Annotated in this window: 108 protein-coding genes and 1 pseudogene (1 of these 109 running past the window's edge); 58 read left to right on the top strand and 51 right to left on the bottom strand. The window is 63.9% G+C overall.

All coding sequences use genetic code 11. From position 1 onward, the window contains the following. The 3 genes in view from QWL29_RS01460 to QWL29_RS01450 are tightly spaced (each overlapping or abutting the next) and all read right to left on the bottom strand, a layout consistent with a single transcriptional unit that may run on beyond the window. On the bottom strand, positions 1 to 602 hold the 5' portion of the coding sequence (locus tag QWL29_RS01460; protein WP_305821115.1) for a hypothetical protein. It extends 256 nt beyond the left edge of the window; only the first 602 of its 858 coding nucleotides appear in the window; it begins with the start codon at positions 600 to 602; the stop codon falls past the left edge of the window. Next, positions 599 to 1978: a hypothetical protein gene (locus QWL29_RS01455; RefSeq protein ID WP_305821114.1), complete on the bottom strand. Its 1380-nt coding sequence runs from the start codon at positions 1976 to 1978 to the stop codon at positions 599 to 601. Before QWL29_RS01455 ends, QWL29_RS01460 begins: the two co-directional genes overlap by 4 nt. Continuing rightward, positions 1968 to 2504: a PAAR domain-containing protein gene (locus tag QWL29_RS01450; RefSeq protein ID WP_305821113.1), complete on the bottom strand. Its 537-nt coding sequence runs from the start codon at positions 2502 to 2504 to the stop codon at positions 1968 to 1970. Before QWL29_RS01450 ends, QWL29_RS01455 begins: the two co-directional genes overlap by 11 nt. A 289-nt stretch (positions 2505 to 2793) precedes the next feature. On the opposite strand from QWL29_RS01450, the gene QWL29_RS01445 reads away from it, so the two are divergent. The 4 genes from QWL29_RS01445 (at position 2794) to QWL29_RS26910 (ending at position 6637) form a co-directional block, all read left to right on the top strand. After that, positions 2794 to 3462, top strand: a complete 669-nt coding sequence (locus QWL29_RS01445) for an ion channel (protein WP_305821112.1) — start codon at positions 2794 to 2796, stop codon at positions 3460 to 3462. A gap of 73 nt (positions 3463 to 3535) precedes the next feature. Further along, positions 3536 to 4642 (top strand): S-(hydroxymethyl)glutathione dehydrogenase/class III alcohol dehydrogenase, encoded by a 1107-nt coding sequence (locus QWL29_RS01440; RefSeq protein WP_305821111.1) that lies wholly within the window; start codon positions 3536 to 3538, stop codon positions 4640 to 4642. 117 nt (positions 4643 to 4759) lie between these two features. Then, a complete protein-coding gene (locus QWL29_RS01435; RefSeq protein WP_305821110.1) occupies positions 4760 to 5398 on the top strand; it encodes a hypothetical protein in 639 nt (212 codons plus the stop codon). A 6-nt stretch (positions 5399 to 5404) separates the two neighbouring features. After that, positions 5405 to 6637: a hypothetical protein gene (locus QWL29_RS26910; protein WP_305821109.1), complete on the top strand. Its 1233-nt coding sequence runs from the start codon at positions 5405 to 5407 to the stop codon at positions 6635 to 6637. Positions 6638 to 6706: 69 nt separating this feature from the next. Here QWL29_RS26910 and QWL29_RS01425 read toward each other — a convergent pair whose 3' ends face one another. Beyond that, a complete protein-coding gene (locus QWL29_RS01425) occupies positions 6707 to 8485 on the bottom strand; it encodes a DUF885 domain-containing protein (protein WP_305821108.1) in 1779 nt (592 codons plus the stop codon). 349 nt (positions 8486 to 8834) lie between these two features. Between QWL29_RS01425 and glf the strand changes: the two genes are divergently transcribed. Both glf and QWL29_RS01415 read left to right on the top strand, forming a co-directional pair. After that, a complete protein-coding gene (gene glf / locus QWL29_RS01420; RefSeq protein WP_305821107.1) occupies positions 8835 to 9989 on the top strand; it encodes a UDP-galactopyranose mutase in 1155 nt (384 codons plus the stop codon). Positions 9990 to 10168: 179 nt separating this feature from the next. After that, positions 10169 to 12256 carry a M13 family metallopeptidase gene (locus QWL29_RS01415; protein ID WP_305821106.1) on the top strand — a complete coding sequence of 696 codons (2088 nt, stop codon included), beginning with the start codon at positions 10169 to 10171 and terminating at the stop codon, positions 12254 to 12256. A 385-nt stretch (positions 12257 to 12641) separates the two neighbouring features. On the opposite strand, the gene QWL29_RS01410 is transcribed toward QWL29_RS01415, so the two are convergent. Continuing rightward, positions 12642 to 13187, bottom strand: coding sequence for an SRPBCC family protein (locus tag QWL29_RS01410; protein WP_305821105.1), 546 nt, complete (start codon positions 13185 to 13187; stop codon positions 12642 to 12644). Positions 13188 to 13393: 206 nt separating this feature from the next. Beyond that, positions 13394 to 14002, bottom strand: a complete 609-nt coding sequence (locus QWL29_RS01405; protein WP_305821104.1) for a PEP-CTERM sorting domain-containing protein — start codon at positions 14000 to 14002, stop codon at positions 13394 to 13396. A gap of 214 nt (positions 14003 to 14216) precedes the next feature. Between QWL29_RS01405 and QWL29_RS01400 the strand changes: the two genes are divergently transcribed. Continuing rightward, a complete protein-coding gene (locus QWL29_RS01400) occupies positions 14217 to 16529 on the top strand; it encodes a UvrD-helicase domain-containing protein (protein WP_305821103.1) in 2313 nt (770 codons plus the stop codon). A 105-nt stretch (positions 16530 to 16634) separates the two neighbouring features. Here QWL29_RS01400 and QWL29_RS01395 read toward each other — a convergent pair whose 3' ends face one another. From QWL29_RS01395 to QWL29_RS01385, 3 genes are all read right to left on the bottom strand, one after another. Then, positions 16635 to 17408 carry a BPSS1780 family membrane protein gene (locus QWL29_RS01395; RefSeq protein ID WP_305821102.1) on the bottom strand — a complete coding sequence of 258 codons (774 nt, stop codon included), beginning with the start codon at positions 17406 to 17408 and terminating at the stop codon, positions 16635 to 16637. Positions 17409 to 17420: 12 nt separating this feature from the next. Continuing rightward, positions 17421 to 18380, bottom strand: a complete 960-nt coding sequence (locus tag QWL29_RS01390; RefSeq protein WP_305821101.1) for a homoserine kinase — start codon at positions 18378 to 18380, stop codon at positions 17421 to 17423. Positions 18381 to 18450: 70 nt separating this feature from the next. Next, positions 18451 to 18990: a hypothetical protein gene (locus QWL29_RS01385; RefSeq protein ID WP_305821100.1), complete on the bottom strand. Its 540-nt coding sequence runs from the start codon at positions 18988 to 18990 to the stop codon at positions 18451 to 18453. A gap of 189 nt (positions 18991 to 19179) precedes the next feature. Here QWL29_RS01385 and polA point away from each other — a divergent pair, with 189 nt between their 5' ends. Further along, a complete protein-coding gene (gene polA / locus QWL29_RS01380; protein WP_305821099.1) occupies positions 19180 to 21927 on the top strand; it encodes a DNA polymerase I in 2748 nt (915 codons plus the stop codon). 157 nt (positions 21928 to 22084) lie between these two features. Here polA and QWL29_RS01375 read toward each other — a convergent pair whose 3' ends face one another. Together QWL29_RS01375 and QWL29_RS01370 are read right to left on the bottom strand one after the other, a co-directional pair. Continuing rightward, complete coding sequence (locus tag QWL29_RS01375) at positions 22085 to 22477, bottom strand: hypothetical protein (protein ID WP_305821098.1); 393 nt, start codon at positions 22475 to 22477, stop codon at positions 22085 to 22087. A 153-nt stretch (positions 22478 to 22630) separates the two neighbouring features. Further along, the gene (locus QWL29_RS01370) at positions 22631 to 22843 is read right to left on the bottom strand and encodes a PEP-CTERM sorting domain-containing protein (RefSeq protein ID WP_305821097.1); all 213 of its coding nucleotides are present in this window, start codon (positions 22841 to 22843) and stop codon (positions 22631 to 22633) included. Between the two features lie 213 nt (positions 22844 to 23056). Here QWL29_RS01370 and QWL29_RS01365 point away from each other — a divergent pair, with 213 nt between their 5' ends. The 3 genes from QWL29_RS01365 to QWL29_RS01355 all read left to right on the top strand — a co-directional run bounded on the left by QWL29_RS01365 (position 23057) and on the right by QWL29_RS01355 (position 25525). Further along, entirely contained in the window at positions 23057 to 23941 is an 885-nt protein-coding gene (locus QWL29_RS01365; protein ID WP_305821096.1) for a dienelactone hydrolase family protein, read from the top strand. A 145-nt stretch (positions 23942 to 24086) separates the two neighbouring features. Beyond that, positions 24087 to 24821 (top strand): ZIP family metal transporter, encoded by a 735-nt coding sequence (locus QWL29_RS01360; RefSeq protein WP_305821210.1) that lies wholly within the window; start codon positions 24087 to 24089, stop codon positions 24819 to 24821. A 140-nt stretch (positions 24822 to 24961) separates the two neighbouring features. Then, positions 24962 to 25525, top strand: a complete 564-nt coding sequence (locus QWL29_RS01355) for a putative glycolipid-binding domain-containing protein (RefSeq protein WP_305821095.1) — start codon at positions 24962 to 24964, stop codon at positions 25523 to 25525. A 610-nt stretch (positions 25526 to 26135) separates the two neighbouring features. Here the strand turns inward: QWL29_RS01355 and QWL29_RS01350 are convergent. Genes QWL29_RS01350 through QWL29_RS01340 form a run of 3 tightly spaced genes read right to left on the bottom strand, consistent with a single transcriptional unit; the run spans position 26136 to position 29055 of the window. Further along, positions 26136 to 26993, bottom strand: a complete 858-nt coding sequence (locus QWL29_RS01350; RefSeq protein ID WP_305821094.1) for a sulfurtransferase — start codon at positions 26991 to 26993, stop codon at positions 26136 to 26138. An 8-nt stretch (positions 26994 to 27001) separates the two neighbouring features. Beyond that, complete coding sequence (locus QWL29_RS01345) at positions 27002 to 27925, bottom strand: DMT family transporter (RefSeq protein ID WP_305821093.1); 924 nt, start codon at positions 27923 to 27925, stop codon at positions 27002 to 27004. A gap of 29 nt (positions 27926 to 27954) precedes the next feature. Next, positions 27955 to 29055, bottom strand: a complete 1101-nt coding sequence (locus tag QWL29_RS01340; protein WP_305821092.1) for an aromatic ring-hydroxylating oxygenase subunit alpha — start codon at positions 29053 to 29055, stop codon at positions 27955 to 27957. Between the two features lie 350 nt (positions 29056 to 29405). Between QWL29_RS01340 and QWL29_RS01335 the strand changes: the two genes are divergently transcribed. The 5 genes from QWL29_RS01335 to QWL29_RS01315 all read left to right on the top strand — a co-directional run bounded on the left by QWL29_RS01335 (position 29406) and on the right by QWL29_RS01315 (position 33392). Then, on the top strand, positions 29406 to 29648 hold the full coding sequence (locus QWL29_RS01335) for an exodeoxyribonuclease VII small subunit (protein ID WP_305821091.1): 243 nt from the start codon (positions 29406 to 29408) through the stop codon (positions 29646 to 29648). Then, positions 29645 to 30538, top strand: a complete 894-nt coding sequence (locus tag QWL29_RS01330; protein WP_305821090.1) for a polyprenyl synthetase family protein — start codon at positions 29645 to 29647, stop codon at positions 30536 to 30538. The genes QWL29_RS01335 and QWL29_RS01330 overlap by 4 nt, the downstream gene beginning before the upstream one ends. Further along, complete coding sequence (dxs, locus tag QWL29_RS01325; protein ID WP_305821089.1) at positions 30539 to 32413, top strand: 1-deoxy-D-xylulose-5-phosphate synthase; 1875 nt, start codon at positions 30539 to 30541, stop codon at positions 32411 to 32413. It begins immediately after the preceding gene. Positions 32414 to 32873: 460 nt separating this feature from the next. Next, complete coding sequence (locus tag QWL29_RS01320) at positions 32874 to 33086, top strand: hypothetical protein (RefSeq protein WP_305821088.1); 213 nt, start codon at positions 32874 to 32876, stop codon at positions 33084 to 33086. A 90-nt stretch (positions 33087 to 33176) separates the two neighbouring features. After that, positions 33177 to 33392 (top strand): hypothetical protein, encoded by a 216-nt coding sequence (locus QWL29_RS01315; RefSeq protein ID WP_305821087.1) that lies wholly within the window; start codon positions 33177 to 33179, stop codon positions 33390 to 33392. Positions 33393 to 33396: 4 nt separating this feature from the next. Here QWL29_RS01315 and QWL29_RS01310 read toward each other — a convergent pair whose 3' ends face one another. Further along, complete coding sequence (locus QWL29_RS01310; RefSeq protein ID WP_305821086.1) at positions 33397 to 34302, bottom strand: DMT family transporter; 906 nt, start codon at positions 34300 to 34302, stop codon at positions 33397 to 33399. Between the two features lie 96 nt (positions 34303 to 34398). Here QWL29_RS01310 and QWL29_RS01305 point away from each other — a divergent pair, with 96 nt between their 5' ends. Beyond that, positions 34399 to 35325 carry a LysR family transcriptional regulator gene (locus QWL29_RS01305; protein WP_305821085.1) on the top strand — a complete coding sequence of 309 codons (927 nt, stop codon included), beginning with the start codon at positions 34399 to 34401 and terminating at the stop codon, positions 35323 to 35325. 56 nt (positions 35326 to 35381) lie between these two features. Here the strand turns inward: QWL29_RS01305 and QWL29_RS01300 are convergent, their stop codons facing one another. From QWL29_RS01300 to QWL29_RS01290, 3 genes are all read right to left on the bottom strand, one after another. Continuing rightward, the gene (locus QWL29_RS01300; RefSeq protein WP_305821084.1) at positions 35382 to 36068 is read right to left on the bottom strand and encodes a glutathione S-transferase; all 687 of its coding nucleotides are present in this window, start codon (positions 36066 to 36068) and stop codon (positions 35382 to 35384) included. 43 nt (positions 36069 to 36111) lie between these two features. After that, positions 36112 to 36801, bottom strand: coding sequence for a type 1 glutamine amidotransferase domain-containing protein (locus QWL29_RS01295; RefSeq protein ID WP_305821083.1), 690 nt, complete (start codon positions 36799 to 36801; stop codon positions 36112 to 36114). A gap of 88 nt (positions 36802 to 36889) precedes the next feature. Next, positions 36890 to 37492: a TetR/AcrR family transcriptional regulator gene (locus tag QWL29_RS01290; protein WP_305821082.1), complete on the bottom strand. Its 603-nt coding sequence runs from the start codon at positions 37490 to 37492 to the stop codon at positions 36890 to 36892. 238 nt (positions 37493 to 37730) lie between these two features. On the opposite strand from QWL29_RS01290, the gene QWL29_RS01285 reads away from it, so the two are divergent. From QWL29_RS01285 to QWL29_RS01270, 4 genes are all read left to right on the top strand, one after another. Then, entirely contained in the window at positions 37731 to 39107 is a 1377-nt protein-coding gene (locus QWL29_RS01285; RefSeq protein WP_305821081.1) for an alpha-amylase family glycosyl hydrolase, read from the top strand. A gap of 199 nt (positions 39108 to 39306) precedes the next feature. Next, complete coding sequence (locus QWL29_RS01280; RefSeq protein ID WP_305821080.1) at positions 39307 to 40443, top strand: FAD-dependent oxidoreductase; 1137 nt, start codon at positions 39307 to 39309, stop codon at positions 40441 to 40443. 73 nt (positions 40444 to 40516) lie between these two features. Further along, on the top strand, positions 40517 to 40666 hold the full coding sequence (locus QWL29_RS01275) for a hypothetical protein (RefSeq protein WP_305821079.1): 150 nt from the start codon (positions 40517 to 40519) through the stop codon (positions 40664 to 40666). Between the two features lie 182 nt (positions 40667 to 40848). Then, complete coding sequence (locus QWL29_RS01270) at positions 40849 to 43104, top strand: ATP-binding protein (protein ID WP_305821078.1); 2256 nt, start codon at positions 40849 to 40851, stop codon at positions 43102 to 43104. A gap of 11 nt (positions 43105 to 43115) precedes the next feature. Here QWL29_RS01270 and QWL29_RS01265 read toward each other — a convergent pair whose 3' ends face one another. The 4 genes from QWL29_RS01265 to QWL29_RS01250 form a co-directional block, all read right to left on the bottom strand. Further along, positions 43116 to 44540 (bottom strand): MATE family efflux transporter, encoded by a 1425-nt coding sequence (locus QWL29_RS01265; protein ID WP_305821077.1) that lies wholly within the window; start codon positions 44538 to 44540, stop codon positions 43116 to 43118. A gap of 84 nt (positions 44541 to 44624) precedes the next feature. Next, on the bottom strand, positions 44625 to 45296 hold the full coding sequence (locus QWL29_RS01260; protein ID WP_305821076.1) for a hypothetical protein: 672 nt from the start codon (positions 45294 to 45296) through the stop codon (positions 44625 to 44627). A gap of 28 nt (positions 45297 to 45324) precedes the next feature. Next, positions 45325 to 46362 carry a rhomboid family intramembrane serine protease gene (locus QWL29_RS01255; RefSeq protein WP_305821075.1) on the bottom strand — a complete coding sequence of 346 codons (1038 nt, stop codon included), beginning with the start codon at positions 46360 to 46362 and terminating at the stop codon, positions 45325 to 45327. A gap of 12 nt (positions 46363 to 46374) precedes the next feature. Further along, complete coding sequence (locus QWL29_RS01250; RefSeq protein WP_305821074.1) at positions 46375 to 46929, bottom strand: cob(I)yrinic acid a,c-diamide adenosyltransferase; 555 nt, start codon at positions 46927 to 46929, stop codon at positions 46375 to 46377. Positions 46930 to 47004: 75 nt separating this feature from the next. On the opposite strand from QWL29_RS01250, the gene QWL29_RS01245 reads away from it, so the two are divergent. From QWL29_RS01245 to QWL29_RS01205, 9 genes are all read left to right on the top strand, one after another. Further along, positions 47005 to 48486 carry an FAD-linked oxidase C-terminal domain-containing protein gene (locus QWL29_RS01245; protein WP_305821073.1) on the top strand — a complete coding sequence of 494 codons (1482 nt, stop codon included), beginning with the start codon at positions 47005 to 47007 and terminating at the stop codon, positions 48484 to 48486. Between the two features lie 10 nt (positions 48487 to 48496). Next, complete coding sequence (glcE, locus tag QWL29_RS01240; protein ID WP_305821072.1) at positions 48497 to 49552, top strand: glycolate oxidase subunit GlcE; 1056 nt, start codon at positions 48497 to 48499, stop codon at positions 49550 to 49552. 3 nt (positions 49553 to 49555) lie between these two features. After that, a complete protein-coding gene (glcF, locus tag QWL29_RS01235; protein ID WP_305821071.1) occupies positions 49556 to 50806 on the top strand; it encodes a glycolate oxidase subunit GlcF in 1251 nt (416 codons plus the stop codon). Between the two features lie 441 nt (positions 50807 to 51247). Beyond that, the gene (locus tag QWL29_RS01230; RefSeq protein WP_305821070.1) at positions 51248 to 54040 is read left to right on the top strand and encodes a TonB-dependent receptor plug domain-containing protein; all 2793 of its coding nucleotides are present in this window, start codon (positions 51248 to 51250) and stop codon (positions 54038 to 54040) included. 98 nt (positions 54041 to 54138) lie between these two features. Then, positions 54139 to 54453, top strand: coding sequence for a hypothetical protein (locus tag QWL29_RS01225; RefSeq protein ID WP_305821069.1), 315 nt, complete (start codon positions 54139 to 54141; stop codon positions 54451 to 54453). 90 nt (positions 54454 to 54543) lie between these two features. Next, positions 54544 to 55230: a pentapeptide repeat-containing protein gene (locus QWL29_RS01220; protein ID WP_305821068.1), complete on the top strand. Its 687-nt coding sequence runs from the start codon at positions 54544 to 54546 to the stop codon at positions 55228 to 55230. A 159-nt stretch (positions 55231 to 55389) separates the two neighbouring features. After that, the gene (locus QWL29_RS01215) at positions 55390 to 55995 is read left to right on the top strand and encodes a hypothetical protein (protein ID WP_305821067.1); all 606 of its coding nucleotides are present in this window, start codon (positions 55390 to 55392) and stop codon (positions 55993 to 55995) included. A gap of 219 nt (positions 55996 to 56214) precedes the next feature. Beyond that, entirely contained in the window at positions 56215 to 57075 is an 861-nt protein-coding gene (locus tag QWL29_RS01210; RefSeq protein WP_305821066.1) for an alpha/beta hydrolase, read from the top strand. A 133-nt stretch (positions 57076 to 57208) separates the two neighbouring features. Continuing rightward, entirely contained in the window at positions 57209 to 59248 is a 2040-nt protein-coding gene (locus QWL29_RS01205; protein WP_305821065.1) for a glycoside hydrolase family 97 protein, read from the top strand. 327 nt (positions 59249 to 59575) lie between these two features. Here QWL29_RS01205 and QWL29_RS01200 read toward each other — a convergent pair whose 3' ends face one another. From QWL29_RS01200 to QWL29_RS01190, 3 genes are all read right to left on the bottom strand, one after another. Further along, positions 59576 to 60058: a glutathione peroxidase gene (locus QWL29_RS01200; protein WP_305821064.1), complete on the bottom strand. Its 483-nt coding sequence runs from the start codon at positions 60056 to 60058 to the stop codon at positions 59576 to 59578. Positions 60059 to 60214: 156 nt separating this feature from the next. After that, entirely contained in the window at positions 60215 to 61351 is a 1137-nt protein-coding gene (locus tag QWL29_RS01195; protein ID WP_305821063.1) for a PilT/PilU family type 4a pilus ATPase, read from the bottom strand. Between the two features lie 3 nt (positions 61352 to 61354). Then, positions 61355 to 62398 carry a type IV pilus twitching motility protein PilT gene (locus QWL29_RS01190; RefSeq protein WP_305821062.1) on the bottom strand — a complete coding sequence of 348 codons (1044 nt, stop codon included), beginning with the start codon at positions 62396 to 62398 and terminating at the stop codon, positions 61355 to 61357. A gap of 79 nt (positions 62399 to 62477) precedes the next feature. Here QWL29_RS01190 and QWL29_RS01185 point away from each other — a divergent pair, with 79 nt between their 5' ends. Continuing rightward, the gene (locus QWL29_RS01185; protein ID WP_305821209.1) at positions 62478 to 63191 is read left to right on the top strand and encodes a YggS family pyridoxal phosphate-dependent enzyme; all 714 of its coding nucleotides are present in this window, start codon (positions 62478 to 62480) and stop codon (positions 63189 to 63191) included. Further along, positions 63188 to 64012, top strand: a complete 825-nt coding sequence (gene proC, locus QWL29_RS01180; protein ID WP_305821061.1) for a pyrroline-5-carboxylate reductase — start codon at positions 63188 to 63190, stop codon at positions 64010 to 64012. Before QWL29_RS01185 ends, proC begins: the two co-directional genes overlap by 4 nt. Before the next feature lie 138 nt (positions 64013 to 64150). Here proC and QWL29_RS01175 read toward each other — a convergent pair whose 3' ends face one another. The 5 genes from QWL29_RS01175 to QWL29_RS01155 all read right to left on the bottom strand — a co-directional run bounded on the left by QWL29_RS01175 (position 64151) and on the right by QWL29_RS01155 (position 67333). After that, the gene (locus QWL29_RS01175; protein WP_305821060.1) at positions 64151 to 64501 is read right to left on the bottom strand and encodes a YqjK family protein; all 351 of its coding nucleotides are present in this window, start codon (positions 64499 to 64501) and stop codon (positions 64151 to 64153) included. Beyond that, positions 64491 to 64871: a phage holin family protein gene (locus QWL29_RS01170; protein WP_305821059.1), complete on the bottom strand. Its 381-nt coding sequence runs from the start codon at positions 64869 to 64871 to the stop codon at positions 64491 to 64493. The genes QWL29_RS01175 and QWL29_RS01170 overlap by 11 nt, the downstream gene beginning before the upstream one ends. Further along, positions 64871 to 65185, bottom strand: coding sequence for an ElaB/YgaM/YqjD family protein (locus tag QWL29_RS01165; RefSeq protein ID WP_305821058.1), 315 nt, complete (start codon positions 65183 to 65185; stop codon positions 64871 to 64873). Before QWL29_RS01165 ends, QWL29_RS01170 begins: the two co-directional genes overlap by 1 nt. 73 nt (positions 65186 to 65258) lie before the next feature. Beyond that, complete coding sequence (ubiA, locus tag QWL29_RS01160; RefSeq protein WP_305821057.1) at positions 65259 to 66113, bottom strand: 4-hydroxybenzoate octaprenyltransferase; 855 nt, start codon at positions 66111 to 66113, stop codon at positions 65259 to 65261. 278 nt (positions 66114 to 66391) lie between these two features. Beyond that, complete coding sequence (locus QWL29_RS01155) at positions 66392 to 67333, bottom strand: hydrogen peroxide-inducible genes activator (RefSeq protein WP_305821056.1); 942 nt, start codon at positions 67331 to 67333, stop codon at positions 66392 to 66394. A gap of 159 nt (positions 67334 to 67492) precedes the next feature. Between QWL29_RS01155 and QWL29_RS01150 the strand changes: the two genes are divergently transcribed. Genes QWL29_RS01150 through QWL29_RS01140 form a run of 3 tightly spaced genes read left to right on the top strand, consistent with a single transcriptional unit; the run spans position 67493 to position 69944 of the window. After that, positions 67493 to 68680, top strand: a complete 1188-nt coding sequence (locus QWL29_RS01150; protein WP_305821055.1) for a PilT/PilU family type 4a pilus ATPase — start codon at positions 67493 to 67495, stop codon at positions 68678 to 68680. Positions 68681 to 68692: 12 nt separating this feature from the next. Further along, positions 68693 to 69169 carry an adenylyltransferase/cytidyltransferase family protein gene (locus QWL29_RS01145; protein WP_305821054.1) on the top strand — a complete coding sequence of 159 codons (477 nt, stop codon included), beginning with the start codon at positions 68693 to 68695 and terminating at the stop codon, positions 69167 to 69169. 16 nt (positions 69170 to 69185) lie between these two features. Further along, positions 69186 to 69944 (top strand): alpha/beta hydrolase, encoded by a 759-nt coding sequence (locus QWL29_RS01140; RefSeq protein WP_305821053.1) that lies wholly within the window; start codon positions 69186 to 69188, stop codon positions 69942 to 69944. 107 nt (positions 69945 to 70051) lie between these two features. On the opposite strand, the gene QWL29_RS01135 is transcribed toward QWL29_RS01140, so the two are convergent. From QWL29_RS01135 to QWL29_RS01125, 3 genes and pseudogenes are all read right to left on the bottom strand, one after another. Then, the gene (locus QWL29_RS01135; protein WP_305821052.1) at positions 70052 to 72139 is read right to left on the bottom strand and encodes a hybrid sensor histidine kinase/response regulator; all 2088 of its coding nucleotides are present in this window, start codon (positions 72137 to 72139) and stop codon (positions 70052 to 70054) included. Between the two features lie 2 nt (positions 72140 to 72141). Next, positions 72142 to 73191, bottom strand: a pseudogene (locus QWL29_RS01130) (ABC transporter substrate-binding protein); the annotation flags it as partial. 27 nt (positions 73192 to 73218) lie between these two features. Then, positions 73219 to 73356, bottom strand: coding sequence for a hypothetical protein (locus QWL29_RS01125; RefSeq protein WP_305821051.1), 138 nt, complete (start codon positions 73354 to 73356; stop codon positions 73219 to 73221). Between the two features lie 276 nt (positions 73357 to 73632). Here QWL29_RS01125 and QWL29_RS01120 point away from each other — a divergent pair, with 276 nt between their 5' ends. Next, on the top strand, positions 73633 to 74205 hold the full coding sequence (locus QWL29_RS01120) for a PEP-CTERM sorting domain-containing protein (protein ID WP_305821050.1): 573 nt from the start codon (positions 73633 to 73635) through the stop codon (positions 74203 to 74205). A gap of 65 nt (positions 74206 to 74270) precedes the next feature. Here QWL29_RS01120 and trmL read toward each other — a convergent pair whose 3' ends face one another. Further along, complete coding sequence (gene trmL / locus QWL29_RS01115; RefSeq protein ID WP_305821049.1) at positions 74271 to 74741, bottom strand: tRNA (uridine(34)/cytosine(34)/5-carboxymethylaminomethyluridine(34)-2'-O)-methyltransferase TrmL; 471 nt, start codon at positions 74739 to 74741, stop codon at positions 74271 to 74273. Positions 74742 to 74755: 14 nt separating this feature from the next. Then, positions 74756 to 75514 carry a ComF family protein gene (locus tag QWL29_RS01110; protein ID WP_305821048.1) on the bottom strand — a complete coding sequence of 253 codons (759 nt, stop codon included), beginning with the start codon at positions 75512 to 75514 and terminating at the stop codon, positions 74756 to 74758. Between the two features lie 63 nt (positions 75515 to 75577). Here QWL29_RS01110 and QWL29_RS01105 point away from each other — a divergent pair, with 63 nt between their 5' ends. The 7 genes from QWL29_RS01105 to QWL29_RS01075 all read left to right on the top strand — a co-directional run bounded on the left by QWL29_RS01105 (position 75578) and on the right by QWL29_RS01075 (position 81490). Then, positions 75578 to 76495, top strand: coding sequence for a methyltransferase domain-containing protein (locus tag QWL29_RS01105; RefSeq protein ID WP_305821047.1), 918 nt, complete (start codon positions 75578 to 75580; stop codon positions 76493 to 76495). 362 nt (positions 76496 to 76857) lie between these two features. Further along, on the top strand, positions 76858 to 78048 hold the full coding sequence (coxB, locus tag QWL29_RS01100) for a cytochrome c oxidase subunit II (protein WP_305821046.1): 1191 nt from the start codon (positions 76858 to 76860) through the stop codon (positions 78046 to 78048). 18 nt (positions 78049 to 78066) lie between these two features. Further along, positions 78067 to 79668 carry a cytochrome c oxidase subunit I gene (gene ctaD, locus QWL29_RS01095; protein WP_305821045.1) on the top strand — a complete coding sequence of 534 codons (1602 nt, stop codon included), beginning with the start codon at positions 78067 to 78069 and terminating at the stop codon, positions 79666 to 79668. Further along, positions 79668 to 79781 carry a cytochrome oxidase small assembly protein gene (locus tag QWL29_RS01090; RefSeq protein WP_305821044.1) on the top strand — a complete coding sequence of 38 codons (114 nt, stop codon included), beginning with the start codon at positions 79668 to 79670 and terminating at the stop codon, positions 79779 to 79781. The genes ctaD and QWL29_RS01090 overlap by 1 nt, the downstream gene beginning before the upstream one ends. 4 nt (positions 79782 to 79785) lie before the next feature. Next, positions 79786 to 80340: a cytochrome c oxidase assembly protein gene (locus QWL29_RS01085; RefSeq protein ID WP_305821043.1), complete on the top strand. Its 555-nt coding sequence runs from the start codon at positions 79786 to 79788 to the stop codon at positions 80338 to 80340. Then, positions 80337 to 80540 (top strand): DUF2970 domain-containing protein, encoded by a 204-nt coding sequence (locus tag QWL29_RS01080; RefSeq protein ID WP_305821042.1) that lies wholly within the window; start codon positions 80337 to 80339, stop codon positions 80538 to 80540. The genes QWL29_RS01085 and QWL29_RS01080 overlap by 4 nt, the downstream gene beginning before the upstream one ends. A gap of 92 nt (positions 80541 to 80632) precedes the next feature. Then, on the top strand, positions 80633 to 81490 hold the full coding sequence (locus tag QWL29_RS01075; protein WP_305821041.1) for a cytochrome c oxidase subunit 3: 858 nt from the start codon (positions 80633 to 80635) through the stop codon (positions 81488 to 81490). A 59-nt stretch (positions 81491 to 81549) separates the two neighbouring features. Here QWL29_RS01075 and QWL29_RS01070 read toward each other — a convergent pair whose 3' ends face one another. Next, positions 81550 to 81750, bottom strand: coding sequence for a twin transmembrane helix small protein (locus QWL29_RS01070; RefSeq protein WP_305821040.1), 201 nt, complete (start codon positions 81748 to 81750; stop codon positions 81550 to 81552). 36 nt (positions 81751 to 81786) lie between these two features. Here QWL29_RS01070 and QWL29_RS01065 point away from each other — a divergent pair, with 36 nt between their 5' ends. From QWL29_RS01065 to QWL29_RS01040, 6 genes are read left to right on the top strand one after another with little or no spacing between them, the layout of a single operon-like run. Continuing rightward, positions 81787 to 82539, top strand: coding sequence for an SURF1 family protein (locus tag QWL29_RS01065; protein WP_305821039.1), 753 nt, complete (start codon positions 81787 to 81789; stop codon positions 82537 to 82539). Then, entirely contained in the window at positions 82517 to 83137 is a 621-nt protein-coding gene (locus tag QWL29_RS01060; protein ID WP_305821038.1) for an SCO family protein, read from the top strand. Before QWL29_RS01065 ends, QWL29_RS01060 begins: the two co-directional genes overlap by 23 nt. A gap of 8 nt (positions 83138 to 83145) precedes the next feature. After that, positions 83146 to 84294, top strand: a complete 1149-nt coding sequence (locus QWL29_RS01055) for a COX15/CtaA family protein (protein WP_305821037.1) — start codon at positions 83146 to 83148, stop codon at positions 84292 to 84294. Continuing rightward, a complete protein-coding gene (cyoE, locus tag QWL29_RS01050) occupies positions 84291 to 85181 on the top strand; it encodes a heme o synthase (protein WP_305821036.1) in 891 nt (296 codons plus the stop codon). Before QWL29_RS01055 ends, cyoE begins: the two co-directional genes overlap by 4 nt. Before the next feature lie 2 nt (positions 85182 to 85183). Continuing rightward, entirely contained in the window at positions 85184 to 85768 is a 585-nt protein-coding gene (locus tag QWL29_RS01045) for an SCO family protein (RefSeq protein WP_305821035.1), read from the top strand. Between the two features lie 32 nt (positions 85769 to 85800). Continuing rightward, positions 85801 to 86877: an AI-2E family transporter gene (locus QWL29_RS01040; RefSeq protein WP_305821034.1), complete on the top strand. Its 1077-nt coding sequence runs from the start codon at positions 85801 to 85803 to the stop codon at positions 86875 to 86877. A gap of 13 nt (positions 86878 to 86890) precedes the next feature. On the opposite strand, the gene QWL29_RS01035 is transcribed toward QWL29_RS01040, so the two are convergent. From QWL29_RS01035 to nhaR, 4 genes are all read right to left on the bottom strand, one after another. Then, positions 86891 to 88462: a hybrid sensor histidine kinase/response regulator gene (locus QWL29_RS01035; protein ID WP_305821033.1), complete on the bottom strand. Its 1572-nt coding sequence runs from the start codon at positions 88460 to 88462 to the stop codon at positions 86891 to 86893. Next, on the bottom strand, positions 88459 to 89277 hold the full coding sequence (locus QWL29_RS01030; RefSeq protein WP_305821032.1) for an alpha/beta fold hydrolase: 819 nt from the start codon (positions 89275 to 89277) through the stop codon (positions 88459 to 88461). Before QWL29_RS01030 ends, QWL29_RS01035 begins: the two co-directional genes overlap by 4 nt. Before the next feature lie 63 nt (positions 89278 to 89340). Next, the gene (locus QWL29_RS01025; RefSeq protein ID WP_305821031.1) at positions 89341 to 90687 is read right to left on the bottom strand and encodes a hemolysin family protein; all 1347 of its coding nucleotides are present in this window, start codon (positions 90685 to 90687) and stop codon (positions 89341 to 89343) included. A 71-nt stretch (positions 90688 to 90758) separates the two neighbouring features. Beyond that, a complete protein-coding gene (nhaR, locus tag QWL29_RS01020; RefSeq protein ID WP_305821030.1) occupies positions 90759 to 91667 on the bottom strand; it encodes a transcriptional activator NhaR in 909 nt (302 codons plus the stop codon). Positions 91668 to 91773: 106 nt separating this feature from the next. Between nhaR and QWL29_RS01015 the strand changes: the two genes are divergently transcribed. The 7 genes from QWL29_RS01015 to QWL29_RS00985 all read left to right on the top strand — a co-directional run bounded on the left by QWL29_RS01015 (position 91774) and on the right by QWL29_RS00985 (position 98102). After that, the gene (locus QWL29_RS01015; RefSeq protein ID WP_305821029.1) at positions 91774 to 92841 is read left to right on the top strand and encodes a DUF475 domain-containing protein; all 1068 of its coding nucleotides are present in this window, start codon (positions 91774 to 91776) and stop codon (positions 92839 to 92841) included. 279 nt (positions 92842 to 93120) lie between these two features. Further along, entirely contained in the window at positions 93121 to 93696 is a 576-nt protein-coding gene (locus QWL29_RS01010) for a TerD family protein (RefSeq protein ID WP_305821028.1), read from the top strand. Positions 93697 to 93753: 57 nt separating this feature from the next. Continuing rightward, a complete protein-coding gene (locus QWL29_RS01005) occupies positions 93754 to 94449 on the top strand; it encodes a TIGR00266 family protein (RefSeq protein ID WP_305821027.1) in 696 nt (231 codons plus the stop codon). A 15-nt stretch (positions 94450 to 94464) separates the two neighbouring features. Further along, the gene (locus QWL29_RS01000) at positions 94465 to 95046 is read left to right on the top strand and encodes a TerD family protein (protein ID WP_305821026.1); all 582 of its coding nucleotides are present in this window, start codon (positions 94465 to 94467) and stop codon (positions 95044 to 95046) included. Positions 95047 to 95398: 352 nt separating this feature from the next. Continuing rightward, positions 95399 to 95797, top strand: coding sequence for a GntR family transcriptional regulator (locus QWL29_RS00995; RefSeq protein WP_305821025.1), 399 nt, complete (start codon positions 95399 to 95401; stop codon positions 95795 to 95797). Beyond that, a complete protein-coding gene (locus tag QWL29_RS00990; protein ID WP_305821024.1) occupies positions 95794 to 96666 on the top strand; it encodes an ABC transporter ATP-binding protein in 873 nt (290 codons plus the stop codon). Before QWL29_RS00995 ends, QWL29_RS00990 begins: the two co-directional genes overlap by 4 nt. Beyond that, positions 96663 to 98102: a hypothetical protein gene (locus QWL29_RS00985; protein ID WP_305821023.1), complete on the top strand. Its 1440-nt coding sequence runs from the start codon at positions 96663 to 96665 to the stop codon at positions 98100 to 98102. The genes QWL29_RS00990 and QWL29_RS00985 overlap by 4 nt, the downstream gene beginning before the upstream one ends. 167 nt (positions 98103 to 98269) lie before the next feature. On the opposite strand, the gene ggt is transcribed toward QWL29_RS00985, so the two are convergent. Then, entirely contained in the window at positions 98270 to 100021 is a 1752-nt protein-coding gene (ggt, locus tag QWL29_RS00980; RefSeq protein WP_305821022.1) for a gamma-glutamyltransferase, read from the bottom strand. Between the two features lie 165 nt (positions 100022 to 100186). Between ggt and pstS the strand changes: the two genes are divergently transcribed. Continuing rightward, entirely contained in the window at positions 100187 to 101215 is a 1029-nt protein-coding gene (gene pstS, locus QWL29_RS00975) for a phosphate ABC transporter substrate-binding protein PstS (RefSeq protein ID WP_370663652.1), read from the top strand. 276 nt (positions 101216 to 101491) lie between these two features. On the opposite strand, the gene rpoH is transcribed toward pstS, so the two are convergent. From rpoH to QWL29_RS00940, 7 genes are all read right to left on the bottom strand, one after another. Continuing rightward, the gene (rpoH, locus tag QWL29_RS00970; RefSeq protein WP_305821020.1) at positions 101492 to 102385 is read right to left on the bottom strand and encodes an RNA polymerase sigma factor RpoH; all 894 of its coding nucleotides are present in this window, start codon (positions 102383 to 102385) and stop codon (positions 101492 to 101494) included. Positions 102386 to 102863: 478 nt separating this feature from the next. Then, positions 102864 to 103784: a permease-like cell division protein FtsX gene (gene ftsX, locus QWL29_RS00965; protein ID WP_305821019.1), complete on the bottom strand. Its 921-nt coding sequence runs from the start codon at positions 103782 to 103784 to the stop codon at positions 102864 to 102866. Then, positions 103781 to 104491 carry a cell division ATP-binding protein FtsE gene (locus tag QWL29_RS00960; protein ID WP_305821018.1) on the bottom strand — a complete coding sequence of 237 codons (711 nt, stop codon included), beginning with the start codon at positions 104489 to 104491 and terminating at the stop codon, positions 103781 to 103783. Before QWL29_RS00960 ends, ftsX begins: the two co-directional genes overlap by 4 nt. Positions 104492 to 104500: 9 nt before the next feature. Further along, positions 104501 to 105619 (bottom strand): signal recognition particle-docking protein FtsY, encoded by a 1119-nt coding sequence (gene ftsY, locus QWL29_RS00955; protein WP_305821017.1) that lies wholly within the window; start codon positions 105617 to 105619, stop codon positions 104501 to 104503. Between the two features lie 367 nt (positions 105620 to 105986). Continuing rightward, complete coding sequence (locus QWL29_RS00950) at positions 105987 to 106754, bottom strand: NYN domain-containing protein (protein WP_305821016.1); 768 nt, start codon at positions 106752 to 106754, stop codon at positions 105987 to 105989. Positions 106755 to 106844: 90 nt separating this feature from the next. After that, entirely contained in the window at positions 106845 to 107621 is a 777-nt protein-coding gene (locus tag QWL29_RS00945) for a DUF4261 domain-containing protein (protein ID WP_305821015.1), read from the bottom strand. Between the two features lie 31 nt (positions 107622 to 107652). Next, on the bottom strand, positions 107653 to 109350 hold the full coding sequence (locus QWL29_RS00940; RefSeq protein ID WP_305821014.1) for a thiamine pyrophosphate-binding protein: 1698 nt from the start codon (positions 109348 to 109350) through the stop codon (positions 107653 to 107655). 211 nt (positions 109351 to 109561) lie between these two features. Here QWL29_RS00940 and QWL29_RS00935 point away from each other — a divergent pair, with 211 nt between their 5' ends. Then, the gene (locus tag QWL29_RS00935) at positions 109562 to 110239 is read left to right on the top strand and encodes a zinc metalloprotease (RefSeq protein ID WP_305821013.1); all 678 of its coding nucleotides are present in this window, start codon (positions 109562 to 109564) and stop codon (positions 110237 to 110239) included. Between the two features lie 65 nt (positions 110240 to 110304). On the opposite strand, the gene QWL29_RS00930 is transcribed toward QWL29_RS00935, so the two are convergent. From QWL29_RS00930 to QWL29_RS00920, 3 genes are read right to left on the bottom strand one after another with little or no spacing between them, the layout of a single operon-like run. After that, entirely contained in the window at positions 110305 to 110679 is a 375-nt protein-coding gene (locus QWL29_RS00930) for a hypothetical protein (RefSeq protein WP_305821012.1), read from the bottom strand. Beyond that, positions 110676 to 111158 carry a M74 family metallopeptidase gene (locus tag QWL29_RS00925; protein ID WP_305821011.1) on the bottom strand — a complete coding sequence of 161 codons (483 nt, stop codon included), beginning with the start codon at positions 111156 to 111158 and terminating at the stop codon, positions 110676 to 110678. The genes QWL29_RS00930 and QWL29_RS00925 overlap by 4 nt, the downstream gene beginning before the upstream one ends. 12 nt (positions 111159 to 111170) lie before the next feature. Beyond that, positions 111171 to 111662: an Hcp family type VI secretion system effector gene (locus QWL29_RS00920; protein WP_305821010.1), complete on the bottom strand. Its 492-nt coding sequence runs from the start codon at positions 111660 to 111662 to the stop codon at positions 111171 to 111173. Positions 111663 to 111770 lie beyond the last annotated feature (108 nt).

Below are 111770 nucleotides of genomic sequence, written 5' to 3'. Positions count from 1 at the left end.
ACGTCGATGTAGGGCTGGTCGCGCGCGTAGAGCTGGGAGGTCCATTCGCGGCAGCCGAAATTGCCGATGTAATTTTCGATATCCCAACCTGCTTCGTAGCGGCTCCTGTCGGTCGAGCTGCACACCGCCGGCGAAAAGGTAACGTCACCCGGAATGCCTTGCGACCATTTGGCGAAATAATACGGCTTCGCGCCGGGAGCAGCGTCGCTGATCAGAACAAGGGTATCGAGCATATTCCTTTTGCCTGACATCTTACCAAGGGTGCCCTGTTGATTGACGATATGGCCGGAGCGGTCGAACGTGAGCAGGACGACGGCAATCGGCTTCTCTCCCGGAACCGCGGGCGTGGAGGTGGGTTTGAATAATGCCGCGGCGCTCAGGTAGATTCTCTCTTTTCCGGGCGTCTTCTGTTCGGCGTTAAGTCGCCGTGACACACTGATTTCGGATTGCATGCGCCATGCTTCTTCGGCGAACAGGACGTAACGGATTTCCCATGGCCGGTCGAGCCAGGTCCGCGATGCGTCCGCAGTGTCTGCGGCCAATGTGGACGGGGCTGGCAGGGCCAGCATGATGAGGATCGCAACGACGATATAGCGTTTCATAATATTTTCGGCTCCAGGACGGTGATGTGCAGATGGTTGTTATGGGTCCGTTCGTTCGCGTTCGCTTCGCGCTGTTCATTGGGGGCCGGTGGGATGTTGTCCGCCGTGTTGACGTCCATGTACCACGGATCGAACAGCTGCTTCACGGACTTGTTCCGGCCCAGCCGGTCGCGCAGCTTGCGGATGAGCTCGGGCTCGTTGCGGTTGCGTTCTTTGTCCCACTCATCCTGCGCTTTAGTATCGCGATCGCGTAAAGATTTCAGGTGTTTGTCGGCATCAGTCAGTTCTCGCGTGAGTTGGGAGGCTTTCTCGGGATCGCGGTTTTTATTCAGCCGATTTTGCGCCGCTTTAAATTCCTTTTCCGCAGTCGCCACCACCTTCTTCACCTCCTGATAATCCTTCCACAACGTCTTCTCGCGCTCGCTGACATTGCCGTTGCGCGGCGCCCCGGCCTTGATCAGGAACGCGCGGTTCAGGAAAGCCCGCTTCTCACCGCCTTCGAGATAAGTGATGTCGAGCCCCAGGCCGGCCCGGTGGGCGATCGAGCCGAAGCTGGGTCGCCATCCCGATGTCACGGCGACCGACGTGACGCCGGCGGCATGCGCCTCGGTCAGCAGTGCGGCAAAGGCGCACGGATGGGTGCGCGGCAGGATACCGGTCAGCCAGGGGCAGTGCGTGGTGTTGGCCCGCACGTTGTCCTGCATCTCCGCGCGAAATTCCACCCTGAGCGTCAGTTTCGGAGCCGCATCGCTGGCCGGGAAATTCACGATCAGTTCCGGGCGCGCCAGGCCGGCATAGATGCTGCGCACGGCGGCCCGGACCGTCGGGGTGGTGTCGGGCGGCAGCAGCGCATCGGCTTCGGCGGCCGTGTACAGGTGGGAGATCTGCATCCAGATGTCGCCGGTAAGGGCCGCACCGTACACTTCCAGCCGCTTGCCTGGCGTAGACGTTGCGCGGCAGGCAGGCTGCCCCAGCGTGGCGTGTTCGTGGCTGATGCGCCCCGTTCGTTCGGTGATCTTCACGTGCACGTCGTTGTTGCCGACCTGGACGGCGTACACCGGATTCCTGCGGTGAGCCGGATGCACGTCGCTGTTCAGGAACAGCGCAACCTTGCTGCCGAGGTTCACGATGAGGGTGATCGTGCGCTTGTCGCGCAGCGCGCCCGGCTTGTCCGCATGCTCGGGCACCACCTGGCCATCGAGCGCCACCACGTAGGGCAGGGCCAGCCCCGCGTTGGTCGCCTCCGTGTCGAACTCGTAGGTGACCTTGCATTTCGGCCCGACCAGCACCGTCGTGACGGTGCCTTCCGGGGACAGCGTGCAGCTTGCGTCGGGCGTCTGGCCGGCCATCCGTGCACCGCCGCCGTTAGTTGCCATCGGTTGCCGTGCCGGATTCCCAGTGCAGCCTGACGGTGGCCGGGTCATGGCCGGTCACGCGCTCGGTATGGCCGTCCGCGTTCGTCACCCGGCGCAGGACCGATCCATCCGGCAGTTCGATACGGTAGGACATACCCGGCACCGGTTTGCCGGTGCGCTCGTCCACGGCGCGGAAGGAACCGGCATTCGGCGGGGTGGCCTGCGCCGCCGATGCCGCTGCGGCCGCCGCCGCGGATGCCGCGGCCTCGGAGCGGTCGTCGATCATCATGAAGCCCTTGGTCGTGGTGGCGATCAGCGTGGCGCCGCACGCAGTCTTCATTTCCTCGACCGCCGTGCCGACTCCGCTGAAACTGTGGAAACCCAGCCCCTCCACGATCGGAAAATCGCCCTTGCACTGAGGACAGTGAGTCATGTGTCTTTTCAGGGCAATCGGACGCCCATTGGCGGTCGCATGGACATTCTCCACGAGGACGACGCCTCGGTGCGAGGTCGGGTCGTTCTTGCAAATCACGGCACGCAGCACCATTGCTCGACTCCGCTGATGTTGACGAAAGCGTCCACTCTAGATTCTCTAGGATTGCAATAAATTGATCTCGCGCATGGGACTACAAGCTGTTGTATCTGCTGCTCACGAAGCGCACAGCGGCGCCTGGAGAATATCCCGACCTGGAACCAGATGGATGGCCGCATCCAGCCACGCCTCAACGTCGAGATCGCGATCGAGGCCGGGTGCCGCTTGCCAGGTACGATCCGTACCCGGCATATGCTTCCTTTTACATACAATAGGCGCTCCCGATCCCGACCGAAGATTAACGATGCGTATCGTCCGCCTGCTCGTCCACACCCGGCGCCACCCGTCCGCTATCCTGCTGATGGCCCAGCTGCTGGGCATGGCGCTCTATCCCTTCCTCGAGCGCACCCAGTTCGGCCACGTCGCCTTCAATGCCTTCGGCATCGTCATCCTCACCTTCGCCACCAACATGGTGCGCCGCACGCCGGGCCATACCTGGATCAGCGCGACACTGGCGGTACCGATCATCGCGCTGCTGTCGGCGCAGATGCTGTTCGGCCTGGAATACCTGCAGCCCTGGTCCTCGGGCCTGGAAGCGTTTTTCTATTTCTATGCGGCCGGCAGCCTGATTTCCTACATGCTGGAAGACCGCAAGGTCACGCGCGACGAGCTGTTCGCCGCCGGCGCCACCTTCACCCTGATTGCATGGGGCTTCACCCACCTGTACATCGTGGTCCAGGCGATCGTGCCCGGTTCCTTTGCCTCGGCCGTGAACGCGGACCTGCCGCGCACCTGGACCGAGCTGAATTACCTGAGCTTCGCGCTGCTGTCGAGCACCGGCATCGGCGACGTGATCCCGGTGACCGTGCATGCGCGCGCCTTTACCAGCATCGAGATGTTCGTCGGCGTGATGTACCTGGCCTCGGTGGTGGCGCGCCTGATCGGCCTGACGATGCAGCCCTCGTCCAAATAGGGGAGGGCGCGGCACGCTTCGCCTCCGCTTGGTATGATGGCAAAATTCTGTTCATTGACATAGGAAGCAGCACATGAAAACCAAGGCAGCGATTGCATGGAAAGCGGGTCAGCCGCTGACGATCGAGGAAGTCGAACTCGACGGCCCGCGCGCGGGCGAGGTACTGGTCGAAGTCAAGGCCACCGGCATCTGCCACACCGACTACTACACCCTGTCGGGCGCCGATCCGGAAGGCCTGTTCCCGGCCATCCTCGGCCATGAAGGCGCGGGCGTAGTCGTCGATGTCGGCCCGGGCGTTACCAGCGTCAGGAAGGATGACCACGTCATTCCGCTGTACACCCCGGAATGCCGCCAGTGCAAATTCTGCCTCTCGCAAAAGACCAACCTGTGCCAGGCGATCCGCTCGACCCAGGGCCGCGGCCTGATGCCCGACGCCACCTCGCGCTTCTCGCTCGACGGCCAGCCGATCTACCACTACATGGGCACCTCGACGTTCTCGAACTACATTGTCGTCCCAGAGATCGCGCTGGCCAAGGTACGTTCGGATGCCCCGTTCGACAAGATCTGCTACATCGGTTGCGGCGTGACCACCGGCATCGGCGCCGTGATCTTCACGGCCAAGGTGGAAGCCGGCGCGAATGTGGTCGTGTTCGGCCTGGGCGGCATTGGCCTGAACGTGATCCAGGCAGCGAAGATGGTTGGCGCCGACAAGATCATCGGTGTCGACCTGAGCCCGGCGCGCGAAGCCATGGCGCGCAAGTTCGGCATGACCCACTTCATCAACCCGAGCCAGGTCGAGAACGTGGTCGACGCCATCGTGCAGCTGACCGACGGCGGCGCCGACTACAGTTTTGAATGCATCGGCAACGTGCATACCATGCGCCAGGCGCTGGAGTGCTGCCACAAGGGCTGGGGCCAGTCGATCATCATCGGTGTGGCCGAAGCCGGCGCCGAGATCTCGACCCGTCCGTTCCAGCTGGTGACCGGCCGCGAATGGAAAGGCTCGGCCTTTGGCGGCGCGCGTGGCCGTACCGACGTGCCGAAGATCGTCGACTGGTACATGGAAAACAAGATCAACATCGACGATCTGATCACCCACCACCTGCCGCTGGACCGCATCAACGAAGGTTTCGACTTGATGAAGTCGGGCGAGTCGATCCGCTCGGTGGTGGTGTACTGATTCCGCTGTAAATCTGTCGCCTGTTCCGCGATTCGTGCCGTTCGTCGCACGGCGCGGGCAGGCGCCAGCCGCCTGTTCTACTCTTTCTCCATCGACAATCCGTTCATGGAGAAAGACATGCCCACCTTCCGCCTCCCATCCTCGTCCCTGAAACAGCCGCTGCTGCTGGCAGTGCTGGCCTGCGCCTGCGCGCTGCCGCTCCTGCCGGCCCAGGCCGGCGACAGCAACAGCTGGACCGTCAACCGCAGCATGAACGCCCGCGACGGCGGCGAACCGTTTGCGCTGGTGCGCGATGGCGGCAACGTGATCACGGGCAATGACGCCGACCAGAAGCGCGTCAAGGAGCTCAAGCGCAGCATGCAGGGCGATTTCTTCTGGTTCCGTGACGGCGGCAAGGAATACATCGTCACGGACCCGGCCACCATCAAGCGCATGGGCGACGCCTGGGCGCCGATGCAGGCGCTGGGCGCCCAGATGGGCCAGCATGGCGCCGAGATGGGCCGCCAGGGCGGTTCCATGGGGTCGCTCGGCACGAAGATGGCGCTGGCGGCGGTGACTTTCAATGCCGAGAAAATGGAAGCGATCGGCAAGCAGATGGAAGATGCAGGCAAGCCGATGGAAGCGACCGGCAAGAAGATGGAAGAGGTCGGCAAAAAGATGGAACAGGCGCAGAAGGATGCCGAACGCGCGGCGCGCGGGGTGATTGCCGAGTCGCTGCGCAATGGCATGGCGAAGCCGGTAACGACGCGCGGGTGATTTGATTTGTTGGGTTGGAAAAAGGCCGGCAATGCTCGCGCATCGCCGGCCTTTTTTTGGCCTGCGGCCTCGTCGGGCCTGCGGCTTTATTTTGGCCTGCGGCCTTATCGGGCCTGCGGCTTTTTTGGCCTGCGGCCTTATCGGGCCTGCGGCTTTTTTGGCCTGCGGCCTTATCGGGCCTGCGGCTTTTTTGGCCTGCGGCCTTATCGGGCCTGCGGCTTTTTTGGCCTGCGGCCTTATCGGGCCTGCGGCTTTTTTGGCCTGCGGCCTTATCGGGCCTGCGGCTTTTTTGGCCTGCGGCCTTATCGGGCCTGCGGCTTTTTTGGCCTGCGGCCTTATCGGGCCTGCGGCTTTTTTGGCCTGCGGCCTTATCGGGCCTGCGGCTTTTTTGGCCTGCGGCCTTATCGGGCCTGCGGCTTTTTTGGCCTGCGGCCTTATCGGGCCTGCGGCTTTTTTGGCCTGCGGCCTTATCGGGCCTGCGGCTTTTTTGGCCTGCGGCCTTATCGGGCCTGCGGCTTTTTTGGCCTGCGGCCTTATCGGGCCTGCGGCTTTTTTGGCCTGCGGCCTTATCGGGCCTGCGGCTTTTTTGGCCTGCGGCCTTATCGGGCCTGCGGCTTTTTTGGCCTGCGGCCTTATCGGGCCTGCGGCTTTTTTGGCCTGCGGCCTTATCGGGCCTGCGGCTTTTTTGGCCTGCGGCCTTATCGGGCCTGCGGCTTTTTTGGCCTGCGGCCTTATCGGGCCTGCGGCTTTTTTGGCCTGCGGCCTTATCGGGCCTGCGGCTTTTTTGGCCTGCGGCCTTATCGGGCCTGCGGCTTTTTTGGCCTGCGGCCTTATCGGGCCTGCGGCTTTTTTGGCCTGCGGCCTTATCGGGCCTGCGGCTTTTTTGGCCTGCGGCCTTATCGGGCCTGCGGCTTTTTTGGCCTGCGGCCTTATCGGGCCTGCGGCTTTTTTGGCCTGCGGCCTTATCGGGCCTGCGGCTTTTTTGGGCTGCGGCCTTATCGGGCCTGCGGCTTTGTTTGGGCCCGCAGCGCTGCCCGTACGGTGGGCACCCCGTGCCCACGCGGTTACGTACGTTTCCTTGCACCGCTGGCGGTTCCGACTCGCTCGCGAAATATGAATCGAACGAAACCCATGCATGCCGTTTCGGTCATGGTTGCGTTCGCGAGCGACAAATTACGTCTACGGGTGCAATCACAAGCACGTAACCGCGTGGGCACGGGGTGCCCACCGTACGGTTGACGTCGCCGCAAATAACAATGACCGGGGTGCGCGAGCAGCCCGGCCATTTTCCTTACAGCGATGCGTAGCTTACTTGCGCATGGCCGGCACAAACTCTTCCATCACCGCCTTGCGCAGCAGCGCCGGCGGCACCAGGCCCTGGGCCAGTACGAAGTCGTTGAATTTCTGGCGGTCGAACTTGTCGCCCAGCGTCACTTCGGCGGCCTGGCGGGTTTCCATCAAACGCTGGTAGCCGTAGAAGTAGGACGTCGCTTGCCCCGGCGCGCGGAAGGTGTAGCGCTGCATCTCTTGCGTGGCCATGCCTTCCGACAAACCGACATCCGACATCAGGAAAGCCTTTACGCCTTCAGGGGTAATTTCGCCCAGGTTGACCATCGGATCGAGGAAGGCGCGAGCGGCGCGCATGGCGCGGGCCTGGAGGGCGAACAGCTGGCCGTCGAGCGGTTCGTAGGGCTGCATTTCCGCTTCCGCATACAGGGCCCAGCCCTCCACGTTGACGCTGTTGAAGGCGAACACCGCGCGCGCGGTCGAGACGCCGGTCTCGATCATCTTGGCAAATTGCAGCTCGTGGCCCGGACGCGCTTCGTGCGCCGTGATCGACCAGGTGCCGGCCTCGTGGGTGAAGTCGTCGAACACCATGGTTTTACCCGAGGCATCAGGAGGCATGCCGGTGGTCAGCACGAATTCGCCATACTCGCCGGTGTTGCCGATCAGGCGCGGCGGGCTCATGTGCGGCGCCGGCTGCTGGGCGTTCTCGGCGGCGGTGGCCAGGCGGATCACGGCCTTGCGCTGGGGCAGGGTGACGATGTGTTGCTCGCGCGCGGCGGCTTCGAGCGACGCCAGGCGCTGGGCATAGATCGGCATCACTTTATCCAGCGGAATCTGGTCTTTCTTCAACTGCAGCATCACGGCGCGGTAGTCGGCATTCTTGAAGCCGCGTTCCTTGGCGATCAGGTTGGCCGTGATCTGCATCTGGTTGCGGATCTCGGCAAACGAGGTCAGCGACTTGGCGATCAGCTCCTGCGGGCTGATGTCGACGCCGAATTCGCGCAGGTTGTTGGCGTACACCTCGGCCGGCAGGCGATGGTCGGTACGCGCGCGCGGCAGCAGCTCGCTCTTCAGGCGCGCGTTGTAGGCGGTGAGCTGTTGTTCCAGCGTACCGAAACTTTTTTCCCAGCCTTGCAGGCCACTCTTGGCCAGCAGGTCGCGCATGCCCTTGAGCAGGGTCGGGGCGTCGCTCAGCGACTGCTCGATCTCGCCTTTGTATGGGCCGAGCAGGTTCTTGTTGGCCTTCAGGCGTTCCTGCAGGCGCTCGTGCGCCAGTTCGGTGACCGGGCGGTAGCCCTTGGCCAGGCCGGCGTACTTGTCCAGGCGCACCAGCAGGGTCTGCTGGCGTTCCTTCGGGATGCGCGGGTCGAGCGTGGCGCGCATCACGCCGAACATCATGCCGGTCAGGTCGATGAAGGGCATGAAGTACTTGCGGTCGAGGGCGGCGGTGCGGATCTGGTCGTTGGCCTTGTTGATCAGGATTTCCAGGTCCTGTTTCACCTTGGGATCGGACTCGGCCTTCATGCGTTTCTGGTACTCGGCAATCGCCGCGCGCAGGTCCTTGTTGGTGGCCTCGAACTGGTCGCGCGACATGTCGGTAATCTGTTCATCGTAGCCTTCCACGCCCAGGTTGCTGGCGCCTTCCGGCGAATACTTGGCCAGCACATTCAACAGGACCTTGGCGTTGTCGTTGCTCTTGGTAACCCATGCCGGTTCGGCAGCGAAGGCGGCGGCAGGAAGGGCGAGGGCGGCAGCGAGCAGGCTGCTCAGGACGGTACGGACCAGCGGACGGGTAGACAACGTTCACTCCTTTTGATGGTTTGACTCGAAAAGCATGGCGAGGCGCCAGGCGGCGGCATGCGCATGCCATGCTCGCCAGTATGCCTGCATACACCATTCCATTGCTCGTATGCATGTGCAAAAAAACAAAATGTTGTCTGTTGCACAAATACGTCGTGTGCTCAATCGAAAATAGCAAAAATGCACAACTCCGTATAATCGATTTGATCACGGCCTGCCCCTGGCAGCCGCGTCCTACTGCTGTGGCTGCTATTTTCCTCTCACGAAAAGTGGCCCGCACCAATAACAACATGCGGACGCCGGGTCAATACCGCCGTAAGAGATGGCACATAAACATTCAGGAAATCAAATGACAAAGAATATCGCCATTGTCGGCGCCGGGTTCTCCGGAGCTGTCATCGCCAACCAGCTCGCTGCAGCCGGTCACAAGGTCACCATCTTCGAATCGCGTCCCCACATCGCGGGCAACTGCTATTCGGAACGCGATGCCGAAACCGGCGTCATGGTGCACGTGTACGGCCCCCACATCTTCCACACCGATAACGAACGCGCCTGGGAATTCGTGAACCGCTACGCCGAGTTCAAGCCTTATGTGAACCGCGTCAAGGCCATCACCAACAAGCAGGTGTTCACGCTGCCGATCAACCTGCTGACCATCAACCAGTTCTTCGGCAAGACCATGCGTCCGAAGGAAGCCCAGGAATTCCTGGCCGAGCAGGGCGACAAGACCATCGTCGATCCGCAAACCTTCGAAGACCAGGCCCTGCGCTTCGTCGGCCGCGAGCTGTACGAAGCCTTCTTCAAGACCTATACCGTCAAGCAATGGGGCCTGCAGCCGTCGGAACTCCCGGCCAGCATCCTGAAGCGCCTGCCGGTGCGCTTCAACTACGACGACAACTACTTCAACCACAAGTACCAGGGCATGCCGGCCGAAGGCTACACCGCGCTGGTGGAAAACATCCTGAAGGTCGATAACGTCACCGTGCACCTGAACACCCGCTTCGACCCGGCGCAAAAATCGCAGTACGACCACGTGTTCTACAGCGGCCCGATCGACGCCTGGTTCGGCCACGTGGAAGGCCGCCTGCCTTACCGCACCCTGGACTTCGAGATGTTCCGCGACACCGGCGACTACCAGGGCAATGCCGTCGTCAACTACTGCGACGACGAACAGCCTTACACCCGCATCACCGAGCACAAGCACTTCTCGCCGTGGGAACAGCACGAAGGCACGGTCCTGTACAAGGAATTCAGCCGCCAGTGCGGCGAAGACGACATTCCCTACTACCCGATCCGCATGGCGCGCGACAAGGAACAGCTCGAACGTTACATCAAGCTGGCGCAGGACGAGCCGAACGTCACCTTCGTCGGCCGCCTGGGCACCTACCGCTACCTCGACATGGACGTCACCATCAACGAGGCCCTGATCACCTCGGACAAGTTCCTGGAAACGGCGAACGGCAACGGCAAGATGCCGGCCTTCGTGATCGATCCGCTGGCCTGATGAGCGGAGCAGCCGGCCTGGATGGCCGGCTGGGAAAAGCACCGATGAAGCCGCTGCCTGCGTGGGCAGCGGCTTTTTTCATGGGCGCGGACCAAACGCGACAGCGGCTCCGTGTTCGATATTGCTTAGGCAATATTTATGTGTCAGCATGCACGGTCAACTTTTTGGAAAACCTTCCCATGCGTCACCTCACCCGTATCGCCCTGGGCATCTCGCTCGCCGGCGCCGCCGCGTTCGCCTCCGCCCAAACGTCCCCATCCGCCCAGGCTGAGCAGCCGGCCAAGACCTTCCCCTACACGCCCGGCCTGGACGTGAGTTCGATGGACAAGAGCGCCGACCCCTGCGTCGACTTCTACCAGTACGCCTGCGGCGGCTGGATGAAGAACAACCCGGTCCCAAGCGACCAGGCGCGCTGGTCGGTGTACAGCAAGCTGGCGCAGGACAACCAGCGCTACCTGTGGGGCATCCTCGACGGCCTGGCGAAACAGAAGGAAGGCCGCAGCGCCACCCAGCAAAAGATCGGCGACTACTTCGGCGCCTGCATGGATGAAGCGGCGATCGCCAAGCGCGGCGCCGCACCGCTGGCGCCATGGATGGAACGCATCGGCGCCATGCAATCGGTGCGCGAGCTGCCGCAGGTGCTGGCCGCGCTGCAACTCGGTTTGTCGAGCGACGACTTCTTCTTCGGCTTCAGCTCGAACCAGGACTTCGGCGACTCGACCCGCGTGATCGCTTTTGCCAGCGCCGGCGGCCTGGGCCTGCCGGACCGCGACTACTACGTCAAGACCGACGCGCATTCCAAGACGCTGCGCACGCAATACGAAGCCCACGTGGCCACCATGTTCGGCCTGGCCGGCGAGAGCGAAGCCGTTGCCAAACGTTCGGCGGCCACCGTGATGCGCATCGAGACCGCACTGGCGAAGGCATCGCTGACCCGCGTCGAACAGCGCGACCCCTACAATTTGTTCCACAAGACCAGCCTGAAGCAATTGCAGGCGCTGACGCCCGGCTTCGACTGGAGCGCCTATCTGGCCGCCGTCGGCCAGCCTGGCGTCAAGGAGTTCAATGTCACCGAACCGAAATTCTTCAAGGAATTCGCCAGGCAGCTGAAAGGCCAGGACCTGGCCGCCATCAAGACCTACCTGCGCTGGCACGTGCTGGAAGACATGGCGCCGGCCCTGTCGCCGCAGTTCGATCAGCCGCACTTCGCTTTCTTCATGCAGACCCTGCGCGGCGTCGAGAAGCAGGCGCCGCGCTGGAAGCGCTGCGTGCAGCTGGTCGACCACCAGCTGGGCGAAGCGCTCGGCCAGGAATTCGTCGGCCGCGCCTTTTCGCCCGAGCTGAAGGCGAAGTCGCTGCACATGACGCGCCAGGTGGAAGAGGCGATGGCAAAAGACATCGACTCGCTGGAGTGGATGAGCGCCGAGACGAAACAGCGGGCGCGTGAAAAGCTGGACGCCATCGTCAACAAGATCGGCTACCCGGACACCTGGCGCGATTATTCGGCCTTCGACGTCAAGGCGGACGACTTCGCCGGCAACGTAGTGCGCGGCACGACGTTCGAGAACCGGCGCCAGCTGGACAAGATCGGCAAGCCGCTCGACCGCACCGAATGGCTGATGACGCCGCCGACGGTGAACGCCTATTTCAACCCGCAGATGAACGACATCAACTTCCCGGCCGGCGTACTGCAACCGCCGCTGTTCGACCCGAAGATGGATGACGCGCCGAACTACGGCAACACCGGCGGCACCATCGGCCATGAACTGACCCACGCCTTTGACGACGAGGGCCGCCAGTTCGATGCCAAGGGAAACCTGAAGGACTGGTGGACGAAAAAGGATGGCAAGGCCTTCGAGGAACGCGCCCAGTGCATCGTCGACCAGTACGCCCAGTACACGGTGGTGGACGACATCAAGATCAACAGCAAGCTGACCCTGGGCGAAGACGTGGCCGACCTCGGCGGCGTGATCCTGGGCTGGATGGCGTGGAAGACACAGATGGCGAGCATGCCGCAACAGGCCCAGCCTACGCAGTTTGCACATGAGGGCTTGTCGCCGGAGCAGCGCTTCTTCGTCGGCTTTGCACAATGGGCTTGTGAAAACGACCGGCCGGAAAACTTGCGCGTGTCGGCCGCGACCGATCCTCACTCGCCGGGCAAGTACCGCGTGAACGGCGTCGTGATCAACATGCCGGAGTTCGAAAAGGCGTTCAACTGCAAGCCGGGCCAGCCGATGGCGGCGCTGAAGCGTTGCCGGGTGTGGTGATTCACAGCGGCGCTTGATTCGTGGCCTGCGGCCATGATCGATTCGCGGCCTGCGGCCATGACCAATTCTTGGCCTGCAGCCATGACCGATTTGTGGCCTGAGGCCATGATCGTACGGTGGGCACCCCGTGCCCACGCGGTTACGTGCTCATGCTTGCTGTGTTGGCCGTGACTTGCCGCTCGTAACATCAAACAGAACCCGAGCGTGTCGCCTTTGACGTTCAATGCATACTTTGCGAGCGACACATCGCAGCCAACACAGCAAGGATCGGCACGTAACCGCGTGGGCACGGGGTGCCCACCGTACGGGCACATGGTTGAATGACCGCAGGTTCGCAGGATAAAAAAACGCCACCGCGAAGGTGGCGTTTCTCATTCATCAGCAATCAATGCTGGTTGATCTTCCCACGCCACGCGCCCGTTTCCGAGCCGCGCTTCTCCAGCAATTCCTTGAAATTCGACAAATTGCTGCGCGCTTCCATGCGCACGGCGCCCAGGGCGTCGCCGATCTGTTCGAGCACGCCTTCCGGTTCGTAATCCATCTGCAGGGTCACGCGGGTCACGTTGTCGGAAATCTTGTGGAAGGTAACGACGCCGCCATTGCGCACGCCGCCGATGCTGCGCCAGGCGATGCGCTTGTCCGGGATCTGCTCGGTGATCTCGGCATCCCATTCCTTGTCTTCGCCGGCGACGTTGGCTTTCCAGTGCAGGCGCTTGTCGTCGAGCTGGCGGATTTCCTTGACGCTCTTCATGAACTGCGGGAAGTCTTCGAACTGGGTGAACTGGTTGTAGGCAACGTTATCCGGCACATTCACTTCGATGGCTTCGATGATCGCCGAGCTCCCGCTCGAGTTTTGTTTCGCCTTGATCTTTTTCGACAGCAGCATTCCGCCGACGGCCAGGGCGGCAACGGTAACGACACGATTGAGCATGTGATCCTCCTAGTGTTCGGTCATGGTAATTCACGCAACGGCGTCGATAGCCTCGCGTACTTGCTGTTAAGTTAAGCCAAATCCTGAACAGGGCGCGCGCGGTAGAGCCGCATGCCGGTACGGATGCGCTATCGGAAGCCGTTGATTTTCCTGAGGAAAATAAAAAACGGCAGCCTCGGCTGCCGTTCATTCGGAGTAGTCGCAGCTCAGGCCGGCTTGCGGCGCCGCGCGGCGGCCAGGCCGGCCAGACCGACGCCCAGCAGGCCAAGCGACACCGGTTCCGGCACCTCGGCATAGGTCACGGTCAGAAAGGCGCCGTGGCCGAGGCCGCGCAGGAGCGGCTCATAGTCGTTCCAGCCGTCGCCGCTCAGCACCACCGTCAGGCGCCCGTCGCTCGTGACCGGCTTGCCCAGCTTCCAGGTCTGGTAGGTGTTTACCGTCGCCTGCGAGGCGGTATTGTTGGCCAGCACAGGGCCGATGGCGTCGTAACTGGCGACGCTCGGCGGCTCCCAGGTATTGTCGAGGCCGAACGCGGCGCCGATGATGCCGTCGGCATCCGTAAAATTGTGGAAAGCCGAGAACGCGACCGCGCTGATCTGTTTGCCCTGCAGGCTGCCCAGGTCGAAACCAAACAGCGAACTGTAGGTGCCCATGATGTTCGTTCCGACCCAGCGGTGCCAGACATTCCAGGCATTGTTGGCGCCGTCGCCAACGGACGCGTCCCGGTCTGCCTGAATCGTGATCACGGCGGCCTGGGCGGCGTTCAGGGACAGCAGGGCAAGGGCTGCACCTGCGAGGAAGGATTTGATCTGCATTTCAGGATCCGGACTGGAATAGTTATCTGCGTCAGGCAAGCAATATCAATGCCACGAATAAATTTATCTTTGCGCTCAATGGTTTATTCACCCCTGGTTACTGCGATCTCTACGGAATGTAAAATTATCCGACAGTAACATACTGACAAGACCGCGCCAGCAAATCAGCGCGACTGGATGGGCATACAGTACATCCCGACGGTATAATGGCCGCATGCAGAACCTCCTTCACAATCTCAATCCCGAACAACTCGCGGCCGTGACCCTGCCTTCGCAGAGCGCGCTGATCCTGGCGGGGGCCGGCTCGGGCAAGACCCGCGTGCTGACTACGCGCATCGCCTGGCTGATCCAGACCGGGCAGGTATCGCCGGCCGGCATCATCGCGGTGACGTTCACGAACAAGGCGGCGAAGGAAATGCTGACGCGTCTGTCGACCATGTTGCCGATCAATACGCGCGGCATGTGGATCGGCACCTTCCATGGTCTGTGCAACCGCCTGCTGCGCACCCACTACAAAGATGCGGCGCTGCCCCAGTCGTTCCAGATCCTCGACTCGCAAGACCAGCTGTCGCTGATCAAGCGCATGCTCAAGGCGCACAACGTCGACGACGAAAAATACCCGGCCAAGGCGCTGATGTACTACATCAACAACGCCAAGGACCAGGGCATGCGCGCCGGCCAGCTCGAGCCGAACGATCCGATCGAGCGGCGCATGATCGAGCTCTACGAACTCTACGACCAGCAATGCCAGAAAGAAGGCGTGGTCGACTTCGCCGAGCTGCTGCTGCGCGCCTACGAACTGCTGTCGCGTAATGCGCCGCTGCGCCACCACTACCAGATGCGTTTCCGCCACATCCTGGTCGACGAGTTCCAGGATACGAATGACCTGCAGTACAACCTGCTGAAGCTCCTGGCCGGCCATTCGGAAGAGGGCGGCGGTGCCATCTTCGCCGTCGGCGACGATGACCAGAGCATCTACGCCTTCCGCGGCGCGAATGTCGGCAACATGCAGGCCTTCGAGCGCGACTTCCGCGTGCAGAACCTGATCAAGCTGGAACAGAACTACCGTTCCTACGGCCACATCCTCGACAGCGCCAACCTCCTGATCGCCAACAACACCAAGCGCCTGGGCAAGAACTTGCGTACGGACATGGGGCAGGGCGAGCAGGTGCGCATCTACGAGGCGTCGTCCGACCTGGAAGAAGCGCAGTGGATCATCGAGGAAACCAAGAGCCTGGTGGCCGACGGCTTGCCGCGCAAGGAAGTGGCGATCCTGTACCGCTCGAACGCGCAGAGCCGGGTAATCGAGCACGCGCTGTTCGCGGCCGGCTTGCCCTACACCGTGTACGGCGGCCTGCGCTACTTCCAGCGCGCCGAGGTCAAGCACGCGATTGCCTACCTGCAGCTGATGGACAATCCGCACAACGATTCGGCCTTTTTGCGCGTGGTGAATTTCCCGACCCGCGGCATTGGCGCCCGTTCGATCGAGCAACTGCAAATGGCGGCCGACAGCTATGGCATCTCGTTGTATGCGGCCGTGCCCTACATGACCGGCAAGGCCGGCACCGTGCTGGGCGGCTTCGTCAAGCTGGTCGAAGGCGCGCGCTTCGAAACCCAGCAACTGCCGCTGCCGGAAATGGTGGGCGTGGTGCTGGAGCGCAGTGGCCTGATCGACTTCTACAAAAAGGAAAAAGAAGGCGCCGACCGCATCGAAAACCTGGAGCAGATGGTCAACGCGGCGACCCAGTTCGTGCAGGAAGAAGGCTTCGGCGTGGCCGCCCCGGCCCACCTCGGCCCGCAGGCGCTGCCGCAGGCCGGCGAAGCCATCGTCAACCAGGGCGGCATCGAGCTGCTCGAGGCCGAGGCGCCATTGCCCACCGTGATGTCGCCGCTGTCCGCCTTCCTCACCCACGCCTCGCTGGAAGCCGGCGACGCCCAGGCGCAAGCCGGCCAGGATGCGCTGCAGCTGATGACCGTGCACTCGGCCAAGGGCCTGGAATTCGACGCCGTGTTCATCACCGGCCTGGAAGAAGGCCTGTTCCCGCACGAAAGCAGCTCGCGCGAACTCGATGGCGTGGACGAAGAGCGGCGCCTGATGTACGTGGCGATCACGCGTGCGCGCAAGCGCCTGTACATGAGCTTTACCCAGCAGCGCATGCTGCACGGCCAGACCCGCTTCAACATGAAGTCGCGCTTCTTCGATGAACTGCCGGAAGAAGCACTGAAATGGCTGTCGCCACGTGTGCAGAGCCACTGGTTTGCCAACAAGAAGGCGGCCACCGCCTGGGACGACGCCGCTTTCCGGAACGGCAGCGACAACAAGATCGCCCAGCAGATCACGCAGAAGTCGGGCAGCAGCTCGGGCTGGCGCATTGGCGAAACCGTAGCGCATGCCAAGTTCGGCGAGGGCGTGATAGTGAATATCGAGGGCGGGGCGGGTGCGGCGCGGGCCCAGATCAACTTCGGGCCGGCCGGCGTGAAGGTGCTCGATTTGTCGGTGGCGAAGCTGGAGCGGGTGTCGCGCTAGGTTGCCAGGTAAGGTCCGGTGGGTTCGAGAACCCACCCTACGCTTCGTCGCCGGCCCGGCGGCGCCTGACGATACCGCCGATGCTCAGCAACACGGGTAAAAAGCTTATTTGCTCAGGTCGACCGGCCTGGCTTCGCTGTCGGCCGGCTTGCCGAAGATGTGGCGGTAACCGGCATACAGCGCGCACTGCAACAGCAGCACGAAGAGGAAGCCGACCCAGGTAATGGCCACCAGCGACGCCTTGCCGCCGCCCAGCAGCAGCATCAGGGTCAGGAAGATCAGGAACATGATCCCGAACCAGGACAGCAGCAGCGTCAGGAACACACGGACGTTGCGGACCACGGCAAAGAAACTGTAGAACACGGCCTTGCCCGGGCTCATCTGTTGCCAGTAAGCCAGCGGTGCGGCGAAGGCCAGCGCGATCAGCGTGACGATGTACAGCGTGCGGATGACCAGGATGGTCAGCACGTCGCCAAAGAACACTTGTGGCGGCTGCGCGGCGTTGGCCTCGATCGATTGCGGCAGTTGGCGGTAGATTTCCGGATCCACGATCACGCGTTCGACCACGCTCAGCAGCAGCCACACGGCCACATAGATCAGGCCGACCTTGCACAGCCGCAGCAGCACCGGCTGGCGGAAACCCGTCAGCAGCACCGCGGGCGTGACGCGCTGTCCGTTGTCGATCATCAGGCAGGCCATCATGACAGCCATCGAGAGCGAAGGAATCAGCACGTTTGTCGCCATGTTCAGCACGGGAATGGCGCCAACGACGGCGGCAAACAGGATGTTGGCGAAGAGCAGGGTCGTCAGGGCGGCAGGCTGCTTGCGGAACAAGCCGACGCCTTCCTTGAACCAGTTCCAGCCGGTAATTGCAGGCATGTTATTCATTGTTCAGGCAGCCAATCCGGGCGCCGGGCTGGCAATACGTTCGCGCAAAATGCGCTCGAAATGGGTGGGGTCGTGCGGCGTCAGCAGCTCGGCGGCGCGCGGCACGTGCAGATCGTACAGGCGCGACAGCCAGAAGCGCAGCGCGGCGGCGCGCAGCAGCAGCGGCCAGGCGGCGGCTTCGTCATCGGTGAACGGACGCACGGCTCGGTAGGCGTCGAGCAGGGCGCGCACGCGCGCTTCGTCGAGACGGCCGGAGTCGAGAGCTATGCACCAGTCGTTGACGGTCACGGCCAGGTCGAACAGCCAGGTGTCGACGCCGGCAAAATAGAAGTCGAAGCAGCCGGTCAATGTATCGCCAACAAACATGACGTTGTTGCGGAACAAATCGGCATGCACGGGACCGCGCGGCAGGCGCGCATAGGCCGCGCTGGCGGCATGCTCCTCTTGCACGGCAATTTCTTCGCGCAAAAGACGGGCGTTGTCGGCGGACAGGTGCGGCAGCACGGCCGGCGCCGTGGCGCGCCACCAGTCCAGGCCGCGCAGGTTGGGCTGGCTCAGCGGAAAGTCCTGCGCCGCCAGGTGCATGCGCGCCAGCATGGCGCCAACTTCCGCGCAATGCACGGGCTGCGGGTCCATCTGCGAACTGCCGGCCAGCTTGCTGACGATGGCGGCGGGCTTGCCATGCAGGGCCACCACCAGCTCGCCATCGGCGTTGGCCACCGGCGCCGGCACCGGAATACCGCGCTCGGCCAGGTGGCGCATCAGCTGTATGTAGAAGGGCAGTTGTTCGAAATCCAGGTTCTCGAAAACGGTGAGCACGTATTCGCCGCGCTCTGTCGTCAGGAAGAAATTGCTGTTTTCAATGCCGGAGGCGATGCCGTCGAGCGCCAAAGCCTGGCCAAGGGGAAACTGCTTGATCCACTGGGTGAGGTCATCCAGTGTGACCGCGGTGAAAACTGCCATCGTGGGAGCAACAAGAAAAGGTCGGTGCGGAGGGGTGATGCGAGGCGCCATGCGCCCCGCGGTGCTTGGTTCAGCGGCCGTTGGCAGGCAGCGGCGGCGGCGGCGGAATGTCGGCCGGCCTGGTCATCGGCACGGTGGCTGCCGGAACCTTGCCGGCAGGCGCGCCGCTGGCTGGCGTCGGGGCCGGCTTTGCCGGGGTGGCGTCGTTCGCAGCGGCCTCGGCAGCTTCCGCGCCAGCCGCCTTTTTCTTCGCGTTCAGGTCGAATTCCATGACTTTCCATTGCGGTGCGCGGAAGGCGCTGCTCTGGGCGTCGCCGGCCTGGGCATTGCCAGCCGGGGTGTTCGGGCGCAGGATGTAGTTGCTGCGGCCGCTTTGCACTTCAACCTCGGTGACGTTGCCGTCGTTGCCGCGTTTTTCGGTGATCTGGGTGCCGCGGCGCGGTTCGATGGTCGTGGCCGGCACATCGCTGCCCGGCTCGATGCGTTCGGTAACCGGCGGTTGCGCCGTTGGCGCCGTCTGCCCGGCGGCGGTCTGTTGCGCCACGGCGGTGCCGGTGCAGGCAAGCAGGGCGAGGGACAGACTGGCAAAGCGGGTAGTTGTGCGCAACATGATGATCACCTTGTATCGTTTGGACCATTGTAACAAACAGATACCGTTCCCTGTGAAAAGTGTGCCGTGTGTTCCATGGATGTGTCCCCATATAGGACGAACAGTCACGGCAGCGTTGTGCTTTCTTCATGGCGGATTCTGCGATAATGGCTTCCACTTTGGCCCCCGGCCAGCTTCACCAAATTTCCTATGCAAAATACCCTGCTCCTGGTTGACGGTTCCAGCTACCTCTACCGCGCCTTCCACGCCTTGCCCGACCTGCGCAGCCCCGACGGCTTCCCGACCGGCGCCATGCACGGCATGGTCAACATGCTGCGCCGCCTGCGCGCCGATTACCCGGCCGCCTATATCGCCTGTGTGTTCGATGCCAAAGGTAAAACTTTCCGTGACGACCTGTACTCCGAGTACAAGGCGACTCGCGCCTCGATGCCGGAAGACCTGGGCAAGCAGATCGGCCCCATCCACGAAGCGGTGCGCCACCTCGGCTGGCCGATCCTGATGGTCGAAGGCGTGGAAGCCGACGACGTGATCGGCACCCTGGCCGTGCAGGCCGCCGCCAAGGGCATGAACACCATCGTTTCCACCGGCGACAAGGATCTGGCGCAACTGGTCAACGACAAGGTCATGCTCATCAACACGATGAGCAACGAAAAGCTCGACGAAGCCGGCGTGCTGGCCAAGTTCGGCGTGGCGCCGAACCGCATCATCGATTACCTGACCCTGATCGGCGACACCGTCGACAATGTGCCAGGCGTGAACAAATGCGGTCCGAAGACCGCGCTGAAATGGCTGGCCCTGCACGGCTCGCTCGACGGCGTGATGGAAAACGCGCACAGCATCGGCGGCGCCGTGGGCGAAAACCTGCGCAGCGCGCTGGAATGGCTGCCCAAGGGCCGCGAACTGATCACCGTGAAGACCGACTGCGACCTGGTGAACCACGTGGTGTCGATCGAAGAAAGCCTGGTCGGCCGTCCGGAAGACAAGGATGCCCTGCGCGAGTTCTTCCAGCGCTATGGCTTCAAGACCATGTTGCGCGAACTGGCGCAAGGTCCGGGCGTGGGCGCCCCGGCGCTGAACTCGCCGGAAGGCGCGCAACAGGGCGACGCAACGCTGCCGGGCATGCCGATCATCAAGGGCGAGTACGAACTGGTCACGACTTGGGAGCAGCTCGATAAATGGCTGGCCCTGGTGGATGCGGCCGAATTGACCTCGGTCGATACCGAAACGACTTCGCTGGAACCTATGACGGCGCAGATGGTCGGTATTTCCCTGTCCGTGGAAGCGGGCCGGGGCGCCTACATTCCGCTGGCGCACCGCTATGCCGGCGTGCCCGAGCAACTGCCGCGCGAAGAGGTGCTGGAACGCATGCGCTCCTGGCTGGAAAATCCCGCCAAGCCGAAGCTGGGCCAGAACCTGAAGTACGACATGCACATCTTCAACAACCATGGCATCACGCTGCAGGGCATCGTGCACGACACGCTGCTGCAATCGTATGTGTTCGAGTCGCACAAGCCGCACGACATGGACACCATGGCGATGCGTCACCTCGGCTACACCACGATTCTGTTCGTGGACGTGTGCGGCAAGGGCGCCAACATGATCTGCTTCGACCAGGTGGAGCTCGAGCGCGCCAAGGAATATGCGGCCGAGGATTCCGACATCACCCTGCGCCTGCACCAGACCATGCTGCCGCACGTGCTGGAAAATGCCGGCCTGACCCACATCTACGAAAAGATCGAGCTGCCGACCCAGATCGTGCTGCAGAAGATCGAACGCAACGGCGTGCTGATCGATGTCGAAAAATTGGAAAAGCAGTCGCGCGAACTCGGCGCCCGCCTGATGGAGCTGGAGCAGCAAGCCTACGCATTGGCCGAAGGCCCGTTCAACCTCGGCTCGCCAAAGCAGATCGGCGAAATCTTCTTCGGCAAGCTGCAACTGCCCATCATCAAGAAGACCGCCACCGGGGCGCCGTCGACCGATGAAGAGGTGCTGCAAAAGCTGGCCGAGGATTACCCGTTGCCGAAAGTGCTGCTGGAACACCGCGGCATGGCCAAGCTGAAGTCGACCTATACCGACAAGCTGCCGAAGATGGTGAACCAGAGCACCGGCCGCGTGCACACGAATTACGCGCAGGCGGTGGCGATCACCGGGCGCCTGGCCTCGAACGATCCGAATCTGCAGAACATTCCAGTGCGTACCGCCGAAGGCCGCCGCATCCGCGAAGCGTTTGTGGCGCCGCCGGGCAGCGTGATCGTCTCGGCCGACTATTCGCAGATCGAGCTGCGCATCATGGCCCACATTTCGGGCGACGAAGCGATGCTGCGCGCCTTTGCCGAAGGTGAGGACATCCACCGCGCCACTGCCGCCGAAATCTTCGGCATCCCGCCGGAAGAAGTGCAGTCCGAGCAGCGCCGCTACGCCAAGGTGATCAACTTTGGCCTGATCTACGGCATGAGCGCTTTCGGGCTGGCCGCGAACCTGCAGATCGAGCGCTCGGCGGCGGCGAACTACATCGACCGCTACTTTGCGCGCTTCTCGGGCGTGAAGCAGTACATGGACGAAACGCGCCTCGCAGCCAAGGCGCGCGGCTACGTGGAAACCGTGTTCGGCCGCCGCCTGTGGCTGCCGGAGATCAATTCGCCGAACGGCCCGCGCCGCGCCGGCGCCGAACGCGCGGCGATCAATGCGCCGATGCAGGGTACGGCGGCCGATTTGATCAAGCTGGCGATGATTGCGGTGCAGGGCTGGCTGGAAAGCGAGAAGCTCGCCACGCGCATGGTCATGCAGGTGCACGATGAACTGGTGCTGGAGGTGCCGGAGGCGGAGCTGGAGCTGGTCAAGGCGAAATTGCCGGAGCTGATGGCGGGCGTGGCGCAGCTGAAGGTGCCGCTGGTCGCCGAGACCGGTGTCGGCAGCAACTGGGACGAAGCGCACTAACACTTCCGCGCACTTAAATATCGCCGCGTGGGCACGGAGTGCCTACCCTACGTCATTGAGGCCACGGGCGTTGATAAAGTAGGGTGGGCGCTCCTGTGCCCACGCGCCGATCGCTGCCGGCTCCATCATCGCACCCGACGATCTCGCCACGAACAACTTACAAGGCCCTGCGCAAATCCTTCGGCAACTGGTACACCGGGCAATACTGGTAAGTCGTGCGCCCCTTGCCAATCACCTGCGTGAACGTCAACGCATCCTGCACCACCACCTGCTGCCGCTGCACGAAACGCTTGCCCGGTCCATGGCCGGCATCGATGCAGGTCTGGTCCACCGTGTAGCGCGACCGTTTCTGATCCCGCACCACCGCGCGGCAACTGCTGGTATGCGCCGTGCTGATCCCCTTGCCGTCGTACTGGCGGATCGCCGCATTCGCCGGCGAGTCGCAGCGCGACCCCTTGGCCACATAGATGCCGGGCTTGAGCCGGTACACGCCGCCCGGCTTGGGCGAAGTGTCGACACTGGCCTGGGCCAGGGACGCACTGCCCAGCACCAGGGCGAGCCCGGCAGCGATACCGCCGACGTGATGACTGATGACGTGATGTTTCCATGTTCAACCCCCTTGATGTGCATGCGCCAGGAGCGGCGCGCTTGTCGCCAAGCCTATACCAGCACGCAAACAGGCAGCGCCACCGCTGAGCAGCCATCAATAACGCCGGCGCCGTCCGGCGAACATCAGCAGGGCTGCGCCGCCGAGCAGCATGACCGAGGTCGCCGGCTCGTCGGCGGCCCTTCGCTCATCTGACGCGGTCAATCCGGCCGAAGGCAAGCCAGCTGCCCCGGATGGGGTGGCCAGGTTGGCCGGCGCCAGGGTGAGCGCAGCCAGGCCGGCACATAGGAAAATGCGGAAACACGCCATACAGGTTTCTCCTTGAAAAGGAACACGCCAGGCAGACGCAAGCAAGCAACCGGCGACTATAGGCGTTCCTCATCGCTGCCTTCTAGCCGGGCGCAAACCTCGTGCCGAAAGCAGCGGAAAGCAGATCCGCGCACGCGATTGCGTTCCTGAGCGCAAGCCGCGCAGTCGCTGTAAGATAGTCAGCCTTACAACCATGACCGAAAGGGATGACCCATGAAGGATCTCGTACAAGACGGCGACAGCCTGGTTTCCAAGACCGCGTTCGAAGATGGCGTCGACCGCCGCGTGTTCCTGAAGGCAGCCGTCGGCAGCGGTTTCGCCGCCGCGGCCCTGCCGGTCATGGCGCAGTCGATGGTCCAGACCGATACCAGTGGTCTCTCCGCCGGCGACCACATCATCGTCATCAACGGCCAGGACGTGCCGGTCTACCGCGCCCAGCCGGAAGGGCGCTCGAACCTGCCCGTGGTGCTGGTGATTTCGGAGATCTTCGGCGTGCACGAGCACATCAAGGATGTGGCGCGCCGCTTCGCCAAGGCCGGCTACCTGGCCATCGCGCCGGACCTGTTCGTGCGCCAGGGCGATCCGACCAAGATCGCGAACATCGCCGACCTGATGACGGACATCATCTCGAAGACCCCGGACGCGCAGGTCATGTCCGACCTCGACACGGTGGTCAACTGGGCCAGGCAGCGCGGCGGCGACATCGAGCGCCTGGGCATCACGGGTTTCTGCTGGGGCGGCCGCATCACCTGGCTGTACGCGGCGCACAATCCGAAGGTCAAGGCCGGCGTGGCCTGGTACGGCCGCCTGACGGGCGACGCCACCGCCAATTCGCCGAAGCACCCGGTCGACGTGGCGCAAGGCCTGAAGGTGCCGGTGCTGGGCCTGTACGGCGGCAAGGACACCGGCATTCCGCTGGAGTCGGTCGAGCGCATGAAGACCGAACTGGCCAAGGGCAACAGCCGTTCCGAGATCGTCGTGTTCCAGAACTCGGGCCACGCCTTCCATGCGGATTACCGCCCGAGCTACAACGAAGCCGATGCCAAGGACGGCTGGAAGCGCGCATTGAACTGGTTTGCAAAGCACGGCGTGGCCTAAGCAGCCACCCGCAAGCGCCCGCACGCGCATTGCGGCGGGCGCTCGACGGCTGGGGCGGGTACAATAGCCGGTTTGCCGCACGCAGCACGTCCAGAACAAGAGGCTTCACATCGACCCGATTCTCATCCACATCCTGCTGGCGACCCTGATCGCCGGCGTCGTCAGCATCTCGGCCGCGGCTTTGTTCTCCTTCACGCTGCTCTCCAAAATGGTGGAGCGGCTGGTGAGCCTGTCCGTCGGCATCATGCTGTCGACGTCGCTGCTGCACGCCTTGCCGGAAGCTTTCGATTCCGACGCCAGCCCGCAAAAGCTGTTCGCGACCCTGCTGGCCGGCCTGCTGACCTTCTTCATGCTGGAAAAGCTGGCGCTGCTGCGCCACTCGCACCACCACGAGGGCGATGGCGATCACCATGCCCACGGGCACGACGCCAAGGAGGCCGGCAAGTCGGGCTGGATGATCCTGATCGGCGACGGCATGCACAACTTCACCGACGGTATCCTGATCGCGGCCGCCTTTTTGGCCAATCCGGAGCTGGGCATCGTCACCGCACTGGCGATCGTCGCGCACGAGATCCCGACCGAGATCGGCGACTTCATCGTGCTGCTGAATGCCGGCTTCTCGCGCATGCGTGCGTATGTGTTCAATCTCCTGTGCAGCCTGCTCGCCGTGGCCGGCGGCCTGCTCGGCTACTTCACGCTGGACCGCGCCAGCGGGCTGATTCCCTACGTGCTGGTGTTCGCGTCGTCGGGCTTCATCTACATTGCCGTGAGCGATCTGATGCCGCAGATGCAGCGCCGGGCGACTGTCAAGGAATCGGTGCCGCAGGTGCTGCTGATTGGGCTTGGGGTTATCATCGTTTTATTCCTGACCGGGCGCTGAGCGCCTGACAGAACCCTCATTGCAGCGTTGCATCGTCTCGCCGTACTAGCGTACTGTCTTCGACGCTGCGCCTTGCCCTGAGGGTTCTCTCAGGCGCTCCTGAAGTGGCCCGGCCGCATTCATGCGAAAGGGGCCGTGCCATGAAAAGCTATCGCTGGATTCCCGAGACCGGCTCCGGTCTCGAACACCTGGTGCTCGGCCAGACGAACGAAGGCATCATCGCGCAGGGCGTGGTGATCGGCGGGCGCTATGGCGATGATTATGGCGCCAGCTACCGCATTGCCTGCGACGCCGCCTGGCGCGTGCGGCATGCCATCATCGACGTAGCCGGCGGCGGGCATCTCGAACTGTTTGCCGATGGCGACGGACAGTGGCGCGACGGGGACGGCGCGGTCATCGAGGCGCTGGCCGGCTGCACCGACATCGACCTGACGGCCAGCTGCTTTACCAATACGCTGCCGATCCGCAGACTGGGCGATTCGCTCGGCGAGCGGCAGGTGATCGACGTGGCCTGGGTGTGGATACCGCAACTGAAGGTGGAGAAGGCGCAGCAGGCGTACACGCGCCTGGGGATGAATGCGTACCGCTTCGAGAGCCTGGGCAGTGCGTTTCGCGCCGATTTGCGGGTCGACGATGACGGCCTGGTCGTCCAGTATCCGGGCCTATTCAAACGCACCGATATCGCACGCGGTTGCTGTTCGTAGGGTGGGCTCTCGAGCCCACGCGGTACGGCATGCGAGCGTTCGTGTCGCTTCGCGGTAGCGGTGGGGTAGGCAGCGGTACGACCGCGTGGGCACAAGTGCCCACCCTACGCCCGCCTAGATCGCATGCGCCGGAATGGCGAGGGGTTCGTAGGGTGGGCTCTCGAGCCCACGCGGTACGGCATGCGAGCGTTCGTGTCGCTTCGCGGTAGCGGTGGGGTAGGCAGCGGTACGACCGCGTGGGCACAAGTGCCCACCCTACGCCCGCCAAGATCGCATGCGCCGGAATGGCGATGGGTTCGTAGGGTGGGCTCTCGAGCCCACGCGGTAGGGCATGCGAGCGTTCGTGTCGCTTCGCGGTAGCGGTGGGGTGCGCGACGGTACGACCGCGTGGGCACAAGTGCCCACCCTACGCCCGCCCAGATCGCAGGCGCCGGAATGGCGAGGGGTTCGTAGGGTGGGCTCTCGAGCCCACGCGGTACGGCATGCGAGCGTTCGTGTCGCTTCGCGGTAGCGGTGGGGTGCGCGACGGTACGACCGCGTGGGCACAAGTGCCCACCCTACGAATTTCGAATGATCGGATTTCCGTGGCGCCAGAAAAGTGGCGTTACGATTAATTGGAGCCGGTGGCGACTGGGCGAGAAGGATCGCTGCTCCACTCGCTCCACGATCCCGGATACAAGGCCGCGCCTTTTAACCCGGCCACTTCCAGCGCCAGCAGGTTGTGACATGCCGTTACCCCCGACCCGCACTGCATGATCGCATTCGAAGGGTCCTCGATCACCGCGCCGAATTCCTCGCGCAGCTGCGCGGCCGCCTTGAAACGCCCGTCGGCCTGCAGGTTGTCCTTGAAGAAGCGATTCCTCGCCCCCGGAATATGCCCGCCCACCGGATCGACCGTCTCGTTCTCGCCGCGGAAGCGATCCGCCGCGCGCGCATCCACCACGGTACGCCTGGCGCTCTCGATATTCTCCAGCACCTCGGCCACCGTCACCGTCGGCACGAACGGCGCCCGCGCTTCGATCGAACCACGCGGCTTGCCAGCCGCAACCTCGGTGACGACGGGCTGGCCAATCGCCTGCCATGCCGGCAGCCCGCCATCGAGCACCGCCGCGGCCTCGTGCCCGAGCCAGCGCAGCAGCCACCACAGGCGCGCCGCGTACATGCCGCCATGCGCGTCATACGCGACTACCTGCGTGCCGTCGTTCACGCCCCAGCCACGCAGCGTCTCGACCAGCGCCTCTTTCGACGGCAGCGGATGCCGCCCACGAAACACGCCATCCTCGCCACGCTTCGCCCCCGACAGCTCGGTCTCCATGTCCGCAAACACCGCCCCCGGCAGATGCCCGGCCGCATAGGCTTCACGCCCAAACGCCAGGTTCACCAAATCATGCCGGCAATCGACGATCACCCAATCGGGTGCATCGATGTGCGCAGCCAAATCAGCGGCGGAAATCAGGGTCGTGTACATGGCAGGCCTCACAGTTCGCTGGCGATGGGATCCGTTTTCTCGGTGACGGCGCCGCGCGCCGTGCTGCGCGTATTGTAGAACGTTGCGGCGATGCCGGACGCGAGGATCACACCGATACCCAGCCACACGTGCCAGTCGAAGCGGTCGCCCCACAGCAGCAGGCCCCACATGCTGGAGAACACAATGCCGGTGTACTGCAGATTCGCCACCACCAGCACCTTGCCGACACGGTAGGCGCGGGTCATGGCCATCTGCGCCATCAGGGCCGCGCCGCCGATCGCCAGCAGCAGCAAGCCGCCGTACAGGGTGTGGCTGTGGAAGGGCGTGAGGCCGCCGGCCCCATCGCCACCCACCACGCCGACGAAACCGGCAACGGCGGTGGTGGCCGAGAAGTAGAACACCACGCGGTATTCCGGTTCGCCCATCTGGCCGAGTTTGCGCACCTGCATATAGGCCATCGCCGAGATCACCGACGAGCACAGGCCCGCCAGGCCGGCGAACCACTGGTTGGCCTCGATCGCCGGCTGCAGCACCAGGGTCACGCCGAAGAAACTGGCGCCCACGGCCAGCACCAGCGGCCACTCGGCGTGCTTGGTTTTCGTCCACCAGCCCATCAGGAACATCCAGGCCGCGATCCAGATCGGCGCCATGTAGTTCAGGGTCATGGCGGTGGCCAGCGGCAGCTTGGAAATCGCAAAGAACCACAGCCACAGCGAAGTCACGCCGACCGCGCTGCGCCACAGGTGGGCTTTCGGGAAGGGGGTGCGGAAGGTGCCGCCACGCTGGCGCACGATCATGAACAGGATCACGGCGCCGATCAGGCCGCGGTAGAAGAGGAGTTCGGAGGTGGTATAGAACTCGGAAGCCAGCTTCACGCCCGCGCCCATGGCGGCAAACGCAAAGCTGGCGAACAGCATCCAGAGTGAAGGCATTACATTCCTGGGTTGATACTACTTGAAGCTTACAGATCGATCCTGCTGCGGTACCACTCGTGGAAGTGCTGCATGCCGTCTTCCATCGGCGACTGGTAAGGTCCCACCTCGTTCACGCCGCGTTCCATCAAAATGCGGCGGCCGGCGTCCATGCGCTGGGCGATCTCGTCGTCCTCGACGCAGGTTTCCATGTAGGCCGCGCGTTCGGCTTCCACCAGTTCGCGCTCGAAGAGGGCAATCTCTTCCGGATAGTAGAACTCGACCACGTTGCGCGTCTTCTGCGGACCGAGCGGCCACAGGGTCGACACCACCAGCACGTTCGGATACCACTCGACCATGATGTTCGGGTACAGCGTGAGCCAGATCGCGCCTTGCTTCGGCTCCTTGCCGCCGTTGAATTTCAACACCGCTTCCTGCCACTTCTTGTAGGTCGGCGAGCCGGCCTTTTGCAGGCCGCGGTTCACGCCCACGGTCTGCACGCTGAAGTCGCGGCCGAATTCCCACTTCAAATCGTCGCACGAGACGAAATTGCCCAGGCCCGGATGGAAGGGCTCGACGTGGTAATCCTCCAGGTAGACCTCGATGAAGGTCTTCCAGTTGTAGTCGATGTCGTGGACCTCGACATGGTCGAACTGATAGCCCGAGAAATCCAGGTCCTTCGAGACCGACATGGCCTTCAGCTTGTCCATCACGTCGTAGCCGTTCTGCTCGAACAGCAGGCCGTTCCAGCTTTGCAGCGTGGTCTTCGACAAATTCAGGCAAGGCGTTTCGGCGAAATGCGGCGCGCCGATCAGTTCGCCCTTCAAATCGTAGGTCCAGCGGTGCAGCGGGCAGACGATGTTGTTGGCGTTGCCGCGGCCATTGAACATCAGCGCCTGGCGATGGCGGCAGACGTTGGACAGCACTTCGATGCCGTTGGCGTTACGCACCAGCATGCGGCCTTCGTTTTCGGATGCCAGGGTGGCGAAGTCGCCCATCTCCGGCACCATCAATTCATGGCCGACGTAGCGCGGCCCCTGCCGAAACAGTTGCTGGATCTCGCGCTGCAGCAGCGCGTCGTCAAAGTAAACATTTACCGGAAGCTGAGCGCACGAGCGCGCCAGCTTGGCGTGGGTAGCCAGATCGGACATCCCAACCCCCCTTATTCGAGACCTAAAGAAGAGAAAGAATCCAAAGACCAGTATTTTGTGTGTGGAAATACGGTATTTCGGACAGAACCGGCGATTATACCGTGGAACGAGCTCTACAGTCTCGGACCGGCACGGGGTTGTGGTGCGCAGAGGCGCAGAAGTTGCCGAAAAAGCAGGCTTTTCATGGTATTCAAGGCACGTAGGCTAAAATGTGAACGGTCGTGCAATTAGCTCAGCATTCGCGCGGACACCTCTGGGGTAAGGATTGTTCTAAAATACGCGATTAGGCTGCTCCATGGCGCACCCCTTGCGCCGTCCCGGGGACCGCTGGCCCAACACAACAAGTAACTATGGCAAATAATGTAAACGCGCAGGCACCGGAATCCTTTGAGGCGGCAATGGCCGAACTGGCCCAGCTCGTCTCGCAGATGGAAGCAGGGCAACTGCCGCTGGAAGCCTCGGTAGCCGCCTATGCGCGCGGCTCGGAACTGGTGAAGTATTGCGCCGCCCAGCTCGACAAGGTGGAGTCCCAGGTCAAGGTGCTCGAAGGCGACATGCTGAAACCGTTCAGCGCCGACGAGGCGGCTCAATGAGCACGGTTCCGTTTTCCAGCTGGATGAGCGAGGTCCAGGCCGACGTCGAAGCAGCCTTGTCGGCCTTGCTGCCGGCCGCCGATGCCCAACCGACCAAGCTGCACCAGGCCATGCGCTATACCACGCTCGGCGGCGGCAAGCGCGTGCGTCCGCTGCTGGTGTATGCCAGCGGCGCATTGTTCGGCGCCGACGCCGCCTCGCTGGCGCGCGCCGCCTGCGCACTGGAGATGATCCACGTGTACTCGCTGGTGCACGACGACATGCCCTGCATGGACGACGACGCCCTGCGCCGCGGCAAACCCACCGTCCACGTGGCCTACGACGAAGCGACCGCGCTGCTGGTGGGCGACACGCTGCAGGCGCGCGCCTTCGAGGTGCTGGCCGGCGACGACAGCCTTCCCCCGGCGCGCTTGGTCGGCATGCTGCGCCTGCTGGCCGAAGCGGCTGGGTCGAGCGGCATGTGCGGCGGCCAGGCCATCGACCTCGACAGCGTGGGCCTGGCGCTCACCCTGGAGCAGCTCGAACACATGCACCAGCTGAAGACCGGCGCACTGCTGCGCGCATCGGTCCTGCTCGGCGCGCTGTGCGGCAAGGACCTGGGCGCTGCGGAACTCGACGCCCTGAAGGCCTACTCCAAGGCAGTAGGGCTGGCGTTCCAGGTGGTGGATGACGTACTGGATGCGACGGCCGATTCGGCCACGCTCGGCAAGACCGCCGGCAAGGATGCCGCCGACAACAAGCCGACGTATGTGTCGATCCTCGGACTGGAGCCCTCGAAGGCGCTGGCCGAACAATTGCGGTGCGAGGCGCACGATGCGCTGGCGCCATTCGGAGAACAAGCACAGCGGCTGCGCGAACTCGCGGACCTGATCGTGCAGCGGAAGGCCTAAATGAACCTGTTAGACACCATCAACGACCCGTCGGACCTGCGCAAGCTCCCGCGCACGCAACTGACCCCGCTGGCCGGCGAACTGCGCCAGTACCTGCTCGACTCGGTCTCGAAGACCGGCGGACACTTGTCGTCGAACCTCGGCACCGTGGAGCTGACCATCGCGCTGCACTACGTGTTCGAGACCCCGCACGACCGCATCGTGTGGGACGTGGGCCATCAAACCTATTCGCACAAGATCCTCACCGGCCGCCGCGAGCGCATGCCGACGCTGCGCCAGCTGAACGGCCTGTCGGGCTTCCCTAAGCGCGACGAAAGCGAATACGACACCTTCGGCACCGCCCACTCGTCGACCTCGATCTCGGCCGCACTCGGCATGGCCGCCGCCGCCAAACTGAAGGGCGAGCACCGCCATGCGATCGCCGTGATCGGCGACGGCTCGATGACCGCCGGTATGGCCTTCGAAGCCCTGAACAACGCCGGCGTCGAGGAAGACTGCAATTTGCTGGTGGTGCTGAACGACAACGACATGTCGATCTCGCCGCCGGTCGGCGCCCTGAACCGCTACCTGGCGCGCCTGATGAGCGGCCAGTTCTACGCCGCCGCCAAGAGCGTCGGCAAGACCGTGCTGCCAGGCCCGCTGCGCGAACTGGCCAGCCGCCTGGAAGAACACGCGAAGGGCATGGTGGTCCCGGCCACGATGTTCGAGGAGTTCGGTTTCAACTACATCGGCCCGATCGACGGCCACGACCTGGACTCCCTGATCCCGACGCTGGAAAACATCAAGAAGCTCAAGGGCCCGCAGTTCCTGCACGTGGTGACCAAGAAGGGCCAGGGCTACAAGCTGGCCGAGGCCGAGCCTATCCTGTACCACGGCACCGGCAAGTTCAACCCGACCGAGGGCATCAAGCCGGCCACCGCGCCGGCCAAGATCACCTACACGGAAGTCTTCGGCAACTGGCTGTGCGACATGGCGGCAAGCGATTCGCGCCTGGTCGGCATCACGCCGGCGATGCGCGAGGGCTCGGGCATGGTGCGCTTCCATGCGCAGTACCCGGAGCGTTATTTCGACGTCGGCATCGCCGAGCAGCATTCGGTGACCTTCGGCGCGGGCCTGGCCACCGAAGGCATGAAGCCGGTGGTCGCGATCTATTCGACCTTCCTGCAGCGCGCCTACGACCAGCTGATCCACGACGTGGCGCTGCAGAACCTGGACGTGACCTTCGCCCTGGACAGGGCCGGCCTGGTCGGCGCCGATGGCGCGACCCACGCCGGGAATTACGACCTGGCCTACCTGCGCTGCATCCCGAACATGGTGGTGATGGCGGCGTCGAACGAGAACGAGTGCCGCCAGATGCTGACCACCGCTTACCACTACCCGGGTCCGGCGGCGGTGCGTTACCCGCGCGGCGCCGGCATCGGTGCGGCGATCCAGGAAGAGCTGACCTCGATCGAGATCGGCAAGGGCGAAGTCCAGCGCCAGGGCAAGGGCGTGGCCATCCTGGCGTTCGGCTCGATGGTGGCGCCAAGCGTGGCTGCGGCCGGCGAACTCGATGCCACGGTGGCCAACATGCGCTTCGTGAAGCCGCTCGACGTCGAGCTGGTGAAGCAGCTGGCGGCCGACCACGACTACCTGGTGACGGTGGAAGAGGGCGCCGTCATGGGCGGCGCCGGTGCCGCCGTGGCCGAGGCGATGGCGGGGGCGGGCATCGTCAAGCCGCTGCTGATTCTTGGCTTGCCGGATAAATTCATCGACCAGGGCGATCCGGCGGCGCTGCTGGCATCCGTGGGCCTGGATGCCAAGGGCATCGCAGCGTCGATTCGCGCGCGCTTCGATATCGCGGGCGAGCCGCGGCTGGTGGCGGTGAAGACCTGAACGCTGTTCGGGCTCGATGAAGAAGCGGCGCCGCGTGCGCCGTTTTTTTTTGCCGGCGGTGGGGTAAGCACGAGTACGACCGCGTGGGCAGTAGGGCTGGCTAAATGCCGGCACTACGAATGCCCACCCTACAGGTAGGCGTCGGTTTTGTAGGGTGGGCACTCGTGCCCACGCGGTATGGCACCCCTGCACATCGAAACCGCCATCCCCGTCCCATACATGCAAATTCCGTAGGGTGGGTACTCGTACCCACCACCTCCAGCACTGCGCCACCGCCCCGGCCACATCCCGCCGACCTCTCAACTCTGCTAGTTCGCCCACCCCCCCAATTCACGCTACCTTCGCAGCAAAGCCAGCAAACACCAGGCCCGTTTTCCGCAACAAAGGAAAGCCGGCGACCGTCCCAGACAACGGCCGCCGCGCGCAGCAAAGCGTCTTTGATCGCCAAGGGAGAATTGCATTGAAAAAGAAAATCGGCCTGTTCCTGTTCGCACTCGGCCTGAGTGGATCCTGTGCCTACGCCTACGATGACACCGCGTGCATCATGGACTGCCACGCCAAGTACGTCGACTGCATGTCGCGTGGCTACTTCACCCCGAATTACTGCCAGAGCCGCATGAGCGTCTGCTCCGCGATGTGCGGCGGCTGGGATGGCAACGGCCCGATTCCCTGATCCGCTTCCACCGCAAACGTAAGCCCGCGGCCGCACCCTGTGGTGGCGGCCGCACTTCTTGTTTCGTCTCGATCCCAAGGGAGAATCGCATTGAAAAAGAAATTTGGCCCGTTCCTCTTCGCACTCGGCCTGAGTGCTTCCTACGCCCATGCCGACACCGACCACGCCACCTGCTTCCAGGCCTGCTGGGACCAGTACGAAGCCTGCCTGGCGCCCGGTAACTTCAGCTCCAATTTCTGTGGCCACCGCATGAGCATGTGCGCCGCGATGTGCGACGGCTGGGACGGCACCGGCGACATTCCGTAATCGTTCAACGCGCGCGGGTGCACAGATACACAGCACCCGCCGTCGCCAGGAAGCCGGCCAGCGTCATCACGTTCAAGGTTTCGCCCAGCACCCCGAATGCCATCAGCGCCGTCACGCCGGGAATCAGGTAGAACAGGCTGGCCACCTTGCTCGCTTCCCCCTTGCGCATCATGAGGAACAGCAGGCTGGTCGCGCCGATTGAATTCACGGTCGCCAGCCAGCCCGAGGCAAACATCATCGTCGGGGTCCACTGCACCGAGAAGCCTTCCAGGCCGAGCGACAGGGGCAGCGCCACCAGCGTCGCCACGGCCAGCTGCACGAAGCCGCCGGTGCGCAAGTCCATCCCCGCGCAGAACTTCTTCTGGTACAGCGTGCCCAGGGTGATGCCGGCCAGCGCCACCATGGCTGCCGTGTAGGCGCCGATGCCTGCGCTTTCGCTACCCAGCTTGTGCCACACCACCAGCACCACGCCCAGCACACCGCCCGCCATCCCCAGCCATTGCTTGAGGCCCAGGCGTTCTCCGAACACGAGCGCCGCGCCGAGTGCCGTGAACACCGGCATGGTGCCGACGATCAGCGCCGATTCACCCGCCGATACGCCCAGCTTCAGCGCCGTGTACAGGCCCGAGAACTGCAGCGCCTGGATCAAGAGACCGACCACGACCAGGTGCCCGAACTGCCTGCGGCTGGCCGGCCAGGGCGCACGCGCCGCCAGCGCCACGACCAGCAGCACCAGCGACGCCAGGCCGAAGCGGATCGCCAGCAGCGTGAACGGCCCGGCATACGGCACGGCCAGCTTGCCGACCACATAGCCCGAACTCCACATCGCAATGAAGAGCAGGGGCAGGGCCAGGCCGGTGATGCGGGCCAGTGTGGAAACGGCGGGTGAGGCAAGCCTGAGCGTGGTCATCGTTTTCTCCGGTAGGTTGATCCTGTCAGCTTAGGCCGGATACTGCTGCGATACAATCCATCGAACGGGCAACCGATTGTTTCCAGGGGCGATACGATGAGCGAACTGCAGCCACGCGACTTTACCGATGTCTGGACCTTTGTCCGCGTCGTCGACACTGGTTCCTTTTCCGAAGCCGCGCGCCAGATGGGTACGACCAAGGCAAACGTCAGCAAGCAGGTGGCGAACCTGGAAAAGAACCTGCACGCCAGGCTGCTGAACCGCTCGACCCGCAAGCTGGGTCTCACCGAAGCCGGCAGCGCCATTTACCAGAACGCCCTGCGCCTGCTGGAAGAAGCGCGCGCGCTGGAAGCCACCGCCGCCGGCTTACAGACCGGCCCCGCTGGCACGCTGCGTGTGAGCGCCTCGATGGCCTTCGGCACCACCTGCCTGGCCGGCCTGCTGCCCGCCTTCATGGAGCGCTATCCCGATATTCGCGTGGTGCTGAGCCTGACCGACCGCTACGTCGACCTGGTCGAGGAAAACGTCGACCTTGCCCTGCGCCTGGCTGCGCGCATCGACATGCTGAGCGCCGTGGCGCGGCCGATCGCGGCGATCCGCTATGTGCTGGCTGCGGCGCCGGCTTACGTGGCGCAGCATGGCACGCCCGAACACATCGAGGATTTGCAGCGGCACCGCTGCCTGACCTTCGGCGCCTCCGGTGCGGCCACCTGGCAGTTCGACAGCGCGGACGGTATGGAGAGCGTGAAAGTGAACAGTGCACTGGCCGCCAACAGCAGCGTGGCCCTGCACCTAGCGATGCTGCGTGGGGGCGGCATCGCGCTGCTGCCGACTTATGTGGTGGGCGAGGACCTGCGCAGCGGTGCGGCCGTGCCGGTGCTGCCCGCGCTGGCGCCGCAGGGTTTTTCAGGCGACCAGCTGTACGCGGTGTACCTGGAAAACCGTTTCCTGCCGCCGAAGGTGAGGGTGTTCATCGATTATCTGGTCGACGCATTCAGCCAGCAATCGGCCCGGAGTGCATAGCGCCGAACCGGGCGCTATGCACTCGCGGTGCCTGCCATGGCTGGTTTGCGCTGTCATCAGCGGCGCATTGCCGTCTGGGTTGCTTCCACCATCGTGTGCCAGGCCCGCACGCTCGGACGTTCCAGCATGCGCGCATGCCAGGCATGGAGTGCGGTCAAATGCGTGGGCACCTCAAGTTTGACGATGGCCGCGAAAATAAAAGCGGCAATGACCGTGATGTCCGCCATCGAAAACGCGGCGCCGGCGATATAGGCCTGCGTCTTCAGCAATTCATCGAAATACTCCATCGCACGCAAGGCGCGGTCGCGCTGTCGCAGTCCCCAATCCCGGTTCTGGTACAGCTCGACTTTCGGCCCGAGCCCGGGCGTGGCGTGGTGAAAATAAAAGCTGATCGCGTCGAGTAATTCGAGCTCGGCGCGCCGGCTCATCATGTGGATGATGCCCTTCTCGCGTGGCGTGGCGCCGGTGAGTGTCGGCGGGCCAGCGAAATTGTCCAGGTATTCCGTGATTGCCGTGCATTCGGCGATCAGCGTTCCATCGGCGAGCTCGAGCACCGGCAAGGTCCCCGAATAGTTCTTTTCCAGGAAGGCGGGCGCCTTGTGTTCGCCCTTCCAGAGATTGACCGGTACGAACCGTACCTGCGCCTGCAGGTCTTTCTCGGCGACCGCAATGCGCACCCGGGCGGGGTAGGGGCCGTTGAACCAGTCGTGGATCGTCATGGGTGGTAAAGAGGAGTCGTTCATGATGCGTCCTTTCGCAAGTGAGATACCCGGCCCGGGTGATGCATCAGGCGGCGCGTGAAGCGAGTTGCTGCAGCAGCACCTGGGCAGCAGCGGCCGACGAAGCCGGATTTTGTCCGGTAATCAAAAGGCCATCGGCGATGGCATAAGGCGCCCAGTCCTCGATGCGCTGGAATACCGCACCCTTGGCCTTGAGTTCATCCTCCACCAGGAAGGGCACGATATCGGTCAGTTCGACTCCGGCTTCTTCGGTATTCGTAAAACCGGTCACCTGCTTGCCGCGTACCAGCGGCGAGCCATCCGTATTTTTTACATGGCGCAGGACGCCAGGCGCATGGCAGACCAGCGCCACCGGCTTGTTCGCAGCGATGAACGATTCGATCAGGGCGATCGAATGGGCGTCTTCTGCCAGGTCCCACAGCGGGCCATGGCCACCTGGGTAGAACACGGCGTCGAAATCGTCCTGGCGCACGCTGTCGAGGCGTACGGTATGGGCAAGCTCGGCAGTGGCTGCGGTGTCGGCTTCGAAGCGGCGCGTCAGTTCGGTCTGGAATGCGGGTTCATTGCTCTTTGGGTCGAGCGGAGGCTGGCCCCCGGCCGGCGATGCCAGCACGACGTTGGCGCCGGCTTCCTTGAAAGCGTAATAGGGCGCTGCCAGCTCTTCAAGCCAGAAGCCGGTCTTGCGGCCGGTATTGCCGAGGGTGTCGTGGGAGGTGAGGACGATGAGGATATTCATGGCACGTTTTCCTTAAGTTAGTAGACCAGTCGTCTAGTGGCGGATCAAAAAAAGGCGCTCCAGTTCGAAGCGCTTGAGCTAAGCCCGGTTAATGGGGCAGGTGCAGCAATTCTTTTGTGGCCTGCATGGCGGCGTCGAATGGGGACGGATCGCGCGTGATCTTGGCCATGACGCTGGCGCCGAGCCATAGCTGGTACAGGCTTTCCGCAACGGCGCGCGGGTTGTCCATGGCGAGCGATCCGCCGGCCACCGCGCGCTCGATGGCGTCGGCAAGGATGGCGACAATCCCCGCGGTGCCCTGTTTCAAGGCCAGGCGCATCGGTTCCGACAGGTCGGCCACTTCCGCTCCCAGCTTCACGACCAGGCATTGTCCATCGCACTCGGCTTGCAGCTGATTCTTGCGCCACTGTTTGAAATACCGGATCAGTCCTTCCGGCAGCGTGGCAGGCGCGCCTTGCAGGCTGGCGTCGAGTTGGCCGAGATAATCGGTGAAATACTTTTCCAGTAAAGCGACGCCGAACGCATCCTTCGACGCGAAATAATAGTAAAACGAGCCTTTCGGCACGCCGGCACTGGTCAGGATCTCGGTCAGTCCCACTGCGGAAAATCCCTTGCCCGCCATGATGCGCTGGCCAACCGCGAGGATATGTTCGCGGACTTCGGTCGATTCGTTTGTGATCGATTTTGACATGAATTCATCTTAGGATAAATTAGACCGGTCGTCTACAACTATTTTTGGACGCGCCGAATCCTCAAGCAAAGCCCTGCCGCCGAACGCCGTCAATCACGGCGCTCGGGGATAATGATGAGGTGATAATGATGAGGTGATACAGCAGCGGCCGCCCGGCGCAGCCGTATCACACACGCTGGCCGCGTAAGACTGGCCTTTCCCTCCTGCCTGGCGAGCAGGTATTTTTTGAGAAGACTCGATGAAGCAAGCATTTGTCCGATTGACCCTCGCCCTCGCTCTGTCCACTGCCGCTTTCGGCGTCGCCGCCCAGGCCGCCGACCCTTACACCCCGCAGGAATACGTTCAGTTCCAGCACGCCGACTGGACCAGGAACGCCACCATCTACCAGATCAACACGCGCCAGTTCACGAAGGAGGGCACCTTCAAGGCCGCCACCGCCCAGCTGCCGCGCCTGAAAGAACTCGGCGTCGACATTCTGTGGCTGATGCCGATCCACCCGATCGGCGAGCAGGAGCGCAAGGGCAAGCTCGGCAGCCCGTATGCAGTGCGCGATTACCGCGCCGTGAATCCGGAATTCGGCACGCTGCAGGACTTCCGCGCCTTCGTCGACCAGGCGCACAGCCTGGGCATGCGCGTCATCATCGACTGGGTCGGCAACCACACCTCCTGGGACAACGTACTGCGCACCAGCCATCCGGACTGGTACGCCAACGACAGCACGGGCAAGCCACGGCCGACGCCCTGGTTCGACTGGGACGACATCATCGACCTCGATTACAGCAAGCCGGCCCTGCGCCGCTATATGACGGAGTCGATGCTGTACTGGGTGCGCGAGACCGGCATCGACGGCTACCGCGTCGACGCCGCCGGCCTGGTGCCGCAGGACTTCTGGGACAACGCCAGCCGCGAACTGCGCGCCGTGAAGCCGGTGTTCATGCTGGCCGAGTGGGAGAGTCGCGACATGCACCGCGTGGCCTTCGACGCCAGCTATGCCTGGACCTGGTGGGATGCGCTGCACGACATCGCCAAGGGCAAGCGCGACGCCACCGCCCTGTACACCTATTACGCCTGGGGCCAGAAGTTCTACCCGCGCCAGGCCTACCGCCTGCTTTACACGACCAACCACGACAAGAACACCTGGGACGGCACCGAGTTCGACATCTTTGGCCCGGCGGTCGACGCGGCCATCGTGTTCACGTTTGTGAGCGAAGGCATGCCGATGATCTACAACGGCCAGGAAGCCGGCAACCGCAAGCGCCTGGAGTTCTTCGATCGCGATCCGATCGAGTGGAAGCCGTCGCCGTATGCGGACCTGTACCGCAAGCTGATCGCGCTGAAGAAGTCGAACACGGCCCTGTGGAACGGCGAGTTCGGTGCGCAGATGGTGCAGGTGCCGAACAACGCGCCGAAGCAGGTCTTCAGCTTCGTGCGCGCGAATGCGAAGGACAAGGTGTTCGTGGCGCTGAACCTCTCGGACAAACCGGTCAAGGCGACGTTTGGCAAGGACCTGCACCATGGCAGCTACCGCGACTTTGCGACCGGCAAAGCGGTGCGCGTGGATGCTGCCACCAGCTTCGAGATGGCGCCATGGAGCTATAAGGTGCTGGTGAAGTAAAGCCGCAAGCGTAACGCTGCAACGCGTGGTGCCCCGACCCGGTTTGGTTTATCATGTCCGGGTCGCGAAAAACGGCAGTCCACACATGGCGAACACATTCGTCCGGCTGCCGAATACACGTCAGCCACGCGCCATGCAACGTTGACCAGCGTCTCCCTCAACCATCCGGCATGAAGCCGGATTTGCTCAGGAGCGCTGGATGAACCAGGAAATTGCGATTATTGGCGCAGGATTGGGTGGCCTCGTGCTGGCCCGCGTCCTGCATGTGAACGGCATCGCCGCCACGATCTACGAAGCTGAAGCCGGCCCGGGTGCACGCGCACAAGGCGGCCTGCTCGATATCCACGAACACAACGGCCAGCGCGCGCTGGAAGACGCCGGCTTGCACGATGCCTTCGCCTCGCTCGTCCTTCCCGCCGAAGACGCCAAGCGGATCGTCGACCCGCATGGCGTCGTCCTGTTCGACAGGCCTGGCGGCCATGGCGCCTGCCGGCCCGAAGTCGAGCGGGGCACGCTGCGCGCCATGCTGATCGCCTCGCTCCCCGCCGGTAGCATCGCATGGAACCGCAAGGTGACCGACGTCGCCAGCGGCCTCGCCGGACCGCAGGTGCGCTTTGCCAATGGCACCTCGATCGCCGCAAGCCTGGTCGTGGGCGCGGACGGCGCCTGGTCGCGCGTGCGGCCGCGGCTGACCGATGCCAGGCCCGCCTATTCCGGGATCTGTTTCGTCGAGATCGGACTACTCGACGGCGCGCCGCGCTACCGGGCCGCCATCGACGCGATTGGCAGCGGGACGCTGATGGCGGTCGCCCCCGGCAAAGGCATCATGCTGCATCGCCACGCCGACGGCACCGTTCGCGGCTATGCAGCCTTGAGCAAGCCTGAGGCGTGGCTGCGCGCGATCGGCTTCACCGATGCGAGGCGTGGGCTCGCGCGCATCGCGGAAGAATTCACGGGATGGGCGCCGTCCCTGACGGTCTTCGTGCGCGAGAGCCAGGTCGCTCCCGTCCTGCGCCCGATCCACGCCCTGCCGCCAAGGATACGCTGGGGCAGGGTGCCTGGCGTGACCCTGGTCGGCGATGCCGCGCATCTGATGTCGCCGTTTGCGGGCGAGGGGGCCAACCTGGCGCTGTACGACGGCGCGCAACTGGCCAAGGCGATCATGCGTCATCCGGGTGATGTCGACGCCGCGCTGGCCGCCTACGAATCGGCGCTGTTTCCCCGTAGCGCAGAAATCGCCGCCGCATCCGCACGCAACCTGGCCGAATTCTTCGGGGCTGGCGCGCCCAGCAGTGTGGTCCGCCTGTTTCGTCATGCCGGGCGCCGGGAGGCGTGATCCGCTACACACGGCCTCAAGGATAATAATCCCGATTTTTGATATAGTTTTATTAATTTATCGGAGGTCGATCATGGAGGAAACGATGAAAAATGTGGACGTCAAAGTGTCTGTGGATGTGCGCGTGGATCCGGTCGGCGTAGCCGTGTTGTTTGCATCGGTCGCCGCCGCCCTGTTTTTCCTGAAGAAAAACGTCAAGCGGGTGGAACAGGCATCCGCATAACGAGGCAGGGAGATGCTGGAGAGCAAAGGAATAAGTTCTATCGGGTATTTCTGAGGATGGCCCAGCAAGCGCTCCTGGATTAGAATGTCAAAGGCAACTTTGGTCGATTACCAAAGGTTTGACATTCCTCGGCCAAGTCTACGCTTACAGTAAACATCCTGGTCATTTCGCAAAGTTCACCCATGACCAGCCTGCCTACGACGCCATCTCACACCCAATGCGAGAATGAGCCGATCCACATTCCCGGATCGATCCAGCCATTCGGCATCCTGCTGAGTGTCGAAGCGGCGACACTGACCATTACCAATGCCAGCGTCAATTGCAGCGAAGCCTTTGGCCTCGATGCGAGGGAACTCGTCAATCGCTCACTCGCCGAGCACCTGTCTGCCGATGCCTTGCAGAGGCTCGAGCAATACATCCATTCGCACGACCTGGTCGAGCAGGCGCCTCTGATGGTGCCGCTCCTGCATGCGGGTACCTCGCGCGAGCAGGAGTGGGAAGCGACAGCCCACCTGCGCCATGGCGTCCTGATCCTCGAGCTGGAACCTTTATCGTCGGAAGACGTGGCCGAGCCACTGCAACGGCTGGTCCGGAATGCCGTGCACCTGATATTCGGCGCCTCCAGGCTGATCGATCTGTGCCGGCGCGCGGCCGAGCAGGTCCGGCTGATCAGCGGTTACGACCGCGTCATGATTTATCGCTTCACGGAAGACTGGCATGGCGATGTCATCGCCGAGGCCAGGGTACCGCATGCGCAGTCGTATCTGCATCACCACTTCCCGGCTTCGGATATTCCTGCCCAAGCGAGAAAGATATTCCTCGATAACTGGATGCGCATGATCCCGGACGTGGCTTATACGCCGGTCGCCATTTATCCCCGAAGGAATGCGACCACCGGCGCACCGCTCGACCTCGGCATGTCGTCCTTGCGGAGCGTGTCGCCGCTGCATATCGAGTATTTGCAGAACATGGGCGTGGGCGCGACCCTGACGCTGCCGCTGATCGACAACGGCAAGCTATGGGGCCTGGTCGCCTGCCATCACCTTGGCCCCAGGACGCTCGGTTCCGACCAGCGCCTGGCCACCAAGATGGTCGCGCAGCTCGTGTCGTCCCAGTTGGCGTTGAAGGAATCGCTGGAGGACCAGCGCTACCGGAACGAACTGAAACGCACGCGCGGCACGCTCCTGGGTTTCATGGAAGAGAGCGAAAGCGTGGCGGGCGGGCTGGCCAAGTGCACGCCGAATCTGCTCGACCTGGTCGGGACCGGCAGCGGCGGGGCGGCAGTTTTTCACAAGAACACGTGGATCACCGTTGGTGCGACCCCATCGGTGGCCCAGATCGGAGAACTGGTCGAATGGCTTGCTACCGCCCACGGGGCGAAGGAAATCTATGCGAGCAACCAGCTCGGCAGCGTGTTTGCGCCGGCCAGCGGCTACCGGGACATCGCCAGCGGCCTGCTGGCCATCGCGATTCTCAAGTCGGAACGCAATTATGTGCTGTGGTTCCGGCCCGAGGTGGCGCAGACCATTACCTGGGCCGGCCAACCGGACAAGCGCGTCGAAGTGGAAGGCGGCGTCGTGCGCCTGCATCCGCGCTTTTCCTTCGACTCCTGGAAACAGGTTGTGAACGGCATCGCCGCGCCATGGAAAAAGGTGGAGATCGAGTCGGCGGCCGAGCTGCGTACCGGCATCCTGGGGTTCAACTTGCGGCGCGCGTTTGCCAAGGCGCAGGAAGCCCGTGCGCTGGCCGAAAAAATCAGCGGTGAAAAAGAAACCCTGGTGCATGTCGTCTCGCACGACATCCGCAATCCGTTAAGCGTCCTGAAAATGTCGCTGCAATTCATGGAGCGGGCGCATGCCGCAGGTACCGCCACGTCGCCGGAAATGGTCGCGCGCAGCATGCGCGCAGTCGACACCATCGAGCGCCTGGTGACCTCGGTGCTCGATGCGGCCAAGTCGGACCGCGTTACCTTGTCGCCGGACCTGCAATTGGCGAATGCCGGCACGCTCGTTCGCGATGCCGTCGATCTCGCCATGCCCCTGGCCGAGAAAGCCGGTATCGACATCGGCGCGGCATGCAATGGCAGCGACCTGACGATCGCCTGCAAGCGCACGCAGGTGGAGCAGGTGCTGGGCAACCTGATCAGCAATGCCTTGAAGTTCACGCCGGCGGGTGGACGGGTCACGGTGGCGGCCAGGCAGAGCGATGGCGAAGTCGTCATGTCGGTCGCCGATACCGGAATGGGCATCGCCCCTGCGCTGCTGCCGCGTATCTTCGACCGCTTCACGCAAGGCACGGTGGGCGCGGAAAAAGGCGCGGGCCTGGGCTTGTCGATCGTGAAGGGCATCATCGAACAGGAGGGCGGCCGGATCTGGGTCGAGAACAGCGTCGGCGCGGGCACCACGTTCCACTTCACCCTGCCGCGCCGGCAGGGCTGAACGGGGCGGCCTCAGCGCAGGCTGCCTTCCTCGACCATCGTCTCCTTGGCCACCTCGGCCACCTGCCGGTCGTCCTCGGTCAGGCGCACCGTCTTCCAGCTGCCGCGCGCGAACCACGCCACCGACACCAGGGCCACCGCGACGTTCGTCACCGGGAACGACCACCACAGGCCATCCGCCCCCAGCGTGGTGTGCCTGGCCAGCACATAGGCCAGCGGGAACTGGATCATCCACTGCGACACCATCGCGATGATCATCGCACTGAGCATATTCCCCGACGCGCGGAAGGCCGAGACGATGCACAGCTGGATGCCGATGCCGCCCCAGGCCAGGCACATGATGCGGATGAAGTGGGCGCCGCCCGCGATCACCGCCGGATCGTCGGGAATGAAGAAACGCACCAGCCACGGCGCGCACAGCCAGGCAACGCCGCCCAATAGCGTCAGGAGCACGAAGCTGGCAACCGTGCCGAGCCAGGTGATGCGCTCGGCACGCGCCGTGTTGCCCGCGCCGATGTTCTGGCCGACCAGGGTCGCCACCGCCATCGCGATACCCATCACCGGAATCGTGATCACCTGCAGGATGTTCGAGCCCACGCCATACGTCGCAATCGACAGGGTGCCGAAGCTGGCCACCAGGAAGGACATCACCATCAGCCCCAGTGCGCGCGTCGACAGTTCCACCGACCCCGGCAAGCCGAGGAAGAAGGCGCGCTTCAGGTACACCGGATCGGGCCTGAAGCCGCGCCACGCCAGGGCGATGCCATGGCGCCCGCGCAGGAACACCAGCATGCCCAGGCCGGCGGCGAGCGCCTGCGTGATAAGGGTCGCATACGCCGCGCCCATCACGCCCTGGCCGGGAATCGGCCCCCAGCCAAAGATGAACAGCGGATCGAGCACGAAGTTCAGCAGCACGGTGCCGGCCACGATCATCAGGGGAATGCGGGTCTGGCCGACGCCGCGCATCAGCGCCTGGAACATCGCGTACATGAAGACGAACAGGATGCCCACAAAAGACACGCGCAGGAAACCGAGCGCGCCGCTGTAGACTTCCGGCGCCACGCCGAGCAGGCGCAAAAGGGCAGGCGCCAGCACGAAGCCGATCGCCCCGAACACGATCGAGGTGATCACCACCATCAGCATGGTCTGCGCCGCCACATGGTTCACCATGTCCTGGCGCCCGGCGCCGACGTATTGCGCGGCCATGGTGGCGCCCGCCATGGCCAGGCCCGAGCCGAGCGCGATCACCAGGAAGGTGACCGGGAAGCTGACCGAAATCGCCGCCACCGCCGACGCGCCGAGCCGCCCGACCCAGAAGGCGTCGGTCAGCTGGTAGCCGGTTTGCAGCAGGTTGGCGAGCATGATCGGCACCGCCAGCGTGACGAGCGCACGCGGGATCGAGCCTTCGAGGAAGAGGGTTTTGCGGTCGGGTTTCATGACATCATGCTAAGCCATCCGGGCGAAGCATGATGTCCGGCAGACTCGGCTTAAGGCCAGCGTACGAGGTTGCGTACTTAAAAATCACTTCATAGGCTTGAAGGCATGACTATTGTCGAAGCCAAACATGTCTTCGTCATACATCCGGCGCATCTTGCGCACCAGGTGCATTTGCAGGGCGGGCGGCAGCTTGAAGTAGGGGGCGCTGGCGGTGGTCGAGCGTTGCACGTCGAGGTCGCCCGTGATTGCCCGGATGGCGGCCTTGGTGTCACGGTGAAAAGCGATGATCTTCAGCCGCCCTTCGAAAGCATCGTTCACCATCTTTCCCTCATTGCTAGCGTAGAAACGGTAAACCAGGATCGGATCGACCAGCCCGTCGCCGTCGATATCGCTTAACTCGGTCAGTTTGGTCCACCACTGCACGCCGGCCATCTCTATCGGTGCGCTATCGCTGACCGTGCCCTTGGCCGTCAGGCTTGGCCCAGCATGTATCGTGAACAAGTGGGCGCCGATTTTACGCGACAAGGTTTTGCCATCGTAGCGCCGGTCGCCGCTTTCGGTCAGGTACACCACGTGATCGCCGCTATCGTCGCGGTAGCAGAAGTGGGCGAACACCGGCAAGCTCACCTTGGCAATCTTGAGGGTATCCCGATGCAGCAGGAAGTCATCGTTGGCGCAGCGCGAACCTGGAGCGGCCTGCACATTTGATGAGACCAGTGTGGCGAGGGTAAACAGGAATATGGCAAGACGGCGCATGGTGAAGGTATGTAGAAGGCCGAAATCCTTATGCGCGCTCCGGCAAATGAATCGACCGCGCCAGCAGGTGCCCCGCCAGCCAGCCGCCAACCAGGCCGCCGATATGCGCCGCGTTGTCGGTGTGCGGATAGATGAAGCCCATCCACAAACTGAACAGCAGGAAGGGAATCATCGAGCCGCGCAGGTCCGCCACCACCGTGGGCGGTACGCCGCTGTCCTTGCGTCCCAAAAAGGCGAGCAGGCCGCCGATGATGCCGAAGATCGCGCCCGAGGCGCCGACGCTGTTCACGTTGGGGTTCCACAACACGCTGGCCAGGCTGCCGGACAGTCCCGCCAGGACGTACAGCCCGGCGAAGCGCGCGCTACCGAAGATGCGTTCGGTGACTTGCCCCACCTGCCACAGCGCCAGCATGTTGAAGCCGATGTGCCAGATGCTCCCGTGCAGGAACATCGAAGTGAACAGGCGCCACCATTCGCCCTTCAGGGTCAGGCGGCCGTAGTTCGAGCCCCATTCGACCAGCTGCTGCGACTGCAGCAGCGCCGACACGTCCGGATTGAGCGCGAACAGCTGGCGCAGCGGCCCGTCGAGGAAGGTCTGGTAACGGTAACGCGCCAGCCACATCAGCGCGAAGATGCCGATGTTCGCCACCAGCAGCCCCCAGATCACCGGCGTGGACGGGCTCCAGTAATCGATGCGGTCGTGGAAGACCTCCTGCTCGGCGTGCGCTTGCGCGTGCGCCGGCGTCTGGCGCGCGGGCAGCAGGGCGACGATGCGGTCGGCAGTGGCCGCGTCAGCCACGCTGAAGCCGATCGTCAGGTCTTCCTTCACGCCGAGCAGCGTGAAGGTGACGTCGCTGCCGCTGGCGTAGACGTCGACGATATCGACCATGCGCAGGCGCTGTTCCTCGCGCAGCGGCATGCGGAACGAGCGGTGGCGGCTGCCGCGCAGGGTCACGAAGTCCTGGCCGATCTCGATCGCGCCATTGCCCCGGTACTGGAAAGGATTGGTCGGCCAGTTCGGGCCGGCCATGTAGAAACGCAGCTTGAAGACGTTGGCGCCCGCCATGCGTACGATCCTTTAGCCGCGCTTGCGTTCGTGGTTCCACAGCACGTCGCTGCCGCCGGCAAAGCGGTTCAGCACGCGCGCCAGTACGAACATCAGGTCCGACAGGCGGTTCACGTATTGACGCGGCTGCGGATTGATCGTGTCCTCTTTCGACAGCGCGACGATCGCGCGTTCGGCGCGGCGGCACACGGTGCGGCACACGTGGGCGGTGGAGGCGGCGCGCGAGCCGGCCGGCAGGATGAATTCCTTCAGGATCGGCAGGTCGGCATTGTATTTTTCGAGCAGGCCGTCGAGGCGCGCCACGTGTTCGTCCTTGATCATCTGGTAGCCGGGGATGCACAGCTCGCCGCCCAGGTCGAACAGGTCGTGCTGGATCGAGACCAGTTCTTCGCGCAGGTCGGGCGGCATGTCTTCGCACAGCAGCAGGCCGACAAAAGAATTGAGCTCGTCGACTTCGCCCAGCGCGTGGATGCGCGCGCTGTCCTTGCCGGTACGGCTGCCGTCGCCGAGGCCGGTGCTGCCGTCGTCGCCGGTGCGTGTGGCGATTTTAGAAAGTCGATTGCCCATGATTATGTCCAGACCATAAAAAAAGATAGCCCGAGGATACGACAAAACGATGTGATTGTGCTTACAATCCTCCGCATGTCCGCCTCTCTCCAAGTACCTATCGAACGTCGTGAGCAGGTCGCCGCAGCCCTGCGCGCCAGGCTGCCGGAACGCGCGGTCCTGCACGACCCCGAAGACACGCGTCCCTACGAATGCGACGGCCTGGCAGCCTACCGCCAGCTGCCGATGATCGTCACGCTGCCCGCGAATGAAGCCGAGGTGCTGGCCATCCTCGCCGTCTGCCGTGAATTGAAGGTGCCGATCGTGCCGCGCGGCGCCGGCACCGGCCTGTCGGGCGGGGCGCTGCCGATTCATGATGGCGTGGTGGTCTCTACCGCGCGCATGAACCGCATCGTCAAGGTCGACGCCTACGCACGCACCGCCGTCGTCCAGCCGGGCGTGCGCAACCTGGCGATTTCCGAAGCGGCGGCGCAATACGGCTTGTACTACGCGCCCGACCCGTCCTCGCAGATCGCCTGCACCATCGGCGGCAACGTGGCGGAAAATTCGGGCGGCGTGCACTGCCTGAAATACGGCCTCACCGTGCACAACGTGCTGCGCGTGCGCGTGGCCACCATCGACGGCGACATCATCGAACTCGGCGGCGAGGCGCTGGATGCACCGGGCCTGGATCTGCTGGCCGTCTTCATCGGCTCGGAAGGCATGCTCGGCATCGTCCTCGAGGTGACGGTGAAGCTGGTGCCCAAGCCGGCCGCGGCGCAGGTGATCATGGCCAGTTTTGACGACGTGGTCACCGGCGGCAATGCGGTCGCCAGCGTGATCGCGGCCGGCATCATCCCGGCCGGGCTGGAAATGATGGACCGCACCTCCTCGCGCATGGTCGAGCCGTTCGTGCGCGCCGGCTACGACACCGATGCCGCCGCCATCCTGCTGTGCGAGGCCGACGGCACGCCTTTGGAGGTGGCCGAGGAAATCGAACGCATGACGGCGGTGCTGCAGGCGGCCGGCGCCAGCGCGATTACCGTGTCGCAGACCGAGTCAGAGCGCATGCGCTTCTGGTCCGGGCGCAAGAACGCCTTTCCGGCGGCGGGGCGCATCTCGCCGGACTACTACTGCATGGACGGCACCATCCCGCGCAAGAACCTGGCACAAGTGCTGACCGGGATCGAGGGCATGGAAACGACGTATGGACTGCGCTGCGCCAACGTGTTCCATGCCGGCGACGGCAATCTGCACCCGCTGATTTTGTTCGACGCGAACAAGCCGGGCGAATTCGAGCGTGCGGAAGCCTTCGGTGCGGCGATCCTGGCGCTGTGCGTGGAAGTCGGCGGCACGATCACCGGCGAACACGGGGTCGGCATGGAGAAGATCAATTCGATGTGCGTGCAGTTCGGCCGCCTCGAGCTCGACGCCTTCTTCGCCGTGAAGCGCGCGTTCGACGCGCCGATGCTGCTCAACCCGGACAAGGCGATTCCCACCCCGCACCGCTGCGCCGAATTCGGCAAGATGCGCGTGAGCGGCGGCGTGCTGCCTTTCCCCGACTTGCCGCGCTTTTAAGAATACATAGATGATCGAGACATTCAGGGAACAGGTGCGCGCGGCCGCGGCAAGCGGGACCCAACTGCGCATCCGCGGCGGCGGCACCAAGGACTGGTACGGCCAGTCCTTCGAGGGCGAGATCCTCGACACACGCGGGCACACCGGCGTCGTCGACTACGAGCCGACCGAGCTGGTGATCACGGCGCGCTGCGGCACGCCGCTGGCCGAGATCGAGGCCGTGCTGGCCGAACAGAACCAGATGCTGGCCTTCGAGCCGCCGCACTTTGGCGACAGCGCGACTTTCGGCGGCGCGATCGCTGCGGGATTGTCTGGCCCGCGCCGCGCCAACGGCGGCGCCCTGCGCGACTTCGTGCTCGGCGCCCAACTGCTGGACGGGAAAGGCGACCTGCTGCGCTTTGGCGGCCAGGTGATGAAGAACGTGGCCGGCTACGATGTCTCGCGCCTGCTGGCCGGGTCGCTCGGCACGCTCGGGCTGATCACCGAGGCCTCGGTCAAGGTGCTGCCGCGTCCCTTTGCCGAGACCACGCTGCGCTTCGAGATCGGCGAGATCGAAGCGATTCGCAAGCTCAACGAGTGGGGCGGCCAGCCGCTGCCGCTGTCCGCCAGCTGCTGGCACGCCGGCGTGCTGGCGCTGAGGCTGTCCGGCGCCCAGGCAGCGGTGGATGCGGCGGTACGCTCGCTGGGCGGGCAGGTGATGCCCGACTGCGCGGCCTTCTGGGCGTCGCTGCGCGAGCAGCAGCAGGCCTTTTTCGCGGGTGATGGGGATGGCGACGCGGCGCTGTGGCGCCTGTCGCTGCCGTCCACCACGGGCGCGGTCGTCTTGAAGGGCGAACAGCTGATCGAGTGGGGCGGGGCGCAGCGCTGGCTGCGGGCAGGCAGCGAAGCGGCTCAAGCCATCCGCGCCACCGTGAAAGCCGCCGGCGGCCACGCCACCCTGTTCCGCGGCGGCGACAAGCATGTCGGCGTGTTCCAGCCGCTGGCGCCGGCCGTGGCGCGTATCCACGAGCGCCTGAAGGCGTCCTTCGACCCTGCGCACATCTTCAATCCGGGACGGATGTACTAGACCATGCAAACCAATCTCGCCGATTTCATCAAGGGCACGCCGGATGGCGACGAGGCCGAAGCCATCCTGCGCGCCTGCGTGCATTGCGGCTTTTGCACCGCCACCTGTCCCACCTACCAGCTGCTGGGCGACGAACTCGATGGCCCGCGCGGGCGCATCTACCTGATCAAGCAGGTGCTGGAAGGGGCGGAGGCCACGCGCAAGACCCAGCTGCACCTGGACCGCTGCCTCACCTGCCGCAACTGCGAATCGACCTGTCCGTCGGGCGTGAAGTACGGCCGCCTGGTCGATATCGGCCGCCGCGTGGTGGAAGAACGCGTGCCGCGCACGCTGGGCAACCGCCTCAAGCGCCACACCCTGAAGGAGTTCCTGCCGCGTACCGGCCTGTTCAAGCTGGCGCACCGCACCGGATCGCTGGCGCGGCCGCTGCTTTCAAAAAACCTGCAGGACAAGCTGCAGCCGGCGCCTGCCGCAGGGCGCTGGCCCACGCGCAGCCACGCCCGCAAGATGCTGGTACTTGGCGGCTGCGTGCAGCCGGCCATGGCGCCGAACATCAATGCCGCCGCCGCGCGCGTGCTCGACGCAGTTGGCGTGCAGCTGTTCGTGGCGCCCAAGGCCGGCTGCTGCGGCGCGGTGCGCTACCACATGAACGACCAGGCGGGCGGGCTGGACGACATGCGCCGGAATATCGACGCCTGGTGGCCGTATGTCGAGCAGGTGGAGGCGATCGTGATGACGGCCTCGGGCTGCGGCGTGACGGTCAAGGAGTATGGCCACCTGCTGGCCCAGGATCCGGCCTATGCGGCGAAAGCGGCACGCATCTCGCTGCTGACGCGCGACCTGGCCGAGATCCTGCCCCAGTTCGAGGCGCAGCTGGCGCTGCAGGTGAAGCAGGGGGTAAACGGGCGGGACGGGCGGCGCGTGGCTTTCCATCCGCCCTGCACGCTGCAGCACGGCCAGCAGATCCGCGGCAAGGTGGAAGGCGTGCTGCGCGCCGCCGGCATCGACGTGGCGCTGTGCGCCGACAGCCACCTCTGCTGCGGCTCGGCCGGCACTTATTCGGTGCTGCATCCCGAAATCGCGCACGAACTCAGGAACCGCAAGCTGGCCAACCTCGAGGCGACCGGCGCGCCTGAAATCGTGTCGGCGAATATCGGCTGCGTGAGCCACCTGCAGGCCGGTACCGGCACACCCGTGTCGCACTGGATCGAGCTGCTGGACCGGCTACTGGCCACGCCCCCAGCGGCTGCCTGACAGCCGTCATTCTTTCCTTTTTGGCCAGCCGGTCTGCCAGACAGGCAGATATCGGCTGCGCCTTCTTGTTGCCGCTACTGGTCTTTGTCATCCTCCCGAAACATTCGATAAGGCGAATGCCGGATGTTGTATGTACAAATCCACTCTCGTCGACTCGACATTTCGCAATAAAACCGCATAAACATCTGCGCAAAACGAATATGTGACGGTTGGTGTAGAACTGGGGTTTCGAACAGTAACAGAATGTATCAAATAAGCGACAAAAGTACGCTTATTTGACTGCCAACTGAAAAACTCATCGTTAATCCTTTGCGGCGCGGCAATGTTATGCAAAAGTGTTTATGCGCCCCTTCACCCTGGACCGTAGTACGCGGCCTGCTGTTGGGGTGGAATATTAAAATAAGTTTAACACCTGGAGTCGTTGTGAAGCATAAAAGTACTTTGAACAAAAGCGCCATTGCCGTTGCCCTGACCATGGCTTTCCCTGCCTTCGCTGTTGCGCAACAAGCGGCAACGTCGGCTGAACCTGCTGCCCAGATGCAGCGCGTGGTCGTGACCGGTTCGAGCATCAAGCGTACCGAAGCGGAAGCCGCCGGCTCGGTCCAGATCCTGAACCGCGACGACATCGAGAAAACCGGCCAGATGACGGCCCTGGGCATCCTGACCAGCACCGCTTCCATCGATACCAGCCTGAACTCGGCGACCTCCAGCTCGGGCAGCTTCGCGACCGGCGCATCGGGCGTCAGCATGCGCGGCCTGGGCAAGGTCAGCACCCTGGTGCTGGTCAATGGCCGCCGCATCGCGCAGTACGGCCTGGCCGACGGCGCACAAGAAAACTTCACCAACCTGGACGCGATCGCCAGCGACGCCATCGAGCGCATCGAGATCCTGAAGGAAGGCGCATCGGCACGCTACGGCTCCGACGCGATCGCCGGCGTGGTCAACATCATCCTGCGCAAGGACTTCCAGGGCGCCAAGATCCGTGGCGGCTACCAGGAAGGCCAGCACTTCAAGGACAACCGCAGCCGCAACCTGTCGGCCATCGTCGGCTTCGGCGACATCGACGAGAACGGTTTCAACACCTACATCACCGCCGAAACCTACAAGCGCGACGGTTATTCCCAGGACGACCTGAAGGAATACTACCCGGCGTGGCACCGCAAAACCCCGGGCCGTTCGACCTATGATGCGCTGAGCACCTACTCGCCGACCGGTAACTACTTCTTCAGCTCCAGCGACATCCGTCCGGCGCCGGGCTGCCCTGAAGGCAGCATCGACCGTGCCGACAAGAACCTGTGCAAGTGGGATCCGGCGCCATACACTGGCCTGACCACCGATAATAAACGCCACGCGATTGCCAGCAACACGCACTTCCGCATCGGCAAGGACATCGACGCCAACTTCGAGATCACCACGGCTGGCGCGACCAGCGAGTACATCGTGGCGCCATTCGCCCTGCAGCCGACCAGCGGCACGAGCATCTGGTACAACGTGCGCGAAGGCAAGATGGTCGGTCCGTTCTCGTATCCGAAACTGCCGGTTGGCCACGCCAGCAACCCGTACAACCAGGCAATCGAATACCGCACCCGCCTGATGGACACCGGCAATGGCTTCAACTTCAACCGCACCGAATCGGACCAGCACCGCGTGATGCTGACCCTGAGCGGCACCGTGGCCGACTGGGACTGGAATGCTGCCGGCGGCTGGATGAAGTCCTCGGCAACCAAGGCAACCCGTAGCGCCAGCGCCACCGGCTACACCAACGCCGTCCGCAACGGCACCTACAAGTTCGGCCAGCAGAACGACTACGCGCTGCTCGACTCGATGTTCCCGGTCCGTACCACCGAAGGCGAAGCCGACATCAAGTTCTTCGATGCCAGCATCACCGGCACCGTGGCACAACTGCCGGCTGGTCCTGTGCAAGTGGCATTCGGTACCGACATCCGCAAGAACGCCTATTGGATGAAGAGCTCGGAGAACGTCCTGCGCGGCGAACTGATCGGCGTGTTCGGCCTGCAGGTCGACGATTCGATCAGCCAGTACGCAGTGTTCGCCGAAGCCAACCTGCCGCTGACCAAGACCGTCTCGCTGGACGCAGCAGTGCGCGCCGACAAGAGCGAAAACTCGGACGCCCACCTGTCGCCGAAGCTCGGCCTGCGCTGGAACGCCACCGACAGCCTGCTGCTGCGCGCCACCGCAACCGGCGGCTTCCGTGCACCGAACGTCGTCGAGACCGGTAACGGCCTGGGCCGCAGCTCGGTTGCTACGCTGATCAACGATCCGCGCCGCTGCCCGATCGCGACCACGCTGAACAACATGATCCAGAACGCGCCTGGCGCGACCGCTTCCGACAAAACGCAGGGCAACTCGTTCCGCAGCTCGGAGTGCTCGGCCAACCTGCCAAGCTTCGTGTCGTCGAACCCGGACCTGAAGCCGGAAACCTCGCGTTCGCTGACCGCGGGCCTGGTGTGGGAGCCGATCAAGAACTGGACCACGGCAATCGATTACTACTTCATCGAGCGCCGCAACGAAATCGGTACCCGTTCGGTCACCGACATCCTGCGCGGCGAAGCCGACCTGCCGGAAGGCCAGCTGATCCGTGTCGACAACAGCGTCGCCGACAATCAGTTCCTGGACCTGGTACGCAAGTACAACCCGACCAACACCCTCACCTACGGTAACGTCGGCCAGTTGGGCATGGTCTACAACCCGTACGTCAACAGCGGCCGTACCCGTGTGTCGGGCATCGACTTCGACGCATCGGGCCGCTTCAAGTTCTCGGGCATGGACTGGCGCCTGAAGCTGGACGGCAGCTACGTGCTGAAATACCAGAGCTACAGCGTCGGCGATGGCGCGTATGAGCCAAACGTCGTCGGTACCTACGACTTCGGTTCGCGCATGTCGGTCAAGGCCCGCATGTACGTGAAGAAGGGCGACTTCGACAACGGCATCACCTGGAACTACGTCAGCGGCTATAGCAACAACAGCCTGCTGTCGCCGACCTGGTGCGCGACCAACGGCGTCAAGGCGGCCGACATGGGCGATTGCCAGCGCGTCGACCACAACACCACCGTGGACTACAACCTGACCTACTCGGGCATCCCGAACGTCAAGCTGAACCTGTATGTCTACAACGTGTTCAACGAAGCGCGTCCGATCGCTTACCGCGAAGGCTGGGCCACCACCTCGCCGCAACTGCGTACTCTCGGCGTGGCAGCAAGCTACACCTTCTGATCGGCTGAAACAGCCGGTTTGACGAAAGACCAGGCTCCGGCCTGGTCTTTTTTTTCGTGCTAGCATGCGTCCCCATCCATGATTCACCAGGGACAGCGATGAGTTTTGTATTCCGTCTCGTGCGCGAAGAGGGCGGCGCCGCGCCCGCCATCGTGTTCGAGGATTCCACCAGCCCCGGCTTCGTGCCCCTGTGGGAAGAAGTCGGCGTCTATGACGCGCTCTACAACAGCGACGGCCAGCCGGCACGCGACGTATCGCGCCGCATCGCCTATGGCCTCGACCGCATCGGCGAAGAAGCCGCGCTGGCGCGCCTGATCCCGTCCAGCCTGTCGATGGGCGAGGCGATCCGCTTCCTCGAGGATGTGAACCGCGCCTGCGTGATCCACGGCACGGCCCACATCGAAACGCGTTAAGTAGAGCGCCGCTTCAAACGCCGTTCCGGCACGCCCGGCGAGCGTGTATGCTGCCGGGTTCCAGCAACCGCCAGCCATGCCGCGCGCTTCATGTCACGATCAACCATCACCGTCACCGGCGAAACGCCGGACCGCGCCCGTGTCGAGCAACTCCTGCTCGACGGCGCCATCCTCGTCTTCGAAGAATGCGATTTTTCCGGCGCCGACCTGTCGCGCCTGAACCTGCAGGAAGCGGTGTTTCGCCACTGCCAGCTGGGCGAGACCTCCTTGTATGCCGCCAACCTGGCGCATACGCAATGGCAGCGCTGCCGCGCCGGGCATGCCGATTTCGAATCCGCCGACCTGGTCGACGCCCGCTTCGCTTCATGCGACCTGAATAACAGCAGCTGGCGCCGTGCAAAACTGGCGTCGGCCAGCTATCGCAGTTGCAAACTCACCGGCGCCAACTTCGAGGAAGCGAGCTACCTCGGCCTCGCTTTCGAGGACACGCTGCTGGTTGGCGCCGACCTGCGCCGCATGTCTTTCCGCAAGATGAAGCTTGTCGGCCTGGACTTTGCCGACGCCGATTTGTCGGGCTGCGACTTCCGCGATGCCGTGTTCGAGGGCGGCAGCCTGCGCGACGCCCACATCAAGGACACTCGCTTCGAAGGCGCCGACCTGCGCGAGGCCGACCTGGGTGGGCTCAAGCTGCTGAACGCAAAACTGTTCCTGGGCGCGACGATTTCGCCGCGCCAGGCTGCCGCGCTGGTGCGCGAGATGGGCCTGAACGTGACGTAGAGGGCAGGGGTGTTGTCCGTCAACAGGCATTGCACGACATGTAAGCAAATGCCAGCGTTGTAAGCGAATGTTAAAGCTGTCAACAGTCCCGTGCGCCACGCCGTTCTTGGTGGAGTGACAATCAACGTCAACCGACAAACTACCAAGAGGAGTTGCATCATGAAAAAAACCATCGCTACCCTGATCGCTGGTCTGTTCGCAAGCGCTGCCTTTGCCCAATCGCCAGCCACGCCTGTTGCGAAAGTCAACGCAGAGAAAATGGATGCAAGGACCGCCGTGTTGGTGGACAACAAGGACGTGAAATCGACGATCAAGGCCGATGCCAAGGACAACACCGTGGTTGCCCAGGCCGATACCCAGGCCACCAAGAAATCCGAGAAGCAGGTCAAATCGGACAAGCAGGCCAAGGCCGAGAAACAGTCGAAGCCGAAGCACGCGGCGCACAAGGACAGCGCCAAGTCCGATAGCGGCAACGCAACGGCCTCGGGCACGACCCAGACCGACAACACGGCCACGACCGGCCCGGCCAGCACCGCCACCGGTTCGAGCGCGACCGGCGCAAGCACCCAGGCCGGCAGCGACATGGCGCCAACCCCAAGCTCGGCCCCGCTGACCTCGCCGGCGCCAATGACGCCGCCAACCACCGCGCCGACCGAAACCGGCCTGGCGCCAGCGCCGGCGTCGACCGTGCCGCCGACCAGCCCGATGACCCCGGTCGATACCCAGGCCGCACCGACCCCGGCAACGCCGACCACCCGGCAATAATCCTGTTCGCCAGGAAGGAGCCCGCTTCGGCGGGCTTTTTTGCCGTTCCTGTCCCGAACTGAACCGCTATGTCGAAGCGCCGCCTTGAATCGCCGCATTGAATCACTATTCGTTGCGCTACATCAGGCATCACGCGCAGGCTTGCGGCAGGCGCACAATATCGGTTTACCCTGAGGGTCCGGCGGCACGCGCCGCTCTTACCTTCAGGAGGGCGTTGTCATGGCTATCGAGTCGAGCGAAGAGACCGTTAACGGCAAGGACGGCAACCAGATCTTCTTCCGCAGCTGGCATCCGCCCGGCCCGCCCAGCGCCCTGGTGCTGATCTGCCACGGCGTCAATTCCCATAGCGGCCAATACGAATGGACGGCGCGCCAGCTGGCCGAAAGCGGCTTCGTGGTCTACGCGCTCGACCTGCGCGGGCGCGGCAAGTCGAGCGGCGAGCGCTTCTATGTCGAGGACATCGAGGAATACGTGGGCGACCTGGCGACCCTGGTCGACCTGGCCAAGACGCGCGAAGCCGGCCTGGCCGTGTTCCTGCTCGGTCACTCGGCGGGCGGCGTGGTGTCCTGCGTCTATACGCTGGAGCACCAGGCCGAGCTCGACGGCTTCATCTGCGAAAGCTTTGCCTTCAAGGTGCCGGCGCCCGACATCGCGTTGTCGGTCATCAAGGGCCTGAGCCATATCGCCCCGCACCTGGGCGTGCTGAAGCTGCGCAACGAGGATTTTTCGCGCGATCCGGAAGCGGTGCGCGCGCTAAACAGCGATCCGCTAATTGCCGGGGAAATACAGCCAGCCAGCACCGTGGCGGCGCTGGTGCGCGCCGACGACCGCCTGAAGAAATCCTTCGACCAGATCACGCTGCCGGTCTTCATCATGCACGGCACCGTCGACAAGGCCACCGTGCCGGCAGGCAGCCAGTTTTTCTATGAACACGCCGGCTCCCCCGACAAGACCCTCAAGATGTACGAGGGCCATTACCACGACCTGCTCAACGATTACGGCAAGGAAGACGTGCTGGCCGATACCACGCACTGGATTCGCCAGCACTTGCCGCGCAGCGCCACCGCCGGCATGGCCTAGGTATGCACCGCTGCGGCGACAACTCATCCATTGGTAGTCGAATTACACTATTTGTCTTATCATTCCCTAAATACTCTGGAAGATAGCGTAGTTTTGCTACTTCCGGCCGGAAGAGAAGACAAGGAGACTACCGATGCAGCTTCGCCGCAGCGCCGCCATTCTGGCGGCAACTTTCGCACTCAGCGTCAACGCCTGGGCCCAACAAGTCATCGCCAAAGCTGCGTCGCCGGGCCAGGTGCTCGATGTCGAAGTCCAGATCGAGAATGGCGGCAAGCTCGGCTATGCGGTGAAACGCAAGGGCAAGCAGGTCATCGGCCTGTCGCGCCTGGGCTTCAACCTGGCGAATGCGCCGAAACTCGATGGCGGCTTCTCCCTGCTCAAGCAATCGGCCACGCTGCACGACTCGACCTGGGAGCAACCCTGGGGCGAGCGCCAATTTGTGCGCAACCATTACCGTGAACTGCGCGTCGAGGTCGAGCAAAAGAACCGCGGCAACCGCCGCCTGGCCATCGTGTTCCGCATCTATGACGATGGCATCGGCTTCCGCTACGAATTCCCGGACCAGCCACAACTGCGCGACACCGAGATCATCGACGAGCTGACCGAATTCGCCGTCGCCCAGAAGGGCACCGCCTGGTGGATCCCGGCCGGCGAGCTGCCGGGCCTGGAAGAAGAAATCCGCACCTCGCCACTGTCCGAGATCGGCACCGCCAACACCCCGCTGACCGTGCGCCTGGACGACGGCACCCACATCGCCTTCCACGAAGCGGCCCTGGTCGACTACGCCTCGATGTGGCTGCGCAAGGTCGATGGCCAGAAGCTGCGCGCGCAACTGGTGGCCTCGCCGAACGGCCCGGCGGTCGTGCGCCACGGCGCCTTCACCACGCCATGGCGCACCATGCAGATCGCCGACAACGCGGCTGGCCTGTACATGTCGGACCTGGTCCTGAACCTGAACGAGCCAAATAAACTGGGCGATGTGTCCTGGGTCAAGCCCTCGAAATTCGTCGGCGTGTGGTGGGAGATGCACCTGCAGTCGGGCACCTGGAACGCCGGTCCCAAGCATGCGGCGAACAACGCCAACACCAGGCGCTTCATCGACTTCGCGGCCAAGTATGGCTTCCGCGGCGTGCTGGTCGAGGGCTGGAACAAGGGCTGGGAAAGCGACTGGGGCCATGGCGGCGCCGACTTCAGCTTCACCGAGTCGTATCCCGACTTCGACTTGCCGGGCCTGGCCGCGTACGCCAAGACCAAGGGCGTGCGCCTGATCGGGCACCACGAGACCGGCGGCAACCTGCCGGCCTACGAAAAGCAGATGGATGCGGCGTATCAGCTGTATGCCAAGCATGGCGTCGACAGCGTCAAGTCGGGCTATGTGCACGAAGCCGGTTCCATGCAGTTCATGGGCGAGGACGGCAAGCTGCGCTACGGACACTATGATTCGCAGCTGGGCGTGCGCCACTTCCTGAAGGCCGTCACCGAAGCGGCGAAATACCGCATCGCGGTCGACACCCACGAACCGGTGAAAGACACCGGCCTGCGCCGCACTTACCCGAACTGGGTCTCGCGCGAAGGCGCCCGCGGCGTCGAGTACAACGCCTGGGGCAACCCGCCGAACGCCGTCGACCACGAAGCCAAGCTGGTCTTCACGCGCATGCTGAGCGGCCCGATGGACTACACGCCGGGCGTCCTGAGCTTGGTAGGCGCGGAGGGCAAGGTCTTCAACTCGACCCAGGCCAAGCAGCTGGCCAACTTCGTCGTGATCTACTCGCCGATCGCCATGGCGGCCGACCTGCCGGAAAACTACGAGAAGTACGCGGCGGCGTTCAAGTTCATCCGCGATGTGCCGACCGACTGGGCCGACACCCGTGTGCTGGACGGCGCCGTGGGCGAATACGCGACCATCGCACGCAAGGACCGCAACTCGCAGGACTGGTACGTGGGCGCGGTGACCGACGGCGAGAAGCGCGCGCTGGCGCTGCCCTTGACCTTCCTCGATGCAGGCAAGACCTACGTGGCCGAGATCTACCGCGACGGCGACGCCGCCGACTACCGCAGCGAGCGCCGCTTCGACCTGGTGGTCGAGAAGCGTAACGTGACGGCGAAGGACGTGTTGCAGCTGCAGCTGGCGCCGGGTGGCGGGCAGGCGATCCGGTTTTCGCCGGCGCGTTGAGGGGTAAGGGGCATGCAGCCCCTTCAACAGGGCCTGCGGCCTTCGTGTGGCCTGCGGCCATAATCGTAGGGTGGGCACTCCGTGCCCACGCGGTTACGTGCGTGGCCTTTTTGCGTTGGCTGTGAGGTGCCGCTCGAAACGCCAAGCGCGGCCCGTGGCCGTCGCATGCTTTGCGGGCGATATCTCACAGGCGCGGACTACGGACACGCACGTACCGCGTGGGCACGGAGTGCCCACCCTACTTATGCCATAGCTGCTAAGGCGCACAAGGAATACGACGCCTTCATGGCGTGGTTCGAGCGGCGCTGATTCTCGGGCCGGCGTCGGTCAGTTGGCGAGCAGCTTTTCGATGTCGGCCGCGATGGCTTCCGGTTTCGTTTGCGGCGCATAGCGCTTGACCACTTCGCCGTCGCGGTTTACCAGGAACTTGGTGAAGTTCCACTTGATGCGCTCGGTGCCGAGCACGCCGGGCGCGGCCTGCTTCAGGTAGCGGAACAGGGGATGGGTCTCGGCGCCGTTGACGTCGATCTTGGCAAACAGCGGGAAGCTGACGCCGAAGTTCTTCTCGCAAAACGCGCCGATCTCGGCTTCGCTGCCCCGTTCCTGTCGGCCGAACTGGTTGCAGGGGAAGCCCAGCACTTCGGCGCCGCGCGCCTGGAACTGGCGGTAGACCGCTTCCAGGCCCTTGTACTGCGGCGTGAAGCCGCAGGCGCTGGCGGTGTTGACGATCAGGAGCACCTTGCCGCGGTAGCGCGACAGGTCTAGGGGCGTGCCGTCGAGGGCAGTGGCGGAGTAGTCGAAAACGTTCATGTGCTGATGATACCAATACATTCAGCCGCGTAGGGTGGGCGCTCCGTGCCCACGCGTGAACTCCGAACATTGTCGGCCTGGTTTTTGCGCCAACAACATGCACGTGTCACGCGTGGGCACGGGGCGCCCACCCTACGTCGTCAACGTTCGTGGCCGTTACACCAGCCCGAGGTGCTCGGTCCCGGCCGAGAAATCGCGGTTCTTCGCGTGCTTGGAGTTGAGCTTGATGGTCAGGCGCAGGTCGTTCACCGAGTCCGCATTGCGCAGCGCGTCCTCATACGAAATCTTGTCGAGCTCGTAGAGATCGAACAGCGCCTGGTCGAAGGTCTGCATGCCCAGCTCGCGCGACTTCTTCATGATTTCCTTGATCTCGTGGACTTCGCCCTTGAAGACCAGGTCCGAGATCAGCGGCGAGTTCAGCATGATTTCCATCGCCACCACGCGCCCCTTGTCCTCCTTCTTCGGGATCAGGCGCTGCGACACCAGGCCGCGCAGGTTCAGCGACAAGTCCATCAGCAACTGCTGGCGCCGCTCTTCGGGGAAGAAGTTGATGATGCGGTCGAGCGCCTGGTTGGCGCTGTTGGCGTGCAGGGTGGCCAGGCACAGGTGGCCGGTTTCGGCAAAGGCGATCGCGTGTTCCATGGTCTCGCGGTCGCGGATTTCGCCGATCTGGATCACGTCCGGCGCCTGGCGCAGGGAGTTCTTCAGGGCCGCCTCGAAGCTGTCGGTATCCACGCCCACTTCGCGTTGCGTGATCACGCAGTTGCGGTGCGGGTGGACGAATTCGACCGGGTCCTCGATGGTGATGATGTGGCCGTAGCTGTTCTCGTTGCGGTAGCCGACCATCGCCGCCAGCGTCGTCGACTTACCCGAGCCGGTGGCGCCGACCATGATCACCAGGCCGCGCTTGGCCATGATGACCTCCTTTAGCACGGCGGGCAGGCCCAGGTCCTCGAACTTCGGGATCTGCGTGGTGATGGTCCGCAGCACCATGCCGACACTGCTCATCTGCACAAAGGCCGAGACGCGGAAGCGTCCCAGGTCGCCCGGGCTGATCGCGAAATTCGCTTCGCGGGTCAGTTCGAAGCCGGCGGTCTGCTTGTCGTTCATGATCGAACGCGCCAGGTCGGCCGTGTGCGCAGCCGTCAGCGGCTGGCTGGAGACCGGCGTCATGCGGCCGTCGATCTTGACCGCAGGTGGGAAACCGGCGGTGATGAAGAGGTCGGAGCCGCCCTTGCTGACCATCAGGCGCAGCAGGTCGAACATGAATTTTGAAGCCTGGTCGCGTTCCATTTTTTAACCCGGGAAGTTTTCTGGAATTTTCGCGGCGAAGCGCGCGGCGCTGCTGGAGATGATATTCCGGCGCACCAGGTCGGTCAGGTTCTGGTCCAGGGTCTGCATGCCGACGTTGCTGCCGGTCTGGATGCTCGAATACATCTGGGCGATCTTGGCTTCGCGGATCAGGTTACGGATCGCCGGCGTGCCGAGCATGATCTCGTGTGCGGCCACGCGGCCCGAGCCGTCCTTGGTTTTCAGCAGCGTCTGCGAAATCACGGCCTGCAGGGACTCCGACAGCATCGCGCGCACCATCTCTTTTTCTTCGGCCGGGAAGACGTCGACGATACGGTCGATGGTTTTCGCAGCCGACGAAGTGTGCAGGGTGCCGAACACCAGGTGGCCGGTTTCGGCGGCGGACAAAGCGAGACGGATCGTCTCGAGGTCGCGCAGTTCGCCGACGAGAATGGCGTCCGGGTCTTCGCGCAGGGCCGAGCGCAGCGCGTTGTTGAAGGAAAGGGTGTGCGGGCCGACTTCGCGCTGGTTGATCAGGCACTTCTTCGATTCGTGCACGAACTCGATCGGGTCCTCGATGGTGAGGATGTGGCCGTATTCGTTTTCGTTCAGGTGGTTCACCATCGCGGCCAGCGTGGTCGACTTGCCCGAGCCGGTCGGGCCGGTCACCAGCACCAGGCCGCGCGGCTTGAGGGCCAGCTCGCCGAAGATCTTCGGTGCGTTCAGTTCTTCCAGCGACAGGATCTTCGACGGAATCGTACGCAGCACGGCCGAGGCGCCGCGTTCCTGGTTGAAGGCGTTGACGCGGAAGCGCGCCAGGCCGGGAATGGCGAACGAGAAGTCGCACTCCAGCACCTCTTCGTACTGCTTGCGCTGGCCGTCGTTCATGATGTCATAGATCATGGCGTGCACGTCCTTGTGCTCGAGCGGCGGCAAGTTAATGCGGCGCACGTCGCCATGGACGCGGATCATCGGCGGCAGGCCGGCGGAGAGGTGCAGGTCGGAGGCTTTGTTCTTGACCGAGAAGGCGAGTAATTCGGAGATGTCCATTTATAATCCCAGTGCCGTGAAGGGCGCAGCTTCGGCCAGCGTTCTCGCATGTCCTGAATATTGCCCACAGAAAACGATTATGGTCACAATCGCCGATAACTTGCAAGCTGTCGAAGCGACAATCGCCGCCGCCGTCAAGGACGCCAACCGGGTCCGTTCCATGGTTCAGTTGCTCGCTGTTTCGAAGACGTTTCCGGCGGAAGCAGTGCTCGAAGCCATCGCCGCCGGCCAACACGCCTTTGGCGAAAACTACCTGCAGGAAGGCGTGGAAAAAATCGCCGCCGTGGCGCGCGCGCAACCAGATACGCCGGTCGAATGGCATTTCATCGGCCCGATACAGAGCAACAAGACAAGACCGATCGCCACCAGTTTCAGCTGGGTGCACACGGTCGACCGCCTGAAGATCGCGCAGCGCCTGTCGGAACAGCGTCCGCCGGAGCTGGGTCCGTTGAACATCTGCCTGCAGGTGAACATCAGCGGCGAAGCCACCAAGAGCGGCGCCACGCCCGACGAACTGCCCGAGTTGGCAGCCAAGGTCGCGGCCCTGCCCAAGCTGCGCCTGCGCGGGCTGATGGCGATCCCGGAACCACAAACCGACCCGGCCCTGCAGCGCGCGGCCTTTGCCCGGCTGCGCAAGCTGGGCGAGGCCCTGCGCGCGGACGGCTTGATAATCGACACGCTGTCGATGGGGATGTCGGACGACATGCAATCGGCGATCCTGGAAGGCGCCACCATCGTGCGCGTCGGCAGCGCCATTTTTGGCACACGAACTTATCACAAGGACTCGGAATGAAGATCGCTTTCATCGGCGGCGGGAACATGGCCACGGCGCTGATCGCCGGGCTGGTCAAGGAGCTGGGCGCGGGCGCGCAGGTGCACGTGGTCGATCCGAATGCGGATGCGCTGGAGAAGATGGCGTCGCAGTTCGGCGCCAGCACCGCGACGTCGATCGACGCTGCCGTGGGCGCCTGCGACGTGGTCGTGCTGGCGGTGAAGCCGCAGCAGATGCGCGACGTGGCGGCCATGCTGGCGCCGCAACTGGCGCAGCTGAATAAAGGTCCATTGGTGCTGTCGATTGCGGCGGGCATCCGCAGCAGCGACTTGTCGCGCTGGCTGGGCGGCTACGATGCCATCGTGCGCACCATGCCGAACACGCCGGCGCTGATCGGGATGGGCATCACCGGCATGGTGGCGACCGCCGGCGTGAGCGAGGTCCAGCGGGAGGCGGCCGACAGCGTGATGCGCGCGGTCGGCGCGACGGTGTGGCTGGACGACGAGGCGCTGATCGATCCGGTGACGGCGGTGTCCGGCAGCGGGCCGGCCTATGTGTTTTACTTCCTGGAGGCGATGCAGGCGGCGGCCGTGGAGATGGGGCTGGATGCGGAGCAGGGCAAGGCGCTGGCGCTGGCCACGTTTGCGGGGGCGGCGGAGCTGGCGGCGCAATCGAGCGAGTCTTTGGAAGTGCTGCGCCAGCGCGTGACTTCGAAAGGAGGAACGACGCATGCGGCCATCACGAGCATGGAGGACGCGGGGGTGAAGGCGGCCATCATGGCGGCGATGCAAGCGGCAGCGGCGCGCGGGCGCGAGTTGGGGGATGAGTTGGGGGCGGATTAAGCGCGGGTTTTTGAACGTTCAGACGTTGTACCGCGTGGGCACAAGTGCCTTGCGCGGCCCGGCCCACCCTACATGTCTTCGGTTGCGAACATGGTTTTCGTAGGGTGGGCACTCGTGCCCACGCGGATCCAACGCTTGCTAAAACCGCGAACCGAATCGTTCCCGAATAATCGGCATCACCTGCGGCATCACCCGCTGCACCACCGGCATCACGCGCGGCAGCACATTCTGCACGATCTTCCATGCCGACACGCCCGTGGCCACGATGGCCAGCACCGGCTTCGGCCGCGCGATCAGCATCCCGAGCGCGACGCCGCCGCCGGCCAGCAGCACCTTGCGGTTGGCCATCAGCGACTGGCCAACGCCGCCCAGCCGTTCGACCGGCGCCTTCAGCAGGTTGAGTTCATACGCGATGTCGCCGCGCTGCTGCGCGCACTCTGCAACCAGGTGCGCGCGGCGTACCGCCAGCGGTGTGGTTTCACTGTTCATGCGCAGCTCCCGTGCCCTTGATGAAGGCGATGTCCTTGTTCAGTTCCGCCAGCGTGGCCGCCATCATCGGTGGACGCGCAGCAAACGCCGCACGCACCCGCGCCAGGATCAACACCGCCGCCAGGGCGAACAAACCGGCCATGCCGCCGATCGCCAGCAGGCGGTGCGTGTCCCAGAACAGCACGATCACGAACAGGGCGACGAGCATGAAGGCGCCGGCGCCGAGAAATGCCGCAAACAGCGTCCAGGCCGCAAAGCCCAGCACGCGCTGCACTTCCTCCTGCGCCTCGACGGCCGCCAGCGCCAGGCGCGTGCGCACCATGGCCAGCAACGTGCCGCCGATCCGGCCGAGCGTTTCGGTGACCGCCATCAACGGCGGTTGATCAGCATGCCCAGGACGACGCCGGCGACGGCGCCGATGCCCACGGCTTTCCAGGGATTGTCCTTGACGTAGGTGTCGGTCGCTTTGGCAGCCGCTTTCGATTTCTCGATGACTTCCAGGTTCGCCAGGCCTTCCTTGGCGCTGGTCAGCGCACCCTCGAACTTGGCCTTGGCCGCTTCGAGCTGCTCGCCGGTCAGCGAGCCGCCGTGGCGCAGCCAGGCTTCCGCGTCCAGGATCACGGTCTTCAGGTCAGCCAGGAGCTGGTCGCGGGCGCCGGTCTGGGTCGGGATTTTTTCCATCATGTTTTAGCCTCGTAATAGGGGGTGATTGGCCGCTGCCTTGCCGGCAGGACGGGTATTTGTATTTCGGACAATATTATCCTAATGCATAGTCTAACGCGACACCGGCAAAAAGGGCCGCACCCAACCAATTGTTGTGGCGGAAGGCGGCAAAGCAGCGCATGCGATCGCGATTCCGGATCAGGGTGTAGTGGTACAGCGCCATGCCGGCCGCCACGATCACGCCGCCGACGAACCACCAGCGCAGGCCGAGCAGCCAGCCGCAGACCAGGTCGATCGACAGCGCCACGCCGTAGCACAGCATCACGGCCGCCACGTCGTAGCGCCCAAAAGTGATGGCCGAGGTGCGCATGCCGATCTTCAGGTCGTCGTCGCGGTCGACCATGGCGTATTCGGTGTCGTAGGCCACGGCCCAGAACACGTTCGCCGCCAGCAGCCACCAGGCCAGCGCCGGCACTTGCCCCTGGATGGCGGCAAAGGCCATCGGGATGCCGAAGCCGAAGGCGATGCCGAGGTAGGCCTGGGGGATCGCGAAGAAGCGCTTGAAATAGGGGTAGGTGCCGGCCACGATCACGGCCACCACGGACAGCTGCTTGGTCAGCGTATTGAGCGGCAGGATCAGCAGGAAGGAGACGATGGCCAGCACGGCGGCGACCATCACCGCTTCCCAGGCCTTGATGCGGCCGCTGGTGACCGGGCGGTCGACGGTGCGCTTGACGTGGCGGTCGAAGTCGCGGTCGGCGTAGTCGTTGATGGCGCAGCCGGCCGAGCGCATCAGGGCGGTGCCCAGCACGAAGATCACCACGATGTGCCAGGGCGGCGTGCCGCCGGCCGCCATCCACAGCGCCCACAGGGTGGGCCAGAGCAGGAGAAGAATACCGATCGGCTTGTCGGCGCGGACCAGCCGAAAATAAAGCGCCAGCTTGTTCATGGAATCGCGGTCTTGTTGTGTACAAGACAGCGATTTTACCGGAGTCGCGGGATGGAAACACCGGTAACGATATCGGAGCGGCGTAGGGTGGGCACTCCGTGCCCACGCGGAACGATGATCATTGTTGGCCGATCAAACAGCACAGCGTTGGCTTGGGAGTAGGGTGGGCACTCGTGCCCACGCGGTCTCACCGGTTGAGCCACCGATGCATTGGATTCGACATGCGACCGTTGCACCGCGTGGGCACGAGTGCCCACCCTACGGGATTGCGACTGAGCTTACGCTGCCTTATCCAGCGCCAGCATATCCACCCCCGGCAAATCGCACTCCGCCACCGCATTCACGATCGCCTCGATCGCCGCGCGCCGCGTAAAGCTCTTGCGCCACACGATCACCACGCGCCGCGACGGCGCCGGCGTTGAAAACGGCACGAAGCTCAGCATCCCGTTCGGGTCGTCCATGTCGCGCACCGAAGCACGCGGCAGCACGGTCAGCCCGATGCCGCTGGCTACCATGTGGCGAATCGTTTCCAGCGACGAGCCCTCGAAGGTGCGCTGCATGCCGTTCCCCGGCGACGAGAAGCGCGCCATCTCGGGGCAGACTTCCAGTACCTGGTCGCGGAAGCAGTGGCCGCTGCCCAGCAGCAGCATGGTCTCCGCCTTCAAATCGTCGGCAGCGATTTCGCGGCGCTTGGCCCAGGGGTGGGTGCGCGGCATGGCGACGACGAACGGTTCGTCGTACAGGGTCTGCATCAGCATGCCGTGGTCGGGCAGGGGCAGGGCCATGATGGCGGCGTCGAGCTCGCCCTGGCGCAGCAGTTCCAGCAGCTTGACCGTGAAATTCTCCTGCAGCACGAGCGGCATCTGCGGCACGTTGTCGATCAGGTTCTTCACCAGCGGCGGCAGCAGGTACGGCCCGATGGTGTAGATCACGCCCAGGCGCATCGGCCCGGCCAGCGGGTCCTTGTTCTGCTTGGCCAGTTCCTTGATCGCCGCGGTCTGCTCCAGCACGCGCTCGGCCTGGGCCACGATCTGGGCGCCGACCGGCGTCACCGAGACCTCGGAGCCGCCGCGCTCGAACAGCGTCACGCCCAGCTCGTCCTCCAGCTTCTTGATGGCCACCGACAAGGTGGGTTGCGCAACGAAACAGGATTCGGCGGCATGGCCAAAGTGCTTGGCGCGGGCAACGGCGACGATGTATTTCAGCTCGGTGAGTGTCATGGGCGTATGGGAGTTCAATTGCAGGGCTGCAACGATTATCCTGCCAGAGTAGTGGGTTCAGCGAAAGAAAGTGTATTTTACCGAACATCTTAGTCGATATAATTGCCGGGCGGGCGCATGTCGTCTTTACATGGGCCCGCCACGACCAGAAAGGCGCGCATGACCAATCCCTTCGGCCCGGCGGAAGCCCAGGCCTACATCCACAAGCTGCTCACGGTAATGTTCCAGCAGGGCGGCTCCGACCTCTTCATTTCCGCCGATTTCCCGCCCAGCATGAAGCACCAGGGCAGCATGAAGCCGATGAGCCAGCAGCGCCTGTCGGGCGAAGTCACGCGGGCGCTCGCCATGTCGCTGATGAACGAGCGCCAGCGCGCCGAGTTCGAGGCCGAGATGGAGTGCAACTTCGCGATCTCGCTGCCGGGCGTCTGCCGCTTCCGCGTGAATGTGTTCGTGCAACAGCAGAGCGTGGGCATGGTCGTGCGGACCATTGCCTCGGAAATCCCGAATTTCGAAAAGCTGGAACTGCCCGAGGTGCTGAAAGAGGTCGTGATGATCAAGCGCGGCCTGGTGCTGGTGGTCGGCGGCACGGGGTCGGGTAAATCCACCACGCTGGCGGCGATGATCGACTACCGCAACAGCAATTCGGCCGGCCACATCATCACGGTGGAAGACCCGGTCGAGTACGTCCATAAGAACAAGAGCTGCCTGGTAACGCACCGTGAAGTCGGCGTCGACACCCATTCCTGGCACAACGCCCTCAAAAACACGCTGCGCCAGGCGCCCGACGTGATCCTGATCGGCGAAATCCGCGACACCGAGACCATGGAGCACGCGATCGCGTTTGCCGAAACCGGCCACCTGTGCCTGGGCACGCTGCACGCGAACAACGCCAACCAGACCATGGATCGCATCATCAACTTCTTCCCGGAAGAGCGGCGCAACCAGCTGCTGATGGACCTGTCGGCAAATCTGCGCGGGATTGTGTCGCAGCGCCTGGTGCGCACCGAGGACGGCAAGGGCCGCAAGGCCGCCATCGAAATCCTGCTGAACACCCCGACCATCAGCGAGATGATCCTGAAGGGGAATTTCCACAGCATCAAGGAGATCATGCAGAAGTCGCGCGAACTCGGCATGTGCACCTTCGACCAGGCGCTGTACGAGCTCTACAACAAAGGCTACATCAGCTACGACGAAGCGCTGCGCAATGCCGACTCGGCGAACGGCCTGCGCTTGCAGATCAAGCTCTCGGGCGACCGCCGCGAACCGGGCGAAGATGGCGGCGGCAAGTCGCCGACGCTGTCGATGGCGCTCGAAGAAGAGCCCGAAGATCCTGCGAACCCAGCCTAATCTGTGAACCTTATGCCGAATTTTGAAAACAAGATCTGCTCGCGCGCCGAGCTCAAGGCGCGCGTGGCCACGCTGCCGAAACCTGTCGTCCTCACCAACGGCGTATTCGACATCCTGCACCGCGGGCATGTGACCTACCTGGCGCAGGCGCGCGAGCTGGGGGCGTCTCTCGTCGTGGCGGCGAATACCGATGCCTCGGTCAAGCGCCTGGGCAAGGGGGACGACCGGCCGCTGAATACCCTGCACGACCGGATGGCGGTACTGGCGGCGCTGGAATCGGTGAGCCTGGTGGTGGAATTCGACGAAGACACGGCGCTGGAGACGGTGCTCGAAGCGCAGCCGGAGATTTACGCCAAGGGCGGCGACTACGTGATGAGCGCGATCCCGGAAGGGCAGGCGGTGCTGGCGTATGGCGGGCAGGCGGTGGCGATCGATTTCGAGCATGACCGGTCGACGACCAAGCTGCTGACCAAGGTCAGGGCGGGCTGACGGCGCCCCGGATCGCATGCAGAGAATGCTCGGCATCGTCTTGCTGATTGCCCTGGGCAGCTACGCAGCAGCCTGCCTGGCGCTGTTTCTCATGCAGCGTTCCTACATCTACTATCCTCCCGCGACGCCGATGCTCCAGGCGCCACGGACATCGACGCTCGATGTTCCCGGCGCCGTCCTCAAGGTCTCGGAACGCCCCCTGCCAGGACCAGGCGCCGTCATCTACCTCGGCGGCAATGCCGAGGATGTGACGACGAGCCTGCCCCTGCTGGACAAGGCCTTCCCGAAGCAGGCGCTGTACCTGCTGCATTACCGCGCTTACCTGGGCAGCACGGGTAAACCGAGCGAAAAGGCAAATGTGGCGGACGCGCTGGCGCTGTTCGACCGCGTCGTGGCGGAGCACGGCGAGGTAACGGTGATCGGCCGCAGCCTGGGAAGCGGCATCGCGGTACAGGTGGCGAGCCGGCGCCCGGTGAAAAAACTCATTCTGGTAACGCCCTATGACAGCCTGCAGGAGATCGCCGCCGCGCATTTCGCGTATTTTCCGGTGCGCTGGCTGCTCAGGGACAAGTATAAATCCTGGCGCTACGCACCGCGCGTGACGGCGCCGACCCGGCTGCTGGCGGCCGAACACGACGAGATCATCCCGGCGAGCAGTACGCGGCAATTGCTGGCACGCTTTCCACGTGGCGTGGCAACCATGACCGTGATCGGCGGGGCAGGGCACAACACGATTTCCGAGATGCCAGCTTACCTTCCCTCGCTCCAGGATTAACAGCGGGGGTCAGGTCTGACATTCAGACACGGCCTCAGCCGTCAATACGAAGCCGGTCACGAAACGCCGGGCGAATCCCTGCTTAATGCAGAGCTCGTGTCCGAATGTCAGACCTGACCCCGGCTGTTTGCATTTGCCACGCGCGCAATGGTCTCGGCCAGCAGGTCCGGCGGCACCGGCTTGACCAGGTGGGCATCGAAGCCGGCTTCGCGCGACAGGCGGCGGTCCTGCTCCTGGCCGTAACCGCTCACCGCCACCAGCGCGCAGCCGGCGCAGTTCGGCAATTGCCGCAGGACGCTGGCCAGCTCGTGCCCGCTAATGTCGGGCAGCCCGATGTCGAGCAGGACGATGTCGAATCGCCCCTCGCCGGCCCGCGCCAGCGCCGCCTGCGCCGAATGCTCGACCGTCACCGCGTGCCCGGCGGTTTCCAGCAGCATGCCCAGCGTCTGCGCGGCGTCGACGTTGTCGTCGACCACCAGGATGCGCAGGGTGCCGAGGGAAGCCGGGACAGCGGCGGCGGCCGGCGCTGCCGCTGCGCCCGCGGACGCCGCCAGCAGCGGCAGGCGCACCGTGAAGGTGCTGCCCTGGCCCTGTCCCGCGCTGGACACCTCGACCGCGCCGCCATGCAGCTCGACCAGCTTTTTCACCAGCGCCAGTCCCAGCCCGAGCCCACCCTGGGCGCGGTCCGGCGTGCGCTCGGCCTGGGTGAACAGATCGAACACCACCGGCAGCAGATCGGCGCCGATGCCGATGCCGTTGTCGCGCACCTGCAAGACCGCCATGCCGTCCTGGCGCGCCAGGGACACGTGCAGTTCGCCGGCGTCGGGCGTGTACTTGGCGGCGTTGTTCAGCAGGTTGGCCGCCACCTGGACCAGGCGGGTGCGGTCGCCGCACACCGGCAGCGCTTCGGGCGCGATTTCCAGCGTCAGGCTGTGCCTGCGTGCGTCGATCACGGGCTTGATCTGCTCGGCCGCTTCGCGCAGCACCGCGCCCAGTTCCACCGTGGTCTGGTTGATGGTCACCAGGCCGCGCGTGACGCGCGAGACGTCCAGCAGATCGTCGACCAGGTGCGTCATGTGCGCGACCTGGCGGCTGATCACGCCGCTGACTTCCTTGATGCGCGGGACGTCGGCAAACAGCACGCGCAGCAGCTGGGCCGCGCTGCTGATCGGCGCCAGCGGGTTGCGCAGCTCGTGGGCCAGCATGGCCAGGAATTCATCCTTGCGCTGGTGCTCGCGCTCCAGGCGTTCCTGTTGCCGCTGCAGGCCGTCGAGCATGCGGTTGATCGAGCGCGCCAGGGTGATGGTTTCGCTGCTGCCGGCCAGCTCGGCGCGCGCTGCGCCGATGCCTTCTTCGCCCAGCTTGCCGGCAAATTGTTCCAGCCGGCGCAGGTCCTGGGTCAGGCCGAGCGAGAGGCGCGAGCCGAGCAGGAACACGATGACGGCAAACGCCAGCGTCATGCCGCCGATCAGGCCGTACTGCGTCCATGGCGTTTCCAGCGGCTGGCCGACGTCGGACACGTCGATCTTCATCATCAGCCCGAGGTGCCTGAACGCCTCCGGCGCCGGCACCGCCACCTCGCCCGCATGGGTGCCGGGCTGCGCTTGCCAGGCCAGCACCGACGAGGCAATCGGGCGCAGGTCCTGTAGCCGGATCTTGTAGACCAGGGCGCCTTCCGGCGTGTTCGTGCGCGAATAGCGCAGCAGGTTGACGCCGACCAGTTCGGGGCCGCCGGGGCGGTCGAAAATGGCCGCGCTTTCCTCGCCCGCGTCGATACGCGTGCGCAGCCAGGCCAGCTGCTCGGTATCGAAACGCTCGAACCCGTTGCCCGCGATCGGCTTGCCTTCGAAATCGGTAAACAGCACCTGCACCGGGATGCCGTTGATCTGGCGCAGGCTGTTCAGGAAGGGCGCCAGGTAGGTTTCGCGGCCGGCGCTATCGACCAGGCCGGTGGCCAGGATCGGGCTGTCGGCCACGTCCTTCATGCGCGAGGCCAGCGTAGCCAGCGTGTTGCCGACCGTGCGTGCGTTGAACGCGGTTTCGCGCTGTTGCAGCAGCTCCACCGCGGCGGCGTGCTGGCGATTGACCAGCCACAGCGACGCGGCCGCCACCAGCAGCACGGCCACCGCGGTGAGGATTGCCGATGCAATCGCAAAGCGCCGCGTGAGGCTGCCGGCCCGGAGCGAGGTCCACATGCTCAATCGCTTGTTGGCACCAGCACGCCGTCTTTCCGGTAGCGCGCCATCAGGAGTTCGCGTTCGCCCAGCGCTTCATGGCGCGTGGGCGAGAAGGGCGGGGCGTAGGTCTTGATCAGGCCTTCGTGGCGGCGCACTTTTTCCAGCGCGTCGCGCACGGCCTTGCGGTCGGTGCTGCCAGCCTGGTCGATCGCCTTGGCCAGGATGTGCATCATGTCGTAGGCATGGGCCACGCCCACCGGGCCGTCGATGTCCTCGATGCGGCGGATCTTCGACACCGCCGCCAGGGCGGTCATGAAGCGCGCCAGCCGTTTCTTGTCGGCGTTAAAGAAGGAAAAGGTCTGGATCACGGAAAAGTCGACCTGGTGCAGGGCCGGGCCGGCCTGGCGCGTGAACTCGCCGCCGGTCACGCCCCAGTGGCTGAGGATGGGCATGCGCTCGGCCGGCGGCAGGGCGGCCACTTCGCGCACCAGCACCGCCGCCTCGTCGTCGTTCGCGACCAGCACGATGGCCTGGGCGCCGGCAGCGCGCAGCGCCTTGTAGCGCGCTACCAGGGTCTGGTCGCGCCAGTTGTACCAGGCGGTCTGCACGATGCGGACATCCTTGTTCGCTTCGACGAACTTCTCGGCTGCGGCCAGGTTGCTGCGGCCCCAGGACGTATTCGTCAGCAGCAGGCCGACCTTGCGCAGCCCGCGCTTGCGCGCCGTATCGAGCAGCTTGGGCATGGCCAGGCTGTCGCGCAGCGACAGGCGGTAGACGTAGTTCGGCCGCATGCCGTTATCGACGATCATGTCGGCCGAGGACCAGGCCGCCATGAACAGGGTCTTGCTCGCCTTCAGGGTCGGCAATTGTTCGATGACCACCGGGCTGAAGCGCCCGCCGAACACGGCGACCAGGTCGGGCGTGCGCGCGAATTCCTCGAGGTTGCGGATGCCGCGTGCGGGAATCGAGCGGTGATCCCGGGTGACGATTTCCAGCGGCCGGCCGCCGAGCACACCGCCGGCGCGGTTGATCTCGCCGATGGCGGTGCCCAGGCCGAGTTCCACGGCCTGGGCCGAGGTGCTGTTGTCGAGGCCGAATTAGGCGTCGAGCCCGATGCGCACCGGCGCCGGCGCGGCCTGGGCACGGATGCAGAACGACAGGAGTGCGATCAGCATGGCGCTGCCCAGCAGGGCAGCAAACAACTTGCTCGGACGGGATGTGGACGAGATTGACATGGCAGTCCGGAAAAAGGGTCCGCTATTGTAATCTGTAAATGTTTGATGGCCTCATACGGATGAGGCAGCAGCCGGTGGAACAGCCGGGGTCAGGTCTGACATTCGGACACGAGCTCGACTGTGCAGCCCTGTTTGCCTCATGCTGCCCATGTCGGGAAACCTTACACATGGATAAGGATTTTCGTTCTTGACGATATAAGCCGCTGATTACTATGGAACTGTTCTCTGGAATAATAATTGCTTCGCCAGGTAAATAACTCTTACCTGAAAGAAGAAATGAAAAAAATTGCTCTCGCCGCTATGTTGTCGTTCTTTGGCGCCACCGCCAACGCCGCGCTCTTGACGTTCGACGACATTCCAGGCCAGGCGAATCAACAGTACGGGCACGCGGAAACCTACCAGGGCTTCGCTTTCAACCGTACCCTGGACTGGATCAACCTGGTCGATATGTACTGGACCCTTGGCGCGCATAGCGGCAGCTATGCTTTGCTGAATAACTATGGCGGTCCCGGCATCGTGACCAAGGTCGGCGGTGGCGATTTCACCTTCGATGGTCTTTACGCGAAAGTCTGGCTTTACAACCAGGTGCGTGCAGGAACGGTTGAGGGGTACAAGGACGGCGCGCTGGTATGGTCAATCACCCAGGAAATCCAGAATGTGGAATACGTCAGTTTTGGCGCGAAATCCGGCCTGATCGACACCCTGAAACTCGACCTGGGCGACCACTTCCTGGTTGACGACCTGGCGTTGGACCAGCCCGCGCAACATGAGGTGCCAGAACCGGCATCGCTGGCATTGTTCGGCCTGGCCTTGGCCGGTCTGGCCGCGACACGCCGCAAGCAAGCCTGATCGACCAGGCCAGCAGCAGTCATCGGATGGCGCCTTCGGGCGCCATTCCCGTTTTCTGGCCAGGTTTACATGCCGCCGGCGTAGCCGTTCTGGCGCCAGGCTTCGTACACCACCACCGCCACCGTATTCGACAGGTTCAGGCTGCGGTTGTCCGGCATCATCGGCAGGCGGATGCGCTGGGCGGGCGCGAAGCTTTCGCGCAGGGCCGGGTCGAGTCCGCGCGATTCGGCGCCGAACACGAACACGTCGCCCGGCTTGAAGTCCACCTTGGCAAACGGCGAGGAGCCGTGCGTGGTCATGGCGAACATGCGCGAAGGATCGGGCTGGGCGTTGGCCAGGAACGCTTCCCAGTTCTTGTGCACCTTCATGGTCGCGTAGTCGTGGTAATCGAGGCCGGCGCGGCGCATCTTGGCGTCGTCGAGCGGAAAGCCCAGTGGTTCGATCAGGTGCAGTTGCACGCCGGTGTTGGCGCACAGGCGGATGACGTTGCCCGTATTCGGCGGGATTTCGGGTTCGACCAATACAACGTGGAACAAGACCTTCTCCTTATTCAGTGTGGAGGCGTGCGTGCGAATACCAGGTTCGACACGCGCGCCGCGCCGGCCCGCTTCAGCGTGGCCGCGATTTCATTCAATGTGTGGCCGCTGGTCATGACGTCATCGACGACACCCACGTGGCGGCCCTGTATCCGTCCCAGCGCATCGTCCGCAACCTCGAAGGCGCCGCGGATATTGCCCGCGCGTTCGCTCGGCGCCACGCCGGACTGGGCGGCGGTGTCGATGGCTCGCACCAGCAGCCGCGGCTGCAAGGGCACGCCCAGCGCTGCGCTAAGCGGCCGGGCAATTTCCAGCGCCTGGTTGAAACCGCGCTCGACCAGGCGGCGCGGCCCCAGCGGCACCGGGCACAGCAGGTCGGGCAAGCGCCAGCCGGGCTGGGCCAGCACGGCGTCGACCATGCGCGCGGCGAACCAGGGTGCGAGCGGCAGCTGGGCGCCGAACTTCAGGCGCAGCACCAGGGAATCGAGCGGCGCGGCGTAATCGGCGGCGGCCACCGTGGCGTCGAAATACGGCGCCTCGGCGATGCAGCCGGCGCAGCGCTGGCCAGCCCCCTCATGGGCGCCGAGCGGATTGGCGCAGCAGGGGCAGCGCACGCCGCCCGGCGTCGCGTGATCCTGCCGGCAGGGCAGGCACACGACGGTGGCCGTCGTTTCGCCGCACAGCGCGCACGAGCAGGGCAGCAGCGCATCGGCCAGCGCAGCGGCAAAGGCGCGCGGCCAGCGGTAGCTCCACAGTGGCAGGCGCCCGGTCATCGGCTCGACTTCCCTACAAACATGTACACTCCCGCCATTATCTCATTTGAACGCAATAGAATCATGGCATCTCCCCAATCCCCGTCGAAAATGAGCGCGCCGATCGACCAGGAACGCGTGCGCGTCCTGTTCGCCGATCCGGCGCGTGTGGCGCCGGCCGACTTCCTGCGCCGCGAGATCGCCAGCCGCATGCACGAGCGCCTGTCGCTGGTGAAGATCGTGCCCCAGCGCGTGCTTGACGCCGGCTGCGGCACCGGGCCGGACCTGGCCACCTTGCAGAAAACCTGGCCGGCTGCCCACATCGTCGGGCTCGACGCCACGCCTGGCATGCTGGCGCAGGCGGGCACGCCGGCCCCGGCGCCGCGCTCGCTCGGTTCCATGCTCAGCCGTTTGATGCCGGCCAAGACCGGCGTCGACCTCGTTTGCGGCGATTTCGGCACCTTGCCGTTCGGCCCGAACTCGCTCGACCTGGTGTGGTCGAACCTGGCGCTGCACTGGCACCCCCAGCCGGACCGGGTGTTTGCCGAGTGGCGCCGCGTGCTGCGGGTCGAGGGCTTGCTGATGTTTTCCAATTTCGGGCCGGATACCTTCAAGGAGCTGCGTACGGCGTTTGCCGCGGTCGACGAAACGCCGCATACCTTGCCCTTCGTCGACATGCACGACTTCGGCGACCAGTTGGTGGAAGCCGGATTCTCGACGCCGGTGATGGATGTCGAGCGCATCACCGTGACGTACGGGACGGTCGAGGCGCTGCTGGCGGATGTGCGGGCGATTGGAGGGAATCCGCTGGCGACGCGGCGGCGCGGGCTGGTCGGACGCGCGGCCTGGGGGAGGATGGTGGCGGCGCTGGAGGCCCAGCGCGGGGCGGATGGCAAGATTCCGCTCAGCTTCGAGGTGATCTATGGCCATGCGTTCCGGCCGGTGCCGAAGACCACAGCGGCGGGTGAGGCGATCATCCAGTTCCGGCCGCGCCAGCCGTGACCTCGATTGATGCTCCCACGCATCACATGCATGCGGCATGGCAAGGATTTTCCTTGAATAAAAATTAGCGATTTGAGTATAATCAATAACTATTTTTTCGCTCCAGGCCCTGTATTCGCTGAAAAATGAGGCAGAAAAGCGCTGAAAATAGAACAATAAAAAGCAGCATCAGCAAGTTCCGCGCCCCACAGTGTGTTTTGCTTTGCTGGTGGCCGCGGTACGGTAATCGAACCTAGCGCGGCCACAGACCGCGTGCCGTCCGGGAGCCACTTGCTGCGCAAGGTTTCGGAGCGGCGGCGGTTCGTTCATGGAATTGCTGACCGTTTAAAAATATTCTTATTTTGGGTGGTTGGGGACAATTCATGACATATGCAAAGCGACTTCACGCCTTGATGCTGGGCCTCGCCGTATCGGCCAGCATCCCGGCACTGGCAGCCCAGGAGATAACCGGGCGGCCGGTGGAACACCAGTTGAACATGCAAACGCCCGTCACTGGTGTCGGTGCGGATATCTACAGCTTGCACAACTGGATGATGATCGTCTGCCTGGTCATCTTCGTCGCCGTCTTCGGCGTCATGTTCTATTCGGTGTTCAAGCACCGCAAGGCCCTCGGCCACAAACCCGCCACCTTCCACGAATCGACCACCGTCGAAATCGCCTGGACCATCGTTCCCTTCCTGATCGTCATCGGCATGGCGCTGCCCGCCACCAAGACCGTCATCGCGCTGAAGGACACCTCGAATGCCGACATCACCATCAAGGCCACCGGCATGCAGTGGAAATGGGGCTACGATTACCTGAACGGCGAAGGTCAGGGCATCAGCTTCCTGTCGAACCTGTCGACCCCGCGCAGCCAGATCGGCGAGCCGGGCGTGGCCCCCACCGCGGCGCGCGGCGAGAACTACCTGCTCGAAGTCGACAACGAAATGGTGGTCCCGGTCGGCAAGAAGATCCGCATGGTCTTCACCGCCAACGACGTCATCCACGCCTGGACCATCCCGGCATTCGCCATCAAGCAGGATGCGATTCCGGGTTTTGTCCGCGACGGCTGGTTCAAGGCCGACCAGGTCGGCGTCTACCGCGGCAACTGCGTCGAGCTGTGCGGCAAGGACCACGCCTTCATGCCGATCGTGGTGCGCGTCGTCTCCGCCGAGGATTACACTGCCTGGGTCGCCGGCGAAAAGAAACGCATGGCCGCGCTGGCCGACGATCCGACCAAGGTCTGGACCATCGACGAACTGAAAACCAAGGGTGAAACCGTGTACGCCGCCAACTGCGTCGCCTGCCACCAGGCCAACGGCAAGGGCTTGCCGAACGCCTTCCCGGCGCTCGACGGTTCGCCGGCCGTCACCGGCGCCAAGGACCACCAGATCGACGTGCTGCTGCACGGCCAGGACACCCCGGGCTTCCCGGGCGCCATGCCGCCCTGGCCGCAGCTGTCGGACACCGACATCGCCGCCGTCATCACCTATACCCGCAACACCTGGTCGAACAAGGCCGCGGAAAACATCGTTCAACCGGCCGAGGTTCTGGCTGCACGTAGCAAGCAATAAGTTTCCCAGGATACTGACATGACTACCAGCACTCTCGACCACGTTCACGACGACCACCACGGCCACGACCACGCGCACGACCACCCGCACGGCCTGCGGCGCTGGCTGTTCGCCACCAACCACAAGGACATCGGCACCCTGTATTTATGGTTCTCGTTCGTCATGCTGCTCTCGGGCGGCGTGCTGGCGCTGATGATCCGCACCGAGCTGTTCCAGCCCGGCCTGCAGTTCTTCCGCCCCGAGTTCTTCAACCAATTGACCACCATGCACGGCCTGGTGATGGTGTTCGGCGCGATCATGCCTGCCTTTGTCGGCTTCGCCAACTGGATGATCCCGCTGCAGGTGGGCGCATCCGACATGGCGTTTGCGCGCATGAACAACTTCTCGTTCTGGCTGCTGCCGCCGGCGGCGATTTTGCTGGCCGGCTCCTTCCTGGCGCCGGGCGGGGCGACTGCCGCCGGCTGGACCCTGTATGCGCCGCTGTCGACGCAGATGGGCCCGGGCATGGACATGGCGATCTTCGCCATGCACATCATGGGCGCTTCGTCGATCATGGGCTCGATTAACATCATCGTCACCATCCTCAACATGCGCGCGCCCGGCATGACGCTGATGAAGATGCCGATGTTCTGCTGGACCTGGCTGATCACCGCCTTCCTGCTGATCGCCGTGATGCCGGTGCTTGCCGGGGCGATTACCATGACCCTGACCGACCGCCACTTCGGCACCTCGTTCTTCAACGCGGCCGGCGGCGGCGACCCGGTGATGTACCAGCACATCTTCTGGTTCTTCGGCCACCCCGAGGTCTACATCATGATCCTGCCGGCCTTCGGCATCGTCTCGCAGATCATCCCGGCCTTTGCCCGCAAACCGCTGTTCGGCTATGCGTCGATGGTGTACGCCACGGCATCGATCGCGGTGCTGTCGTTCATCGTCTGGGCCCACCACATGTTCACCACCGGCATGCCGGTGACCTCGCAGCTGTTCTTCATGTACGCCACCATGCTGATCGCGGTGCCGACCGGCGTGAAGGTATTCAACTGGGTTGCCACCATGTGGCGCGGCTCGATGAGCTTCGAGACACCGATGCTGTTCGCGGTCGGCTTCATTTTTGTCTTCACCATGGGCGGCTTTACCGGCCTGATCCTGGCCGTCACGCCGATCGACATCCAGGTGCACGACACGTATTACGTGGTGGCCCACTTCCACTACGTGCTGGTGGCCGGTTCGCTGTTCGCGCTGTTTGCCGGCTTCTATTACTGGGCGCCGAAGTGGACCGGCCACATGTATCCGGAAGGCCGCGGCAAGATGCACTTCTGGCTGTCGCTGGTCAGCTTCAACATCACCTTCTTCCCGATGCACTTCCTGGGCCTGGCCGGCATGCCGCGCCGTTATGCCGACTACAACGGCGTGTTCACCGACTGGAACATGCTGGTGTCGATCGGCGCCTTTGGTTTCGGCCTGTCGCAGGTGTACTTCCTGTTCGCCGTCGTGCTGCCGACCATCCGCGGCGGCGCGAAAGCGGAAGCCAAGCCATGGGAAGGCGCGGAAGGCCTGGAGTGGACCGTGCCGAGCCCGGCGCCGTTCCACACCTTCGAAAACCCGCCGCTGGTGAAATGATGAATGCCCAACGCAAGCCACCGCACAAGGGAAACTTGCGCATCGCTTTGATCCTGGGAGCGATTGCCTTGTTCTTCTTCGCCTCGGTGATCCTCAAGCGGCTCTGGATGTAAGCCCATGGCCTACGACGACAGCACGCGCCTGCGCCTGAACCGCTCCACCTTCAAGAAACTGGTGGTGGTGGCGGTGGCGATGTTCGGCTTCGGCTATGCGCTGATTCCGGTGTACCGCCAGATCTGCGAGGTGCTGGGCGTGAACGTGCTGACGCAACAGGACGGCACCGTCGAACGCCCGGCGAACACGCAGGTGGACCTGACGCGCACGGTGACCATCGAACTCGACGGCAATGCCCAGGGGCCGTGGCGCTTCCGCCCTACCCAGCGCAGCATCCAGGTGCACCCGGGCGAGCTGGCGACCGTCACCTACGAGGTCGTGAACACGCAGGGCAGGGCGGTCAAGGCGCAGGCGATTCCGAGCTATGCGCCGCAATCGGCCACGCCGCATTTCAAGAAGGTCGAGTGCTTCTGCTTCCGCGAGCAGATGATGCAGCCGAATGAGGCGCGCCAGATGCCGGTGGTATTCTTCATCGACCCGGCGCTGCCGAAGGAAGTGAAGAACATCACGCTGTCGTACACCTTTTTTGAAATTGCCGGGGCGGTGGCGGCGAAATGAACAAGCAGCCCCAGCGCAAGTCCTCGTTCGGGGCCTCGATGAAGGCGGTGTTCTGGTCCTTCTTCGGGGTGCGCAAGCGCCGCGACTACGAGCATGATGCGGCCAATTTGAATCCCTTCCACGTGATTCTGGCGGCGCTGATCGGGGTGGCGATCTTCATCGGGGTACTGGTCATGGTGGTCCGATTTGCAGTGTCGTGAGGCGGCAGTCTCACAGTCCTGGCAATAATAAGTACAACCGTTTTTCAAGCTTCGTAATTCAACGTATTAGAAGAATGATTCAGGAGATGAAGATGAGTGTGTCAAAAACCGCGCCGCACTATTTCGTGCCCGGCCCTTCGATGTGGCCGATGGCCGGCGGCATTTCGATGCTGGTGACCATGGCCGGCGCTTCGGGCTGGGTCAACAGCGCCAGTTGGGGCCCGGCGGTGTGCCTGGCCGGCATCGTGGCGATGCTGGTCGTGCTGTACTTCTGGTTCGGCGACGCCATCGGCGAGTCGGAAGCGGGGCAATACAGCAAGAACATCGACAGCTCCTACCGCTGGTCGATGAGCTGGTTCATCTTCTCCGAGGTCATGTTCTTTGCCGCCTTCTTCGGCGCGCTGTTCTATGCCCGTGTGATTTCCATGCCCTGGCTGGCCGACCTCGACCACAAGATCCTGTGGCCGGACTTCGCTGCGCACTGGGGCAACATCGGCCCGGCCGGCACGGTGGACACCTTCAACACCATGGGGCCGTTCCCTATCCCGACCATCAACACCGCGCTGCTGCTGCTGTCGGGCGTGACGCTGACGATTTCGCACCACGCGCTGCGCGCCGGGCACCGCCGCAATACGGCCGTGTTCCTGTTCGCCACCATCCTGCTGGGTGCGATCTTCATGGGCTTCCAGGCCTACGAATACATCCACGCTTACCAGGAACTGAACCTCAAGCTGACCTCGGGCATCTACGGGTCGACTTTCTTCATGCTCACCGGGTTCCACGGCTTCCACGTGACCATGGGGGCGATCATGCTGTCGGTGGTGCTGTACCGCGTGCTGCGCGGGCACTTTACGGCGGATCACCACTTCGGCTTCGAGGGCGCGGCCTGGTACTGGCACTTCGTCGACGTGGTGTGGCTGGGGCTGTACGTCGTGATCTACTGGTTGTAAGGCTGGCTTGATTTTCAGGAAGCGGGGACAGTCGCCTGGGGTGGCTGTCCCCGTTCCGTTTAACGGATGCCGGTGGGGGCGATCCAGCCCATCTTGTAGGACGCGAGCAGGATCAGGAAGAGGGTGATCGACAGGCCGACCCGCATCGCCAGGGCCTGCACCGTGCGGTTGCTGCGGCCCTTGTCCTTCATGAGGAAGAACAGCGCCGAAGCGAGGCTGCCGATGATCAGGATGAAGGCGATGGCGATGAGGATTTTCATGGTCGGCGTGGCGCGTTCGGGAAGGAATTCATTGTAATGGGTTTGCGGTTCAGGTTTCGGGGGATTCCGTTTGTGGCGACCGTGGTTGTCGTGGGCGTGGGGATTGCGTTGGGGAATTGGCAGGTGCGGCGGGCGGGGGAGAAGGTTGCCATTGCAGCGCAGTTGCATGAGCGTGGGATGCAGGCGCCGATTGTTTTGGGGGGCGGTGGTGGTGTGCGGCAGGACGACCGCGTGGGCTCAAGAGCCCACCCTACGTATCGAAGAATTCAGGTGACGGGTGAATTTGTTCGAAGCTGGCCGGTTTTTCTCGATAACCGGCCACATGCGGGCAGGGCCGGGTTTTATCTGGCGATGCCGTTTAGAATAGCGGGCTCGGATCGCCACGTGCTGGTGCTGCGCGGGTGGTTGCCGCGCGATCCGCGCGAGTATGGGCGGCTGCCGGAATATGCCACGCCACAGGGCACGACGACCGTTGAAGGCGTCGTTGTCGACAAGGCGGGGCATGTGATGCAGCTGGGGACGGCCGCGGCCTTGAAGCCGGGGACGATTGTGCAGAATCTGGAAGTGATGGATGTGGCGCGGGCCAGCGGGCTGCGCCTGGAACCGTTCTTTGTGCAGCAGACCGGGCCGCAGGTGGCGGGCGACCCCATCGTGCGCGACTGGCCGGCGCCGGATACCGGCATCGACAAGCACCGCGGCTACGCCGTCCAGTGGTATGCGCTGGCGGCGATGGCGGCCTTATTTTTTGTGATCACAGGATTTCGCAGTGGAAGAAAACAAGTTGAGTGAGCGCGTGACGCAAGACGCCGGCCAGCGCCGCAGCGGCCGCTGGAAATTGTTTGCCGTGCTGCTGGTTTGCGCCGCGCCGCTGATCGCGTCTTACCTGAGCTATTACGTGATCAAGCCGGAAGGGCGCACCAATTACGGCACCCTGATCGACCAGCGCACCCACCCGATGCCGAAATTGAGCAGCACCACGTTGGACGGCCGACCGGAAACGCTGGAGAACTATGCCGGCAAATGGATCATGGTGAAGGTCGGCGGCGGCGCATGCGAGCAGGCGTGCCAGGACCAGCTGTATGCGATGCGCCAGCTGCGCACCATGCAGGGCAAGAACATGGACCGCGTCGAGCGCGTCTGGCTCGTCACCGACGCGCAGCCGATCGACACGGTGCTGATCCGCGTCTACGACGACATGCACATCCTGCGTGTGAAGCCGGAAGAGCTGAGCAAATGGCTGCCGGTCGACAAGGACGGCAAGCTGGAAGACCACCTCTTCCTGGTCGACCCGCGCAGCAACCTCATGATGCGTTTCCCGAAGAACCCCGAGCCGGCGCGCGTCCACAAGGACATTGCCAAGCTGTTGCGCGCCTCGGCCATCGGCTAGAAAGAAGTATGCACCCGTCTACCCTGTTCCAGTTGGCCGTAATTAGCCTGTTCGTTGCCAGCATCCCCCTGACCATGGTCTGGCTGTCGTCCGACGCCAACAAGTACCGCAAGCTGGTGTGGGTGATGGCCTTCCTCACCTTCGACCTGATCGTGTTCGGCGGCTTCACGCGCCTGACCGATTCCGGCCTGGGCTGCCCGGACTGGCCGGGCTGCTACGGCGCGGCGAATCCCTTCATCGCCCATGAACAGATTGCCGCTGCCGAGGCGCTGATGCCGACCGGTCCCGTGACGAAAGTGAAAGCCTGGATCGAGATGATCCACCGCTACCTGGCGATGGGCATCGGCGTCCTGATCATGGCGCTGATGTTCCAGTCGATTCGCCAGTGGCGCAAGACGAAGCTCGATGCTTTCAAGCCGGCCATGCCGGTGGCGCTGTTCCTGTTCGTCTGCGTGCAGGGCGCCTTTGGCGCCTGGACTGTGACGCTCAAGTTGCAGCCGGTGATCGTCACCATCCACCTGCTGCTGGGGATGGCGCTGCTGGCCATGCTGGTCTGGCTGGGCGGCAGGGAAGATTACTTGATGAAGCCACCGGCCCCAAGCCGCGATCACGTCAGGCTGCGCAACCTGCGCACGCTGGCCCTGGTTGCCGCCGCCGTGCTGGTCGTGCAGATCGCCCTCGGCGGGTGGGTGAGCACTAACTACGCCACCCTGGCCTGCGACGAATTCCCCCTGTGCGACGGCCAATTCATCCCCGAGATGGATTTCGAGCACGGCTTTACCCTGTGGCGCGAACTCGGCAAGACCGCCGCCGGCCACTATTTGCAATTCTCGGCCCTGGTGGCGATTCACTGGGTGCACCGCAATTTTGCCGTCGTCGTGACGGTCGTGTTAGGCCTGGCCGCCTGGCGCGCGATGCGCCAGCCGCAGCTGCGCAAGACCGGCAAACTGATCGCCGCCATCCTGCTTACACAATTGTTCACGGGTGTGGCCACGGTGTTCTTTGACTTCCCGTTGGCCATTGCCGTGTTGCATAACGCAGGGGCTGCTCTCCTCGTACTGACGGTGACCATGTTAAACTACAAGGTCAAGTACCTTCTCGAAGTGTCGCAGCGCACCCCCGCGAATGCGGACGCCCCTGCGAACTCGTATCGATGACCACCTCTACCGCTCTCCAACCGACCAGCCGTATCTCCCAGTACTGGACCCTGACCAAGCCACGGGTCTCGGTGCTTGCCGTCTTTTGCGCCGTGATCGGCATGTTCCTCGCCACCGACGGCTTCCCCGGCTGGCAAGTGCTGATCGCCGGCACCGCCGGCATCTGGCTGCTGGCCGCCGCCGCCTTTGCCGTGAACTGCCTGATCGAGGCCGGGATCGACGCGCGCATGGCCCGCACCGCACGCCGCGCCACCGCCCGCGGCGAACTCACACGCAACCAGACCCTGGTCTTCTCCGCCATCATCGGCGGCCTCGGCATGTGGATCCTGTATGCGCTGGTCAATCCGCTGACCATGTGGCTGACCTTCGTCACCTTTGTTGGCTACGCCGTCATCTACACCATCTACCTGAAGCCCGCCACGCCGCAGAACATCGTCATCGGCGGCCTGTCGGGCGCGATGCCGCCGGCGCTGGGCTGGGCGGCGGTCGCCAACGAGGTGCCGATGCAGGCCTGGCTGCTGGTGCTGATCATTTTCGTCTGGACCCCGCCGCACTTCTGGGCGCTGGCCATGTACCGGCGCGAGGATTACGCGCGCTCGGGCCTGCCGATGCTGCCGATCACCCACGGCATGGCCTACACCGGCCAGCAGGTGTGGCTGTATTCGCTGGCGCTGGCCGCGACGACGCTGCTGCCCTACGCGGTGCGCATGAGCGGCCTGATCTACCTGGTGGCGGCCGTCATCCTGAACGCCGAATTCCTGCGCCACGCCTGGCGCGTGCACAAGCACTACACCGACCAGGTCGCGCGCAAGGCCTTTGCCTGGTCGGTGTTGTACCTGTCGCTGCTGTTCGCGGCGCTGCTGGTCGACCATTACTTCAGGTTCTGACGATGAAAAAACTGCTGTCCCTGGCGCTGCTCGCTGGCGCGCTGTTGCTTGCCGGCTGCGACAAGCTGTCGTCGCCGCCGGCATTCAAGAACACCGACCTCACCGGTCTCGACTACGCCAAGGGTTTCTCGCTGACCGACCATACCGGCCAGGCGCGCACCCTGGCCGACTTCCGCGGCAAGCTGGTGGTGCTGTTCTTCGGCTATACGCAATGCCCGGACGTTTGCCCGACCACGATGGCCGAGATGGCCGCCGTGATGAAGGAGCTTGGACCGTCGTCGAACGACGTGCAGGTCTTGTTCGTCACGCTGGACCCCGAGCGCGACACCCAGGAAGTGCTGGCCCATTACGTGCCGGCCTTTGACAAGCGCTTTATCGGCCTGCGCGGCACGCCGGAGCAGACCGCGCAGACGGCCAAGGAATTCAAGGTCTTCGTCGCCAAGGTTGCAGGCAGCACGCCGGACAACTACACGGTCGACCACACGGCCGGCAGCTACGTGTTCGACAAGGAAGGCCGTATCCGCCTGTTCGTGCGCCACGGCGGCGGACCCGCTCCAATCGTCCACGATCTGCGCCAGCTGTTATGATCGTGTAAAGACGATCATCGAGCAGGGACGGCATGGAACCACGTTCAGGTAGAAACTACGCCCGCATCGCCACCGTCGTCCTGCTCACGCTGGGCTGCCTGTACGTCCTCAAGCCCTTCCTGCCGGCGATCCTGTTCGCGGCCGCCGTCGTCATTTCTTCCTGGCCCCTGTACCTGCGCCTGCTCACGGCCATGCACGGGCGGCGCACGCCGGCGGCGCTGACCATGACGCTGTCGCTGACCCTCCTGGTGATCATCCCGCTGGCGATCGTCGCCTACAACCTGGCCGACGACGTCGCCACCACCTTCGGCCAGATGCGCAACGCGCTGGAACACGGCGAGCTGCTGCCGCCGGCGTGGATCCGGGACATCCCTTTTCTGGGCGACACCATCGATACCTACTTGCGCGAGCTGGTCGCCAGCCGCGAGCAGATGCTGGCCCTGGCCCAGCGCATGATCGAGCCGGCGCGCCACTGGCTGCTGGCCGGCGGCCTGATGCTGGGCACCGGCGTCGTGCAGATGAGCCTGGCCGCATTCGTCAGCTTCTTCCTCTACCGCGACGGCAAGTCCCTGATCGCCGTGATCGGCGTCGCCATGGCCAAGGTGATGGGCGAGGGCGCCGAGTCGGTGTCCGACACCGTCAGCCAGACCACGCGCGGCGTGATGTACGGCCTGCTCGGCACGGCGCTGGCCCAGGGCCTGGTGGCCGCGATCGGCTTCTTCATCGCCGGGGTGCCGGCGGTGCCGCTGCTGTCGGTGCTGGTGTTCGTGCTGTCGCTGATCCCGGTCGGCCCGCCCATCGTCTGGGGCAGCGCGGCGCTCTGGCTGTTTTCCCAGGGCGAGACGGGGTGGGGCGTGTTCATGGTGATCTGGGGCACGGTCTTGATCAGCGGTGTCGACAACGTGGTGCGGCCGATGCTCATCAGCCGCGGGACCAGCCTGCCGTTCCTGCTCACCCTGCTGGGCGTGCTCGGCGGCGTGATTGCCTTCGGCTTCGTCGGCATGTTCATCGGGCCGGTGCTGCTGGCCGTGGGCTACTCGCTGATGAGCGAGTGGACCGGCACGCGCGATCCGATCGTGCGGGCCAACAATGAGCAGGTGGCGGATTAATCGATATCCGTGGTCAGATCGGGCGCTTGGGTTCGGCCAGCAGCGCGCGCAGGCGGTCGAAGTCGATCGGCTTGGTGAGGTGGTGGTCGAACCCGGCCTCGAAGGCCAGCTGGCGGTCGCTGGCCTGGCCCCAGCCGGTGGCAGCGATCAGCAGCATGTCTGCGCCTCCCGGCAGCAGGCGGATGCGGCGCGCCAGTTCATAGCCGGTCAGGTCCGGCAGGCCGATGTCGAGCAGCGCCACCTGCGGGCGGAAGGTCTCCAGCAGGTTCAAGGCCGCATGCGCCGTGTGCACGGTCTGCGGCGTGCAGCCGCTCATCGCGAGGAACATGGCCAGCATCTCGGCGGCGTCGACGTTGTCGTCCACCACCAGCACGTCCGTCGGCGCCACGCGGTCCTCGCCGCTCTCGGCGCCATCGGGCTTGCCCTGCACCGGCGCCAGCGGCAGGCGTACCGTAAAGGTGCTGCCCAGGCCTTCGCCGGCGCTCCAGGCTTCCACGCTGCCGCCGTGCAGGGCGACGATGCCGCGCACCAGGGCCAGGCCGATGCCCAGGCCGCCCTTGGCCCGCTGCAGCGCCGGTTCCAGCTGCGAGAACATGCCGAAGATCGTGCCCAGCGCGTGTTCGGGGATGCCGATGCCGTTGTCGCGCACGGCGATCACGGCCTGCTCGTCCTCGACGCGCAGGGTCAGCGACACGACGCCGCCGTTCGGCGTGTACTTGCAGGCGTTGGTCAGCAGGTTCACCAGCACCTGGCCCAGGCGGGTCGGGTCGGCGTCGACCACCACGCCCTGGGCCTCGATGTGCACGGTGAGGGTGTGCGAGGCCGCACGCATCATGGTGCCCACGTCTTCCACTGCCGCATGCACGACGTCGGCCAGCGCCACCGGCTCGCGCCGCAGCTCCATGCGGTTCTGGGTGATGCGCGACACTTCCATCAAATCGTCGACCAGGTGCGCCATGTGGCGCAGCTGGCGGTCGAACACGTCCAGCAGCTGGTTCTCGCGCGACGGGCGCGCCGGGTCGAGCTTGAGCACCTCGAGGGCGCTGCGCATCGGCGCCAGCGGGTTGCGCAGTTCGTGCGAGAGCGTGGCCAGGAACTCGTCCTTGCGGCGGTCGGCGTCCGACAGTTCTTCGTTCAGGCTGCGCAGCTGGGCTTCGGCTTCGAGGCGGGCGTCGAGGGCCTGCTCGGCGGTCTTGCGCGCAGCCAGCAGTTCGCGCTCGTAGGAACGGCGCTCGTTCATGCCCTGCAGCGACCATTCGTCGAGGATGCGCCCCGCCACGTTGCGGCGCACGATGTTGACCAGCACCGGCACCCGCTGGCCGCCGGCATCGCGGATTTCCATCTGCAGCTGGCCGACCGATCCCTGTACCTGCAGGATGGGCAGGCAGTGGGTCTGGTGGAAGATGCGGGCGCCAACCGGCAGCCGGTCCTGGATGCGCTGCCTGTTTACCAGCGCTGCCTGCGAGTAGCCCAGCCAGCGGCACAGGGTGGCGTTTGCGCGCAGGATCATGCCGGCGGCGTCGGTGACGAGCAGGCCGCAGGGCGCCTGCTGGTAAAGGGTGGCGTCGTCGGGCAGGCCGCTCAAGCGCGGGTCTCCGCTGCGCCGAGTGCATCGAGGAAGTCGAGGGCGGCGCGCGCGCTTGCTTCCGGCGCGCTCATGTGCGGGCAGTGGCCGATGTTGCGCACCACGTCCAGGCGGCTGCCCGGCATGTGGCGGTGCATGTAGTCGCCGACGTCGAGCGGGGCCAGGGCGTCGTCGCTGGCCTGGACGATCAGGGTCGGCACGCGCACGCGCGCCAGGTCGGCGCGGTGGTCGACCGTGAAGCCGACGCGGGCGAAATGGCGCGCGATGTCCGGGTCGTTGCGGCAGAACTTGCTGGTCAGTTCGGTGGTCAGCTGCGGCTGGTCCGGCGCGCCCATGATGACCGGCGCCACGCCGCTCGACCAGCCGAGGTAGTTGGCGTCCATGGTCTCGAGCAGCTCGTCGATGTCGCCGCGGGTGAAGCCGCCACGGTAATCGGTGTTGTTGATATAGCAGGGCGAGGGCGAGAGCATGATCTGCGCCAGGAAGCGCCCTGGCGCCTGGATGCCGGCCAGCATGCCGATCATGGTGCTGACCGAGTGGCCGACGAAGACCACCGGGCCGTCGGCGAATTCAGCGATGACTTCGAGCAGGTCGTCGACATGGCCTTGCAGGGTGTTGTACTTCGTGCGGTCGTAGGCCGACAAATCGCTGTTGCCGCTGCCGACCAGGTCGAAGGCGACGATGCGGTAGCGCTCCTCGAAGGCCGGAGACAGGAAGCGCCAGACCGTCTGGTCGCAGCCGAAACCGTGCAGGAAGACCACGGTGCGGGCGCCGTGGCCGGAAATCGTGACGTTGTTGCGCTGGCGGACACTCATGCGATGACTGGAAGGCGGAAACGGGCGGATGAGATCGATTATACCGGTGCGCGGCCCGTCCGCTTAAATGTGTTCGTCCTCGTCCTCGCCGCGCTCCAGGCGCGGGATCACTTTCACCAGCAGGATGCGCGGGCCGTTCGTCTTTTTTACCACCACGTCGAATTTCGGGAACTCGATGCGCTGGCCCTGTTTTGGAATATCGCCCAGCTTCGCCATCAAGAGGCCGCCCACGGATTCGACGTCGTCCAGGCCCATTTCCTCGTTGTCGATGTCGATGCCGAGCAGGCGTTCGAGCGAGTAGATCGGCAAACTCGCCTTGCCGATGTAGGTGCCGTCGGACTGCGGCAGCCAGTCGTTTTCGTTGAGGCGGAATTCGTCGCGGATTTCGCCGACCATCGCGCCCAGCAAATTATCGAGCGTGATGAAGCCGACCGGGCGCTTGCCTTTTTCGCCGATCAGGGCGAAGTGCGGGGCGCCGGTGCGGAAGCGGCGGAAGATGTCCTGCGCCGGCGTGCGCGCGGAAATCGTCTCGACCGGGCGCAGGTATTGCGACAGGTCGGCGATGTCCTTGCCCGACTGCTGGGCGAAGAACAAATCCTTCAGGTGGATCACGCCCAGCACCTCTTCGCCTTCCTCGTCGAAATAGGGATAGCGCGAAAAGCGGTTGCGGCGCACGGTGTCGAGGTTTTCCTCGATCGACACATCCTCGTGCAGGGCGATGACTTCGTTAATCGGTCGCATCAGGTCGGACACGGCCATTTCCGAGAATTCCAGCGACTGGGCCAGGATGTGGCGCTCGTCGTGGGTGAACTTTTCCTTGCCGGTGCTGGTGTTGGTGCGCAGGATCAGCTTCAGTTCCTCGGTCGAGTAATGCGTGTCGTGGTTGCCGGCGCCGGCCAGGCCGGCCACGCGCAGCACCATGTTGGCGCTGGCGTTGAGCACGAAGATGAAGGGGTACATGGCCCAGTAAAAGCCGTACAGCGGCAGGGCGCACCACAGGGCGACGGATTCGGGAATGCGGATCGCCAGCGATTTCGGCGCCAGTTCGCCGACCACGATGTGCAGGAAGGAAATCACGCTGAAGGCGACCACGAAGGAGACGCCGTGGATGATTTTCTCGGAGGTGACGCCGACCAGTGCGAACAGCGGTTCGAGCAGGCTGGCAAAGGCCGGCTCGCCGACCCAGCCCAGGCCGAGCGAGGCGAGGGTGATGCCGAGCTGGCAGGCCGACAGGTAGGCGTCGAGCTGGCCGTGGACTTTCGAGAGGATGCTGCCGCGCAGGCCGGTGGTCTTGGCAATTGCCCGTACGCGCGTCTTGCGCAGGGTGACGATGCCGAATTCCGCCGCCACGAAAAAGCCGTTCAATGCAACGAGAAACAATGCCAGAACGACAAATAAAATATTTTCCATATCAAAGGTGAGTGAATAAAATTGTGGCCAGCGCGTTCAGCCGAAGGCATGGCCGATGTCCATTGTACAACTCAAGCGGCGCCAAGCATGCCTTCATGCACAGCGGCAAGGATGGCTTCGACGGCCGGGTGCTGGATCTTGCGCTCGTTCGAGATCGCATAGAACTGCTCGCGCACGCCGGGCACGCGGCCCACGACCTCGGCTTCGAGCTGCTCGGCCAGGTCGGTGGCCAGCGCCGCCGGGGCGAAGAACAGCCCCAGCCCGCGCCGCCCGAAGGTCGTCAACAAGGCGTTGTCCTCGAACTCGCCGACCACGTCGGGCTGCACGCCATGCACGTCGAGCCAGGCGTCGATCCGGCCCCGCAATGCATTATTGCGCGTAGGCAGCAGGAACGGCGCGCCCTTCAAGCCCTGCGGGAAATCTGCGCCCCATCGCGCCGCCAGCACCCTGGTGCCGACCACCAGCATCTCGCTTTCGAACAGCAGGTGCGAGAACACGCGCAGCGTGCTGCCGCTGGCCAGCGGATGGTCGGTCAGCACCACGTCGAGCTTGTGCAGGGCCAGGTCGGCCAGCAGGGCGTCGTGCTGGTCTTCGTAGCAGACCAGGCGTACCGGCGTCGTCAATTTGGTGGTGACTTCGAGCAGGCGGAAGGCGGTCAGCTTCGGCAGCGAGTCGGCGATGCCCACCGTCAGGCGCGTGCGCAGGTTGCCGGCGCCGTCCAGCGCTTCCTGCATCTGCTCGCCCAGCAGGAAAATCTGGTCGGCGTAGCCCAGGGCCAGGCGGCCGGCTTCGGTGAGCGTCAGGCGCCGGCCTTGTTGAGTGAACAATGATTTTCCAACTGCCTGCTCAAGCAGGGTAATCTGGCTGCTGACGGTCTGCACCGCCAGGCCCAGGCGCTCGGCGGCGCGGGTAATGCTGCCTTCCTTGGCCACCACCCAGAAATAGTGCAGGTGACGGAAATTGGTGACGGTGTTTTTCATACTCTTCCGTTTTTCCGAAGTAATACTTCGATTATCTTCGCTTTTTCTATGAAGCGTACAGCTCTACACTGCGTTGTATCAACTTTCACATAGAAGGGAAAACAATATGAAGCATTTCCGGGGATCTTTCCTCGTCACATTCATCTGTATGGGTCTCGCGGCCTGGTGGGGTTACGACCATGGCGGCATGTCCGGCATGCTGACTGCGGTCGGCGTTGCCGCCATCCTGTCGATCATGGAAGTCTCGCTGTCGTTCGACAATGCGGTCGTGAATGCGTCCGTGCTGAAGGGCTGGGATGAATTCTGGCTGAAGCTGTTCCTGGGCCTGGGCATGATCATCGCCGTGTTCGGCATGCGCCTGGTCTTCCCGCTGGTTATCGTGGCCGTGGCGGCCGACCTGGGTGCAACCGAAGTCTGGAACCTGGCGCTGACCGATCCGAAAGCGTTCTCCGGTCACCTGACGGCGCACCATGCGGAAGTGGCGGCCTTTGGCGGTATGTTCCTGCTGCTGGTCTTCCTGAACTTCCTGCTCGACGATGAGAAGGAAACCCACTGGCTGGGCAACTTCGAGAAGAAGCTCGGCGCGCTGGGCCGTGTCTCGTCGATCTCGGTGATGGTGGCCTTGGCGTCGCTGCTGTTCGCATCGACCTTCGTTGATGCCGGCCAAAGGATGATTGTTCTGGTCGCAGGTATCTGGGGCATCCTGGTCTACGTCGGCGTGGACATGATCAGCGGGCTGCTGGAAAAGAGCGAATCCGATGCCAACAGCAATGTCGGCGACATGGTCAAGCGCGGCGGTATCGGCGGCTTCCTGTACCTCGAAGTGCTCGATGCATCGTTCTCCTTCGACGGCGTGATCGGCGCGTTTGCGATCACCTCGGATGTCGTGATCATCATGCTGGGCCTGGCGATCGGTGCAATGTTCGTGCGTTCGATGACGGTGTACCTGGTGCGCAAGGGCACGCTGGACGAGTTCGTCTACCTGGAACACGGCGCGCACTATGCGATCGGTATCCTGGCCGTGATCATGCTGGTGAGTATGCATGTGCATGTGCCTGAGCTGATCACCGGCTTGACGGGTGTGGCGTTCATTGCTGCCTCGCTGTGGTCGTCGATTCGGTACAAGAAGAAGCATGCTGCGCTTGAGGCGGCTGAGGGGAAGCAGTTGGCTTGATCGTAGTTGGGATGGTGGCCGGTTGTTTGCCACCGTCTCGATGGGGAAACGTTGTACCGCGTGGGCACAAGTGCCCACCCTACAAAAGCCCGATGTTCGTAGGGTGGGCACTCGTGCCCACGCGGTCTGACCGCAAGAACAGCGTCAAAGAATCACGCGAGAGCGCCACAAAAGGCGCCCCGCACAACGAACCGCCCGGCGAGCGGCAGAACACCAGCTCGCTGCGCGTATAACCCGGTGTTCAAAAAAGCAGTTCTCAACTTTTAGGAGAAACACATCATGGCAATCAGTCTGCAAAAAGGCGGTAACGTCAACCTGTCGAAAGAGGCGCCTGGCCTGACCAACCTGAAGGTCGGCCTCGGCTGGGATACCCGCGCCACCGATGGCGCCGGCTTCGACCTCGACGGCGCCGTCTTCCTGCTGAACTCGTCCGGCAAGGTGCGTTCGGACGCCGACTTCATCTTCTACAACAACCTGAAGTCGGCCGACGGCTCGGTCGTCCACTCCGGCGACAACACCACCGGCGCCGGCGAAGGCGACGACGAATACGTGTCCGTCGACCTGACCAAGGTCCCGGCCGATGTCGACAAGATCGTGCTGGCCGTGACCATCCACGACGCCGACGCGCGCCGCCAGAACTTCGGCATGGTCGGCAAGGCCTTCATCCGCTGCGTCAACGCCAACGGCGACGCGGAAATCGCGCGCTACGATTTGTCGGAAGACGGCTCGACCGAAGCAGCAATGATCTTCGGCGAGGTGTATCGTAACGGCGCCGACTGGAAATTCCGCGCCATTGGCCAGGGCTTCCAGGGCGGCCTGGGGCCACTCGCCAAGAACTACGGCGTCAACGTTTAATTTAATTCAGGTTCGCGGTCCCACGACCGGGACCGCACCTTGAGAGGAAGCTTAGCAATGCCAACTTTTACCGTGACCGGGGATGTCGATCCCTTCCTGCACGTGTCGATGAGGAAGGGCGAGACCATCTATTGCGAATCCGACGCGATGGTGATGATGGAATCGACGCTCGACCTGAAAGGCAAGATGAAGGGCGGGCTCGGCAGCGCGCTGATGCGCACCTTCGCCAACGGCGAGTCCTTCTTCCAGCAGCACATCGAAGCGGCGCGCGGCGACGGCGATTGCCTGTTGTCGCCGACCCTGCCGGGCGCGATGCAGGTCGTCGACGTCGGCCCGAACCACTACATCATCAGCGACGGCGCCTTCGTGGCCGCCACGTCCGGTGTGGACCTGAAGGTGCGTACCCAGAGCCTGGGCAACGCGCTGTTCGCCAACAGCGGCGGCTTCTTCGTCACCGAGACGAGCGGCCAGGGCCAGGTGGTGGTGTCGGGCTTCGGGTCGATGTCGATGCTGGACGTGGAACCGGGCAAGGATGCGATCATCGACAACTCGCACGTGGTGTGCTGGGACAGCACCCTGCGCTACGAGATCTCGATCACGACCGGCACCAGCGGCGGCTTCCTGGGTAACCTGATCAACAGCCAAACCAGTGGCGAGGGCATGGTCCTGCGCTTTTCGGGCAAGGGCAAGGTCTACGTGTGTTCGCGTAACCGCACCGCCTTCAAGGCGTGGATGCAAACCCCCGGCAAATAATTAAGGAGCTACACAATGTCAGTCAGTCTGCAAAAAGGCCAGAAAATCTCGCTCTCGAAAGAGGGCGGCGGCGCACTCACCCGCGTGACCATGGGCCTGGGCTGGGACGCCATCAAGACCAAGGGCTTCCTCGGCTTCGGCAGCAAGACCGAAAGCGTCGACCTCGACGCCTCGGTGGTCATGTTCGACGAGGCCAACCGTCCGGTCGACACGGTCTGGTTCCGCCAGCTGAAAAGCAAGGACGGCAGCGTCAATCACACCGGCGACAACCGCACCGGCGCCGGCGATGGCGACGACGAGCAGATCAACGTCGACCTCTCAAGCGTGCCTGCCACGGTGAAGTCGCTGGTGTTCACCGTGAACAGCTTCACCGGCCAGAACTTCTCGCAGGTGCAGAACGCCTATTGCCGCCTGGTCGACTCCAACGGCAACAAGGAAGTGGCGCGCTACGATTTGTCGGTGCAGGGCGCCCACACCGCGCAGGTGATGGCCAAGCTGTACCGTCACAATGGCGAATGGAAGATGCACGCGATCGGCGAGAACGCCAGCGGCCGTACGTTTGACGATTTGATGCCGTCGATCACGCCGCACCTGTAATCTGCGCTTGATTGCGTAGGACACGAACCGGGGCCTGTGCCCCGGTTTTTTTATGCCTGCATTACGCTGACGCCTGCTGTTGGACGATACGTCTCCCGTAGGGTGGGCACTCCGTGCCCACGCGGTTACGTGCGCCAGCTTCCTGCGTTAACCGCGATATCTCGCCCCCAAACGTCAAGCCCGACCAGACACCTTCCTGGCCTTTGCCTGCACCGCGAGCGACACCTCCCCGAACGTGTCCACCAGCCGGGCACGTAACCGCGTGGGCACAGAGTGCCCACCCTACGAAAATCGGCTTGACATGCTTTTGGTTAACGTCTACTGTATTAAGTAACTAATACAGCTATACACCATGACCAACCACGCCGCCCGCCTGTTTTCCATCGCGACCGGCTCGTCCGAGCCCATCTACCGCCAGCTGGTCGACCAGGTCAAGCGCCTGGTCGCCGCCGGCCAGATGGCCCCGGGCGACGGCATGCCCTCGGTGCGCGAGGTCGCCCAGGCCCTGGCCCTGAACCCGATGACCGTCTCCAAGGCATACAGCCTGCTCGAGATGGAAGGCGTGCTGACCCGCCGCCGCGGCCTGGGCATGGAAGTAGCCGCGCGTGCCAGCACCGCGCAAAGCGCGCAGGAGCGCGCACAACTGCTGCGTCCCACCCTGGAGCGCGCCGCCATGGAAGCGCGCCAGCTCGAACTCGATTCCGACACCGTCGTCTCCCTCTTCATCCAGATCCTGAAGGAACAAGCATGACTACTCCGATCATCCAGAGCACCGATATCAGCAAGTACTTCGGCAGCGCCATCGTGTTGAGTGGGCTCGACTGGCAGGTGATGCCGGGCCAGGTGATTGGCCTGCTGGGCCGTAACGGCGCCGGCAAGTCGACCCTGCTCGAATGCCTGCTCGGCCTGCGCGAACTTGATGGGGGCGCGGTGCGCATCTACGGCGAGGACGTGACCCACCTGAGCGACGCCACCCGCGCCCGCATCGGCTACGTGCCGCAGAAGTCGGACCTGTTCGAGTGGATGACGCCGCGCCAGATGCTAAATTACTTCAAGGCCCTGTATCCGCGCTGGAACGGCGCCAAGGTCGACGGCCTGCTGGCACGCTGGGGCTTCGACCAGCTCATGCAGAACAAGCCGATCAGCAAGCTCTCGGGCGGCGAGCAGCAGCGTTTATCCATCATCCGCGCGCTGGCGCACGACCCGGAGCTGCTGGTGCTGGACGAGCCGGTGTCGGCGCTCGACCCGGTCGGGCGCCGCGAATTCCTGCGCGAGCTGATCGACGGCGTGATCGAGCGCGGCACCACGGTGGTGTTCTCGACCCACATCCTGTCCGACCTGGAGCGGGTGGCGCTGGATCTCGCCTTCCTGAAGGACGGCAGGATCGCGCTGCAGGGCCGCCTCGACGAACTGCTCGAAGGCGCGCGCCGCGTGGTGGGACCGGCGGCGCTCCTCGACGGCAGGCAGCTGGCCGGCGAACTGCGGCGCCAGCGCACGCCGGACGGCAGCGTCAGCGTCATCACGCATGGCGGCGCCGGCCTGGCGCAGCTGGGCAAGGAAGGCGGCGTGCGCGTCGAGGCGCTCAGCCTGGAAGACCTGTTCATCGAGGTGACGCAATGAGCGCCGCCCTGAAGGGGCCCGCGGCCGATTACTGGCTGTTGTGGCGCATGGCGCTCAGCACGCGCCATCCGCGGGCCAGCGCCATCGTGCTGGGGCTGACCGGCGTCGCCACGTTGGTGGTCGCCTTGCTGGTCCAGCTGAAGAACGCCGACCCGCTGCTGACCGCCAGCTTCGCGGTGCGGGTCGCGCTTGGTGGCGTGATGATGGGATGGATGCTGTATTTCGTGCCCGGCGCGGTGAAGCTGAATTCGCCTTTCACGGCGCGCCTGGTGCCGCGCCTGCGCCGCCGCCTGATCGAGCTGACGGCGCTGGTCTGGCTGGTCGCCATCGTGTCGAGCGCCCTGATGGCGCAAGGCACGAAGCTGTCGCCGGCGCTGGTCTTCCTCGGTACCGGCACCTGGCTCGCCGCCTATGGCCTGGGCCAGAGCGGCAACCGCGCGGGGGCCTGGGTGCAGTTCGCGGCATGGACCTGCATCGTCTTCAACCAGCATCTGCCGGCGGGGCTGATCGACCAGCTGAAGGGCGGCACCGGCTTCGCCGTGGCCGCGCTCCTGATGCTGGCCTTCGGCGCGCTGGCGCTGCAATGGATGTTCCTGAACGGCGGCGAGCGCCATTACGCGGCGCGCGAAGCCCAGATCCTGCAGGCCGAGAAGCTGACGGCGGCAGGCCAGTTCAAGGAGCGCAAGCAGCACCGGATCGGCGCTTCGCTCTACGAATGGGTGCTGCGCCGCGACAGCGCGGCGCGCAACAGCGGCCGCCTGCTCGGCCACCTGCTTGGCGCCCGCAACCACTGGGTATATCGGGCACTGGCGATGGGCGGCATTCTGGCCGCCGGCGTCGTTGCCGTGGGCTTGCTGCATGCCTTCGGCAGCCTTGAACTGCAGGAGATGACGGCGAATATCGGCTGGGCCGGCGCCGCGCTGCTGATGCTGGGCGCGCTGTTCGACTGCGAACGGCGCAACGTGCGCCTGAAGGACACCGCTGCCGAGCAGGCCCTGATGCGCCTGGTGCCGCCGCTGCCGGCGGGCGCGCCGGCCTTCAACCGCCACCTGGCGCGCACGCTGCTGCGTGTGGGGCTGCTGGAGTGGGCGATGCTGGCGGCGACGGTGCTGTGCCTGGGCCTGTTGAGCGGCGCATCCTCCGCCGACCTCGGCATGCAGGTTTGCCTGTGCTGCCTGACGCTGCCGGTGGTGGCCGCCAACCTGCGCGACCATGCGCATCACGCCGGGCTGCTGGGCTGGCGGCTGCTGTGCGGGTTCGTGCTGTCGGTCTGCATCAGCTTTGCAGTAGGCGCCGCCGCGCACGCGGTATTTGGGCTGCCGGTGCTTGCAGGGGCGGCGCTGGCCAGCATCCTCATCGCCATTGCGCTGGTCGCGAACGGATTCAGGCGTGCCAGGACGGCGCCGTATGCTTTCCCGGCAGGGCGCTTGGCCTGAATTGCGTCTTCGAACCCACCGGTATGGATGCAATCGGCCGCGACGATGTCGCGCAGTGGTAGGGTGGGCTCTCGAGCCCACGCGGTACGGCACGTGATCGGTTGAAATGCCGCCGCGGAGCGATCGCGCTGACCGCCTTCCATGGTCTGGCGGCCAATCGAACCCCTTCAGTGACCGCGGCGTTGGACCAGGGCCGTACCAACCCCATGCCGCTTGCCTTCGCTGACCGCCGTCACTGTGCCATCCGGATTGAACACGATGGCGTTCGCGGCGCCGATCTCCTCGGCCGGCGCCTCCCACTTGTGGCCGAAGGCTTCCAGCGCCCGGGCCTGGGCACTGCCGGCAAAGCCCGGCTCGACCGAGGTCGTCGCGCCATTGCGCTCGGACAGGCGCGGCGCGTTGATCGCATCGGACATCGGCATGCCGAAGTCGATGTGGTTGACGATGGTTTGCAGCACCGTGGTGATGATGGTCGCGCCGCCTGGGCTACCGATACTGAAGGCCGGCTTGCCGTCTTTCAGCACGATGGTCGGGGCCATGCTGCTGCGCGGACGCTTGCCCGCTTCGGGCACGTTCGGACGCGGGCCTGAAAAATCGAAGTCGGTCATCTCGTTGTTCAGCAAGAAGCCGTAGCCCGGCACCACGATGCCGCTGCCGCCCCAGGATTCGATGGTGAAGGTGTAGGACACGACATTGCCGTCCTTGTCCGACACCGTCAGGTGGGTGGTGTGCGGGCTTTCCTTCTGCAGTGGGCGTGGCTGCTTGGGACGCAGCGGAATGCTCGGGTCATCCTGGAAAGGGTAGGGATCGCCCGCCGCCACGTCGGCCGCCGCCCGCTTCGGATCGATCAGCGCGCGCCGCTGCGCCGCGAATTCCTTGGTCAGCAAGCCGGCCACTGGCGCATCCACGTATTCCGGATCGGCCAGATAGGCATTGCGGTCGGCAAAAGCGAGGCGGCTCGCTTCCAGGTACAGGTGCTCGGCATCCGCGCGCGGCAAGGCCTTCAGGTCGTAGCCCTCGAGGATGTTCAGCGCCTCGGCCACGGCGATGCCGCCGCTGCTGGGCAGGGGCATGCCGTAGACCTGGTAGCCACGGTAGCTGCTGACAATCGGCTGGCGGATGCGCGCTTCGTAGTTGGCCAGGTCGGCCAGCGTCATCCTGCCGGCGCGGACCTGGGCGCCGGCGGCCAGCGGCGGCCGGTTGACGGCATCGACGATCGCGCGCGCCATCGGTCCTTCGTAGAAGGCCTTGTAGCCGCGCGCAGCGATTTCGCGGTAGGCCTTGGCCATGTCCGGGTTACGCAGTTCGGTACCCGGCGCGACCGCCTTGCCGCCCCGCAGGTACAGCGCGCTGGTGCTCGAGAACTGTTGAAATTTTCTTTCATTTTCGCGTGTCAAATGAGAGAAAGTTTCACTGACCGTAAAGCCTTTATCGGCCACGCCGATGGCCGGCGCCAGCACCTGCTTGAAGCCCATGGTGCCGTAGCGTTCCAGCGCTTCATGCCAGCCACGCACCGTGCCCGGCACGCCGACCGCCGCGCCGCTTGCCACCGCCGTCTCGAAGTCGATCTCCTTGCTGTTTTCCAGGAACACCGCCGGCGTGAACGCGGCGGGCGCCGTCTCGCGGTGATCGACCGTGATCACGCGCTTGTCCTTGGCCAGGTAGATCACCATGAAGCCGCCGCCGCCGATGCCGCAACTGAACGGGTCGGTCACGCCCAGCGTGGCCGCCGCGGCCACGGCGGCATCGACCGCATTCCCGCCCTTGTTCAGGATGGCGAGTGCGGACTGTGAGGCTTTTTCGCTGATGGTGGCGACGGCGCCGCCGCTGCCCGTGGCAACCGGCGTTTTTGCGGCGGCTGCCGGCGCGTGCAGGACGATGGAGAAGACGAGGGTGGAAACGAGCAGGGTCTGGTTCATGGACGAAGGCGGCAAGGTGAAGAGGGCAGGCCAGCATAGCAAGAATGCAAAGCCGTTGCTGTTTGATCTTGCTCAGCCGCGTCATACAGCCGTCATATTCGCTGGCTAGACTGGCCCTCGTCACTTAACCAACCCCCGAGTTACGACAATATGAAAATCAAGCACATGTTCAAAACGATGATCGCTGGCGCCGCTGCAGCAATGGTGATGTCGTCGGCGTTCGCTGCCGACGTGACCGGCGCGGGCGCAACCTTCCCGTACCCGATCTACGCCAAGTGGGCCGAGTCGTACAAGGCTGCCACCGGCACCGGCCTGAACTACCAGTCGGTCGGCTCGGGTGCTGGCATCAAGCAGATCAAGGCCAAGACCGTCGACTTCGGCGCCTCGGACATGCCCCTGAAAGCCGCTGAACTCGACGCCGAAGGCCTGATGCAGTTCCCGGCCATCATGGGCGGCGTGGTCACCGTGGTCAACGTCGACGGCGTGGCCCCTGGCCAGCTGAAGCTGACCGGCCCGGTCGTGGCCGACATCTACCTGGGCAAGATCACCAAGTGGAATGCACCGGAAATCACCGCCCTGAACCCGGGCGTGAAGCTGCCGGACACCGACATCACCGTTGTCCACCGCGCCGACAGCTCGGGCACCTCCTTCCTGTTCACCGACTTCCTGTCGAAGACCAGCCCTGAATTCCAGCAAAAGATCGGCGCCAATACCGCCGTGAAATGGGCAGTCGGCGTGGGCGGCAAGGGCAACGAAGGCGTCGCCGCCAACGTGCAGCGTATCAAGGGTTCGATCGGCTACGTCGAGTGGGCCTACGCCAAGAAAAACAAGCTGTCGCACACCCAGCTGAAGAACAAGGACGGCCAGTTCCTGCAGCCTGACGACGAAAACTTCAAGGCCGCCGCCGCCAGCGCCGAGTGGACCAAGACCCCGGGCTTCGCCGTCATCCTGACCGACGCCGCCGGCAAGAACAGCTGGCCGATCACCGGCGTGTCCTACATCCTGATGCACAAGGCCCAGGCCGACGCCACCAAGGGTAAAGAGGTCGTGAAGTTCTTCGACTACGCCTACAAGAGCGGCGCCGCCGCTGCCGCCGAACTGGACTACGTGCCGATGCCGGCATCGGTCGTCAAGCTGGTGCAGGACGCGTGGAAAGCCAACCTGAAGGATGCATCGGGCAAGGCGATCTACTGATCCGTATCGATCGATCACAGGACGGGGCGGCAAGCCCCGTGTGTCGGGCTGGCCGTGGGTGACTTTGCGGCCAGGTTTAGCGGCGGTTCCAGGAATGGGGCCGCCGCTTTTTTTTCGTTGACGGATGGCCCGGGGAATCGATTGTCGGCCATGTAATCTGATGAGGGCGTAGGGTGGGCACTCGTGCCCACCCTACGAAAGCCGGTATGCGAATCGCGCACGCCAATAAAAACGGCTCCCGAAGGAGCCGCTTTTTACAACGATGCCGCTGTTGGCTTACACAAACGCCGCCAGCGCACCCTTCATTTTCTTCAGCGCCGCCGATTCGATCTGGCGAATCCGCTCGGCCGACACGCCGAACTCCTCGGCCAGCGTATGCAGCGTGGCACCCGAACCGTCGTCATTCGCCAGCCAGCGCGCTTCGACGATGCGGCGCGAACGCGGATCCAGCTTCGACAAAGCCGTTTCCAGGCCCTCGGACTGCAGGCGCGTGACCTGCTCGGCTTCCAGCACCTTGGTCGGTTCCTGCTGATCCGACGACAGGTAGGCGATCGGCGAGAACTTGTCGTCTTCGTCGTCGGTCGGCGCTTCCAGGGCGATGTCGCGGCCCGAGAGGCGGGTTTCCATCTCGATGACTTCTTCGCGCTTCACGCCCAGCAGCTTGGCCAGGTCATCCACCTGGCCCGGCGACATCGCGTCCAGGCCGACCTTGTTGCTGCGCAGGTTGAAGAACAGCTTGCGCTGCGCCTTGGTCGTGGCGACCTTTACCAGACGCCAGTTCTTCAGGATGTATTCGTGCATCTCGGCCTTGATCCAGTGCATCGCGTACGACACCAGGCGCACGCCCTGGTTCGGGTCGAAGCGCTTCACGGCCTTCATCAGGCCGATGTTGCCTTCCTGGATCAGGTCGGCGTGCGGCAGGCCATAGCCCAGGTAGCCGCGCGCAATCGACACCACCAGGCGCAGGTGGGACAAGACCATCTTTTGTGCGGCGTCGAGATCGTTTGCCTCGCGCAGCCGCTTCGCCAGCGACATTTCTTCCTCATGGGTCAGCATCGGCAGACGGTTCACCGCGGAAATATACGCGTCGATGTTACCGAGATTGCCGGTGAAGCCAAGTCCCAGGGCACGGCTGCTGGTGGTCGGAACCAATGCGGATTGTGCGGACATTATCTTTTCCTCGTAGAGTAATTTCTGCTGCATCTCAGCGGCGGGACAACCCCGCGGCGTGATTTTTTCGGCCTTGAATCCGGATGCAAGCGAACCCATTTACCATTCACTTGAGCTACAGTTTAGCACTCTCCGGTGGGGAGTGCTAGCGACCCCCTCGGAATGGCAGGGGTGTTTAAGTCTGGCTAAAGTATTGCAATTAAGCATCAATTTGCGCCCGGTCTACTGTAGAGCGGATCGTTGCTTTGCTATTGAGTTATCTCAAATGTGTGTCTGTTGCGTGTGACCTTGAGGCACAGCGTAAGGGTGCGCGCAAGGCGGTTTCTGTTAGTTGCCTCACAAAGCCGTGCGTTCGTACACGCGCGAGGCAAAGTCCTACTTCAGCGATGGAAGTAGGCGCACAAGCAGGGGACTTGAAAAAGAAGAAGGTGATGCCGCCCGGACAGACCGCAATGGCAGCCTGTCCGGTGGAAAGAACTTAGCTCAGGCGCGCCAGGTGACGCTGCACCGACAGCATGGCGCCGATCAGGCCCAGGCCGGCGCTAATCGCCAGCAAGCCGCCCACTTCAGGCGCACTCAGCGGCGCCAGCTGGAATTCCGACGCATACAGGCGCGCGAACTCGGCAATCGCCGCATTCAGCGGCTGCAGCGCCAGCGCCACGCCGCCCAGCGCGACCGCACCGGCGCACAGGCCGAGCAGGGCTCCGGTGTAATAGAAGGGCCGGTGGATGAAGTTGTCGGTTGCACCCAGCAACTTCGAGACGGCAATTTCATCGCGCTGGGTCAGCACCTGCAGCCGGATGGTATTGAACACCACCGCAATCACCACCACCCCCAGCGTTACCGCCAGCAACAGCAGCACCAGGCGCAGCACGCCCAGCAGGGCGGCCAGGCGCTTGACCCAGGCCGAGTCGACCTGCACGGTGTCCACGTGCGGCAACTGGTGCAGCTGCTCGACCACGGCATCGATGCGCGAGGCGTCCGCCGTACTGGCCGAGCCGGCCAGTTTCATCACATAACTGTCGGGCAGGGGATTGTCGCCCAGCGTGTCGAGCGCGGCGGACAGGCCGCTGCGCGCCTTCAGGTCGTCGAGGGCCTGTTCGCGCGGGATGAAGGTGATGCTCGCCTTGCTGTCGTCGATGATCTGGCGCAGCTGCGGCCCCAGGGCCTCGGCTTCTTCGCGCGTGGCCTCGGGCTTCACGAACAGGCTGACCTCGGGATCGACGGACAGCTGCTCGGACATCGGCCGCACGTTGTCGAGCAGGGTGATGCCGGCAAACGGCAGCGCCAGCGCCACCGCGACCACCAGTACGTTGAACAGGAAACTCCCCGGCGCCTTGCGCACCGTAGACAGCGCCGCGCCGAGCGCGAAGCGGTGTTGGCGGAACCACGGGCTCATGCCGCACCTCCCGCGTCGATATTGAATTCGCCGGTGGCGGGGCTGCTCGGCTCGCCGCTTGACACCAGCTGGCCATGTTCCAGGCGGATCACGCGCGCCGCGCCGTCGAGCACCTGCTCGTCGTGGGTCGAGATCAGGCAGGTCACGCCCACCGAGTGAAACGCGCGCAGGGCGTCGAGCACCTTGTCGGCCGCCACGCGGTCGAGATTCGCGGTCGGTTCGTCGGCCAGGATGATCTGCGGACGATTCACGATGGCGCGCGCAATCGCCACGCGCTGCTGCTCGCCGCCGGACAGTTCCAGCGGATGCGCCTTGGCGCGTTCCAGCAGGCCCACCTTGTCGAGGGCGGCGCGGGCGCGCTGCTCGGCCTGCGCTTTCGGTGCACCGGTCACCAGCAGCGGCAGCATGGTGTTGGCCAGGATATTCCGGTCGTTCAGCAGGCGCTGGTGCTGGAAGATCAGGCCCAGGTTACGGCGCAGGAAGGGAATGCCCGCCTTGCGGATCTTGCCGATGTCTTGCCCGAACACGATCACGCGCCCGCTGCTGGGGCGCTCGATGGCGGCCACCATCTTCATCAGGGTCGACTTGCCGGCGCCGGACGGGCCGGCCAGGTACACCAGCTCGCCCTTGCCGATGTTCAGCGACACGTCGCGCAGGGCGGTGGCGTCGGCGGAGTATTTCTTGGAAACGGAGTGGAATTCGATCATCGTGTGTGATTATCCCAGCAGCGCTTCAACGAACTCTTCTGCATTGAAAGGCTGCAGGTCGTCCAGCTTTTCGCCCACGCCGATAAAGTACACCGGCACCGGACGCGTACGCGCTATCGCCGCCAGCACGCCGCCCTTGGCGGTGCCGTCGAGCTTGGTGATCACCAGGCCGGTCAATTGCAGGGCATCGTCGAAGGCTTTGACTTGCGCCAGTGCGTTCTGGCCGGTATTGCCGTCGATGACCAGCAGCGTCTCGTGCGGCGCGCCATCGGCGCCCTTGCCGATCACGCGCTTGATCTTCTTCAGCTCTTCCATCAGGTGCAGCTGGGTCGGCAGGCGGCCGGCGGTATCGACCATCACCACGTCCACGCCGCGCGCCTTGCCCGACTGCACCGCATCGAAGGCAATCGCCGCCGGGTCGCCCGACTGCTGCGAAATCACGGTGACGTTGTTGCGCTGGCCCCAGACCATCAACTGCTCGCGCGCGGCGGCGCGGAAGGTGTCGCCCGCGGCCAGCAGCACCGAGTGCTCGAAGCGCTGCATGTGCTTGGCGAGCTTGCCGATGGTGGTGGTCTTGCCGGCGCCGTTCACGCCCGCGATCATCATCACCAGCGGCGCGTGGCGACCGAGTTCCAGCGGCTTTTGCAGCGGCTGCAGCATCTCGATCATCAGTTCCTTCAGCGCGGCTTTCACGGCGGCGGCATCGAGCAGCTTGTCTTCCTTGACCTTGCGGCGCAGGCTATTCAGCAGGTGCTCGGTGGCGTCCATGCCGGCGTCGGACATCAGCAGCGCGGATTCGAGCTCCTCGTACAGGTCTTCGTCGATGCGCGCGCCGACGAACAGCAGCGAGAGGTTGCTGGAGGTCTTGGACAGGCCGGCCTTCAGGCGCGCCATCCAGGATTTCTTTTGCTCGGCCGGGGAGGTCGGGCGTTCGGCGGTTTCCTCGATGACGAGGGCGGGTTCGGCGGCCAGCGCAGGCGAGGGGGCGGGCGCCGGTGCGGGAGTGACGAGCGGCGCAGGGGAAACAGCAGGGGCAAGGGCTGGCGCTGGTGCAGGCGCACTGTCGACAGGCTCGACCGGCGCCGGGGTTTCTGCTTCGGCTTTTTTTCTCTTGAAGAAACTAAACATGGGTATGTGGTGGGAGCGGACTGCATGCACATGCCGGCATCAGGCGCCGGCACGATGAAAAGGATCGCAGTATTCTACCAGAGCACAGTAATGACGAATACGCAAGTCCCGGCCGTGCGTGGTGGGGGACGAGGTATCGCTACGCCGGGGTCGGAGGCGGCCTGCGGCAATGACGTAGAGGATGTGAAAAAATTGTCAGGGCAAGGCGCCGAGTCGAAGACAGTACGAGCGTACGGCGAGACGAGGCAACGCCGCCATGGCGATTTTTTCACATCCTCGTAGGGTGGGCACCCAGTGCCCACGCGTTTCGTGCGTATCGCGGGGACACGTGTCGCAACCTGTCGCTCGAAAACCCAAGCCTCGGGCGCTATCTTGCAGTTCTGCTTTCTTTCGAAGCCAGTCCCACCCAGTCGCCGCCATTTTTCTGTTGTACCGTTAACTGCGGGATGCTTGCGACCATTGCACCAAGCCCTTTGAAACCACATTTTTTTGCTACGAATCCCTGATACTTTTCGGTCATGTGCTTCCCAAGTGCTCCCAATCCGACCAAACCTGTCTTGTTCTGTCCGGCAAGATCGGTAACGGCATGAATTAACTGTCTCTTGGATTGCTCGGCATAGGCCGCCTGCGCAATCGAGTCCAGCAGGTCTTTTGTCTGCGCCTGTGCAGGTAGCGCAGGCTTGTTCGCTCCGCTCTGCGCGGCCGGTGTGAACGCGTGAAAACGCGTGCAGGCCTCTTGCAGCATGACCGATGTTTTCTTCTCACCTACGATAAATACATTGCCGCCACGCGTACGCAGCTTGCGGCACAGGGCAGTGAAGTCGGCGTCGCTGGTAAGGAGATAAAACGTGTCGGCGCGCCCATCCGCCAGCAGCTCGAACGCGTCGAGCGCAAGCGCGATGTCTGCTGCATTCTTGCCGGTACCGAACAGGTGAAGCGGGGTGAACGCGTGCCGGTTCAGCGCCTCGCGCCAGCACTGATGGCTTATCGTGACGTCGTTGGCATACGCCTGGCGCACCACGATACGCGCCGATGCTGGAATCAGACCAAGCGCAAACGCCAGCGCCTCGGGCGAGGTGTTATCGCAATCGACCAGCACCGCAATGCGCGGTGCTGCTGCTACAGGCTGGTTCATCTGGCGCTCCAGATCGGGCTTGGGTAGCGACAAATGATAGGGTAAATTTGTTACCTTGCGGGAATATTTTAAGCGTCCCGGGCAGCCGGCTCAATGCCGCAGCCGGTTCCACCACCCCGCCTTTTTCTCCGCCTTCTGCAGCACCTCCGGCTCCAGTTCCCAGACCCCGTAGGGATTGTTGAACAGCGAGTCCGGCCCATAATCCAGGGCCGGCGCGGCGCGCACCCGGTACACCGGCGCGCCTTCGCTCACCGAAAAGGTATGTCCTTCCTCGAACACCGGCGCCTGCGCAAACAGGTAGTGGGTAAAGGTGCGCAGCAGGTCGGCGGCGGCCTGCACGTCGCCATCGACGGGCGTGACGATCGCTTCCGGCAGGCCGAAGTTGTGCATGCCGCAGGAATACACATCCTGCCCCGTGATGTAGACCACCAGCGCCCGGTGCGCGGTCTGCAGGTGGAGTTCGTGGCACAGCTCGGTCCAGTAGGCCGGGCCGTGGGCAATGCCGGTGCTGTCCACCTTCACGCCCAGGCCGCCCGCGTCGACCAGGGCAGCACCGGCGCGCATCATCGATTCGGCCGCTTCGCGTGTGCCGCCCTTGCCGGCCAGGTAGACGACTGAAGCGTGGCCGGCCACGTCCGCCATCGCCTCCGAAGCGGCCCAGTGCGGCCCGGCCACCCTGAACGCCGCCGTCACCGCCGGGTCGGCGCCTTCGAACACGAGCTCGCAGGTGAAGCCGGTTTCCATTTCGAGCAGCAAATGGCCGGCGTAGACGAAGCCGGCGTCGCTCGCCGACATGCTCTCCAGCAGTTCTTCGCGGCTGGTCCAGGGACCGGGTATACACAAGACAAGTTCGGGTGCTTCAGTCATCGTCTTCCTTTGCTGTTGCCGACGCGGCGCCTTATTGTTTCGCCGCCTCGGCCGCCTTGCGCATGCTCTCCAGCGTGGCATTCGGCGTAATCAGGTTGCCGTCGTAGCGCAGTTCGATCAGCGCCGGCATCCCCTTGCCGTTCGCATGCTCGAGTGCGCGTGCCAGGGCCGGCGCGAAGTCGGCGGTCTGTTCGACGACTTCGCCATGCCCGCCATAGGCGCGCGCCAGCGCTGCAAAATCGGGGTTGTGCAGCGTAGTGCCTGACACGCGGCCCGGATAGGTTTTTTCCTGGTGCATGCGGATGGTGCCGAACATGCTGTTGTTGAAGACCAGGATCACGACGCCGGCGCCGTACTGGACGGCGGTGGCCAGTTCCTGGCCCGTCATCATGAACTCGCCGTCGCCGGCAAAGGTCACCACGGTGCGCTGCGGATCGACGATTTTCGCCGCCACGCCCGAGGGCACAGCATAGCCCATCGCGCCATTCGTCGGCGCCAGTTGGGTGCGCATGCCGCCATAGCGCCAGAAGCGGTGCGCCCAGCTCGCGTAGTTGCCGGCGCCGTTCGTGATGATGGTGTCCGCGGGCAGGGCGGCCTGCAGGTCCTGCACCACCTGCCACAAATCGAGCGGGGCCTGGCCATCCTTGAAGATCGGCGGCTGCGCCTGCCAGGCGGCGAGATCGGCCCTGGCTTCTTCCACCGTGTGGCGCCAGGCGCTGCTGTCGACCGGCTCCATGGCCGCGAGCATGGCGCAGGCTTGCGGCGCGCCGCTGGCGATCATCAGGTCGGCCTGGTAGACGCTGCCGAGTTCCTCGGGATCGTTATGGATGTGGACCAGGCGCTGTTTCGGTACCGGCGAATCGAGCAGGGTGTAGCCGCCGGTGGTCATCTCGCCCAGGCGCGGGCCGATGGCGATTACCAGATCGGCATCTTTCACGCGCGCGGCCAGCTTCGGGTTGATGCCGATGCCGACGTCGCCCGCGTAGTTCGGGTGCGCGTTGTCCAGCAAATCCTGGAAGCGGAAGGTGCAGCCGACCGGCAGCGCGTTCGCTTCCGCAAAGGTGGCCAGGTCGGCGCAGGCCTGCGCGTTCCAGCTGCCGCCGCCGAGCAGGACGATTGGCTTCTTCGCATCAAGCAGCATGCTGCGCAGGGTGTCGATCTGGGTCGAGGAGGGTGCGGCCTGCACCGGTGCATAGCGGCGCGTGTCGGCCACCTCGGCCTTTGCGATCAGCATGTCTTCCGGCAGGGCCAGCACGACCGGGCCTGGACGGCCGCTGGTGGCAACCTGGAAGGCGCGCGCGATGTACTCAGGGATGCGGTCGGCGCGGTCGATCTGCGCTACCCACTTCGCCATTTCGCCGTACATGCGGCGGTAGTCGATTTCCTGGAAGGCTTCGCGGTCGACGAAGTCGTTGCCGACCTGGCCGATGAACAGGATCATCGGCGTCGAATCCTGGTAGGCGGTGTGCACGCCGATCGAGGCATTCGTGGCGCCCGGGCCGCGCGTAACAAAACAGATGCCGGGCTGGCCGGTCAGCTTGCCGTAGGCTTCGGCCATGAACGCGGCGCCCCCTTCCTGGCGGTTGATGACGAAGCGGATGCTGGAATCGTGCAGCGCGTCGAGCACGTCGAGGTAGCTTTCGCCGGGAACGCCAAAGGCGATCTCGACGCCGTGGACGTGGAGCGCGTCGACCAGGATCTGGCCGCCGGTGCGGGAAGGGTGCGTCATGTCTCTGTGGTCCTTGTTGGTTTCGCCGGGCGTGGCCGGGTATCGAAATATTCTATGCCAGCTGCTGGGGCCGGGCTTTTCAAATGGCGACACCGATTTTCAGAAATGCTGGGCGAACAATCTTGCCTCGCATGCAAGGGGCATGGACGACAGGATTTGCTCAGGATAAACTTGCCAAGAATTAAATAGCTATCCTTAACCGGGGAAGTCCATGCAGAGACGTCATGTGCTGTTGTCGGCCGTTGCGCTGCTGGGCAGCGGGACCGCGCTTGCGCTCAAGTCAGGCGATGAGTCCGTTGCCGTGTATGTGGTGCCGCTCGACGACGTGCCGGAAGCCTTGTCGGCGACTGTCGCGCGTGCGCTGGCGCGGCAGCTGGGCATCCGGGTGCGGGCCGCGATGCGGTTGCCGCCGCTGCGCCTGTCCAGGCTGCCGGGCACGGAGCAGTATGCCGCCGAAGCGCTGCTCGAACAGGCCGTGCGCGCCAGCGCTCGCCTGCCGGGGCTGGGACCGGCAACCTACCGCCTGTTCATTACCGCGCGCGACATCAATGCCCAGTCGGGCGGTTTCCGCTACCAGTTCTCGATGCACAGTCCGAATCTGCACTGCTCGGTGGTGTCGATGGCGCGCCTGTTCGAATACGAAAACGGCGAGCCGCGCCTGACCGACCGCACCGGCGAACGCACGGTCAAGCTGGCCAAGCGTGCGGTGGGCGAACTGCACCTGGGCTGGAAACGCTCGACCGATCCGCAGGACTTGATGTATGCGCCGCTGATGGGGCTAGAGGATCTGGATCGGATCGGGAACGCGCACCGCGAGGAGGTGGAGCCGCCTGCCCCGGCTGTACCGCCCAGCCGGCAACCCAAGGGCGGGACTTTGATTAGCGTCTGAAGTTTTGCTGAAACTGGAGCGATAGGAACAACGCCCCCTTTTGAGGCGTTGTTCAATTGCCAGGACTAGCAAGTTCCCCCAGAGTGCGGCTGGCCTGTGCGAAGATTGAATCCCAGGAAGCACATATACCCATCACTGGGCATATAGGAGCACCAGATTTCGCCCTTGCTTCTCATTCGTTCACCGTCCTCAAGACTGCAACTGACCCCTTTGGCATCCGGTCCGATGGAGTCGAATATCTCTTTTGCAGCTTGTCCCCTGATGGCAATCGCAAGCTTCCGGTCTGCACTGGTGGGTGGGGCGCGATCACCGGGCTCACCCGAGTAGACAAGGTAGGTGGCATTCGCCAATGGTTTATTCTTCCCTGACCATTTGTCCTTGTCTTCTGCATGCGAGTGCGTCATCAACAGCATGGCAACGACTACGGCAAGATATTTCATTTTGTCCCCAGCTTCAGCCCAACGTGAAAATGATCATCGTGCTTGGCCCAACGTCGCACACCCGGTATCCGGGTATCGTTGAAAAGCACCTGCTTGACGAGTGGATGAGAGAAAAAAATGGCGATCAGTTTTGCCGTTGCTTCGCCATCATAAACTGCTTGTTGCCATGTAACTGGCAGATGCAGACCATCTTTCCTCATGGGTCTTACATCTACCTGTAGGCCATTGATGTGCGAACGGTGCTCTCCTGTCGAGACTTTATCGGCCATGCTAATATTTCCAACGCCGAATTTTCGTTTTTCGGTAGCAGCCCATTCCTTCTCGACCCAGAATATGAGAGTCAACATGGACGGATGGGCATACTGATGCGCACCCTCGCCAGGCGTTCCGTAAACATAGTAATTCGCCTCTTCAGGTGCCTGTGGCAACATGAAAAAGCTGCGTCCATCTTTTGGTTGAATTAGTACTCCGTCTGGCATGATGCGCACTCCTCAAGCGCATCGATTGCAGGCAAGGTCCCAACCGCCAAACGTGTTGCCACTAGCTCCCCCACCAATTTTCTGTTGCGTGTATTTCCATTTCACTTTTGAGAAGCGAAGTCCGATAGAGTCATAAAGAATGCTGCCTTCATGAATGACCTGATCCATGTTTGCAACAAGAACATTTTCAAGCTCAACTTCATAATATTTGACAGGCTTGCCATCGCCATCCGCGCGCATGAATTCAAGTTTCGCTTTTGGTATGGTTTTGCCCATTGAGCAGTATTGCATGAGGATGGGTGAAGCAAGATCGGCAAGCTTTGACAGGGCAATCGTTTTATGTTCGCACCGCTCGGATGTATGACCACCGGCGGTAGAGGCAGTTGCACTCTTGGGTTGTGTAACACCCATCGAAGCGGAATGAATTTCAATCCAGCCTTGATGGTTCGAATCCATTGATTCGCCCTTGATACCATCAATTTGTAGGTACACGTCGATAGCCATTCGATGTCTCCAAACAGTAGAAATTCGTTAGTTTTCCATGGTTGGCGAGCAGAGCTTTAGCAGGGGCAGTCTCTAAAACCAAGTGCAACACTCTTTCCTGTAGAGTGC

This window comes from Massilia brevitalea (assembly GCF_030711405.1).
GTDB lineage: Bacteria > Pseudomonadota > Gammaproteobacteria > Burkholderiales > Burkholderiaceae_D > Telluria > Telluria brevitalea.
The sequence above is the reverse complement of the archived record's forward strand: the minus strand, read 5'-3'. Positions and strand labels throughout refer to the sequence as shown.

Excerpts from the sequence above, each read along its gene's own strand:
- QWL29_RS01455 (WP_305821114.1), bottom strand. The coding sequence starts at position 1,978 with ATGGCAACTAACGGCGGCGGTGCACGGATGGCCGGCCAGACGCCCGAC.
- QWL29_RS01450 (WP_305821113.1), bottom strand. The coding sequence starts at position 2,504 with ATGGTGCTGCGTGCCGTGATTTGCAAGAACGACCCGACCTCGCACCGA.
- QWL29_RS01445 (WP_305821112.1), top strand. The coding sequence starts at position 2,794 with ATGCGTATCGTCCGCCTGCTCGTCCACACCCGGCGCCACCCGTCCGCT.
- QWL29_RS01440 (WP_305821111.1), top strand. The coding sequence starts at position 3,536 with ATGAAAACCAAGGCAGCGATTGCATGGAAAGCGGGTCAGCCGCTGACG.
- QWL29_RS01435 (WP_305821110.1), top strand. The coding sequence starts at position 4,760 with ATGCCCACCTTCCGCCTCCCATCCTCGTCCCTGAAACAGCCGCTGCTG.
- glf (WP_305821107.1), top strand. The coding sequence starts at position 8,835 with ATGACAAAGAATATCGCCATTGTCGGCGCCGGGTTCTCCGGAGCTGTC.
- QWL29_RS01415 (WP_305821106.1), top strand. The coding sequence starts at position 10,169 with ATGCGTCACCTCACCCGTATCGCCCTGGGCATCTCGCTCGCCGGCGCC.
- QWL29_RS01410 (WP_305821105.1), bottom strand. The coding sequence starts at position 13,187 with ATGCTCAATCGTGTCGTTACCGTTGCCGCCCTGGCCGTCGGCGGAATG.
- QWL29_RS01405 (WP_305821104.1), bottom strand. The coding sequence starts at position 14,002 with ATGCAGATCAAATCCTTCCTCGCAGGTGCAGCCCTTGCCCTGCTGTCC.
- QWL29_RS01400 (WP_305821103.1), top strand. The coding sequence starts at position 14,217 with ATGCAGAACCTCCTTCACAATCTCAATCCCGAACAACTCGCGGCCGTG.
- QWL29_RS01395 (WP_305821102.1), bottom strand. The coding sequence starts at position 17,408 with ATGCCTGCAATTACCGGCTGGAACTGGTTCAAGGAAGGCGTCGGCTTG.
- QWL29_RS01390 (WP_305821101.1), bottom strand. The coding sequence starts at position 18,380 with ATGGCAGTTTTCACCGCGGTCACACTGGATGACCTCACCCAGTGGATC.
- QWL29_RS01385 (WP_305821100.1), bottom strand. The coding sequence starts at position 18,990 with ATGTTGCGCACAACTACCCGCTTTGCCAGTCTGTCCCTCGCCCTGCTT.
- polA (WP_305821099.1), top strand. The coding sequence starts at position 19,180 with ATGCAAAATACCCTGCTCCTGGTTGACGGTTCCAGCTACCTCTACCGC.
- QWL29_RS01370 (WP_305821097.1), bottom strand. The coding sequence starts at position 22,843 with ATGGCGTGTTTCCGCATTTTCCTATGTGCCGGCCTGGCTGCGCTCACC.
- QWL29_RS01365 (WP_305821096.1), top strand. The coding sequence starts at position 23,057 with ATGAAGGATCTCGTACAAGACGGCGACAGCCTGGTTTCCAAGACCGCG.
- QWL29_RS01355 (WP_305821095.1), top strand. The coding sequence starts at position 24,962 with ATGAAAAGCTATCGCTGGATTCCCGAGACCGGCTCCGGTCTCGAACAC.
- QWL29_RS01350 (WP_305821094.1), bottom strand. The coding sequence starts at position 26,993 with ATGTACACGACCCTGATTTCCGCCGCTGATTTGGCTGCGCACATCGAT.
- QWL29_RS01345 (WP_305821093.1), bottom strand. The coding sequence starts at position 27,925 with ATGCCTTCACTCTGGATGCTGTTCGCCAGCTTTGCGTTTGCCGCCATG.
- QWL29_RS01340 (WP_305821092.1), bottom strand. The coding sequence starts at position 29,055 with ATGTCCGATCTGGCTACCCACGCCAAGCTGGCGCGCTCGTGCGCTCAG.
- QWL29_RS01335 (WP_305821091.1), top strand. The coding sequence starts at position 29,406 with ATGGCAAATAATGTAAACGCGCAGGCACCGGAATCCTTTGAGGCGGCA.
- QWL29_RS01330 (WP_305821090.1), top strand. The coding sequence starts at position 29,645 with ATGAGCACGGTTCCGTTTTCCAGCTGGATGAGCGAGGTCCAGGCCGAC.
- dxs (WP_305821089.1), top strand. The coding sequence starts at position 30,539 with ATGAACCTGTTAGACACCATCAACGACCCGTCGGACCTGCGCAAGCTC.
- QWL29_RS01310 (WP_305821086.1), bottom strand. The coding sequence starts at position 34,302 with ATGACCACGCTCAGGCTTGCCTCACCCGCCGTTTCCACACTGGCCCGC.
- QWL29_RS01305 (WP_305821085.1), top strand. The coding sequence starts at position 34,399 with ATGAGCGAACTGCAGCCACGCGACTTTACCGATGTCTGGACCTTTGTC.
- QWL29_RS01300 (WP_305821084.1), bottom strand. The coding sequence starts at position 36,068 with ATGAACGACTCCTCTTTACCACCCATGACGATCCACGACTGGTTCAAC.
- QWL29_RS01295 (WP_305821083.1), bottom strand. The coding sequence starts at position 36,801 with ATGAATATCCTCATCGTCCTCACCTCCCACGACACCCTCGGCAATACC.
- QWL29_RS01290 (WP_305821082.1), bottom strand. The coding sequence starts at position 37,492 with ATGTCAAAATCGATCACAAACGAATCGACCGAAGTCCGCGAACATATC.
- QWL29_RS01285 (WP_305821081.1), top strand. The coding sequence starts at position 37,731 with ATGAAGCAAGCATTTGTCCGATTGACCCTCGCCCTCGCTCTGTCCACT.
- QWL29_RS01280 (WP_305821080.1), top strand. The coding sequence starts at position 39,307 with ATGAACCAGGAAATTGCGATTATTGGCGCAGGATTGGGTGGCCTCGTG.
- QWL29_RS01275 (WP_305821079.1), top strand. The coding sequence starts at position 40,517 with ATGGAGGAAACGATGAAAAATGTGGACGTCAAAGTGTCTGTGGATGTG.
- QWL29_RS01270 (WP_305821078.1), top strand. The coding sequence starts at position 40,849 with ATGACCAGCCTGCCTACGACGCCATCTCACACCCAATGCGAGAATGAG.
- QWL29_RS01265 (WP_305821077.1), bottom strand. The coding sequence starts at position 44,540 with ATGAAACCCGACCGCAAAACCCTCTTCCTCGAAGGCTCGATCCCGCGT.
- QWL29_RS01260 (WP_305821076.1), bottom strand. The coding sequence starts at position 45,296 with ATGCGCCGTCTTGCCATATTCCTGTTTACCCTCGCCACACTGGTCTCA.
- QWL29_RS01255 (WP_305821075.1), bottom strand. The coding sequence starts at position 46,362 with ATGGCGGGCGCCAACGTCTTCAAGCTGCGTTTCTACATGGCCGGCCCG.
- QWL29_RS01250 (WP_305821074.1), bottom strand. The coding sequence starts at position 46,929 with ATGGGCAATCGACTTTCTAAAATCGCCACACGCACCGGCGACGACGGC.
- QWL29_RS01245 (WP_305821073.1), top strand. The coding sequence starts at position 47,005 with ATGTCCGCCTCTCTCCAAGTACCTATCGAACGTCGTGAGCAGGTCGCC.
- glcE (WP_305821072.1), top strand. The coding sequence starts at position 48,497 with ATGATCGAGACATTCAGGGAACAGGTGCGCGCGGCCGCGGCAAGCGGG.
- glcF (WP_305821071.1), top strand. The coding sequence starts at position 49,556 with ATGCAAACCAATCTCGCCGATTTCATCAAGGGCACGCCGGATGGCGAC.
- QWL29_RS01225 (WP_305821069.1), top strand. The coding sequence starts at position 54,139 with ATGAGTTTTGTATTCCGTCTCGTGCGCGAAGAGGGCGGCGCCGCGCCC.
- QWL29_RS01220 (WP_305821068.1), top strand. The coding sequence starts at position 54,544 with ATGTCACGATCAACCATCACCGTCACCGGCGAAACGCCGGACCGCGCC.
- QWL29_RS01215 (WP_305821067.1), top strand. The coding sequence starts at position 55,390 with ATGAAAAAAACCATCGCTACCCTGATCGCTGGTCTGTTCGCAAGCGCT.
- QWL29_RS01210 (WP_305821066.1), top strand. The coding sequence starts at position 56,215 with ATGGCTATCGAGTCGAGCGAAGAGACCGTTAACGGCAAGGACGGCAAC.
- QWL29_RS01205 (WP_305821065.1), top strand. The coding sequence starts at position 57,209 with ATGCAGCTTCGCCGCAGCGCCGCCATTCTGGCGGCAACTTTCGCACTC.
- QWL29_RS01200 (WP_305821064.1), bottom strand. The coding sequence starts at position 60,058 with ATGAACGTTTTCGACTACTCCGCCACTGCCCTCGACGGCACGCCCCTA.
- QWL29_RS01195 (WP_305821063.1), bottom strand. The coding sequence starts at position 61,351 with ATGGAACGCGACCAGGCTTCAAAATTCATGTTCGACCTGCTGCGCCTG.
- QWL29_RS01190 (WP_305821062.1), bottom strand. The coding sequence starts at position 62,398 with ATGGACATCTCCGAATTACTCGCCTTCTCGGTCAAGAACAAAGCCTCC.
- QWL29_RS01185 (WP_305821209.1), top strand. The coding sequence starts at position 62,478 with ATGGTCACAATCGCCGATAACTTGCAAGCTGTCGAAGCGACAATCGCC.
- proC (WP_305821061.1), top strand. The coding sequence starts at position 63,188 with ATGAAGATCGCTTTCATCGGCGGCGGGAACATGGCCACGGCGCTGATC.
- QWL29_RS01175 (WP_305821060.1), bottom strand. The coding sequence starts at position 64,501 with ATGAACAGTGAAACCACACCGCTGGCGGTACGCCGCGCGCACCTGGTT.
- QWL29_RS01170 (WP_305821059.1), bottom strand. The coding sequence starts at position 64,871 with ATGGCGGTCACCGAAACGCTCGGCCGGATCGGCGGCACGTTGCTGGCC.
- QWL29_RS01165 (WP_305821058.1), bottom strand. The coding sequence starts at position 65,185 with ATGATGGAAAAAATCCCGACCCAGACCGGCGCCCGCGACCAGCTCCTG.
- ubiA (WP_305821057.1), bottom strand. The coding sequence starts at position 66,113 with ATGAACAAGCTGGCGCTTTATTTTCGGCTGGTCCGCGCCGACAAGCCG.
- QWL29_RS01155 (WP_305821056.1), bottom strand. The coding sequence starts at position 67,333 with ATGACACTCACCGAGCTGAAATACATCGTCGCCGTTGCCCGCGCCAAG.
- QWL29_RS01150 (WP_305821055.1), top strand. The coding sequence starts at position 67,493 with ATGACCAATCCCTTCGGCCCGGCGGAAGCCCAGGCCTACATCCACAAG.
- QWL29_RS01145 (WP_305821054.1), top strand. The coding sequence starts at position 68,693 with ATGCCGAATTTTGAAAACAAGATCTGCTCGCGCGCCGAGCTCAAGGCG.
- QWL29_RS01140 (WP_305821053.1), top strand. The coding sequence starts at position 69,186 with ATGCAGAGAATGCTCGGCATCGTCTTGCTGATTGCCCTGGGCAGCTAC.
- QWL29_RS01135 (WP_305821052.1), bottom strand. The coding sequence starts at position 72,139 with ATGTGGACCTCGCTCCGGGCCGGCAGCCTCACGCGGCGCTTTGCGATT.
- QWL29_RS01125 (WP_305821051.1), bottom strand. The coding sequence starts at position 73,356 with ATGTCAATCTCGTCCACATCCCGTCCGAGCAAGTTGTTTGCTGCCCTG.
- QWL29_RS01120 (WP_305821050.1), top strand. The coding sequence starts at position 73,633 with ATGAAAAAAATTGCTCTCGCCGCTATGTTGTCGTTCTTTGGCGCCACC.
- QWL29_RS01110 (WP_305821048.1), bottom strand. The coding sequence starts at position 75,514 with ATGACCGGGCGCCTGCCACTGTGGAGCTACCGCTGGCCGCGCGCCTTT.
- QWL29_RS01105 (WP_305821047.1), top strand. The coding sequence starts at position 75,578 with ATGGCATCTCCCCAATCCCCGTCGAAAATGAGCGCGCCGATCGACCAG.
- coxB (WP_305821046.1), top strand. The coding sequence starts at position 76,858 with ATGACATATGCAAAGCGACTTCACGCCTTGATGCTGGGCCTCGCCGTA.
- ctaD (WP_305821045.1), top strand. The coding sequence starts at position 78,067 with ATGACTACCAGCACTCTCGACCACGTTCACGACGACCACCACGGCCAC.
- QWL29_RS01090 (WP_305821044.1), top strand. The coding sequence starts at position 79,668 with ATGAATGCCCAACGCAAGCCACCGCACAAGGGAAACTTGCGCATCGCT.
- QWL29_RS01085 (WP_305821043.1), top strand. The coding sequence starts at position 79,786 with ATGGCCTACGACGACAGCACGCGCCTGCGCCTGAACCGCTCCACCTTC.
- QWL29_RS01080 (WP_305821042.1), top strand. The coding sequence starts at position 80,337 with ATGAACAAGCAGCCCCAGCGCAAGTCCTCGTTCGGGGCCTCGATGAAG.
- QWL29_RS01075 (WP_305821041.1), top strand. The coding sequence starts at position 80,633 with ATGAGTGTGTCAAAAACCGCGCCGCACTATTTCGTGCCCGGCCCTTCG.
- QWL29_RS01070 (WP_305821040.1), bottom strand. The coding sequence starts at position 81,750 with ATGAAAATCCTCATCGCCATCGCCTTCATCCTGATCATCGGCAGCCTC.
- QWL29_RS01065 (WP_305821039.1), top strand. The coding sequence starts at position 81,787 with ATGGGTTTGCGGTTCAGGTTTCGGGGGATTCCGTTTGTGGCGACCGTG.
- QWL29_RS01055 (WP_305821037.1), top strand. The coding sequence starts at position 83,146 with ATGCACCCGTCTACCCTGTTCCAGTTGGCCGTAATTAGCCTGTTCGTT.
- cyoE (WP_305821036.1), top strand. The coding sequence starts at position 84,291 with ATGACCACCTCTACCGCTCTCCAACCGACCAGCCGTATCTCCCAGTAC.
- QWL29_RS01045 (WP_305821035.1), top strand. The coding sequence starts at position 85,184 with ATGAAAAAACTGCTGTCCCTGGCGCTGCTCGCTGGCGCGCTGTTGCTT.
- QWL29_RS01040 (WP_305821034.1), top strand. The coding sequence starts at position 85,801 with ATGGAACCACGTTCAGGTAGAAACTACGCCCGCATCGCCACCGTCGTC.
- QWL29_RS01030 (WP_305821032.1), bottom strand. The coding sequence starts at position 89,277 with ATGAGTGTCCGCCAGCGCAACAACGTCACGATTTCCGGCCACGGCGCC.
- QWL29_RS01025 (WP_305821031.1), bottom strand. The coding sequence starts at position 90,687 with ATGGAAAATATTTTATTTGTCGTTCTGGCATTGTTTCTCGTTGCATTG.
- nhaR (WP_305821030.1), bottom strand. The coding sequence starts at position 91,667 with ATGAAAAACACCGTCACCAATTTCCGTCACCTGCACTATTTCTGGGTG.
- QWL29_RS01015 (WP_305821029.1), top strand. The coding sequence starts at position 91,774 with ATGAAGCATTTCCGGGGATCTTTCCTCGTCACATTCATCTGTATGGGT.
- QWL29_RS01010 (WP_305821028.1), top strand. The coding sequence starts at position 93,121 with ATGGCAATCAGTCTGCAAAAAGGCGGTAACGTCAACCTGTCGAAAGAG.
- QWL29_RS01005 (WP_305821027.1), top strand. The coding sequence starts at position 93,754 with ATGCCAACTTTTACCGTGACCGGGGATGTCGATCCCTTCCTGCACGTG.
- QWL29_RS01000 (WP_305821026.1), top strand. The coding sequence starts at position 94,465 with ATGTCAGTCAGTCTGCAAAAAGGCCAGAAAATCTCGCTCTCGAAAGAG.
- QWL29_RS00995 (WP_305821025.1), top strand. The coding sequence starts at position 95,399 with ATGACCAACCACGCCGCCCGCCTGTTTTCCATCGCGACCGGCTCGTCC.
- QWL29_RS00990 (WP_305821024.1), top strand. The coding sequence starts at position 95,794 with ATGACTACTCCGATCATCCAGAGCACCGATATCAGCAAGTACTTCGGC.
- QWL29_RS00985 (WP_305821023.1), top strand. The coding sequence starts at position 96,663 with ATGAGCGCCGCCCTGAAGGGGCCCGCGGCCGATTACTGGCTGTTGTGG.
- ggt (WP_305821022.1), bottom strand. The coding sequence starts at position 100,021 with ATGAACCAGACCCTGCTCGTTTCCACCCTCGTCTTCTCCATCGTCCTG.
- pstS (WP_370663652.1), top strand. The coding sequence starts at position 100,187 with ATGTTCAAAACGATGATCGCTGGCGCCGCTGCAGCAATGGTGATGTCG.
- rpoH (WP_305821020.1), bottom strand. The coding sequence starts at position 102,385 with ATGTCCGCACAATCCGCATTGGTTCCGACCACCAGCAGCCGTGCCCTG.
- ftsX (WP_305821019.1), bottom strand. The coding sequence starts at position 103,784 with ATGAGCCCGTGGTTCCGCCAACACCGCTTCGCGCTCGGCGCGGCGCTG.
- QWL29_RS00960 (WP_305821018.1), bottom strand. The coding sequence starts at position 104,491 with ATGATCGAATTCCACTCCGTTTCCAAGAAATACTCCGCCGACGCCACC.
- ftsY (WP_305821017.1), bottom strand. The coding sequence starts at position 105,619 with ATGTTTAGTTTCTTCAAGAGAAAAAAAGCCGAAGCAGAAACCCCGGCG.
- QWL29_RS00950 (WP_305821016.1), bottom strand. The coding sequence starts at position 106,754 with ATGAACCAGCCTGTAGCAGCAGCACCGCGCATTGCGGTGCTGGTCGAT.
- QWL29_RS00945 (WP_305821015.1), bottom strand. The coding sequence starts at position 107,621 with ATGACTGAAGCACCCGAACTTGTCTTGTGTATACCCGGTCCCTGGACC.
- QWL29_RS00940 (WP_305821014.1), bottom strand. The coding sequence starts at position 109,350 with ATGACGCACCCTTCCCGCACCGGCGGCCAGATCCTGGTCGACGCGCTC.
- QWL29_RS00935 (WP_305821013.1), top strand. The coding sequence starts at position 109,562 with ATGCAGAGACGTCATGTGCTGTTGTCGGCCGTTGCGCTGCTGGGCAGC.
- QWL29_RS00930 (WP_305821012.1), bottom strand. The coding sequence starts at position 110,679 with ATGAAATATCTTGCCGTAGTCGTTGCCATGCTGTTGATGACGCACTCG.
- QWL29_RS00925 (WP_305821011.1), bottom strand. The coding sequence starts at position 111,158 with ATGCCAGACGGAGTACTAATTCAACCAAAAGATGGACGCAGCTTTTTC.
- QWL29_RS00920 (WP_305821010.1), bottom strand. The coding sequence starts at position 111,662 with ATGGCTATCGACGTGTACCTACAAATTGATGGTATCAAGGGCGAATCA.